The sequence below is a fragment of the Flavobacterium sp. genome (assembly GCF_004295795.1).
Taxonomy (GTDB): Bacteria; Bacteroidota; Bacteroidia; order Flavobacteriales; family Flavobacteriaceae; genus Flavobacterium.
This window is the reverse complement of sequence record NZ_SEBR01000017.1, coordinates 1-80,757: the sequence shown is the minus strand read 5'-3', so window position 1 is coordinate 80,757 and position 80,757 is coordinate 1. Positions and strand designations below refer to the sequence as shown.

73 protein-coding genes are annotated in these 80,757 nt (G+C 46.3%); 30 read left to right on the top strand and 43 right to left on the bottom strand.

The window, feature by feature from the left end; translation table 11 throughout:
* Positions 1-234 precede the first annotated feature (234 nt).
* The 4 genes from EOO49_RS14200 to EOO49_RS14185 all read right to left on the bottom strand — a co-directional run bounded on the left by EOO49_RS14200 (position 235) and on the right by EOO49_RS14185 (position 3,372).
* The gene (locus EOO49_RS14200) at positions 235-951 is read right to left on the bottom strand and encodes a phytanoyl-CoA dioxygenase family protein (RefSeq protein WP_290846817.1); all 717 of its coding nucleotides are present in this window, start codon (positions 949-951) and stop codon (positions 235-237) included.
* A gap of 140 nt (positions 952-1,091) precedes the next feature.
* Positions 1,092-1,916, bottom strand: a complete 825-nt coding sequence (locus tag EOO49_RS14195) for a hypothetical protein (protein ID WP_290846815.1) — start codon at positions 1,914-1,916, stop codon at positions 1,092-1,094.
* Positions 1,917-2,127: 211 nt separating this feature from the next.
* On the bottom strand, positions 2,128-2,676 hold the full coding sequence (locus EOO49_RS14190) for a hypothetical protein (RefSeq protein WP_290846813.1): 549 nt from the start codon (positions 2,674-2,676) through the stop codon (positions 2,128-2,130).
* A 216-nt stretch (positions 2,677-2,892) separates the two neighbouring features.
* Positions 2,893-3,372 (bottom strand): hypothetical protein, encoded by a 480-nt coding sequence (locus tag EOO49_RS14185; protein ID WP_290846811.1) that lies wholly within the window; start codon positions 3,370-3,372, stop codon positions 2,893-2,895.
* A gap of 130 nt (positions 3,373-3,502) precedes the next feature.
* Here EOO49_RS14185 and EOO49_RS14180 point away from each other — a divergent pair, with 130 nt between their 5' ends.
* On the top strand, positions 3,503-4,489 hold the full coding sequence (locus EOO49_RS14180) for a hypothetical protein (RefSeq protein WP_290846809.1): 987 nt from the start codon (positions 3,503-3,505) through the stop codon (positions 4,487-4,489).
* Positions 4,490-4,587: 98 nt separating this feature from the next.
* Here the strand turns inward: EOO49_RS14180 and EOO49_RS14175 are convergent, their stop codons facing one another.
* Both EOO49_RS14175 and EOO49_RS14170 read right to left on the bottom strand, forming a co-directional pair.
* Positions 4,588-5,703: a tyrosine-type recombinase/integrase gene (locus EOO49_RS14175; protein ID WP_290846807.1), complete on the bottom strand. Its 1,116-nt coding sequence runs from the start codon at positions 5,701-5,703 to the stop codon at positions 4,588-4,590.
* An 18-nt stretch (positions 5,704-5,721) separates the two neighbouring features.
* Positions 5,722-5,886, bottom strand: coding sequence for a hypothetical protein (locus EOO49_RS14170; RefSeq protein WP_290846806.1), 165 nt, complete (start codon positions 5,884-5,886; stop codon positions 5,722-5,724).
* Positions 5,887-5,984: 98 nt separating this feature from the next.
* Here EOO49_RS14170 and EOO49_RS14165 point away from each other — a divergent pair, with 98 nt between their 5' ends.
* A complete protein-coding gene (locus tag EOO49_RS14165; RefSeq protein WP_290846804.1) occupies positions 5,985-7,004 on the top strand; it encodes a quinone-dependent dihydroorotate dehydrogenase in 1,020 nt (339 codons plus the stop codon).
* 77 nt (positions 7,005-7,081) lie between these two features.
* Here EOO49_RS14165 and EOO49_RS14160 read toward each other — a convergent pair whose 3' ends face one another.
* Complete coding sequence (locus EOO49_RS14160) at positions 7,082-7,804, bottom strand: DUF3307 domain-containing protein (RefSeq protein ID WP_290846802.1); 723 nt, start codon at positions 7,802-7,804, stop codon at positions 7,082-7,084.
* Positions 7,801-8,406 carry a hypothetical protein gene (locus EOO49_RS14155; protein WP_290846800.1) on the bottom strand — a complete coding sequence of 202 codons (606 nt, stop codon included), beginning with the start codon at positions 8,404-8,406 and terminating at the stop codon, positions 7,801-7,803. The genes EOO49_RS14160 and EOO49_RS14155 overlap by 4 nt, the downstream gene beginning before the upstream one ends.
* A gap of 172 nt (positions 8,407-8,578) precedes the next feature.
* Between EOO49_RS14155 and EOO49_RS14150 the strand changes: the two genes are divergently transcribed.
* Positions 8,579-9,442: a hydroxymethylglutaryl-CoA lyase gene (locus EOO49_RS14150; RefSeq protein ID WP_290846798.1), complete on the top strand. Its 864-nt coding sequence runs from the start codon at positions 8,579-8,581 to the stop codon at positions 9,440-9,442.
* A 408-nt stretch (positions 9,443-9,850) separates the two neighbouring features.
* Here the strand turns inward: EOO49_RS14150 and EOO49_RS14145 are convergent, their stop codons facing one another.
* Entirely contained in the window at positions 9,851-10,942 is a 1,092-nt protein-coding gene (locus EOO49_RS14145) for an MBL fold metallo-hydrolase (RefSeq protein WP_290846796.1), read from the bottom strand.
* Positions 10,943-11,253: 311 nt separating this feature from the next.
* Here EOO49_RS14145 and guaB point away from each other — a divergent pair, with 311 nt between their 5' ends.
* Positions 11,254-12,726, top strand: coding sequence for an IMP dehydrogenase (gene guaB, locus EOO49_RS14140; RefSeq protein ID WP_290846794.1), 1,473 nt, complete (start codon positions 11,254-11,256; stop codon positions 12,724-12,726).
* Between the two features lie 200 nt (positions 12,727-12,926).
* Here the strand turns inward: guaB and EOO49_RS14135 are convergent, their stop codons facing one another.
* The 4 genes from EOO49_RS14135 to purB all read right to left on the bottom strand — a co-directional run bounded on the left by EOO49_RS14135 (position 12,927) and on the right by purB (position 17,429).
* Positions 12,927-13,439 carry a hypothetical protein gene (locus EOO49_RS14135; RefSeq protein ID WP_290846792.1) on the bottom strand — a complete coding sequence of 171 codons (513 nt, stop codon included), beginning with the start codon at positions 13,437-13,439 and terminating at the stop codon, positions 12,927-12,929.
* A 52-nt stretch (positions 13,440-13,491) separates the two neighbouring features.
* On the bottom strand, positions 13,492-13,629 hold the full coding sequence (locus EOO49_RS14130; RefSeq protein ID WP_290846790.1) for a hypothetical protein: 138 nt from the start codon (positions 13,627-13,629) through the stop codon (positions 13,492-13,494).
* A gap of 11 nt (positions 13,630-13,640) precedes the next feature.
* A complete protein-coding gene (locus EOO49_RS14125; protein WP_290846788.1) occupies positions 13,641-15,896 on the bottom strand; it encodes a cation:proton antiporter in 2,256 nt (751 codons plus the stop codon).
* Between the two features lie 189 nt (positions 15,897-16,085).
* Positions 16,086-17,429, bottom strand: coding sequence for an adenylosuccinate lyase (purB, locus tag EOO49_RS14120; protein ID WP_290846786.1), 1,344 nt, complete (start codon positions 17,427-17,429; stop codon positions 16,086-16,088).
* Positions 17,430-17,673: 244 nt separating this feature from the next.
* Between purB and EOO49_RS14115 the strand changes: the two genes are divergently transcribed.
* On the top strand, positions 17,674-18,072 hold the full coding sequence (locus tag EOO49_RS14115; RefSeq protein ID WP_290846784.1) for a heme-binding protein: 399 nt from the start codon (positions 17,674-17,676) through the stop codon (positions 18,070-18,072).
* Positions 18,073-18,099: 27 nt separating this feature from the next.
* Here EOO49_RS14115 and EOO49_RS14110 read toward each other — a convergent pair whose 3' ends face one another.
* Together EOO49_RS14110 and EOO49_RS14105 are read right to left on the bottom strand one after the other, a co-directional pair.
* On the bottom strand, positions 18,100-18,720 hold the full coding sequence (locus tag EOO49_RS14110; protein WP_290846783.1) for a peptidylprolyl isomerase: 621 nt from the start codon (positions 18,718-18,720) through the stop codon (positions 18,100-18,102).
* A 670-nt stretch (positions 18,721-19,390) separates the two neighbouring features.
* On the bottom strand, positions 19,391-19,894 hold the full coding sequence (locus EOO49_RS14105; protein WP_290846781.1) for a DUF2911 domain-containing protein: 504 nt from the start codon (positions 19,892-19,894) through the stop codon (positions 19,391-19,393).
* Between the two features lie 187 nt (positions 19,895-20,081).
* Between EOO49_RS14105 and EOO49_RS14100 the strand changes: the two genes are divergently transcribed.
* From EOO49_RS14100 to EOO49_RS14075, 6 genes are all read left to right on the top strand, one after another.
* Positions 20,082-20,906 (top strand): hypothetical protein, encoded by an 825-nt coding sequence (locus EOO49_RS14100; protein ID WP_290846779.1) that lies wholly within the window; start codon positions 20,082-20,084, stop codon positions 20,904-20,906.
* Between the two features lie 139 nt (positions 20,907-21,045).
* Entirely contained in the window at positions 21,046-23,439 is a 2,394-nt protein-coding gene (locus tag EOO49_RS14095; protein WP_290846776.1) for a gliding motility-associated C-terminal domain-containing protein, read from the top strand.
* 98 nt (positions 23,440-23,537) lie between these two features.
* Positions 23,538-28,277 carry a T9SS type B sorting domain-containing protein gene (locus EOO49_RS14090; RefSeq protein WP_290846774.1) on the top strand — a complete coding sequence of 1,580 codons (4,740 nt, stop codon included), beginning with the start codon at positions 23,538-23,540 and terminating at the stop codon, positions 28,275-28,277.
* A 222-nt stretch (positions 28,278-28,499) separates the two neighbouring features.
* Positions 28,500-28,703 carry a hypothetical protein gene (locus tag EOO49_RS14085; RefSeq protein ID WP_290846771.1) on the top strand — a complete coding sequence of 68 codons (204 nt, stop codon included), beginning with the start codon at positions 28,500-28,502 and terminating at the stop codon, positions 28,701-28,703.
* 17 nt (positions 28,704-28,720) lie between these two features.
* Positions 28,721-29,158 carry a hypothetical protein gene (locus EOO49_RS14080; protein WP_290846769.1) on the top strand — a complete coding sequence of 146 codons (438 nt, stop codon included), beginning with the start codon at positions 28,721-28,723 and terminating at the stop codon, positions 29,156-29,158.
* Positions 29,159-29,257: 99 nt separating this feature from the next.
* Positions 29,258-29,644: a response regulator gene (locus EOO49_RS14075; RefSeq protein ID WP_290846767.1), complete on the top strand. Its 387-nt coding sequence runs from the start codon at positions 29,258-29,260 to the stop codon at positions 29,642-29,644.
* Here EOO49_RS14075 and EOO49_RS14070 read toward each other — a convergent pair.
* Complete coding sequence (locus EOO49_RS14070; RefSeq protein ID WP_290846766.1) at positions 29,636-29,932, bottom strand: hypothetical protein; 297 nt, start codon at positions 29,930-29,932, stop codon at positions 29,636-29,638. The two genes, EOO49_RS14075 and EOO49_RS14070, sit on opposite strands and share 9 nt — an antisense overlap.
* Before the next feature lie 264 nt (positions 29,933-30,196).
* Here EOO49_RS14070 and EOO49_RS14065 point away from each other — a divergent pair, with 264 nt between their 5' ends.
* The 3 genes from EOO49_RS14065 (at position 30,197) to EOO49_RS14055 (ending at position 33,191) form a co-directional block, all read left to right on the top strand.
* Positions 30,197-30,901: a LytTR family DNA-binding domain-containing protein gene (locus tag EOO49_RS14065; protein WP_290846764.1), complete on the top strand. Its 705-nt coding sequence runs from the start codon at positions 30,197-30,199 to the stop codon at positions 30,899-30,901.
* Positions 30,902-32,878, top strand: a complete 1,977-nt coding sequence (locus tag EOO49_RS14060; protein ID WP_290846762.1) for a tetratricopeptide repeat-containing sensor histidine kinase — start codon at positions 30,902-30,904, stop codon at positions 32,876-32,878.
* A gap of 154 nt (positions 32,879-33,032) precedes the next feature.
* On the top strand, positions 33,033-33,191 hold the full coding sequence (locus tag EOO49_RS14055) for a hypothetical protein (RefSeq protein WP_290846760.1): 159 nt from the start codon (positions 33,033-33,035) through the stop codon (positions 33,189-33,191).
* A gap of 10 nt (positions 33,192-33,201) precedes the next feature.
* Here EOO49_RS14055 and EOO49_RS14050 read toward each other — a convergent pair whose 3' ends face one another.
* From EOO49_RS14050 to EOO49_RS14035, 4 genes are all read right to left on the bottom strand, one after another.
* Positions 33,202-33,768, bottom strand: coding sequence for a hypothetical protein (locus EOO49_RS14050; protein WP_290846758.1), 567 nt, complete (start codon positions 33,766-33,768; stop codon positions 33,202-33,204).
* Positions 33,769-33,846: 78 nt separating this feature from the next.
* A complete protein-coding gene (locus tag EOO49_RS14045) occupies positions 33,847-34,617 on the bottom strand; it encodes a class I SAM-dependent methyltransferase (protein WP_290846756.1) in 771 nt (256 codons plus the stop codon).
* 15 nt (positions 34,618-34,632) lie between these two features.
* On the bottom strand, positions 34,633-35,325 hold the full coding sequence (locus EOO49_RS14040) for an NAD-dependent deacylase (protein ID WP_290846754.1): 693 nt from the start codon (positions 35,323-35,325) through the stop codon (positions 34,633-34,635).
* A 99-nt stretch (positions 35,326-35,424) separates the two neighbouring features.
* A complete protein-coding gene (locus EOO49_RS14035; RefSeq protein WP_290846752.1) occupies positions 35,425-35,721 on the bottom strand; it encodes a hypothetical protein in 297 nt (98 codons plus the stop codon).
* Positions 35,722-35,908: 187 nt separating this feature from the next.
* On the opposite strand from EOO49_RS14035, the gene EOO49_RS14030 reads away from it, so the two are divergent.
* Positions 35,909-36,403, top strand: a complete 495-nt coding sequence (locus tag EOO49_RS14030; protein WP_290846750.1) for a TrmH family RNA methyltransferase — start codon at positions 35,909-35,911, stop codon at positions 36,401-36,403.
* A gap of 240 nt (positions 36,404-36,643) precedes the next feature.
* Here the strand turns inward: EOO49_RS14030 and EOO49_RS14025 are convergent, their stop codons facing one another.
* The 4 genes from EOO49_RS14025 to EOO49_RS14010 form a co-directional block, all read right to left on the bottom strand.
* Entirely contained in the window at positions 36,644-37,675 is a 1,032-nt protein-coding gene (locus EOO49_RS14025; RefSeq protein WP_290846748.1) for a hypothetical protein, read from the bottom strand.
* Between the two features lie 110 nt (positions 37,676-37,785).
* On the bottom strand, positions 37,786-38,517 hold the full coding sequence (locus EOO49_RS14020; RefSeq protein WP_290846746.1) for a helix-turn-helix domain-containing protein: 732 nt from the start codon (positions 38,515-38,517) through the stop codon (positions 37,786-37,788).
* A 609-nt stretch (positions 38,518-39,126) separates the two neighbouring features.
* Positions 39,127-40,272 carry an alpha/beta hydrolase gene (locus EOO49_RS14015; RefSeq protein WP_290846745.1) on the bottom strand — a complete coding sequence of 382 codons (1,146 nt, stop codon included), beginning with the start codon at positions 40,270-40,272 and terminating at the stop codon, positions 39,127-39,129.
* A 139-nt stretch (positions 40,273-40,411) separates the two neighbouring features.
* Positions 40,412-41,791 (bottom strand): exonuclease domain-containing protein, encoded by a 1,380-nt coding sequence (locus EOO49_RS14010; protein ID WP_290846743.1) that lies wholly within the window; start codon positions 41,789-41,791, stop codon positions 40,412-40,414.
* A gap of 141 nt (positions 41,792-41,932) precedes the next feature.
* Between EOO49_RS14010 and EOO49_RS14005 the strand changes: the two genes are divergently transcribed.
* Positions 41,933-42,589, top strand: coding sequence for an RNA methyltransferase (locus EOO49_RS14005; RefSeq protein ID WP_290846741.1), 657 nt, complete (start codon positions 41,933-41,935; stop codon positions 42,587-42,589).
* 194 nt (positions 42,590-42,783) lie between these two features.
* On the opposite strand, the gene EOO49_RS14000 is transcribed toward EOO49_RS14005, so the two are convergent.
* From EOO49_RS14000 to EOO49_RS13980, 5 genes are all read right to left on the bottom strand, one after another.
* Entirely contained in the window at positions 42,784-43,551 is a 768-nt protein-coding gene (locus EOO49_RS14000; protein WP_290846739.1) for a carboxypeptidase-like regulatory domain-containing protein, read from the bottom strand.
* A gap of 799 nt (positions 43,552-44,350) precedes the next feature.
* Positions 44,351-46,234 (bottom strand): DEAD/DEAH box helicase, encoded by a 1,884-nt coding sequence (locus EOO49_RS13995; RefSeq protein ID WP_290846737.1) that lies wholly within the window; start codon positions 46,232-46,234, stop codon positions 44,351-44,353.
* A gap of 90 nt (positions 46,235-46,324) precedes the next feature.
* On the bottom strand, positions 46,325-46,897 hold the full coding sequence (locus EOO49_RS13990) for a non-canonical purine NTP diphosphatase (protein WP_290846735.1): 573 nt from the start codon (positions 46,895-46,897) through the stop codon (positions 46,325-46,327).
* Between the two features lie 234 nt (positions 46,898-47,131).
* On the bottom strand, positions 47,132-48,235 hold the full coding sequence (locus tag EOO49_RS13985) for a fatty acid desaturase (RefSeq protein WP_290846734.1): 1,104 nt from the start codon (positions 48,233-48,235) through the stop codon (positions 47,132-47,134).
* Positions 48,236-48,398: 163 nt separating this feature from the next.
* Complete coding sequence (locus tag EOO49_RS13980; RefSeq protein WP_290846733.1) at positions 48,399-48,848, bottom strand: response regulator; 450 nt, start codon at positions 48,846-48,848, stop codon at positions 48,399-48,401.
* 531 nt (positions 48,849-49,379) lie between these two features.
* On the opposite strand from EOO49_RS13980, the gene EOO49_RS13975 reads away from it, so the two are divergent.
* Positions 49,380-50,648, top strand: coding sequence for a pyridoxal phosphate-dependent aminotransferase family protein (locus EOO49_RS13975; protein WP_290846732.1), 1,269 nt, complete (start codon positions 49,380-49,382; stop codon positions 50,646-50,648).
* 756 nt (positions 50,649-51,404) lie between these two features.
* On the opposite strand, the gene EOO49_RS13970 is transcribed toward EOO49_RS13975, so the two are convergent.
* Both EOO49_RS13970 and EOO49_RS13965 read right to left on the bottom strand, forming a co-directional pair.
* On the bottom strand, positions 51,405-52,007 hold the full coding sequence (locus EOO49_RS13970; protein WP_290846729.1) for a hypothetical protein: 603 nt from the start codon (positions 52,005-52,007) through the stop codon (positions 51,405-51,407).
* An 11-nt stretch (positions 52,008-52,018) separates the two neighbouring features.
* Positions 52,019-53,446 carry a hypothetical protein gene (locus tag EOO49_RS13965; RefSeq protein WP_290846728.1) on the bottom strand — a complete coding sequence of 476 codons (1,428 nt, stop codon included), beginning with the start codon at positions 53,444-53,446 and terminating at the stop codon, positions 52,019-52,021.
* 450 nt (positions 53,447-53,896) lie between these two features.
* Between EOO49_RS13965 and EOO49_RS13960 the strand changes: the two genes are divergently transcribed.
* Positions 53,897-54,373 (top strand): hypothetical protein, encoded by a 477-nt coding sequence (locus tag EOO49_RS13960; protein ID WP_290846726.1) that lies wholly within the window; start codon positions 53,897-53,899, stop codon positions 54,371-54,373.
* Positions 54,374-54,415: 42 nt separating this feature from the next.
* Here the strand turns inward: EOO49_RS13960 and EOO49_RS13955 are convergent, their stop codons facing one another.
* The 4 genes from EOO49_RS13955 to EOO49_RS13940 form a co-directional block, all read right to left on the bottom strand.
* Positions 54,416-55,678, bottom strand: a complete 1,263-nt coding sequence (locus EOO49_RS13955) for a hypothetical protein (RefSeq protein WP_290846723.1) — start codon at positions 55,676-55,678, stop codon at positions 54,416-54,418.
* Between the two features lie 151 nt (positions 55,679-55,829).
* Positions 55,830-56,204, bottom strand: a complete 375-nt coding sequence (locus EOO49_RS13950; protein WP_290846721.1) for a hypothetical protein — start codon at positions 56,202-56,204, stop codon at positions 55,830-55,832.
* Entirely contained in the window at positions 56,204-57,325 is a 1,122-nt protein-coding gene (locus tag EOO49_RS13945) for a GNAT family N-acetyltransferase (protein ID WP_290846719.1), read from the bottom strand. Before EOO49_RS13945 ends, EOO49_RS13950 begins: the two co-directional genes overlap by 1 nt.
* A 7-nt stretch (positions 57,326-57,332) precedes the next feature.
* Positions 57,333-58,319, bottom strand: coding sequence for a transporter (locus EOO49_RS13940; RefSeq protein ID WP_290846717.1), 987 nt, complete (start codon positions 58,317-58,319; stop codon positions 57,333-57,335).
* 117 nt (positions 58,320-58,436) lie between these two features.
* Here EOO49_RS13940 and EOO49_RS13935 point away from each other — a divergent pair, with 117 nt between their 5' ends.
* The 4 genes from EOO49_RS13935 to EOO49_RS13920 are packed head-to-tail and all read left to right on the top strand — an operon-like array spanning position 58,437 to position 63,942.
* Positions 58,437-58,727: a DUF4834 family protein gene (locus EOO49_RS13935; protein ID WP_290846715.1), complete on the top strand. Its 291-nt coding sequence runs from the start codon at positions 58,437-58,439 to the stop codon at positions 58,725-58,727.
* A gap of 51 nt (positions 58,728-58,778) precedes the next feature.
* Positions 58,779-61,202, top strand: coding sequence for a YfhO family protein (locus EOO49_RS13930; RefSeq protein WP_290846713.1), 2,424 nt, complete (start codon positions 58,779-58,781; stop codon positions 61,200-61,202).
* Positions 61,199-62,476: a glycosyltransferase family 4 protein gene (locus EOO49_RS13925; protein WP_290846711.1), complete on the top strand. Its 1,278-nt coding sequence runs from the start codon at positions 61,199-61,201 to the stop codon at positions 62,474-62,476. Before EOO49_RS13930 ends, EOO49_RS13925 begins: the two co-directional genes overlap by 4 nt.
* Positions 62,476-63,942, top strand: a complete 1,467-nt coding sequence (locus EOO49_RS13920; protein ID WP_290846709.1) for an oligosaccharide flippase family protein — start codon at positions 62,476-62,478, stop codon at positions 63,940-63,942. The genes EOO49_RS13925 and EOO49_RS13920 overlap by 1 nt, the downstream gene beginning before the upstream one ends.
* 173 nt (positions 63,943-64,115) lie before the next feature.
* Here EOO49_RS13920 and EOO49_RS13915 read toward each other — a convergent pair whose 3' ends face one another.
* Complete coding sequence (locus EOO49_RS13915) at positions 64,116-64,748, bottom strand: hypothetical protein (protein WP_290846707.1); 633 nt, start codon at positions 64,746-64,748, stop codon at positions 64,116-64,118.
* A 238-nt stretch (positions 64,749-64,986) separates the two neighbouring features.
* Here EOO49_RS13915 and EOO49_RS13910 point away from each other — a divergent pair, with 238 nt between their 5' ends.
* From EOO49_RS13910 to EOO49_RS13900, 3 genes are all read left to right on the top strand, one after another.
* Positions 64,987-66,168: a M28 family peptidase gene (locus EOO49_RS13910; RefSeq protein WP_290846706.1), complete on the top strand. Its 1,182-nt coding sequence runs from the start codon at positions 64,987-64,989 to the stop codon at positions 66,166-66,168.
* Between the two features lie 74 nt (positions 66,169-66,242).
* Positions 66,243-66,743, top strand: a complete 501-nt coding sequence (locus tag EOO49_RS13905) for a low affinity iron permease family protein (RefSeq protein ID WP_290846704.1) — start codon at positions 66,243-66,245, stop codon at positions 66,741-66,743.
* A 177-nt stretch (positions 66,744-66,920) separates the two neighbouring features.
* Positions 66,921-67,388, top strand: coding sequence for a hypothetical protein (locus EOO49_RS13900; protein WP_290846702.1), 468 nt, complete (start codon positions 66,921-66,923; stop codon positions 67,386-67,388).
* A 107-nt stretch (positions 67,389-67,495) separates the two neighbouring features.
* On the opposite strand, the gene uvrA is transcribed toward EOO49_RS13900, so the two are convergent.
* The gene (uvrA, locus tag EOO49_RS13895; RefSeq protein ID WP_290846819.1) at positions 67,496-70,282 is read right to left on the bottom strand and encodes an excinuclease ABC subunit UvrA; all 2,787 of its coding nucleotides are present in this window, start codon (positions 70,280-70,282) and stop codon (positions 67,496-67,498) included.
* Positions 70,283-70,613: 331 nt separating this feature from the next.
* Here uvrA and EOO49_RS13890 point away from each other — a divergent pair, with 331 nt between their 5' ends.
* Positions 70,614-71,198: a sigma-70 family RNA polymerase sigma factor gene (locus EOO49_RS13890; RefSeq protein WP_290846700.1), complete on the top strand. Its 585-nt coding sequence runs from the start codon at positions 70,614-70,616 to the stop codon at positions 71,196-71,198.
* 245 nt (positions 71,199-71,443) lie between these two features.
* On the opposite strand, the gene nth is transcribed toward EOO49_RS13890, so the two are convergent.
* The gene (nth, locus tag EOO49_RS13885; RefSeq protein WP_290846698.1) at positions 71,444-72,103 is read right to left on the bottom strand and encodes an endonuclease III; all 660 of its coding nucleotides are present in this window, start codon (positions 72,101-72,103) and stop codon (positions 71,444-71,446) included.
* Between the two features lie 118 nt (positions 72,104-72,221).
* Here nth and bcp point away from each other — a divergent pair, with 118 nt between their 5' ends.
* A complete protein-coding gene (bcp, locus tag EOO49_RS13880; protein WP_290846696.1) occupies positions 72,222-72,674 on the top strand; it encodes a thioredoxin-dependent thiol peroxidase in 453 nt (150 codons plus the stop codon).
* 63 nt (positions 72,675-72,737) lie between these two features.
* Positions 72,738-73,319, top strand: a complete 582-nt coding sequence (locus tag EOO49_RS13875; RefSeq protein ID WP_290846694.1) for a TIGR00730 family Rossman fold protein — start codon at positions 72,738-72,740, stop codon at positions 73,317-73,319.
* Between the two features lie 65 nt (positions 73,320-73,384).
* Here EOO49_RS13875 and EOO49_RS13870 read toward each other — a convergent pair whose 3' ends face one another.
* The gene (locus EOO49_RS13870) at positions 73,385-74,851 is read right to left on the bottom strand and encodes a TonB-dependent receptor (RefSeq protein ID WP_290846692.1); all 1,467 of its coding nucleotides are present in this window, start codon (positions 74,849-74,851) and stop codon (positions 73,385-73,387) included.
* Between the two features lie 155 nt (positions 74,852-75,006).
* Between EOO49_RS13870 and EOO49_RS13865 the strand changes: the two genes are divergently transcribed.
* Together EOO49_RS13865 and EOO49_RS13860 are read left to right on the top strand one after the other, a co-directional pair.
* Positions 75,007-75,771 (top strand): MBL fold metallo-hydrolase, encoded by a 765-nt coding sequence (locus EOO49_RS13865; protein WP_290846690.1) that lies wholly within the window; start codon positions 75,007-75,009, stop codon positions 75,769-75,771.
* On the top strand, positions 75,772-76,272 hold the full coding sequence (locus EOO49_RS13860) for a hypothetical protein (protein ID WP_290846688.1): 501 nt from the start codon (positions 75,772-75,774) through the stop codon (positions 76,270-76,272).
* Here EOO49_RS13860 and EOO49_RS13855 read toward each other — a convergent pair whose 3' ends face one another.
* From EOO49_RS13855 to EOO49_RS13840, 4 genes are read right to left on the bottom strand one after another with little or no spacing between them, the layout of a single operon-like run.
* Positions 76,273-76,926, bottom strand: a complete 654-nt coding sequence (locus EOO49_RS13855; protein ID WP_290846686.1) for an alpha/beta fold hydrolase — start codon at positions 76,924-76,926, stop codon at positions 76,273-76,275.
* A 1-nt stretch (position 76,927) separates the two neighbouring features.
* Entirely contained in the window at positions 76,928-77,251 is a 324-nt protein-coding gene (locus EOO49_RS13850) for a hypothetical protein (protein ID WP_290846684.1), read from the bottom strand.
* Positions 77,248-78,501 carry a dihydroorotase gene (locus tag EOO49_RS13845; RefSeq protein ID WP_290846682.1) on the bottom strand — a complete coding sequence of 418 codons (1,254 nt, stop codon included), beginning with the start codon at positions 78,499-78,501 and terminating at the stop codon, positions 77,248-77,250. Before EOO49_RS13845 ends, EOO49_RS13850 begins: the two co-directional genes overlap by 4 nt.
* Complete coding sequence (locus tag EOO49_RS13840) at positions 78,498-80,423, bottom strand: BatA and WFA domain-containing protein (RefSeq protein WP_290846680.1); 1,926 nt, start codon at positions 80,421-80,423, stop codon at positions 78,498-78,500. The genes EOO49_RS13845 and EOO49_RS13840 overlap by 4 nt, the downstream gene beginning before the upstream one ends.
* Between the last annotated feature and the right edge of the window lie 334 nt (positions 80,424-80,757).

Sequence of the window (80,757 nt, the reverse complement as noted above, 5' to 3'; positions counted from 1 at the left end):
AGTTAAAATATAGGAAACTTTTTTCAAGAATACGCCGTGCTGTATAATTTGCTAAAACTTAACGTAGAAAAATTCCCGGCGACTCCGAAATCGGCATGGACCATAACGTTTCGCCGCTAAAAGAAGGCGCGTCTATCAGAGATAGTCGTGTCTGCTGAACGTAAATGTACTTAAAAAAGGATTGGTTCGATTACCAGAAAGCAGCGCTTTTTTTAGCGGCTGTTATACGACGACTTAATTTCTCCGTTCCGACCATTTAAGATCGTGCGGGAGTTCCCTATTGGAAAACTCTATATGTATAACTCTTCGTTTTCTGTTATTTACTGTTCGATTGGATCCATGTAAAAGCAACGGTTTCATAATCATGATTCCACCGGAATTCACATTGCAAAAAGTTTCTATTTCAGTTTTCCAATTTATGTTTTCCGGTCTATAAATGCCTTTTTTATGCGACTTGTCAATAACTTTCAACGCTCCATTTTCTTCATTAGTATCGTCCAAATGAATTCTAATTGTAAATATATTTTCAAGAATCTCAATGGGCGGCTGGACTGCAAATTGGTCTTGCTTCACAGTCCAGGATGTAAAATTATCGAGCTTACGTTTTTTATCAACTGAAATTGTCAAATCCTGATGATATCCAACATACCAGTTTGAGCTTTCTGGCTTGTCAAAATATATGCTCTTCACCACAAAGTATTTATCGTCGAATAATTCTATTATTAATTCATTTAGCCTCGGATTAAACACTATTGGCTGCACTTGAGGTACCTCGCTCAGAAATTGCCGAATTGCAAATATGTCTTTTGATTTTCTAAACTTTTCGCCCGAGGGGTTTATATTTGAAATAATTTGAACAATGTGGCCAATTTCGGATTGATCAAAGAAATCAGGAATAACGGTGTATCCAAGATCTTCAATTTCTTCCTTGTGATACTGCAGATTCTTCATAAGTTGTCGTATAACGTTTCGCCGCTAAAAGAAGGCGCGGCCTTAAGAAATAGTACTCTCGGCTACCCGAAAGTTACACAAAAAATTAATGGTTCAACCACCCGAAAGCAGCGCTTTTTTTTAGCGGCTGTTAGACGATGTTAAAATTTATAGGATATTCGAATTAGTGGAGATAACTTCGACCAATTCCACTGTTGAATATCATTTGAAATAGTTCTGCTTATGGTTTCTTCTGTTATCTCAGGAGAGTCAATATATTTATCAATGGTTTTCTGAACATTATAGCTATTTTCGTGGGAGAAAACCTTTGAATAATAGATCTGAAATTCGGCAGATGCATAAATTCTTCGAAAAACTCTTAACTCTATTTTTGTAAATGGGCCAACTCCAAAAAGAAATGAATCTCCAAAATTGGTTACATTAACTACCTCGTGTAAGTATACAATTTGACCTTGCGAATCTTCAAGAACCGACTTATCGATAAGCTTACTAGAACTTTTTATGTAATTCGCAGAGGCTATTTCTATACCCAGATCGACCGTTAAACTGGAAAAAACTTTAGTTCTTTTTCCAACTCCTACAAATAAATTCATCTGCTTCTGATCTAAATGGTATGTTGATGTTTGAATTGGATACATTTGGGACTCTTCCGCTGAAGAAGCTTTATTCGTTTTGGATAAACTTGATATTCCCTGGCCTGCACGAACTCTTAAGATAATATCTTGTTGAAAAACACGCTCATATCCCAAACCAACACCGATTTCTGACTTTCGAGTTGTGAAATTGGAAACATTATTATCTCCATTGATAATGCCATTATGAACATAATTAAACCCATCTAGATTGGAATCAATAGGTCTATAATATTCCAACGACATAGAATTTTTAAATTTCTCATCCTGACTATGCATGGATATTGAAATAATTAGCGCTATCATTAGAAAAAATCCTTGATTACTGTTCATAGTTACATTTTTAATATCGTCTAACGTTAGGCCGCTAACCGAGCGTTGCTGGTTTTCGGAGATTGTACTCTCTGCCGAACGGAAAGGTAATAAAACTAATGAATTTTTCTAGCTTGATAAAGCAGAAAAATTCTTAGTTTTATGGCATTGGAAAAAGCACTTCATTTTACCTAAAACCCAGCAATGGCGGTTAGCGGCGGTTACCAGCAGGTTACTTCCAAATTTCCCACCATTTCGTGTTTTTTTCAATTCTTCGCAACTCTAAATTATCTAAATCTAAAATAAATTCGATTTCCTCATTATCTCCATTTGAATTATAATAGTTTAAAATGCCATTGAGGTTATTATCTACTAATTTTGTTTCACTGATTCCATCATAGCATAAGTTATCAAAGTAGATGATTTCAGTTCTCGATTTTACCACTGCAATCGAATATTCTCCTACAATTATAATTGAAGTGTTATGTTGATAAACTTGTTTATAGTCTACACCAAATTCAATAAAAGATTTAGGGTTTTCCGAATCTATTATATAACAAACTCCCTTCGCGATTATTAAAATTTCATCATCATGTAGTTGAGCAGCAAATTTTAAATTTGAATATCCGGTTTCAAAATTTCCAACCCATTTGCTTTCGTCATTTTTTAGAAACTCAACAACTAATCCTTCAGAATATTCGGCATAGCCTTTTGGAGGAAATGAAATATACATTTCTCCATATGGAGGCAATCCTTTTAATATTTGGAAGTTTTCTTTCAAGCTGAATGTTTATTAACTTGCTGGTAACGTTAGGCCGCTAACCGAGCGTTGCTGGCTTTCGGAGATGGTACTCTCCGGCGAACGGAAAGGTAACAAAACTTTTGAATTTTTATAACTTGGAAAGTTTAAAAATTCATAGTTTTGTGGCATTGGAAAAAGCACTTCAATTTACCTTAAATCCAGCAATGGCGGTTAGCGGCGGTTATGGGCAGGACACTATTTTTTTATAAATACCTGACCTAATATTTTTGAAATTTGCTCTTCAATATTTAGTTGTTTGAAAGTCGGAACATCTTCTTGAAATCCATAAATTCCTTCGTTGTTTGACTGTCCTTTTGCATTGTCATATTCGCCAGACATAGTAATCAATTCCCTGCCGCTTTCGGCCGTTAATGAAATACTTACTTTTTTAACGTAGTTATCAAATTTTGGTACAAGTTTAATTTTGCTATAGTAATGTCTCCCTTGCGCAATTGTTGGTTCCTCATCAATCTCAACTTCAAATTTTGAAGAAAGTTTCTCTCCAATTTTTTCCAGTTCAGGCTTTAAAGTTTGTGCGTAATAATTTTTGTAATCATCTAAAAACGCTTGTTCTTTCGCTGCTTCTTTTTCTTTTGCTTCTAAAATTAGCTTTTTCCTTTCCTCTGATTCTTTACCTTGTTTTTCAAAATCGCTGAAAAAATTTTCTATGCTCATGATGTTTATATTTAATTGGTTAATGTTTTTCAATTCTCGTGAGGTCGATTTGTCTTGCCCATAACGAGTGACCGCTAAACGCAGTGGCGACTTTTGAAAATAGTATTCTCCGAAACAACAAAACGAACTTATGAAAACAGATTTTCCAATTACCGAGGAACCAGCCATTGCGGTTAGCGGCGGTTATGTGCAGGCTAATATTGGAGTTTGTGCGCTGGACGGGAAATATCCAAATCTTGCGATCATGAAAATTTGCGGTTATCATGAAAGCATCGGCGATGCGGTTTCGTGGTACAATGGTCATTTGTTTGCTGATCAGTATGACAAAATCTATTTCAGCAAGATATTTTCTTTCACCGAAATGCCTCAACTACCGCCAAATGCAGTTATAGGCGGAACTGGAATTGACTTTATGAATAAGTTACCGGAGGAAATTGAAAACGCAACGCCATCGTACACGCTTTTCCCTGATTGCAACTATCATATTGGTTTTTCGATGAAAGGTTGTCGCTTCAATTGTAAATTTTGCTGCGTTCCAAAAAAAGAAGGCCGCCCGTTTGTCTATAATTCCATCGATGAAATACTTATAAACCCGAACGGCGGCAATCGATTGATGCTTTTGGACAATGATTTTTTTGGTGGCGACAATTGGGAAGGAAATCTAAACCGGATAATCGAATTGAAATTGAAAGTTTGCTTTGTTCAGGGTTTGAATATTCGCATTATCACGCCTGATCAGGCTTCGTTGCTTGCAAAATGCAATTATCAAAATAGCAAATTCAATCAAAAATATCTCACGTTCGCCTGGGATAAATTTAAAGACGAAAGTATTGTCATGAAAGGAATCGAGATTTGCAACAACGCAGGAATCCCAACAAAGCACATGCAGTTTTTTGTATTGATTGGATTTGACACGACGCCTGATCAGGATCAACATCGTGTCGAAATGTTGCGCAATTTGGGCGCGATGCCTTTTGTGATGCCGTACAACAAAGATGATAAATACCAGAAAGCCTATACCCGATACGTCAACAATCGGGCGGTTTTCAAATCCGTGCGGTGGTCGGAATATGAATATAATCCGAATCGTGTACGGCGTTCGATAGCTTGCACATAACTCATATATCCCAGCCAAAACCCAACCCAAAACCCACCCAAAAGGAAAGATAAGCGAAGTTTTAACCAGTTATACTCAACCGCAATTTTAACGAAATATCATATCATGTCCAAAGGATTTCTGATGTTTTGCACAGAAGAATCAGATACATGTGTGTAAATCATGGTAGTTTTTGGGCTGCTATGGCCAAGCAGGTCTTGGATATAACGAATGTCGGTTCCGTGCTCGAGCAAATGGGTTGCAAAACTGTGCCGAAGCGTATGAAGCGATATCGACTTGGTAATCCCGGCTCGGGTCGCGGAGGCCTGAAGCACAGATTGAGCGGCTCTTGACGAATATTGGCCGCCGCCATTGCCTTCAAACAAGAAAATTTTTGGTTGGTAGACGACAAAATATTCCCGTAACAGCAACAAGGCTTTTGTTGAAAGAAGCGTATATCGATCCTTTCGCCCTTTCGCGTTCCGGACGTGGATGAGCATACGATCACTATCTATATCGGCAAGTTTGAGGTTTAAAACTTCGCTTATCCTGAAACCTCCGGAATATATCAGACTCAACAACGCTTTGTGTTTTAAGCTTACAGTGCTTTCCATCAGCCTTCTAATTTCTTCCATGCTCAAAACAGTGGGAAGTTTTTTCTCTTTTCTCGGACGCTCAATATTCTGAAAATCCAAAGCGATCTGCTTGAAAATCAGATACTGTTTGATGGCATTGATCGCTTGGTTCTGATAGGAGATAGACTTTTGCGGAGAGACGATAAATTCATAATTGAACTGTTCGATCGTTCTGGCCGTTATTGCGGTTATATTCCTTTTTCGTAAGTATTTGAGAAAAAATTCGCACATTTTACAATACGTATTGACTGTTGAGTCGGAGTAACGATGCGTCTGCAGCCATTTTCTGAAGCGCAGTAAATCCTCATATTCTTCGACCGATAGCGCTACTGCATATAAATTGTATCGCATTTTTTGCTCCTTTTTCTCCAGGCGAGACCTATCCACGTTTGCAACTTGACTTAAAAGGGTCATTAAATGCGCAGAATTTTCAAGGGAAAACGGTACATACCAGAATCTATTCGAAGAACTCCATCGCGCGCCAATCTCGAAGCGCAGTTTCTCATAGAGCAGCGTATTATAGCCGGTAAATTTGATGGAAATGACGTCGGCATCGCGGTGGCGAACCTTGTCCAGAGTGACAATGGGAAGCGGTTGCATATTCTAACTATTTGGCGTTTATAGGGTTAAAAGTAGTGAATTATTTTTAGAAGCCAAATCCGGCTGTCCACTATTAGCTTTTTTCAAAACGCCATTTTTGCAGGATTTGCCAAGAGCTTCCTCCGGTCGCTTCGGCAAATCGGCAAAAAGAGGCGTTTTGCGCAAAAGGCTAGCCGCTGCCATCCGGGCTAGTTCGGGTAAAAACCCAGTTTGGCCGTATATGCGAAATTTTTTACCAAAAAACCTTCGGATAAATAGTATTTTTGCCCAAACAACACACCATGTACAAACAACTTTTGCGTCCGCTGCTTTTCAAACTCGATGCCGAAGAAGCCCATCATTTTACGTTCTCGATGGTTCGTAAATTCTCGAAAATCCCAGGTTTTCCGGCACTTTTCAGATTGTTTTACAACGTTGAGGACAAACGGCTCGAACGCGAAGTCTTCGGACTCAAATTCAAGAATCCGGTAGGATTGGCCGCCGGATTCGACAAAGACGCCAAACTGTACAACGAACTCTCGAATTTCGGTTTCGGCTTCATAGAAATCGGGACGCTGACGCCAAAACCACAGGACGGAAATCCCAAAAAACGCCTTTTCCGACTGCTTCAAGATTCGGCCATCATCAACCGGATGGGGTTCAACAACGGCGGCGTCGAACAAGCCGTGCAACGTCTCAAGAAAAACAAAGGCGTGCTGATCGGCGGGAACATCGGAAAAAACAAGAACACACCTAACGACGAAGCCGTCCGCGATTACGAGATTTGCTTTGAGGCACTTTTCGATCACGTCGACTATTTCGTGGTCAACGTAAGTTCGCCCAATACACCAAATCTGCGCGAACTTCAGGACAAAGAACCGCTTACGGCCTTGCTCAATTCCCTACAGCAGCGTAATTCGGCAAAAGCCAATCCAAAACCGATCTTGCTGAAAATAGCTCCTGATCTTACGAACGAACAACTTCTCGACATAATCGACATCGTCCGCGACACAAAAATCGCTGGCGTAATCGCGACAAATACCACAATTTCAAGAGAAGGCCTGAAGTCGGAAAACCAGTCCGAAATGGGCGGATTATCGGGTAAACCGCTCGCGAAAAGATCGACCGAAGTGATTCGATTCCTGTCTGAAAAAAGCGATAAGGCGTTCCCGATCGTCGGCGTCGGCGGAATCCATTCGGTTGACGATGCGCTTGAAAAATTGGAGGCCGGCGCAAGTCTCGTGCAATTGTATACGGGATTTATCTACGAAGGTCCGAGGTTGGTAAAAGACATTAACAAAGCGCTTCTATCCAGAAAATAGTCTTATCAGGGTTTCAGTTCGATTTTTTACTTGGACATTCAGGATTTCAAATGAATTCCGAAGTAAAAAGCGAAAGCTTACAAGAAATTCTCAAGAACCGATTGCGTCAGCATACGTTGGGCGATCGCGGCGGTAATCATCGCGATGCCGAAACTCAAAAGTGTCCCGATAAGCACATATTCGGTAAGTTTTCGGTCTTTATTTCCCGTAAGGTCGCCAAAACGGAAGATCGATTTTGCTCCCAAAAGCAATCCGATGGCGTCGAAATGTCCGGTAAGCAGGAAGGCGAAAACGAACAGTCTTTCGAGCATGCCTATGTAATTTCCGGCGTTTTGCAGCGATTGGTCGTCGGGCGAAGTGTCTGGCGTCCAAGCCGAAATCACGTTCTTGATCGCGATCGACGCCGGTTTTGTCAGCAAGACCGCGCCGGTAAACACAATCCAGAATTGGTCGGTCGGTGCCGAAAAATACAAACTGCCGTCTTCGAGATACGTACAAATGGCAACTATCACAAGTACATGTAGCAATTGGTCGGCGATGAACCAGCGTCTTTGGGTTTCAGGCCGCTGGAAAGCCAGTTTGAGATAGTCTATGAATCCGTGGGCGAGTGACAGCACGATCGCGGGAACCAAAAAGTTCCATCCAATAAGCAAAACCGCCAAAATCCCGTGAAGCAGCGAGTGCAGATACAGATAAATGCTCGCGTGTTTGTGTTGCTGTTTGTGCAAAACCCAACTCGTCGGTTGCAGCAAAAAATCGCCCAAAAGGTGCGCCAGTATCAGTTTTACGAAGATTATCATAGGTTGGGGACGGTTTTTCGGTAAAAGGCTTCGGTTTCCAGTATCAGGTCGAAGTGCGCGCGTTTTTGTCGTCGGCTTACCGCGGCTTGCGTGATTCCCAGTTTTTTTCCCATTTCTTCCTGCGAAAGTTCTGGGTTTTGCAAGGCTTCGTAGACGAATTCGGCCGATTGCGGCAACCAGTTCGCCATCAAGGCAGAAATCAGTCGGAACATCAAATTGAGCGTTTGGTCACTATCGGAATCGTCCGTTCTCACGGCCAAAGTCAGCTTTTGCGGTTTCAGCGTCTCAAACAATTCGCCCGATCTCACGAACGCACTTCCATTGCTTTCGGACAATTTTTTGGCAACCACGGTTTTTTCACCAATTCCTATGCTCATTCGCGCGTCCAGTTTGCGCTGTCCAAGCAAGGCTTTTATCAAAATGGCTACTTTCAACGCATTTTCGGGTTTCGGAATCTCGATCTGAAAAGCGTCCCCGCGGTAGATTTCCCAGGTTGCCGGCTCGTCTCCCAAAGTCCGCAAAAAGGACTTGAGTGCAGGTAGCCACTGGCTTGAAAGATCTTTTCTGGAGTTGACGATATCGGCTGTGATAATGGCTGGCATACCCAAATATAGACATTTACTCAAATATAACCAAATTATGGAATAATATAAGTTATAACCAAATAAAGTAATATTGTTTGTTATTACCGAATATTGTAATTTTTATATTTCCGATGACATTCGCCAAAATCACTGAAAACGTTTTCGTGAATCTTGTTATCTTTGGCATCCTATGAAAACGGTAAAGATCATCGAATGTCCGCGCGACGCCATGCAAGGCATCAAAACCTTTATCCCGACGCAGCGCAAGATCACATACATCCAATCGCTGCTCAGAGTTGGTTTTGATACGCTCGACTTCGGGAGTTTCGTCTCGCCCAAAGCCATTCCGCAAATGCAGGACACGGCCGAGGTTTTGGCGAATCTCGACCTTTCCAAAACGACAAGTAAATTACTGGCGATCGTCGCAAATACACAAGGCGCGCAAACCGCATCCTCGCACAAGGAAATCAAATATTTGGGCTATCCGTTCTCGATTTCAGAGAATTTCCAGATGCGGAACACGCACAAAACCATAGCCGAATCGATCGTGACGTTGCAGGAAATCCTGGAGATTGCGGCCAAAACCGACAAAGAAGTCGTGGCTTACCTGTCGATGGGTTTCGGAAATCCTTACGGCGATCCGTGGAATGTGGAAATAGTGGGCGAGTGGACCGAGAAACTGTCGGCCATGGGCGTGAAAATCCTGTCGCTTTCTGACACGATCGGAAGTTCGACGCCGGAAGTCATTACATATCTTTTCTCGAATCTGATCCCAAAATATCCCAACATCGAGTTCGGGGCGCATCTGCACACCACGCCAGACAAGTGGTTCGAGAAAACCGAGGCTGCGTTCCAGGCCGGCTGCACGCGTTTCGACGGAGCAATCCAGGGTTTCGGCGGCTGTCCGATGGCCAAGGACGAACTCACGGGCAACATGCCAACCGAAAAACTGCTGTCGTATTTTACCCAACAAAAAGCCGACACGAACGCCAGCCCAATGAGTTTCGAGAGCGCTTATAACGAAGCGAGCAAGCTTTTTGGGGAATTTCATTAGGAGCATAATCCGGCTGTACACTTTTAGCTTTCTTCAAACTACCATTTTTGCACGCTTTGCCAAGAGCTTCCGCTGGTCGCTTCGGCAAAACGGCAAAAAAAGGTAGTTTGCGCAAAAGGCTAACCGCTTCCATCCGGGCTAGGCGAACTCCAAAACAACATCAAAGGAACGAGAAAGAAAGTGTCCTTATAAGCAAGTTTCTGAGCCTGGTCTCGAGCCATAAACCTGAAACCATCGGCATCGCACTAGATTCCAACGGTTGGGCTTCGGTATGCAAGTCAGGAAACGGCGCGGTTTGTTCGGGTTAGTTGGGTTTTTGCTTGCTACGCTTCGCTTTTTTTCTTGCTTGCGAAGTCTGCGACTTCGCAACGCGCGTGCGCGGGTCTGTGACCCGACCCAAAAGCTCGTTCAGAGCTTCCACCATTTCGGGAAAGGCAGCAAATTGTCGAAATCGACCTTTTCACCAATCATCGGCGTCCACAAATTGATGTCGCTATCTGAAAATTCCTCCGAAATCTTTTCGATCGGTTCGTTCCAGGCGTGCAAAGCCAAAGAGAATTTCGCCCAATGCACAGGAAGCACGGCTTTGGCTTTCAGGTCTTCGGCCGCCATTTTCCATTGGCCCGGAATCATGTGGATGTAACGCCAATCGCTGTTGTATTGTCCGCATTCGAGAATGGCCAGATCGAAAGGCCCGAATTTGTCTCCGATTTCCCTGAAATGCGAATCATAACCGGAATCGCCTCCCAAAAACAAGCGTCTCGAAGGCGTTTCCAACACGAATGAAACCCAAAATGCTTTGTTCCGCTTGAAGCCGCGCCCCGCGAAATGACGTGCCGGCGTGGCGTAAATCTTGAAACCGTTGGGCAAATATTGATGTTCCCACCAATCGAGTTCAGAAACGACCGAAGCGTCAAATCCCCAATTTTTGAGATGGATTCCAGTTCCCAAACCCGTAATGACGTTCTTGATTTTCTTGCGTAAGGCGGTAACCGTCTTGTAGTCGAGATGGTCCCAATGATCGTGCGAGAGCAACAAAAAGTCGATTTCCGGAAAATCGTCCGGTGTGTAGACATCGCTTCCCAAAAACGCTCGCGTCGTCGCGGGAACAGGCGAGGCCGCGCCACTAAAAACCGGATCGACGAGAAATTTCATTCTGTCTATCTGAAGAAAATAGGAGGAATGTCCAAACCACACGAGAATGTTTTCCTCGGGACGCAGGTTTTTGAGATCGGTTTTTTCGGATGGAAGCGCAAATCGTGGTTTCCTGTCAGGATGTTTGGCGATAAAAAACTTGTACAACATCTTGGAAACACTTGCGTCTTCGGCCAAATTGGGCGTTTTGGAAATGTTCTGGAATTGTCCGCCGAGGTAATTTGGCGATTTTTTGTAAGCGTCGAGTTGCTCGCCTTTCGCAGTTTTCCCGAATTCCGGTCGTTGCATGAACGCATAAACGGCCAATCCGAAAAGTAAAATCAGGCAAATGATGGCGTAAAACATAGTGTTGGTTTGGTTCGATAAAGTTAAATCGGAAACCTATTTTCAGCAGTCGGCTTTAACGAAAGTTTCTCAATCGATTATCCGCGTTTTACTTTACGCCCATATTGAAGCACCGATTCGTGTGTTCGCGATCAAAAATGTCGATTCGGATTCGTCCGCAAAAGAAACAACCTATCTGTTTTGGCCACGATTGCACAAATTAAATTTTGTCGTGGAAACACAGTGTATTTCGTATCGTTAAAAAACGTATATTTGCACGCAATTTAACTCCAACAGTTAAACCGTTTTTAACTACTAACGTTGATTGCAACATGAACGCACACACTTCCAAAATCATCGGTGAAGGCCTTACTTACGATGATGTTCTCCTGGTTCCGAATTATTCCCAAGTACTTCCGCGCGAAGTCAATATCCAATCCAAATTCTCGAAAAACATCACGTTGAACGTACCGATCGTTTCAGCCGCGATGGATACCGTTACCGAAAGTGCCATGGCGATCGCGATGGCTCAGGAAGGCGGAATCGGCGTGCTTCACAAGAACATGACGATCGAGCAACAAGCTGCGAAAGTCCGTAAAGTCAAGCGTGCCGAATCCGGAATGATCATCGATCCGGTGACTTTGCCGTTGAGTTCGACGGTTGCCGATGCGAAAGCTGCCATGCGCGAATTTGGTATCGGAGGCATTCCGATCGTCGACGAGAACAAGAAACTCAAAGGCATCGTGACCAACCGCGATTTGCGTTTCGAGAAAAACCAACAGCGGGCGATTCTCGAGGTGATGACCGAAATGCCGCTTGTAACGGTGGCCGAAGGAACGTCATTGCAGGAAGCCGAGGTCATTCTGCAAGGCCATAAGATCGAGAAACTTCCGGTGGTCGATGCCGAAAATACTCTGGTCGGATTGATCACTTTCCGCGACATCACCAAATTGACACAGAAACCCATCGCCAACAAAGATTCTCTCGGACGCCTTAGAGTGGCCGCCGCGATTGGAGTTACGGGCGATGCAGTACAAAGAGCCGAAGCTTTGGTGAACGCCGGAGTGGACGCCATCATAATTGACACGGCTCACGGACACACGAAAGGCGTGGTCGAAATCCTCAAACTTGTCAAGGAAAAGTTCACCCAAGTCGACGTGATCGTCGGGAATATCGCGACTCCTGAAGCCGCACTTTACCTTGCCGAAAACGGTGCCGATGGCGTGAAAGTCGGAATCGGGCCGGGTTCGATCTGTACGACACGCGTCGTTGCCGGCGTAGGATTTCCGCAATTCTCAGCCGTTCTCGAGGTGGCCGCGGCTTTGAAAGGAACGGGGATTCCGGTAATCGCCGACGGTGGAATCCGTTACACGGGCGACATTCCGAAAGCGATCGCTGCCGGAGCAGATTCTGTCATGATGGGATCGCTATTGGCCGGAACCAAAGAATCTCCGGGCGAAACAATCATCTTCGAAGGCAGAAAGTTCAAGTCGTACCGCGGAATGGGATCGGTTGAGGCCATGAAAGAAGGCTCGAAAGACCGCTATTTCCAAGATGTGGAAGACGATATCAAGAAATTGGTTCCGGAGGGAATCGTCGGGCGCGTTCCTTATAAAGGCGAACTCAACGAAAGCATGCAACAATTCATCGGTGGACTTCGTGCCGGAATGGGTTACTGCGGGTCAAAAGACATCCCGACTTTGCAGGAAACCGGACGTTTCGTGAGAATCACTTCGAGCGGCATCACGGAAAGTCATCCTCATAACGTTACCATTACCAAGGAAGCGCCTAATTATTCGAGGTAATTTTGGTTGCAGAAGCAGTTGCAGTTGCGGAAATAGAGGCAGTTGCAGAATAGAAGCAGTTGCAGAATAGAAGCAGTTGCAGATACGATACTTTTGAACGCGGTGGGAAACTATCGCGTTTTTTGTTTTGTTACGCGGCGTGGTTATTGGCAGGAATTATGTTCTCGAATTCGTCGTTTTCAGATTCGGCCTGCTTGCAATTAGTTCGATTTCATCGACATAGCGTCTATTTTACCGTCTTTTAGCTGAAACTCCAGCGCATATTCCGGATAGAAAGAAACGACAGCAGTATTTTCAGAAGCCGAACATTTGTACTTTCCGCTTTTTATCCAACCCAGAATTTCGTCGTAATCCTGCGTGAACAGGAATTCATCTGCTTCAAAGCCTTCGATCGGGCCGTCGTCTTGCGGATTTTTCTTGAGCTCATTTTCAATTTTTGAATATTTTTCCCGGAAGCGCTTCTGGAAATCTTCAGTGAAAAACACATTCAATTTGAGCCGTTCGGACAACATTTCGAACTTTCGGAAATCCACTCCATAAGTCGGTTCATAGACAAACGGGTCGACCGCCGAAATGGATTCATAGTTGCCAGCGTAGTGTTTCAGGAAATCTGTGGCGACTTGGCAGGAATCGACGTTTTGCGGCGATTCGGTCTTGCTTTGACACGAGGTTAAAAGCGATACTGCGAAAATTGTGAAGAGTAGTTTTTTCATCTGATTGTTTTTTCGGCTCAATTTTTTCGATGGATTTAAGTCGGCTATTTTTTTACGAATTGCCTTCAGTCTGCTCAAGTTGCTCGGCTCGCGGAATTAAAATATTCGTAGCTGCTTCTGCCTCAACTTCTGCTTCTGCAACTGCTCCTGCCACTGCAACTGCTTCTGCCACTGCAACTGCTTCTGCCATTACAAAATAAACTACATCCTCAAAGCATCTTCCGAATGTTCAAGCAATAAAGTAGCGAGCAGTTTCTTGTCGCCCACGATCCAAAGAATGTCGTCTTTTTCCAGGATCAGATGCGAATCAGGATTCAGGATGCGATTTCCTTTGCGTTCAATTCCCACGACCAAACCTTTCGTGCGTTCCCGAAGTTGCGACTGACGGATGCTTTTGCCGATGTAATCCTGGTTGTGAAGCTCGAGTTGCTGCAACACGATTTCCGTCTGCGTGCCGATTTCTGGCGGATCGATCTCGTGGTTGTCGAGGTAGATCTGGAAATCAGAAACCTGTTTGTCCGTTCCGATGACACAAATCTCGTCTCCCGGAAAAAGTCTTTCGTTTCGCGACGGAATGTTGATCGTGATTTCACCTCGTCTGATGAAAGCGATATTGACGCCCATTTGTTCGCGCAATTGCAATTGTTCGAGTGTCATTCCTGCGATATTCGATTCTTTGGCGATGTCAAAAATCGTCATATGACCTTCCCAAGGTGTCAAATCAGACCTTTGGCGCTTGTTGCGGATGATCTCGCGAGCGTTGAGATTCTTGAGGAAACGCGTCTCGATCCTATGGTATTGTCGGTTCATCCATCTTCTGAACAAAACGTAAACGACAACCGAGAAACAGAAAACGATGAAGGCGACCTGAGGCGAGAAGAAATTGTCAAGCAAAAATCCAATATAAAATAAGGCGAGCACGAATCGGAACAAGATCATCATCACGATCGGGCCGCGGTATTTTCGCTCTTCCATGAGTTGCTGCATTTCTTCCACGGCCACGCGCCTGAGCGACAAAGCCCAGAAAAACGGTGCCAGAACGACCAAAGTGATGAAAGCTGCAAGCGCGTTTCCGTACCTGAAATTGTTGCAAAGCGGTAGCAGGTAATTGGCCGCAAGCAAGATTCCGCCTATGATTATTATGGAATGTATCGCGACTTGCACCAAATAAGAGCGGATCACGACCTGCCAGTTGCTGACGGCTTTGATGGATTGGGCGTTCGCCGAATAGCGTTCGATGCGCTTGAGCCATTTCCTCGGAAGTTTTCGGGCAAGGAATGCAGACATCGGCGTCGAGAGTTTGACCATGAAAGGCGTTGTAAAAGTGGTAACGGCCGAAACCGCGACGACTATCGGATACAAGAAATTCGAAGTGACGTTCAAGGAGGCGCCCAAAGTGGCGATAATAAACGAGAATTCCCCAATTTGCGACAGACTCATTCCGGTTTGCACCGATTGCTTCAGCGGTTGTCCGGCGAGAAGCGCTCCAATCGTGGACGATATCGGCTGGAAAAGAATCACAATCAAGGTCAGGATTGCGACCGGCCAAGCATAAGTCACCAAAGCATTCGGATCGATCAACATTCCAACCGATACGAAAAATACGGCCGCAAACAAATCTTTCACGGGTTTTACCAAGTGTTCGATGTGTTCGGCCTGTGTCGTTTCGGCTATGATCGATCCCATGATGAACGCGCCCAAAGCCGGAGAAAATCCTACGTTTGCCGCGAGCATGACCATTACCAGACACAACGCGATCGATATGATCAGCAACATTTCGTCGGTTAGGATATTCTTGGCGCGCTTGAGTAAGGTCGGGATAAAGAAAATCCCGCCCACGAACCAAAGCGTCAGGAAAAAAACGAGTTTCAGCACAGACATAATAAGGTCTTCACCCGAAAATTGGCTGCTCACGGCCACCGTCGAAAGCAAGACCATCATCACGATGGCCACCAAATCCTGCACGATCAAAGATCCGATCACGATTCCCGCGAATTTCTGCGCTTTCACGTTCAATTCCTCGAAAGTCTTGAGAATGATCGTGGTCGAGGAAACCGAAATCATTACACCCAAAAATATGGCGTCCATGACTTTCCAGCCCATAAGGCGTCCGGCTCCATAACCGATGGCAATCATCAATATGATTTGCGTCAAGCCCGTAATCGAGGCCGTTCCGCCGACTTTCATGAGTTTTTTGAAACTGAATTCGAGTCCGAGACTGAACAACAGGAAAATGATCCCGATCTCGGCCCAGATCTCGACGCTGTGCGTATCGGTCACCGACGGGAAAAAAGAGAAATGGTTCCCGGCGAGAAATCCGGCGATGAGATAACCCAGAACGACGGGTTGTTTGATGCTTCGGAACAATAAAATCGCGACGGCGGCTGTCATCAGAATCAGTCCGAGGTCGCTGATAAGTGGATAAATGTGTTGCGTGGATTCGGCTGCGGCACTCATATTTGGCGGATAGATTAGTTTGGCCGTAATATAAGGATTTTAGCCCGAAATCGGGTGTTTGCGCGCGTTTGGAAGTTTGAGGTTTAACAGAAATTTCACTTTCGCGGGGAAAATTTTGGAAGTTCGATCGTCGGATTGTCAATCATCGGAATCCAATATCCGCATTTTGCAAGTCCGACGATCAATAATTCAAATCCCGATATAATTCGAAGGTGTGATTTTCAAAAGTTCCGCCTTGATTTCGTCCGATACTTCAAGCGTCTCTATGAATTCGTGAATGGCTTTTTTGTCGATGACCGAATTGGTACGCGTCAAGCCTTTCAAGGCTTCGTAAGGATTCGGGTAAGCTTCGCGTCGCAAGATCGTTTGTATGGCTTCGGCCACGACCGCCCAGTTTTTTTCGAGATCTTCGGCAAATTTGTCGGCGTTCAACAGCAGTTTGTCCAAACCTTTCAAAGTCGCCTCGAAAGCGATCAAAGTGTGTCCGAAAGGCACTCCGATGTTTCTCAAAACCGTGCTGTCGGTCAAATCGCGCTGCAATCTCGAGACCGGAAGTTTGGCTGAAAGATGTTCGAAAATGGCATTCGCGATGCCCAAATTTCCTTCGGAATTCTCGAAATCTATAGGATTGACTTTGTGTGGCATAGCTGATGATCCAACTTCGCCTTCCTTGATTTTCTGCTTGAAATAATCCATGGAAACATACGTCCAGATGTCGCGATCGAGATCCAAAACGATGGTGTTGATGCGTTTCAAAGCGTCGAAGAATGCCGCGAAATGGTCGTAGTGCTCGATTTGTGTCGTTGGGAAAGAATGTTTGAGCCCTAGTTTTTCCTCGACGAAATCCTGACCGAACTTTTGCCACGAAATTTGCGGATAAGCCACGTGGTGCGCATTGAAATTCCCGGTCGCTCCGCCAAATTTGGCCGCAAACGGAACGTTGAACAACAAGCGCAGTTGTTCTTCAAGACGCTCGACGAAAACGTGGATTTCCTTGCCCAATCTCGTTGGAGATGCGGGTTGTCCGTGCGTTCTGGCCAACATCGGGATGTCTTTCCATTCCACCGACAAATCCTTGAGAAGCGCAATCAGTTTTATCAATAATTTGAGGTAAACGTCCGTAAAAGCTTCCTTCGTAGAAAGCGGAATCGCGGTGTTGTTGATGTCTTGTGAAGTTAGTCCGAAGTGGATAAATTCCTTGAAATCAGACAGTCCCAAATCGTCAAAAGCCTTTTTGATAAAGTATTCGACGGCTTTCACGTCGTGGTTGGTCGTCTTCTCGATTTCCTTGATCGATATGGCGTCGTCCGAAGTGAAATTCTTGTAGATGTCGCGCAATTTCCCAAAAAGATTCTTGTCAACGCGCGCCAACTGCGGCAAAGGAATCTCGCAGAGCGCAATGAAATACTCGATTTCGACCAAAACACGATAGCGGATCAAAGCTTCCTCTGAAAAATAGGGCGAAAGCGAGTTGGTTTTGTTGCGGTAACGACCGTCGATCGGGGAAATGGCGTTGAGTTCGGTAAGTTGCATGAGTGTGTTGTTAAAGGCGCAAATATAACGTTTGTGTGTGTTTTCCGGAACAAAAAATCGCGGTAAATGGCTTCGCGTCGAGAGTTTGGACAAATTTTTCGCGTTCCGATTTTTCGCATTTCCGATATAGGACAAATTCCAAAACACAAACAAAATACGATCCGTCGTTTAAATTGGCCTTTCGTTAAGACTTGTTGTAACCCGGTCTGATTACCTTAGATAGATACAAAACAACAACTTACATATGAACATTACCTTACAACAAGCCGAAGCGATCATCGCCGCGGCAAAGCAAAAAGCAGCCGACATCAATACCAAAATGAATATCGCAGTAGTCGATTCAGGCGCGAATCTCGTGGCTTTCGTACGCAACGACGGCGCTTGGTTGGGATCGACAGACATCGCGATCAAAAAGGCGAAAACGGCGATTTTTTTCCAGATGGACACAGCCGATCTGAGCCCGTTGGTGCAACCCGGAAAGCCGCTTTTCAACATCGAGCATTCCAATAACGGACTCATTACGTTTCCCGGTGGTGTCGTGCTGAAGAACGCTTCGGGCGAATTCGTCGGCGCTATAGGCGTCTCCGGAAGCACGGTCGAAGATGACTACGAAGTGGCCAAAGCCGGAGCAAAAGCATTGTAAAATCAGGGTCGCGATCGCGGCCTTTTTTTATGGGATGATTTTCGCGGTTTTTATCTGGTCGAGATTTGGGTAAGTGGCGAGAAAATCCTGTCGGTTTGCATACATTCTTTCGGAATCTTGCATCGTGCGTTCGTTATAACCCGAATAGAGTTTTTGAACGACTTCCATTCCTTTGATGACGCGGCCTAGCGCCGGATAGCCTTTGACGCCTTCGACGACGACAGTGTCCAATTCCGGATTGTCGTTTATGTTGATGAAAAGCTCCAGATCGCGCGTTTCCTTGCCGAATCTCGCGAACGTAATCGTGCCTTTTTTGTTGGGCAGAATCACGGGTTCATCTGGAATTTTCACCAATCGCCATTGGTCGGAGATCGCTTGGTCGGAGTTACCGAATTGTGCGATATACTGCGGAAGAACCCTGTAGAAAATCGAATTGTCGAAATAGTTGTGATTCAGCAGTTGGTAAAATCGGTCGACGGCTTTCGGAGAATTTTTGCGTTCGATCTCTACCTCGAAAGCGCCTTTTGTAGTCTCGAATTTTGCCGTGAATTTTTCGGGTGCTTTTTCGGTTGTCCAGTCTTTCTCGAATTTGGGTTTGGCGCATCCGAAAGTTAGCAGGAGTAGGGCGGCGAATAGGAATTTGGACATTTTAATTGGATTTTCGGAGTTTCTGGAATTGGTCGCAATCGCAAAGGTAAATTTAGCTTTGTTTTTGAATGCTTTTTACACCGATTTTTTTGCCACGGATATTCGCTCTTGGCACGAATTTTCCGTTTCGCTTATGGATTTCCACAGCTTTGCGTCGGACGAACTTGTGACCTATCTTCTAACTGATTAAAAATAAAGCCACGAATGCAGATATTCGTGCATTCGTGGCTAAAATTTTCATTGTAAAAAATTCAACCGCGAATTCGCGAATTTACGCTCGGATGGCTGCATAAATTCGCAAATTCGCGGTTAAAAAATAACACGGTCAAAGAATTCTTTTGTCAAAGACGCTCAGCTATATTTTTGCCACGGATGCACAGATGGAACAGATGCACGGATTCACGCGGATTGCCCGCTTCGCTTTTGGTTTTCCTTTGATTTGTGTCAGACGAACTTAAGCAACTTATCTTCTAATTGAATAAAAGAAAGCCACGAATGCAGATATTCGTGCATTCGTGGCTAAGATTTCGTTGTAAAAAATTCAACCGCAAATTCGCGAATTCGCGGTTAAAAATTTTCGTTACGCAAGAATTTTTTGTCTTTGGCAACCAAAGACTGTTTGTCTGCTCATGTCCAAATTCAATTCGTGGCTAAATCTGCCATAGAAAAATTATTTAGCAGTGACCGGAATCGTCCATTTGTCCCAAGAAAGCGCAAAACCTTTGGCGTTTACTTTATAGGTGAGTTGTTCGGTTTTTGCCGATTCTGCGGCTTTGACCTTCACTCGAAGCGCGTCTTTCGAAGCGTCGTATTTGTATGCGCCCCATTGTTTGGATTCCTTGTTGAAAATTACGGTCGCGGTCTGGTCTTTTTCCGGGATCACGAACAACGAATATTTGCCAGCCGGAAGTTCTTTCCCGTCGATTGTCAGCGCATTGTCGGTTTCGAAAGTCGTGGCGTCGTTTGCGCCCGCTCTCCAAACTTCCCCAAACGGAACCAATTTGCCCCAAATTTCGCGATCTCTCACCGAAGGAGCGCCGTAGTTGATCGTAACAGTCGCTTTCCCGATTTTCCCCGAAGCGGTTTCTGCCGGACTTTTCGGTTTGTCCTGAGCGTTCATTGTGGTTGCCAAAAGCGTCACGAATAGTGCGATGGCGGTCTTGATAGTCTTCATAAGTTGTTTTTTAAGTACTCAAATTTATGACGTTTCAATTGGTATTCGAACACTGTTTGCATGAAAAAAACAAAAGTTTAGCGTTTATGAAATGCGATATAGGTTTTCCTGAATGCCGGCTAGTGTTTCAACTATTCCTCTGTGATCTGGTTCCTTGACTTTTGAAGGAAATATAAAACAGGTCAACATGAACAAACATTTACTTTTTTTTGGATTATTGGCGAGTTCGTTCGCATTTGGGCAAATGGGCGCGAGGACGCTTGTGCCGTTTAGGTCAGGCGCTGTAGCTGGTTTGGCTGCGGGAAATGATTTCGATGCTGCCGGTTTGGCTACATTTGGATTGTACGGAGTCGGAAATACAAACACTGAGACGTTTACCGAAATTAATGCATCGGGAAAATTGTCGGGCTATATAAGGCCTTTCAAACGGACAGTTAGTGGAATTCCGATGTTCGTCGACGTAAATTTCGGCTTCAACGTCAACGCTTCGAATACCGATAGCCTTGCTATAAGTACGGTTTTGTTTCCCGATGTCGGAAAGAACTCATTTTCAGCCTCCGTTGTTTACAATTTGGCGCTCGGGCGTTCCTCGAATTACTATCTGATTTCGCCGTTTTTTGAATTTGCGACAAAGACGATAAATGGCAGGAATGAGGATTCCGAGCGATCTTTTTACTCGATAAATAGTTCTTTGGGTGTTAATTTTCAATATCTCCTCGTACAGAATTCCGAAAAGGTAAGTTTTTCACTTTCGCCCTATCTCTCTTGGGTGGAAATTCCAGAGCCGGGCAGAAGCGATTACCGGTTTTTGCTTACTGCCGACGAAACCTCGCCGTTGGTAACAAAAATCAGATCGTGGGGCGTGAAAGCTGCTTTCCAATACAACAACTTTCAAATATTCGCTGATTTGCGAACTGTAAACGGCAATCAGGCAGAATTGCCAGTCGACGGATTCAGAGGGTTTCATCCCAATATCGGTGTGGTGTTCAACGCGGAAATCTTCGAAAGATAGAGGCTATCGAGGTGCTGAGTTTATCAAAAAACATTGTGGATAAATTTCCCTGATTCCTAATGATTTGGTAACAAACCATTGCGGAAAATACAGTAATTTGCGCGGCTTTTCTATCCGAATATGAAAAAGCACCAAACAAATGAGGAATTTTTTACGATTACTGCTGTTTTGCCTGATAACGTCGGCATCTCAAGCCCAATGTTTCCAAATTGAAAGTATTCTTGTCGACGCTTGCGGACCGCAGGAAGGACTTAACGAAATGGTGAGATTCCGGGTAGGGAATGCGCCCTTGAACACTTCGAACCTGTCTGTCGACTGGCCCAACAATAGCTGGCAAGGCTTGACGCAGAACGCCACGACGGTACAGAAAGTTGCCGCTTTGAACGCCGACATTCTTGACGCGGGCGGATGCGGACAATTGATCCAACCGACGGCAGGCGTGCTTCCGGCAAATGCGTCGGTAATTCTCGTGACGAGTTTCAACATCGACACTGCCTTGAATGAATTCGGGCCGATCACTGAAAATATCTATATTCTTTTCCAGAATAATCCTGCCGTCGCGACAGGACATTTCGCCAACTTCGGAAGTGGTTTGAGAACACTTTTGATGTCTTTCGGATCTTGTTCGGATTCCGTGACTTACGATAGGGCGTTGCTTATCAACGAAGCCGGAGTGCAAACTGCGGGCGATGGAGCGACGGTTTTGTTTACACCAGCGGGCGTTGCGACTTATGTCAACAACGGTTGTTCGGCTCCGGTCCCGCCTTTTACGGTCGAGGCCGGAAATGCGCTTTCCGCTTGCGCCGGAACTTCCGTTTCCTTGGTCGGATCGGCACAAAACCAAACATCGGTGCAATGGACGGCGTCTTCGGGAACATTCTCGAACGCATCGGCCTTGAATACGACATACACGATAAGTCCGACGGCGACCGGAACGGTGACTTTGACCTTGACTGCCACCAATATATGTGGAGCGACGATTTCCGATACAGTCACAATTGCGATAAGCGCATCGGCTACGCCAAATTTTCCGGCGACCTTGACGCTTTGCCAAGGTTCGGTTGCTCCGGTTCTGGCCACGACTTCGCCAAATGGAATTGTCGGAACCTGGAATCCATCCATCATAAACAATCAAACGAGCGCTACTTATACTTTTACGCCGAACGCCGGACAATGCGCGGTCGCAACGACTTTGTCGGTTACAATAAACAATAGCGTCACTCCGAATTTCGCTACAACTTTGGCTTTGTGCCAAGGTTCGGTTGCGCCAATTTTGGCCACGACTTCTCCGAACGGAATCGTCGGAACGTGGAATCCGTCGACCGTAAACAATCAAACGAGCGGGACTTACGTTTTTACTCCGAATGCGGGACAATGCGCGACTTCGGTGACTTTGGCAGTGACCGTTAACGCTGGAAACGTTGTTCCCAATTTCGCTACGACTTTGGCTTTGTGCCAAGGTTCGGTTGCTCCGGTTTTGGCCACGACTTCTCCGAATGGAATTGTCGGAACCTGGAATCCATCGATCATAAACAATCAAACGAGCGGGACTTACGTTTTTACTCCGAATGCGGGACAATGCGCGACTTCGGTGACTTTGGCAGTGACCGTTAACGCTGGAAACGTTGTTCCGAATTTCGCTACGACTTTGACACTTTGTCAAGGTTCGGTTGCGCCAATTTTGGCCACGACTTCTCCGAACGGAATCGTCGGAACGTGGAATCCGTCGACCGTAAACAATCAAACGAGCGGGACTTATACCTTTACGCCGAATGCCGGACAATGCGCAGTTACCGTGACTTTGGCCGTTTCGGTCACCAATGCGATCGTGCCTGATTTCGCTACACAACTCAGTATTTGCACGGGCGCAAGCGTTCCGACTTTGGATGCGATTTCGCCGAACGGAATTTCCGGAACCTGGAATCCAGCCGCAATCGACAACCAAAACGCGGGCAATTACGTATTTACGCCAGATGCGGGCCAATGCGCGCACCCGACGACTTTGACTGTAACGATCGTAAATCCCGATGTTTCGATCTCGGGCGCTTGTCGAGGCGGAAGTTTCGTGCTCGAGGCGAATTCACAAAATGCAGCCGATATTTCGTCTTATGAATGGACGGACGCTTCGGGCGCGGTCGTGGGAAGTTCGGAAGATTTGAACGCATCCGATATTTTGTCGGGATCGAACGTTACTTTTCCGGTCGTTTTCACTTTGACGGTGACTTTCGATTCGGGTTGTACGGCATCCGACAATTATTCGGTAAATACGATTTTCTGTACGATCCCGAAAGGCGTTTCGGCCAACGGCGACGGCATGAACGACGCTTTTAACCTTAGCGGATTGAACGTGCGCGAGCTCAAGATCTTCAATAGATACGGAAGCGAAGTCTACTCGAAACGCGATTACGTGAACGAGTGGAAAGGCCAGTCTGACAATGGGGATGAATTGCCGTCGGCGACTTATTATTACGCTTTGACCACGTCAGATGGAACGGTCAAAACAGGTTGGGTTTATCTCATCCGGAAATCGTAATTGCCCAATCGGGATTACCGTTTGATAAGAAATTGATAAAGTGCGACCGCCGATTTTTTGGTCGCCACGCCATATTTTTGCACGCTAATAGGACGTAAATGATAGTTGAGTCAACGAGTTGTCGTTTTTTGGGTAGTCGGATTCTTGTCGCTTTGGCAGCCCTTTTTTTACTTTTCGGACTTCAGGCAAAAAGCCAGGTCTATTCCCATAATTTCGGAACGACGGCCATTACGGCGCATCCTTACAACGTCGCGCCCCAAACCTTGAACGCCAACCTTTCAGGTTCTTCGTGGACGAATTCCGCAGGCGTTTGGACAAGCGGCGCCGGAAGTACCGGACAAGCGATCCGAATCCAGACCGCGACGGCAGCAACAATTACGCTCACGATCCAAGTCGCCCCGAATTATCTGCTGAACATCACCTCGTTCAACTTCTGGACGCAGCGCAGCAACACCGGCCCGACGGCCTGGACGCTTTCGGCCAACGGAATCAATATGGGTTCCGGAGCTACGAGCGCTGGCGGAGCGGCAATCGGAAACACGAATGTAGCGAATGCGGTTTCGGGATTGACGGGAACGGTTACGATACAAATGCAGCTTACGCCGGGAACCGGAAACGGCACTTTGCGACTGGACGATTTTACGCTCAACGGAAGCGTCGTGCCCAATTGTTCGGGCAGCACAGTGACGGGCGTTTTGCCGATAAACGGTCCGGCGAATACTTTGGTGAACATTTCCGGCACCGGATTCCAAACGGGTTCGGGCACTTCGGCGGTGACTTTCAACGGCGTTCCGGCAACTTTTACGGTTATTTCGAGTACGTTGGTTCAGGCTTATGTTCCGGCGAATTCCGGTACCGGAATCGTTGCCGTTACCACAAATGCTTGTCCGTCGATTTCTGCCGTGAACTTTTCGCAGATCGTTTCGGTAGCGCCTCCAATTTTCAGTTCCGACCTTTTCATATCCGAAATTTACGATGCGCAGGCCGGAGACACAGGCGTGATAGAGCTTTACAACGGAACGGCCAATACGATCAATCTCAACGGCTATACGATACGTCGATATGGCGACATTGGCGATACGGCTTACGGCGAGATTTTCCTTACCGGATCTGTAGCTTCGGGTCAAATCTATATGATAGGAATCGGGACAGGAACAACGCCGTGCAGCGTAACGGGAAACATGGATTACACCGTCGGATACAACGCGAACGACGAATTCGAGCTGTACAACGGAACGACGTTGATCGACAATGTCTGGGCACCGAATGAAGTTGGATACTCGATTGTCAGAAAGCCCAACGCCATCGCTCCGAAAGCGGTTTTCGATGCGAACGATTGGGTAACTTCGAGCACGGAAACCTGTGCAGACATCGGACAATTCAACGCTCCGACGGGCGTCATTCCTCCAATTACGAGTCCGGTTTCGATCGTGACTTGCGAAAACGGATCGGCTACTTTTTCTGCATCGGTACCAAATCCTGCCAGCTACACTTTTCAATGGAAAATGCTCAACACGGCCGGCGTTTGGGTCAATGTTCCGAATGCCGCACCTTATTCAGGAGCGAATTCCGGAACACTTACCATCAATCCGGTTCCGGCAGGATTTCCGACCAATCAATTCTATTGTCAGATGACGATGGGAACGAATATCGTGAGCAACGCCGCGCAAATGACGGTAAATACTTCGACTATTCCAGACTTCGATATGACGCCTTTGACATATTGCCAAGGCGCTACGCCTGCGGTTTTGGCCACGACTTCACCTAATGGAGTTGTCGGAACCTGGAATCCGTCGGTCATAAATACGTCCACCGTTGGTACTCAAAACCATATTTTTACGCCAAACGCCGGTCAGTGCGCCGTTCCGAGGACTTTGTCCGTCACGGTTACGAACTCGATCACGCCTAATTTCGCTAATTCGGCTATAATTTGTCAAGGTTTGGCTGCGCCTACTTTGGCTACGACTTCTCCGAATGGAATTACCGGAACCTGGAATCCGTCGGTCGCAAGCAACACGGTAAGTGGGAGTTATGTATTTACTCCCGATGCGGGTCAATGCGCCGTTCCCGTTACGATGACCGTTACGATCACGAATTCTGTTACTCCAAATTTCGCTACGACTTTGGTACTTTGTCAAGGTTCGGTAGCACCGATTTTGGCTACGACTTCTCCCAATGGAATTTCCGGAACTTGGAATCCGTCGACGATCAACAATACGACAAGCGGAAATTATGTGTTCACGCCGAATGCCGGACAATGCGCTGTTCCGATGACGTTGAACGTTTCGGTCACGAATTCAATCACTCCAAATTTCGCTACGACTTTGGTTTTGTGTCAAGGTTCGGTTGCGCCGATTTTGGCTACGACTTCTCCCAATGGAATTTCCGGAACGTGGAATCCATCGACCATAAATAATACGACGAGCGGAAGTTATGTTTTTACGCCAAATCCCGGACAATGTGCCGTTCCGGTGACTTTGAACGTTTCGGTGACGAATTCTATCACTCCGAATTTCGCAACGACTTTGGTTTTGTGTCAAGGTTCGGTTGCTCCGATTTTGGCTACGACTTCTCCCAATGGAATTTCCGGAACATGGAATCCATCGACAATCAACAACACGGCAAGCGGAAGTTATGTTTTCACGCCAAATGCCGGACAATGCGCCGTTCCGGTGACTTTGAACGTTTCGGTCACAAATTCGATCACGCCAAATTTCGCAACGACTTTGGTTTTGTGCCAAGGTTCGGTTGCTCCGATTTTGGCTACGACTTCTCCGAATGGAATTGTTGGAACTTGGAATCCATCGACCATAAATAATACGACGAGCGGAAGTTATGTTTTTACGCCAAATCCCGGACAATGCGCCGTTCCGGTGACTTTGAACGTTTCGGTTACGAACTCGATCACACCTAATTTCGCTAATTCGGCTATAATTTGTCAAGGTTTGGCTGCGCCGACTCTGGCTACGACTTCTCCGAATGGAATTACCGGAACCTGGAATCCGTCGGTCGTAAGTAACACGTTAAGTGGGAGTTATGTATTTACTCCCGATGCGGGTCAATGCGCCGTTCCCGTTACGATGGCCGTTACGATCACGAATTCTGTTACTCCAAATTTCGCTACGACTTTGGCACTTTGTCAAGGTTCGGTTGCGCCGATTTTAGCCACGACTTCTCCTAATGGAATTGTCGGAACTTGGAATCCGTCGACGATAAACAACACGACAAGCGGAAATTATGTGTTCACACCGAATGTTGGACAATGCGCTGTTCCGATGACTTTGAACGTTTCGGTCACGAATTCTATCACGCCAAATTTCGCTACGACTTTGGTTTTGTGCCAAGGTTCGGTAGCTCCAATTTTGGCCGCGACTTCTCCGAATGGAATTTCGGGAACTTGGAATCCATCGACCATAAATAATACGACGAGCGGAAGTTATGTGTTCACGCCAAATCCCGGACAATGTGCCGTTCCGGTGACTTTGAACGTTTCGGTCACAAATTCGATCACTCCGAATTTCGCTACGACTTTAGCGCTTTGTCAAGGTTCGGTAGCACCAGTTTTGGCCGCGACATCTCCCAATGGAATTTCGGGAACGTGGAATCCTTCAATCATAAACAGTACGACAAGCGGAAGTTATATTTTTACGCCAAATCCCGGACAATGCGCCGTTCCGGTGACTTTGAACGTTTCGGTGACGAATTCGATCACTCCAAATTTCGCTACGACTTTAGTTTTGTGCCAAGGTTCGGTTGCGCCGGTTTTGGCCACGACTTCTCCCAATGGAATTTCGGGAACTTGGAGTCCATCGACGATCAACAACACGACAAGCGGAACTTACGTGTTTACGCCAAACGCCAATCAATGCGCGGTTGCTGCGACTTTGTCCGTGACCATTACGCCTTCGGTCGCACCCGATTTTGCTACGATTTTGGCGCTTTGCCAAGGCGATGTCGCGCCAATTTTGGCTACGACTTCTCCGAATGGAATTTCGGGAACGTGGAATCCATCGATTATAAACAATACGACAAGCGGAAGTTATGTGTTTACTCCGAATGCGGGCCAATGCGCAACTGTCGTGACGTTGAACGTGACGGTGAATCCTTTGCCGAATCCGGTTTTGACCGATGGATTCATCTGCGTGCAAAACGGCGTGCCATCGACTTCGTATCTGTTGAACACAGGTTTGTCGAATTCCGGTTACAGTTTTGTGTGGACGAACAACGGCCAACCTTTGGCGACGATTTCGAACTCGCACCTGGCGACCGAAGCCGGAAATTACCTTGTCGTGGCAACGAATCTGGCGACAGGTTGCGTGAATTCTGCGAGCGCGACCGTCACGGCTGTTGGAGCAATTACCGTCACGGCCGATACGCCTCGTGATTTTGCCGATGTTACAAATGTCGTTGTAAACGTTTCCGGCGGATCGGGCAATTACTCGTATTTGTTGGATGGCGAACAATTGCAGACCACGAACGTTTTCTACAACGTTTCGGCAGGCGATCACACGATTGAAGTGAGAGACGAAAATGGTTGCGGCGTCGAGACGATCACGTTTTTCTTCCTCGATTATCCGCATTATTTTACTCCGAACGGAGATGGTTTCCACGATTATTGGAACATCAACGGTTTGTCCGGTCAAGCCGAATCCAAGATCTCGATTTTTGACCGTTACGGCAAACTCATCAAGCAGATCAAACCTTCGGACACATCGGGCTGGGACGGCACTTACAACGGACATCCATTGCCGTCGACCGATTATTGGTTCGTGCTGGAATACGTCGACAGAAATCTCAAACTCAAAGAATTCAGGGCGCATTTTGCGTTGAAACGATAGTCGGTCAAAAGAAAATTTTTTATCGGCATCGGACACAAATACTTCGGGCACTTTTTTGGTCTCCGAAGTTTTTTTTGACTTTTTGTTTTTCGCTTCCGCGGATTCGCAACGGGCTAAGAAACAAACTCCCACATTCAAGTCATGTCACAATCGATAAAACTCGTGTAAGACAAAAGTACCGTCGCGGACGTAAATTTGGAACTCATCCTAAAAGCCAAAATCATGAAAACGACACTTTCCAAAATCCTTTTTTTTACCGCAGTACTGATGCTTTCCTCGTGCCGATATACGCACGGCGAAGCGAACAATCCGGAAGATACCGAAACCGGAGCCGCTGCGGCCGGAGCAACTTCTCCAACATCGGAATCAGGATCGGCATCAGCCACAGATTCGAGCGCCACAGATTCCACCGACACGAATAAATAATCCCAAAAACCGACAAAATGAGCACGATAAAAAATATGGCCGCCGGATTGGGCGGCGCGATCGCCCTGAATTTACTGCACGAAGCGCTGAAACACAAGAAAGGCACGCCAAGAATCGATTTGGTAGGCGAGGAGGCGATCCAGAAAACGCTAAAGCCGATCGACGCCGAAATCGAAAACGAAGACAATCTGTATGCGGCAACTTTGGGCGCAGATCTGGTCAGCAACGCCATGTATTATTCGAGTATCGGGATTGGCGGAAGCAAAAATCTTTGGACGCGCGCCATCACGATCGGCCTGACCGCCGGAGTCGGAGCCGTGACATTGCCCGAACCAATGGGATTGGACGAAGAACCGGTTGCGGGAACGACGCAAAAAAAAGCGATGACAGTCGGCTATTACTTATTTGGCGCTTTGGTAACTGCCGCTTTGCTCAAGGCAATGAAGGTCAAGTGAGGGCGACATTTTGAAATCTGGAAAAAAAATCGGCGGAATGGAAATTATGCAAATCTGGTTTCACTTCGATTTCCTAAATTGGTGTAAAATTAATTTCCGATGATTTATTACCTGGACGACGACAAGGACGATTTGATGATTTTCGTGGACATCATGGTCGGATTCAACAAGCAAGTGATGGTTTTCGAGACTTTGGATGCGTTTCGCGACCAATTGTTCGGAGAATCGGAAGTGCCCGAAATCCTGTTTCTCGATTTCAGCCTGAACGGCACGACCGGACATGACGTTCTGAAGACAATTAGAGGCGACAAGCGTTTTGACGATGTTCCTGTGGTGATTTTCACTTCGTCCATCGATCAGGAATTGGCCCAGAAAAGCTACGAGTTTGGAGCCGACAGACACATTGTGAAATCGACCGACTATTTTCTGCTGGAAAAAGATTTGCGCGACATAATCGGGTTGAGACGCACAAGAGATCTAAACTGAACGATTGTCTGAATTCCGCACCGAATTTACGCACTCGTTCAAACCCGTTCGCAATTCGCGCTCGACTTTTTGCGGCAACATCGTTTGGTAGTGTTTTGCCATTTCGGTAAAATGCCATTCGCACATCAGACTTTCTCCCACTACGAGCGAATACGTGTAATGTTTGGCCAATTCGAAGTGCTTTCTTTCGGATGCGTCCATGTCAGGTTCGTATTCCAAAGTGATTTCGGACAACTTTTTCTCCATACATTTTCGCATTTCCTTTTGTTCGCGTAAAAACTTTTCCATCTCCTAAAGTTAGTAACCGTAACTTTTTTTAAAACAGTAAAGTTGTGTACAATTTGAATGTAAGGGAAATCCAACAAAATAAAAAGAGCCGGCAACTCCTACCGACTCTTTCTGAAAAAAACTAACACAATTGTACGCTGTTGTCTTGATTGCAAAGTTGCGAGTTGCGCAATTTATCTCGTGTTAAAATATACCAGCGACATTTTTTCTCTACTAGCGACAGAAAATCCGATATTGTAGTACATTTGACTGACCTTCGAAGCTATGAAACGGTATACCAGTCTTATAATCGACGACAACGAGCTGGATAGGCTCAATGTTTCCCTGAACCTGAAGCGGTATCCGCAATTTGACGTGCTCGGTATTTTCGAGTCGGCGGTAGAAGCGCTGCCTTTTATCCAAAAACACAAACCTGACGTGCTGTTTCTCGACATCGACATGCCGGAGCTTTCCGGTCTTGAATTGCGCAAATCGGTTTCCGATGTTCCCGTTTGCGTGTTTATTTCGGCTCATCCGGAACACGCTCTGGACGCCTTCGGACTCGATACGTTGGACTTCATCCTGAAACCGCTCACCGCGAACAGACTTTCCCAGACAATCGTTCGCATCGAGGACTATATGTCGGTTCGCGAAAAGGCGAATCTGTTCGAAGCCGGATTCGGTGGCGAGTCGATTTTCATCAAGGACGGCACAGAGCAGCACAAGGTTGCCCTGCGCGACATCTTGTATCTCGAAGCGTTGAAAGATTACACAAGGGTCGTGACCGGCACTCGCAAATATTTCGTTTTGTCCAATATCGGGAATCTGATAAAAGAAGAGAACATGGTGGGATTCGTGCGCGTGCACCGCAGTTTCGCCGTGCACAAGACTTTCGTGAGAAAAGTGGTTTCGGGCGTTGTCACGCTTCACGACGGAACCGAAATTCCCATCGGAAGGAGTTATAAAGACAACCTCAAACAACTGCTTTAGATGCGCTGGCTGCTTTTGTTTTTGCTTTTTCCGATCGTCGGATTTTCCCAAACCGAAGGAAAGTCGGCTATCGATTCGCTCAAAAATCTCGTCGCGACCAAACCGGACGACACGGCCAAAGTGTCGGTTTTGAACAAACTTTCCTATTGTCACCAAGATGTAGATGTGAAACTTGGACTTTTGTGGGGAAGACGCGCGTTGCAACTCGCCAAAAAGCTCAAATTCAACGACGGGATCGCAGCGGCACATCGCAGCATAGGCATGAACCTGACCAATAACGGCGATTATCCGGGAGGCGTCGAGGAATACAAAAAGGGCCTCAAAATCGTAAAGAGCAAAAAAGTAAAAGGCGAATGTCTGCGAAGTCTCGGACTCGTGCAAACCTACATGGGCAATTACACCGAAGCGCTCGAAAACGACATGCTCGCGCTCAAATCGAGCGAGGAAGCCGGCGACAGGAAAGGGCAGGCGGCGGTTTTGTCGAACATGGGAATCGTGTATTATGACTTGGGCGACATCAAAAAAGCCGTTCAATATTACGATCGGGCGCGCGTGATCAATGAACAGATGGGCAATTTGACGTATCTGTCCAACAATTTGGGAAATCTCGGAAATTGTTATTCCGAACTCAGGCAATACGACAAGGCGATCAAGTTCTTCAACGACGCAATCGTGATCAACGACAAGCTCGGCGATCTTTACAACAAGTCGATCAACCTTTCGTCCCTGGCGCATCTGTATTACGAAAACAAGGATTACAAGAAGGCGAACGAGTATAATGACGCCTCGTTGGAAATCAATCTCACGACCGGAAACGACAGGGTTACGCCCGCGAATTACCAGTTGCGTGCCGATATTTTCCTGAGACAATCGAAAGCCGAATCCGGAGCAAAAGCAGTGGAACTCGCAAACAAAGGCGTGTTCGAAGGCAACCGCGCGCTTAAACTCAATCAGGAAAGAGGCGACCGAAACGGACAAGGTTTGGCTTATGTGACGCTGGCAGCGCTTCACGGACAATTGAGGCAATTCGAGAGCGCATTCGAAATGCAGAACCAAGCCGCGGTTTTCAAGGATTCGATCTTCAATTCCGACAACAAGGAAACCATCAAGAACCTCGAGGACAGGCGTGCGATCGAACTGCGCGACAAACAGATCGAGCTCAATCGCGTCAAACTCGAATCGGCCGAACGCGAGCGCTGGCTTTACATTGGCGGACTCGTCATGGTGATCGCGATAGGATTTTTGCTTTTTATGCAAATCCGAAACCAGCGACGCAACAATCTCGCACTTTTGCAGCTGAATTCGAAGCTCGACGAAGCCAATCAGACGAAAGCGAAACTGTTTTCGATCATCGGGCACGATTTGAGAAGTTCCGTGAGCCATATCTATCAGTTTCTGGAAATCCAGAAGTCGCATCCCGAGGCTTTGTCAGAAGCCGACAAAATCCGTCACAACGACAAAATCACTTCGTCGGCGCGCATTTTGCTCGATACGATGGAAGATTTGTTGATTTGGTCCAAGTCGCAGATGCAGCAATTTTCGGTTCAGAACGATTTTTTTGCGTTGGAAGAATGTTTCGAGGTGATTTCAGATCTTTCGACGAACGAACGCGAGAAAAAGAACGTGTCGCTAAAACGCGAATTCGACGAGTCGCTTTGCCTGGAAACCGATCGAAACATGCTCGAGATCATTCTCAGGAACTTGGTTCAGAACGCGATAAAGGTTTCCAATGAAGATTCCGAGGTGATTTTGGGCGGAAGCAAATCCGGAAAACAAATTTCAGTCTGGGTTCGAAACACAGGAAAACCGATGCCCGAAACGGCGAAAGCGGCATTGCTTGGAAATGCTTCGGTCGACAGCCGACGTTCTGGTTTGGGCTTGACTTTGATTCGCGAATTAGCCGATCGTCTGGGCGCGAAAATTTCGGTGACTTCTGGCGCTTCGACTGAAATTCGGTTGGAGTTTTCCGAAGTCTGAATCGGATGGAAATTCTGCCCGTGATTCGATTTCGAGGAATCGCTTCAGGCAGAATCTGGTTTTTTTGGATGCGTGCAGCGAATCTTACAACACAATCGCAGTTTTCCTACAATGCCAGGTTTGCGGTCGCGGCGTATTTTTGGAAGAAACAACCATGAATACTTCCGATCAAAACACTTCCGAGCACGAAAAGGACGATTATCTCAATGTCGAATCTTTGTCCGATCTCGAAAATTGCCACATCGACAGCTTAAAGCCGACGCCCAAATTACTCGATGCCATGCAAGGCGATTGGAGTGAGGATTTTTCCTGATCGCTTTCTGTCAGTCAAGCGGAAACGAAAACCCGACAGCCGCCGATCCGTAAATTTGCTTGGCCGAATCCTGGAAATAATAACTCAACTTGATGTCGAAATTGTGTTTGCGTCCCACCGCAAGTCCTAACGTCAGCGGGATATGTGGATAGATTCCGCTTTTGTCGATGTCGTAATGTCCGGCGACGAAAGTCTCGAACGAGCCGCACGAAAGTCCGAAACCCGATTCGATATAAGGTGCGACATAAGGAATTGGCGCGGCAATCCTGATCTTCGTTCCGACGAGAAATGCCTTTGTCCTGACTTTGGCTTCGAACATCTCGTTTTTTTCCGATTCCGAATGCGCGAAAATGACACCTGCATATGGCTTTACTCCAAACCAACTCAAAGGCGCCCAAAAGTATTCGACTTCGGCACTGAATCCCGAACCCGAAGTGTCGACGTCGTAATAGCAGGTCGTCACTCCAAGTCCGACCGAGACATTCAGCGATTCGCCTTTTTTGGGTTGGCCGAAAGCTTTCGAGAAAACGAGAAATAGTAAAATGAAAACGAAAAGTTGGAGTTTTATTGGTTTCATGCCGATTTGTTATCGGTCGCAAAAATAGCGGTATTGGTCCGGATTTACGGGAATCTCTCCCGATAATTATCGATTCTATCAACTTTGCGGATGCGACACGATCAGTCGTAGCGCGAAAGTCGCAAAGGGTTCGCTGCGATACTTCCCGAATTTTTCGTCCCATTTTCCCGAATCCAGATCTGCTTTTAGCCGATTCACCGATTCTTCCTCCAGTCCATCGCGCAAAAATCCCCAAGCCGATTGGTTCAACCGCACTTCCGGGTTCAGGAAAGCTTCGGGTCTTCCGTAAAACGCTTCCTGGAATCCGTCGCGGCAATCGAGCGGAATCGGGATTTCGATCACCTCACTCTTTCCGCCCAAAGCGTCCAAGATATCTTGTATTTTCGGATATCTCGCTTTTTCGACCTCGATCAATTCCGGAAAATAATCGGCGTTCCAAAACTTGTCGAGCGCATCGGGATCGAATGTCATTACCAGAATCTGGTTTTTGGTGACGCGCCGAATTTCCCTCAGACCTTTGTCGATGTCAGGCCAATGATGGATCGTGACCATCGCCATCGCCGCATCGAACGAATTATCGTCAAACGGCAAACTGTCCGCTTTGGCGTCGATCGCCGGAACTTTTTGGTTAGCCAATCGCTGTTTGCGCATCGTGACTGACGGTTCGACTGCGACGACATATTTGTTCTCAGGTTCATACGATCCTGAACCTGCGCCAATGTTGATTATGGTTTTCGCATCGGCCAGCGCATCGAGAACATAATTGGCAATTCTTGGATCGGTTTGGCGGATTTTCGAATAGGTTTCGCCCAAATTGTCGTAGTCGAAAGCGGGATTTTCTATTTCCATTTGTTTCGGATTTGGTTACGGCAATTTTCTGAGTCTTTCCTTAAGCACTTTCACGCCTTGGGTCGCGCTCATCGGAATCACTTCGAGGCGTTTCCCCATTCCGGAGATTCCGATAGGTTTTGGGTCGATGTAAAAAACGGGAACGTTCGGTCTTGTGTAAGAAACGAGTCCGGCCGCGGGATAAACTTGCAATGATGTTCCTATCACGGCAAAGATATCGGCTTGATCGGTTAGGTAAACGGCTTGCTCGAGCGCCGGAACGTCTTCGCCAAACCACACAATGTGCGGCCGCATGCCGAATCCGTTCGGGTCTTTGTGCGAGTCGAGCAAGTCTTCTTCCCAATCGACAATATGCGTCGGATCGTTCAGGCTTCGCACCTTGAGCAGTTCGCCGTGCAAATGCAAGACGTTCGTGCTTCCGCCTTTTTCGTGCAGGTTGTCGACGTTTTGGGTAATGATCGTGACGTCGAAGTCTTTCTCGAGTTCGGCGAGTTCGACGTGTGCCGAATTGGGTTGGACTTCCTTGAGTTGGCGCCGTCTTTGGTTGTAGAAATCGCGAACCAATTCCGGATTTTTGTTCCAGCCTTCGGGTGTGGCGACTTCCATGACGTCATGTCCTTCCCATAATCCATCGGCGTCGCGGAACGTTTTTATTCCTGATTCGGCCGAAATCCCGGCTCCGGTCAATACGACTACTTTTTTCTTCATTGCACTAATTTAGCGAAAACCGACTTGCGTTCAAAGCTGCAACCCGTGCGGCATTAAAATTTCGGACATAAAAAAAAGCCCGTTGTGGGCTTTTGTTTTTCAGGGTTTTCCGGTTGGTGTCGGAGTGCCGGTTGCAGGAGTCGCGCTGTTCGGCTCGGTCGAATTTGGAGCCGTGGCCGGTTGCGTGTTCGGTTCGGCTTTTCGGTCGTCGTTTTGGGGCGATGATTTCGTCATTTTCTTGTCGGTCGATTTTTTCATCGTTTTGTCCGATTTCGTTTTGTCCGATTTCGTTTTGGTCGTCGTCGTTTTCGTTTTTCCCGTGGTCGTCGTATCGGTCTGTGCCGACATCAATCCGAAGGTAAGCAAGGCCGCGGCCGTGAATAGCAAATTTTTCATAGTGTATGTTTTAAGTTGTTGAAAATCTTTTTGTTATATGTAAAGATCGTTCGTTTGGCGCTGTTTTCGTTACAGCTTCACGTGTCGGCGTGGCAACATTGGTCGCTTTTGCGATTTATCGGTTTATACGTATTTCAGCAAACGATCAAATCCTGTATTTTTACGAAAAATCCATCCGACAGAAAAAATGCCGTTGATCGCCGTTTTGGAAAATCCGACCTATATCATCAACATCGCCAACGCGATACGGAACGCGAACGGTTTGGGCATTGCCAAAATTTACGTTGTCGACGGTATGAAAAGGCTTGAAGACAATCTGGAAATGTTGCGCAAGCGGAAGTCATTGATGAAACATTCCTCGGGCGCGGTGCAGTTCATGGATTTGGAAAGATTCGATTCGTCCGAAGAATGTCTGGAGAAATTGAAAAACGGCGGATTCACTTGTGTAGCGACGAGTCCGGCGACGATTGGAAAACAGCATTGTTTGTTGCACGAAAGCGATCTGACGCAACAGAATCTCGCGATCTGGTTCGGAGACGAAGGCAACGGATTAAGCGATTTCGCGTTGGAAAACTGCGATTTTAGCGTGACGATCGAAATGCGCGGAAACGTCGAAAGTTTCAATCTCGGAACAAGCACCGGAATCGTTTTGTATGAGGCGATGCGGCAGCGGACGAAATAGTCGGAATGCGGTTTTTACTTCATCTGACAATCATCGGCGAATGACAAAAAGTATTTCACGAGATCAGAAAATTGTAGAAAACAGGTTCGGACACGATCTTTGAACACGATAATTTTGGCTCAAAGAAAGTTCTGCAACATTTTTCGTAAAAGGACAAAATCCTTTCCTGACGATTTTCTACATTTTGGTCGATCCCAAAAATTATCTTGAATTGGAGCGTTTGTCTTGACCGAAATCCTTTCAATTCATCGCTTTATCCAACGTCTGACGGATCGCCTTGTTCGGGATCACGTAAGTCAGCATGGCTTTTCCGTACCAACCTGATCCGAAGTCGATGTTCGCGATTTTGTCGCGAGCAGGATCGTTGACTTCTCCGAGTCGTCCGCCCATGTTGATTCTGTATCCGCCTTGAACGGTCAACATCAGGTTTCCGAAAAGTAGATTGTCATAACCGATATTGGGCGTAATTTCACTGAAAGCGTTTTCATAAGTGGTCGATTGTTGGCCCGGAAGGTTTCGGATAAAGAAACTTTGGGATGCGAATTCGGCTCCGGCAGAAAGCCATCCGCCAAGGGTTTCAGAACGTCTGATCTTGGCCCATTGCGGAACGACGATGTCGACTTCCCATTTCTTGTTTTCGAAACGGTGCCAATATTGCGCCACCGGAACGACCGGAAGCGGCGAAGATGGATCGATCAAAACAGCGGCTCCAACCGAGTAAATCGTGTTCGGAACGTCTTTGAGGATCACGAGTCCGTAGACTTGTCCACTCACTTTTTGGTAGCGGAAAGCCGGCGAACTGCCAACCATCGCGCTAGCGTTGACCACGAATTGTTTTGTCCCGATCTTGGTTCTCCAGTTCATATTCACCATCGTGTTGAAATCTTCGAGCGTCTCGCGTCCGCTGACGTAAGTTCCCGAAGGATTCACCACATTCTTGAGGTCGTAATCTTCTCTTGTGTAGATTTCCGTTACGCTCCAGGTGAAGTAGGTTCCGCGGTAAAACGGTAACCACAAATAGGCTTGCATACGTCCTCTGGAAAATTCACCGCTTTCGTCCGGCGCGTCCTTGTATTTGATCTTGTAGTCGCTTTGTCCGGCATAATCGTAGCTGATGGACGCGATTTTGAGCAAAGGATAACGCGGATAGCGCTCGTTCAGCGAATCTTTTTTGGCCGGTTCCACCTTTTGAGCAAAAATAGGCGAGGCGAGAAGTGAAAAAATAAAGAGGGCGAAGGTCGCGAAATTGGGTTTGCGGAAAACGTTCGTCATAGTCAAGTAATTTACGGATATTGAGGTTCAGATCAACATCCGTAAAAGTAAACCGCGATTCCTGCATTATCTTATGCCGAATTGAGCAAAGATTACAGAATTTGCGGAAATCACTCGGTTTTGGCCGAATCCAGCGACAACTCGACATTGGAACTTTCGTTTTCGATTTTCCAGCTGCCGTTTTTTAGTCGCCATTGCGTGAGATACGTGCCCGAAACTTTCTGTCCGTTGGCTTGTCCGCTCCACATTCCTTTGTCGATCGCGACGGTATCGGTCACCGAAATCGAGGTCGACTTGAAGTCGCTGAATCGGAAACCGCTTGCGTAAACCGTCTGGAAGTAGTTCCTGATGTTGTCGCTTCCGCAGATTTCACGGTTCGCGGCCGGAACCGAACAGGCCGATTCGAGATAGATCGATTTTACGCCGTCGAGATTTCCGGAATTGAAGGATTTCACGAATTGGTCGTTGTTGGTCTCAAGTGCTTTGACCACTTTTTTGTCCTGGGCGAATCCTGATGATGTGATCAGGAAAACACCGAATGCCACTACAAATGGCGTCGAAAGGATGGCAATCTTTGTCATTGTATTCGTTTTTAAGTTGAACAATCCAGCCAGTTTTCGGGAAATTTCCGCGTCCGTCTTTGGCGATGGTTTGGCGTAAGCTTGTTCTCCCAGTGCGTTGAAGATGGTTTTCACCGTAAAACTCCTCGGCTCTGTCTCACCCGATTCTATGCGTTGGATCGTGCGCACCGTAACCTGGCACATTTGGGCGAGTTCGGCTTGCGTCAGACCATTCTCGATTCTCAGGGCAGACACTTTTTTTCCTAATTCCGGCTGTTTCATAAGGTTCGACAAAGTTGGTTTGCACACAATGACTTACCAAAAATACGGATTGTCTTTTGGACGACATTTGGGTGACATTCGGTTTTTTGACTTTTGACTTTCGAATTTTGGAATTTGCCGAATTAAAACTTGCATCGTGCTTATTAGGGAAAAGCTGTGAATTTGATTTTTTTGCCACAAATGCACGAATCCATTATGTCGGAAATTATTCGTGCATTCGTGGCTTATTTTATTTTCTTCAGCCTCGCATACTTATCTTTTCCTCCGGATTTCCGACAAATTCAAATACTTTCCGACTATATGAACTGCCGCGAATTGGCTATTTTTTTAGCCACGAATGCACGAATCTATTATGTCGGAAATGAGTTGTGCATTCGTGGCTCTTACTATTTATTTTTTCAGTCTCGCATACTTGAGGTGTGCTTCGGATTCTTATCGGATTCAAAAACTTTTCTGCTTAACTCAATTTCGCCGAGAATAAACAGCCGCGAATTCGCGAATTTATCTCCCGGATCAGCAAAAGCTATTCGGAAGTCTCGGTTTCATCATCGGTCAAAAAAAAAGCCCGGAAAAAATCCGAGCCTTATTTACATTTTTAGCGGTATCAACTTACATTCCGAAAGCCGATTTCAATTCGTCCGCAGCCAATTTCTGGGCTTCGGCAGCTTGTGGAACGACGACTGCCATTCCAAAGAATTCGTGGGTAACGCCGTCATACATTTGGTACTTTGTGTCCACTTTCGCGTCTTTCAACTTGTCGGACAACAATTTTCCCTCAGATGCAAGCGGATCGATTTCGGCCCCGATGATCAATGTTGGCGGCAATCCTGCCAAATTCGCTTTTACAAGACTGACTCTTGGATCAGCGGCCATTGCCTCTGACGGCAAAGCGTTTTTCACGAACCAGCCCATCATGGCCTTGTTCAACGGTTTCGCGTTCGCATATTTCTTGTAGCTCTCCGAATTCATGTCGTTGTTCGCAACCGGATACACCAAAACCTGATACAACGGCAACTGGATTTTCTTGTCGCGCGCCATGATGCTCACGTTGCAAGCCAGGTTTCCGCCTGCACTTTCTCCGGCCACGGCCACTTTTTTCGGATCGCCTTTAAACGAAGCGGCGTTTGCCAAAACCCATTTGTAAGCGTCGAAAGCCGTCTGGTGAGCCGCCGGAAATTTCTTTTCGGGACCTTTCGGATATTCCACAGAAACCACGATTCCCTTCGTTTGCTCGCACAAACCTTGGGCGCCGCCGTTGTAAACTTCTATGTTCGCGATCACGAATCCGCCGCCGTGGTAGTAAACCGTCACCGGATAAGGCGCTTGTCCGCCTTTTGGCGTGTAGATCCTGATGTGCGTTTTGCCGCCAGTCACAGGAATATCTTTTCCGATCGTGTCGCAGGTTGGCGTGGGCATTTGCATATTGTGGTCGGCCATTACGGCTTTTACGGCGTCGGTCGGTGTTGGTTGTTGGCGCGCTTCCTGAGCTGTCAGCGTCTCGATCGGTTTGCCGCCAAGCGTTCCGAGTTTTTCGATTACGACAGCCATTTCATCCTTGATGCTTTTGCCCCATTCGGGAGCCGGACCGGTCGGTTTCAGATCGTTTGAAGTATCCGTGTTTTCTTTTTGGATGCTGTCCGCTTGTTTTTGTTCGGGAGCGTCGGCCTCTTTCGGGTTCTTGTTACAAGAAACAGCCAGTAAAAGACTGAGTCCTAGCGCCGCGATTGCCTTTGGTAGTGTGCGATCTTTTGTCATGTTGGTGTTGTTTAAACAGTTTATAGATTGTCAAATTTCTGTTTAAACGACCGTTTGTTATTTACATGATTTCTTTTTAAAGTTCGAAGATTTCGATTTTGATCGGGATTTGATTTTGGGTCGTCAGATTCTTGGATTTTTAGATGCTGATTGCCAAATCAGAGACGACCTTGAGAGGGAATTTTTTGGCGTATCCGTAAATCAATTGCATACAATATTGGTTGCTTCGATAAGGCGTCACGTGTTCCCTCACTTCCGAGGGTTGACTGATGCCGATGCTCGAATCGACATATCCCATTCCATAGAAATCACCGTTTTCCACCCAAATACAACTGTTTTCCTCGTGTGTTCGGCCTTTGTCGATAATGGCGAATGTCGGTTTGTTTTCGGATAAAGATAAAATCGCGTCCCGGACTTGTCGGTTGTGAACCGAGATTTCGGGCAGGTTCGACATATCGTTCGGGCGCATCATTTCGGCTTCTACCGATTTGCTGTATTTGCAGAATCTGTGGTCGATCCCGAATTGCTGTGCCAAAGTCCGCAACGCGTAAATTCCATCGTATTCGCTATTGAAAGCTTGGATGCAATGCTGGAATTTGGAAAGTTTCGCCACGGCAAGATAACGGTAGCCGCTTCTGGCTTCGTATTCGTAAAGTCCGAATTTGGGATCGAAACGCTTCAGGGCTTTGTTGTAAACCGGCCAAAGTTTCTTGATTTCGGACACTTCAAGCAAAAGCGCCATGAGTTCGGTGGCACAGATATCGAAAGAAATCGAATGGATGTCGCGCAGGAAATGTTGGCGTTGCGACGTGACTTTGTGGCCGCTGAAGTGAGAGGCGACGCGCTTTTTGATGTTCACGGCCTTTCCGACGTAAATCACTTTTCTGGATTGGTTGTAGAAATAGTAAACGCCCGGTTTCTCGGGCAGTTTTTCGAAATCGGACGGAGCGAGATTCGGCGGAAGCCTTTGGTCATAAGAAGTTTTTCTGACCATTTTCGAAATTTCCCCTTCGGAATCCCATTGCATCAAATTGGCGAACAATTCGGCCGTCGCGTCCACATCACCGCCTGCGCGATGGCGGTTTTCCAACGGAATATTCAATGAACGGCAAAGATTTCCGAGGCTGTATGAAGCCAATCCGGGCTTTATTTTTCGGGCGGCGCGCACCGTGCAAAGTTTTCGTGCCGTCCATTTGAAACCCGATTGTTCCAACTGATGGCGCACGAATGAATAGTCGAAATTGACGTTGTGCGCGACAAAAATCCTGTCTTGCAACAATTCAAAAACCTTACAGGAAATGTCATCGAAAATGGGAGCGTCTTTCACCATTTCGTTGTGGATTCCGGTAAGCGCAAAAATCGCCACGGGAATTTCCTGTTCCGGATTCACCAAGGTTTCCCAGCGATCGAGCACACGGATACCGTCGTGGATCACGATCGCGATTTCGGTGATTCGGCTGCCGCCGGCATTTCCGCCCGTGGTTTCGATGTCGACAATGGCGTATTCGGGATTTTTCATGGTAAACGTCGGAGTTTGGATGGGAAAGCGGTCGGCTTGTTACAAATTTAACCAAATCGATTCCGAACAAGTGTTAAATCCAGACGAGGCAAAAAGAATTAACACTTGCGCCAAATGTGCCGCATCGACTATCTTTGAAAAATGGATTTTGAACTGCTCGACCACCTCGAAAATATTCTTACGGATGCCCGAAAAGCCAAGTTTCTCGATGTGCTTTCCCGCCGAACCAACCATTTCACCGTCGCTGTCGAAGACATTTTCCAATTGCACAACACGAGTGCGGTGATGCGTTCGTGCGAAGTTTTTGGAATTCAGCAACTGAATGTCGTGGAGGAAAAGTACGGCAAAAGCATCGATAAGGAAATCGCGCTCGGAGCCGAGAAATGGGTCGACATCAATCGATTCGCTTCGATTCAGGACTGTATCGACGACCTCAAATCGCGCGGTTACAAGATTATCGCGACCACGCCGCATCACGACGATTATACGCTCGACGATTTCGACATTACCGATAAGGCGGCGATGTTTTTCGGAACCGAACGCCTCGGATTGTCTCAGGAAGTCATCTCGCAAGCCGACGGTTTTCTCAAAATCCCTATGGTCGGATTCACAGAAAGCCTCAATATTTCGGTTTCGGCTGCGATCATTCTGCAGAATATCACGTCGAGATTGCGCGAGTCCCAAATCGACTGGAAATTATCCGACGTGGAAATCCTCGAAAAACGGCTGGATTGGGCCAGAAAATCCATTAAGGATATTGCTCGTATCGAGTCGCGTTTTATTGAAAGCCGGATTTAAGTCCAAATCCCAAAGCTAAAACCCGCTAATCGTCAGTTCGCTTTCTTGAAACGTGTTTACAAACTACTAATCGCAAAATGAAAATAAACCGCGAATTCGCGAATTTACGCTCGGTGTGCGGCATAAATTCGCGAATTCGTGGTTTAAAATTTAGTCGCAATCTTCGAAAAACGCAGTGAAAATCAGCGGCAAAATTACTTGCTCTTGAGGATTTTGTATTCCTCATAACACTCGCTGATCGCCTCCAAAACCTGCAAGTCATTCGCGGTTTTCGAAAAAGATTCGGAGTAATTGCAGCGCGCCAGGATTTCAGGCAAATCCTTTTTGTCGATTCCCAAAAGCACGGCAATCGTCTCGCGGTCGTATTTCGATTCCAGCATCGACCGGATATTCGGATCTTTCTTCAAATCCTTGATCTTCTTGAGTTCCTTGGGTTTTTTCCCGAAGAAATTATAGAGCGCATCGGCCGGATTGAAAATGGCACTCATGGCCTTCCCGAAAGCGCCCGGAGCATACGCGCCACCTTCGTAAGCGCGATTTAAACCTGCGATACTGTAGCGGTAATCTTCTCTTGTCGGGATCAATTTCGTATCGACTTCGAGATAGCCCGTAAGTGTATAGGGTTGCACGACGACTTCCTCGAGCGCGATGGCCTTTTCGGTCAATTGCACCGTCGTCGACTTGTTCTTGATCCAGTCGTTGGTGACGCGCACCTTGATTGGCTGGAATCCGATAAGCGAAAAATGCAGCGTGTCGTTCACTTCGGCCTCGATCCTGAAGCGCCCGAATTCGTCAGAGATCGCCGTCTTGATCTTATTCAGATTAATGACATTCACGCCGTTGAGCGGCAGTTTGGTATTCTCGTTCGAAACAATGCCCGAAATTTGAGGAGCAGGCTGTTCCGTCTGTGCAAAAACGCTGAATGTCAAAAGAAAAAAGAGTAGTGCTGTAAACGATCTCATGTTTGGTTTTAAAGTGATAAAAGTAGTAAATCGAGCCAAGTATCGCGGTTGGTTGGACGTAATTATTAATAAATTAACAACCCCTGTAAAATTCGAAATTCCAAAAAACAAATTCCAAACTCGTTTGTCGCAAATCCCGTTCGTGTTTTGGATTTTCGTTATTTGGGCGTTGCGCCGATCCAGTTTTTAGCTGCGTAGCGAAAACCTTGCGGCGCCGGGCTGTCCGCTGTATCTTTTGTCCGGCTGCTGGCGCGCCGTTCAAAAGGATGCCGCTGCTATCCCTAACGCGGGGAATTTCCAAATTTCAAATTTCAAATCCCAAATCCCAAATCCCAAATTCCAAATCCCAAATTCCAAATTCCAAATTCCAAGTTGTAGTGGTTAGAGCTCCGCATAATCTTCGGTTTCGCCTCGGGCTTCAACTCCATTTTTACTGCGAACCTCCATTTAACAAAAATTACAGATTTTCTGTATCCGCCGTATTTCGGGAAATGCGAACTTTGCTTTCATGGGGAAAGGGCGCATGTATCCCTACGAAAAATCCGTAACATCACATTACAGAAAATCTGTAAAATTTGTTAAATCGTTCGAGGAGATTTTAGTTGGTTTTAAATCTGAGTGTTTACGTGCAGTCGTAAAGCGACTAAGCAAAGCGAAGCTTTGTGAAAGTCTCAAGAATTGCATTGGAATTTGGAATTTGTCCCGATAGCTATCGGGATTGGAATTTGGATTTCGGGATTTCAAACAAAAAAAGTCCGAAGCAAAAGCAACGGACTTTGGTATAAATTGTAAAAAACGATTAGTCTTTACGGGTTCTTCTTGGCTTCGGTGTATCGAAACTGTCAGAACGTCTTGGCGCACGCGAAGTGAAACTGTCCGGACGTTTTCTGTCGGAAGAAGAATCTTTCGAGCCGAAATCTTTCGATCCGAATTCCTTCTTGGCTCCAAATTCTTTCTTGGCTCCGAATTTCTTGTCTCCAAAACCACCTTTGTCGTTTCTGAAACCGCCTTTGTCAGAACGCGTGAAGTTGCCAGATTTACGTCCGCCGTGATCGCGACGTGAACTGTTGTTTTCGAAACCGTCGTTTTTCGAGATCTCGACATTTACGCGTCGGCCTTCCAATGTAATGTTGTTCAAGGTTTCGACCACTCGCTCGCTGTGTTCCGCATCGGTATTGAAGAAAGAGAAACCTTCTTTCACATCGACTTTGTAAACGTCATCGCGTCCAAGTTCGAGTACTTCCTTGAGGAAATCCTTGAGTTGCATCCAGTTGAAGTCGTCGCGTGACCCGATGTTCACGAAATAGCGAACGCCTCCACCGGAGTGAAGTTTGGCCTCGCGCAATTCTTTTGGCGTCTGAGCCGACAAATCGCGTTCGTTTTTCTTATAATAGCTCAGGAATCGGTTGAATTCTACCGAAACCATTTTCGTGATAAGTTCTTCTTTAGACAAATCTTTCATCACCTCGTAAATCGCCGGAAGATAGCTGTCGATCTCGTGGTCGACTTCTACGTCCTTGATTTTGTTGGCAAGGTGGAAAAGTTGGATCTCGCAGATTTCCATTCCCGAAGGAATCGTCTTTTCCTCGAATTTCTGCTTGATCATTTTCTCGATCATGTTGATCTTGCGCAACTCCGATTTGGTGATGATCACGATCGAAGTACCCAATTTTCCTGCACGACCTGTACGTCCTGAACGGTGGTTGTAAGTTTCCACGTCGTCCGGCAATTGGTAATTGATTACGTGCGTTACGTTGTCAACGTCGATTCCACGTGCGGCAACGTCGGTGGCAACCAACATCTGGATAGCGCGTCCGCGGAACGATTTCATGACCGAGTCGCGTTGTGCTTGCGACAAATCTCCGTGCAAGGCTGCGGCGTTGTATCCGTCCTCGATCAATTTTTCGGCAACTTGCTGCGTATCGCGTTTCGTACGACAGAAAATAACCGAGAAAATATCAGGGTTTCCATCGGCCAAGCGCTTCAAGGCTTCATAGCGGTCGCGGGCGTTGATCAGGTAGAATTCGTGGGAAACCGTAGCCGAACCTGAATTTCTGGTTCCTACCGTGATTTCCTGAGGCGAATTCATGAACTCTTTTGCGATACGCGCCACTTCGGCAGGCATCGTAGCCGAGAACAACCACGTGTTTTTCTCGTCAGGCGTAGTCGACAAAATCGAGACGATGTCTTCGTAAAAGCCCATGTTGAGCATTTCGTCGGCTTCGTCAAGGATGCAATAGTTGATCTGCGTGATGTTGACGAGTCCGCGGTTGATCATGTCCTGCATACGACCTGGCGTAGCGACGATGATTTGCGCACCGCGTCTAACCTCGCGTGCTTGTTCGGTGATGGAAGCTCCTCCGTAAACTGCTACGGTGTGCAATCCTTTCACATACTTGGCGTAAAGCTTGATCTCATTGGTGATCTGAAGGCATAGCTCTCGCGTCGGAGCCAGGATCAAAGCTTGTGTGTTCTTGTTTTCAGGATCGATCTTTTGGATCAGCGGGAAACCGAAAGCGGCTGTTTTACCTGTTCCGGTCTGCGCTAAGGCAACGATATCGGTATCATCAGCGAGCAATAGGGGAATCGCCTTTTCCTGTACTTCAGATGGGTTTTCGAATCCCATGTCCGCGACAGCTTGTAAAAGGGATTCATTTAAACCTAATTGTTCGAATTTATTCATTATATCTTTTTAAATTGGGCGCAAAGGTACGTGGAATAAACGGCTAAACCTAAGATGTTTAAGTTTTATTTCTAATTGATAATCAGATAGTTATTTTTGCAGAAACGCAATCAGCTTCGAAAATGAGATTGCGCGATGGCTCATGGCAGCTTTTTCCTGCATAGAAATCTGCGCAAAAGTGAGGTCTTTTCCGACAGGAACAAAAATCGGATCATACCCAAATCCCTGATCGCCACGTTTTTCCGAAATGATCTCGCCGCGAACGATTCCCTCGAACAGATGCTGCCCGCCGTTCAGGTTCAGGCAGATCACGGTTTTGAATTGGGCGCCTCGGTTCGTCTTTGCATCGAGTTCCGACAAAAGCTTGTCCATGTTGGCATTTGGATCTTTCGCCTCGCCGGCATATCGAGCCGAGTAGACGCCGGGCGCACCGGCAAGCGCGTCGACTTCCAATCCAGAATCGTCCGAGAAGCAATCGTAGCCGTACTTTTGGGTCACGTAATTTGCTTTTAGGATCGCGTTTCCTTCGATCGTATCTGCTGTTTCCGGGATTTCTTCGGTGCAGCCAATGTCTTCCAATCCTAAAATTTCGAAGTTTTCGGGCAGCATCGATTTGATTTCGGCAATCTTGTTTTTGTTGGCCGAGGCGAATACGATTCTCATTTTTATCTGGTTTTGTTTTTGGATTGACTTTCCTCGTGGCTGATGGTCTTTGCTGATTTTATAGCCATGGATGCACGGATGGGCGGAAAACTGAAACTCCACGAATTTCCGCTTAGCATTCGGATAACTTGGATTTTTCTGGAATCTTCACAAAACAACTGCCTGACTAACTGACTTCGCCTCTGCTTCTGCTTCTGCAACTGCAACTGCAACTGCAACTGCAACTGCTTCTCTCTAAATCTCCCCGGTGCGAAGAATATTCTCGACATGCCCGCTGTTCTTCAACAACCTGAAATGCGATCGAACCGCGTGCGTAAAAGGATAACATGTATAAGGGAGATCGTATTCTTCGGCATATTTCCTGATGATCGGAGTTATTTTTGGGTAATAAGTATGCGCGACTGCCGGAAAAAGATGATGCGCCACGTGGTGCGTGAATCCTCCGTAAATGAAGTTCGCGATCGGGTTGTCAGCGCTGAAATCTTTCGTTACTATCATTTGGTGCTCGGCCCAGGTTGTGGGCATTTTTCCGTCCTGAGGCGCGATCGGGAAAACCGCTTCTTCGTCGACGTGGGTCGAAACCAATGCGATTACGGCCACCAAACTCGCCGAAACGTGATAGCAAATCCAGGCTCCGAAGATCACATACCAGGCTTGCGGCAAGAAAACCATCGGAACAACCAATAAGTAAATCAAGTTGAAAGTTTTGGCGATCAACAGTTTATAGACTTCGGCTTTCGGGATTTTGGTGACCTGCTTCACATAATTGTCCTTGGTTCCGAAAAAGTCCTTGAAATCGCGCACGTACATCCAATTCAAAGTGTAAAAAGGGTAGATGAACCACATGTACAAATGTTGGTATTTGTGGAAATTGAGCAAAGGACTCGTTGGAAAAATCCTCACCATGTCGCTTTGTTTGATGTCGATGTCCCAATTGGGAACGTTCGGCAACGGATGATGAAGCCCGATGTGACGCTTTTGCCAAAGCCAGTTGTTCGTGCCGTAAAGTTCCAAAACATACATAAAGGCGCGGTTGTGCTTGGATTTTCTGAACAAAGCGCCGTGAGCCGCGTCGTGAAAAGCATTGATGAAGAGCATCGTGGTCATTACGCCCAAAGCCACGTAAAAGAAATAGAGCAGCGAAGTGTTCGTTCCAAAAAAGAGAATACACGCGTAAAGCGCGAAGTAAGTGGCCAAAAGCAGGAACGCCTTTGCGATGTTCTGCCAGTAAAAACTGTTGTCCTTGAGAACGGTTTCCTCGACTTCCTTGTGCATTTTTATGAAGAAATCATCCGGTTTTGGTTTTTGGAAAACCGGCCGTTTCGCATTGTCCATCATTGTCGTGTTTTGTTCGATGTAAAAATAACTTTCGACGGCTTTATGTTCAACACAAAAATGTTAAAAAATCTTAAAATGAGGTTTTTGTTGGAAGTCAAAAAAGTTACTCGATGCTAAAAAGTCGTTTTGGCCAATCGATAAATCGCCGGATTCCGGTCGAAACTCAAAGCCGAAGCAAATAACTTTCGCGATGCGGACTATTGTCGTAATTGCTCCAATCTGTCACGAGTACGGCGCGGATGATTTTCTTGAGCATGCTGTAATCGCTCGGCTTTTTGATGTAGACGTTGGCGCCACTTTTAAACGTGGCCTCGATGTCCTTGTCGGACGAAGATGTGGAATAGACCGCAATCGAAGTCTTGCTGAAACGCTCGTCCTGACGGATTTCATTGATGCACTCGAACCCACTTTTTCGCGGCATGTTCAGATCGAGAATAACTACGTCAGGAACCAATTCGGATGCTTTTAGATGATCCATGAGTTCTTTCCCGTCGCTGAAGGTTCGCAATTCGCCTTTGAGATCGAGTTCGCTGAAGGCTTCATTGAAGAAGTCGCGGTCGTCAGCGTCGTCGTCCGTAAAGATGATTTTTGTTATTGTTTGATTGGTTTTCATAGCGCCATTTTTTGCTCGTCACTTTCCCCAAAAAGCAAGTCGGGCGTTTAAGCGCTAAAGTTAGGCATAAATACTTGTCGTTAATCGATTTGTATTTGAGAAAATGGCACATTTGGCCAATTGTTTAAGGATTTTTCAACCGATGCCCGAAAACGTTAAACGAAACAACGACATTTTTTGCAATGCCTTTTTTTTCTGTAAGGATTGTATTACTGACCGATATCTCCGGAGGAATTTAATGGAACAGACAAACCTCCGTTTTCGACAAGATGTTCTTTCACGGAATTCGAGCCCCGACGCAGCCCGATTAGCCCACAGCAACAAAGCCTTGATTTTTGCGTTGCGCCGCAGCGACCGAAGGAAGCTCGCGGCGCGACCACAAAAAACGGGCTTTGGGGCGAGGACTAATGGGCACAGGCGGAAAAAGGCTCCCAAAAAAATCAGCTAAAATCAAACATCGGTTTCCCGATTGGTATGAAAGTCTTATTTTTGCACGCGAACCTCAAAAAAGGTTCTAATCTCTTCACTACTATGGTTAAAGATCTTTTCGAAAGAATCCAGAAAAATAAAGGCCCGCTGGGCAAATGGGCGTCCCAGGCCGAAGGTTATTACGTGTTTCCGAAACTCGAAGGAGAATTGGGGCCGAGAATGCAGTTTCACGGAAAAGAAATCCTGAACTGGTCGATCAATGATTATTTGGGATTGGCAAACGATCCGGAAGTGCGCAAGGCTGATGCCGAGGCGGCTGCGGAATATGGAGCGGCTTATCCGATGGGAGCGCGAATGATGTCAGGACATACTGATCTTCACGAGCAATTGCAGCACGAATTGGCGGCTTTTGTGCACAAAGAAGCGGCTTATCTGCTCAATTTCGGTTATCAGGGAATGGTTTCCACGATCGATGCTTTGGTGACGAAAAACGACATCATCGTTTACGACGTCGATTCCCATGCCTGTATCATTGACGGCGTGCGTCTTCACATGGGCAAGCGTTTTACCTACAAGCACAACGACATCGAAAGCATCGAGAAGAATTTGGGTCGCGCCACGAAAATGGCAGAGGAAACCGGAGGCGGGATTCTTTTGATTACCGAAGGTGTTTTTGGGATGCGCGGACAACAGGGCAAAATCAAGGAAATCGTCGAATTGAAGCAGAAATACAACTTTAGGCTTTTGGTTGACGATGCGCACGGTTTCGGAACGCTTGGAAAAACAGGCGCCGGAGCGGGCGAGGAGCAGGGTTGCCAGGAAGGAATCGACGTTTATTTCTCGACTTTTGCCAAATCTATGGCGTCGATTGGCGCTTTTATCGCCGCTGACAAAGACATCATCGACTATCTGAAATACAACTTGCGTTCGCAGATGTTCGCAAAAGCGCTTCCGATGATTTTCACGAAAGGCGCTTTGAAACGTTTGGAAATGTTGCGAAACAATCCTGGTTTGAAAGACAAATTGTGGGAAAACGTGAACGCGTTGCAAAACGGCTTGAAAGATCACGGATTCGACATTGGCGACACGAACACCTGCGTCACTCCGGTTTACCTCGAAGGTTCGATCCCGGAGGCGATGATGCTCGTGAACGACTTGCGTGAAAACTACAATATTTTCCTTTCGATCGTGGTTTATCCGGTGATTCCGAAGGGCATTATCTTGCTTAGGATGATTCCGACGGCGTCGCATACGTTGTCTGATATCGAGGAAACCTTGAAGGCTTTCGATGCTATCCGCGAGAAACTTGTCAGTGGGAAATATCTGGAACTTGCCCAGAAACATACTGTTGATGTATCGGACGAGCGATAATTTTTGAGATAATGATAAACTAAGCCGCTTTTTGATTAGAGCGGCTTTTTTATTGTCCGGATTCTTGGACGACGAATACGTGAAACGCTTTTTTGGACCATTTAGGACATTAAGTTTAGCAAAGGAATTGTTTTGGGATTGAGTTGACCAAAATCCGAGGAACTCGAGCTGGCTTAGGCGATGCGCTGATTTTCACTTTCGGGATTTGCTTAACTATCTTGAAGTGATTTCTTTTTTGAACCATTAAGGGCATTAAGTTCATTAAGGGATTTGTTTTGGGATTGAGTGGACCAAAATCCGAGCAACTCGAGCTGGCTTAGGCGATGCACTGATTTTCACTTTCGGGAATTTCTTAACTATCTTGAAGTGATTCTTTTTTTGAACCATTAAGGACATTAAGTTCAGTAAGGGAATCGGTTCGGGATTGAGTTGGCTATGATCCGAGGAACTCGAACTGGCTCGGGCAATTCACGAATTTTATTTTTGGTTTGGTTTAATGATTTTAGGAACTAGTTATTTGTGTCGCTTGGTCTTTTTTTCTCGTTCAGCGACTTCTGTACTGTTTTAACTTCGTATTTTTTGAACCATTAAGAGAGTTAAGATAATTAAGGCGCTTTGCTTTTTTCGGAGTCACAGACTCCGCCACGCATTTCGAGAAGTCACAGACTTCTCGCCCAGACCAAACACAAACAAAAGCATCAAGTCAAAGCCCTTTCTCTGCAACTGCTTCTGCAACTGCCACTGCTACTCCAAAAACTACTTCACCAAAAAAACCTCCTGCAAATCCTCAACTTCATCGCCGTTAAAAGCCTTGTAACCTTTAAGGTAAAACTTCCCGCGTTTTTTTACCAAGCGATCTTTCAAGCTTTCGTCATCATTTGGACGAAAAACGATCTTTGAAGCTAAATGCCATTCGCCGCGCTTGAACTGGTAAAGTTCGAGTCCTGCCGATGAACCTATGAACCACCCGCGCTCGAACAAGATTTCTGAAATGCCGTCTTTGTCGAGATCGCCGGCGTTTTCGACTTTTCCCCAAACCGAGTTTTCGATCCGGATTGCCGGAAGGCCGCACGAAAAAGTGACCTTGTTGAAGCAATCGTCGTCGACACAACCAAACGTGTAACCTGGTTTGCCGTCTTCGTCCGGATCGTTTCGCGTTGGAGGCGTGTAGACGAAAGCCGTATCGATGATCTTGTCCTTGTTGATGTCGCCCAAGACAATCGCGTCTGTTTTTGCCGGATTTATGAGGCGTTCTGACTTCAGTTCATCGATTGCCTCAGTTTCCGTTATAGGTTTTGGTGTGTTGCAAGCCGAAAACCCAGCGAAAATCGGCAACAGGAAAAAGAATTTCGGTTCCATGAAAATCGGAATCAATTTGATTGTAGTGGCAGTGCGGACGAATCGGTTTGCTTCCAATGGCCATCGTCGCCGTCTCGGTAAAAAACTTTTCGCGTGAATCGGAGCGTCGATTTCGGGATTGCGATGTCGGTGTCGCCCCAAGACGATCTGGGAACGATGGGAGCGAACCAGAAAAAAGACGTCAACTCGGGCAAGTACGACTGGAAAACATCCAAATACAATTCGCCCGAAAAATTGAGCGTAAGGTAAAATAGGAAAGCTTTGAGTTTGTCAGAATCGGTCATCGTGAAATGCGTCTTTTCGAAAAGTACTTTTTGGATTTTATGGTCGTGCAGTTTGAGGCTGAGTTTCCCGAACCAACCGCCCGGAAAAGCTTCGGCTTCCGCCTTTATTCCGATTCTGACACCATGGCAATACGTGCTGTAAAGTTCCAAAAGTTGGCTGTCGTTCTCGCAAGCTTCGGCCTTTTGTCGATAAGCGCCCAAATCGAGATGGTTCATGACCAAAGCGCCCACGAAGTCGACGAAAAGTTCGCATTCGTGCTCGTCGAAATACGAAAGGGAGAGGAAATTCTTGCCTACGTGCTCGCCGTCGAGCAAATTCACCTGCGTCCGTGTCAAGGCAGCTTTTGGGAAATCGGACAGCGTGGCCTGATCGCCCAATCGGTTTTTGATGAGCTGCAGATAGCGCTTTTCGGCTTTCTTCGTAAAATCGGGATTTTTTAGCAAAATGTCGATTCCTTTTTGGATTTTGGCCTCGCTGAAAGATTCGAGAAAAGCGTAAATCCCGTTCAGGTCAGATGCGTCGAGCGTGAGGTCTTCTTGCGGTTCAAACAATCCGGTAACGCCCGGAATTGCTGGAATCGTGAGGATTTCAACCTTTGCGTCGGCACCCGAAATCCAGATTTTCGTCAACTTCCGATCGAGAACATCGTAAAGACATTTGACAAGATGTTCGCCCGACATCACGTCCGATTCGCCCGAACTTGCATCGGCTCTGGTGAACTTGCTGAAAACCTCGATTTCGGGTTCGTCTTGGGTTTGATCGGGCGCGATCGTTACGACAATTTCCTCGCTGAATCCGCTGGAATATTCTTGTTTCAATTCCAAAATCAGCGTTTGGACAATTGTTTCGGCTGTGGCGAATTCGTATGAGAAACCGTTTTCGCGGCTTAAAGAAAGTACCAATAATCCGCGATTGGACAGTGTTTTCTTCAATTCACGAATAGCATCATCGAGTCTGAAACCAAGATTTTCGATGTTGTCCTGCCGATTTTTCCAATGGATCGCGGCGGGAACGGCATCGACATTTTTACCGTCGGATATTTTGTGGAAAGAGCCTCTGTGATAATTCGATTCGGTTCGTACATAAGTAACGTTTTCCTCGAGTTGGCCTTTGATCGCATGGTAAATCTTGTCGAGTTTTTCAGATGTCTGCATCGGTTTGGTCTTTGCAGCGAAAATACCATAAAATGTAACTTGTCGGAAATTCGGTTTCACAATATGTTTCCGAGGCAAAATGCGATTTTGGAATTTGTCCCCGACAGCTATGGGAAACTGGAATTCGGGATTGTTTTTAGCGTTCTCGGTCAACCTACGTTTAACAAAAATTACAGATTTTCTGTAATCGACGTATTCCTGGAACTCCGAACTTTGCTTTCCAAGGGGAAAGGGCACTTGTCATCCCTACAGAAAACACGAAAGTAGGTGTTACAGAAAATCTGTATAAAATGTTAAATGTTTTTATGGCATCTCGGGATTTGTTCGACAGCTATTGGGATTGGAAAGTGCGCTTGGAAATTGGAATTTGGAATTTGTGATTTGGAATTTGTGATTTTATTAGTGAACGATTATCCGCGAAAGCGCTAATTTTATTAAAAACAGCAACGAATGAACAAATCGATCACATTACTCGCCTTAGTCATTTTGGCTTTCGCCGGATGCAAAAAAGAATCCGAAAAAACTGAAATCACAACTTCCGAAAAAGACACGCTGGAAGTCGAAAAACCAGAAACTGCCATCATCAGCGAATGTTACGAATTCGTTCAGGCAAAAGACACGATTTCGCTTTCATTGGATCAAAACGGCGCCTACGTGAAAGGAAAACTGAGGTTCAAGAATTACGAGAAAGACAGCAGTTCGGGTGAAATCGCGGGAAAATATGCGGGCGATACACTAAAATTCGACTACACTTTCCAATCTGAAGGAACGACTTCGACGATGCAAATGCGTTTTCTCAAAAGCGGAAATTCGCTGCTCATGGGAACGGGCGACATGGAAGACAAAAACGGCAAAATGGTTTTCAGGAATCCGAAAGGCGTCAAGTATGAAAAAAGTGTCGTTTTGGTGAAAACCGAATGTGAATAAGTCTCGATTTGGAGGCCACTTTCGGATAAATGATTGGCGCGATCATTCAAGATTGGCGAGCATTTTGACGCTTCTATTGTAACTTACAGGATATGAATCTGCTGGGTTTTCTATTGCTTTCCGATAGAAAATCGCGGCATTTTTCATTTCGTCCCGAAGCCAGTTCAGATAGGCGATCATCTCGAATTCAAAGTGCCTGGTTTTTGCATCCGATTCCGATTTGGACAATTCCAGCAAAAGCGTCTTGGCCATATCGAGGCGTTTGTCGCTGTATTTTTTCGGATTGAATCCGTCGGGAAATCCAAACCAGTAGGCCCAGACTTTTCCGTTCGAATGTTCATTGTTTGCGTCGCGGATCAATTGGATAGCGATGTCGAGAATTGCCGTTTTTTCTTTCGGATCTTGGGAATTCCGCGCAACCGATAGATAATGTTCTTTAGCATTTTCATATCCGACTTTTTCGATTTCCGACAACAAAGTTTCTTTTTTGAACAATTCGTGGTTCGAGACATAATCCGTGTAAGCGAAAGTGGGTGAGAAGTAGCGGGAAAGCAGTTCAAGCCTGTAACCTTTCGAAAGTTCCGATTTGAGGTCGATCTCGAAAGCTTCTTCAAAATTGTGGAACAGAAAAACCTTGATCTTGAGGCGTTTCAAGTCGTAAATCGCGGAGTATTGCGTCGAGAGATTGCCTTCCTGATGCGTAAAGTTCAGAACCGATTCGATCGTTTTCACGGATGCAACTTTCGCGTTCGACAAAATCCTGTCGGCGGTATCGTATCGGTCGCATTTGTAACCGGTCTTGAGATCGCAGATGTTGAAATTGGTGCTGATCTGGAAATTTCCCGTTTTAGGAGTGATATTTCCGGGGTTGATTATCACTGAATTTCCGGTCGCGTCGGCGAGCAAAACCTGGGAAGTAAAACTATAATCGTGGGTTTTGAGCATTTCAAGCGCTTCGGCAACAGTTTTGCATTTCCCGATGATCTCGAAAAACAGATCGCCTTGATAGGGATTTTTGAGCGCGATCTTGGCCAGGTCGACGCCGTACTGCGCGGTATAGTCGTAGAACAATCCGTATTCGTTCATGGCGGCGGCAATCTGTAAATCGGGTGCTCCGAAACAAACAGATCCGAAACGTTCCGCGGTCGCGGGATTGAACCAGATTCTCGTGAATGGCGTATAATCGTCTTCATTTGCGGCGGCGAAGACCTCACCTTTCATTGCCCAAGAAAATACCGTGCACGAGTTTGCATTTAGAGAGAAAACCAGTAAAAGGGCGAGGAATAATCTTCGAATCTGTTTCATATCGAGAACTTTGTCCGAAGATAAAACTAATTTTATAGTTGACTAACTAAATTTGCAGTTGATTTTGATTGGTGTTTTTCCGGACTTCCGTATCAGGGATTTGAAAAGCCAAAATTCAGAATTACAAACAATCATAAATATAGCAGTGACGTCATTCGAGGATTTTCATCGAACTGTCAATGCGCGCATCAGTAAAATTGGCCGTCATCGTGAAAAAAATCCTGTCGGATGTGACTTCGGTGATTTCAACCAAAAACTCATTTTCGGGTTTCCAATCATTGGTTTCGTCTCCCGAAAGCGATTTGCGGTTTTTGAGCGTGTAATGGCAATCGTCTTTCCATTCGACGTCGAATTGCGTTTTGAAATCTTTGCCTTGCTCGATCTGGATGCCATCGTTTCTCGTGATCTGGCATTTGAATCCGGGATCGGTTATGATGAATTTCCCGTCGTGCACGCTTTTGCAGTCGGGCGTCTTTTGGGAACATCCGACAGCCAGCAAAATAAATCCGAAACAAAGTCTTTTCATTACAGATCTTTGATAAAAGTCGCGCGGCGTTTCGTGACCGGAGAATTGAAGAATTTCCAAAGGTTGTGGATCGAATTGTTCTCGTCCAACTCTGGCGTTCTCACGCAATATTTGATGCCGTTGTCGCGGAAAGAGCGGAAATATTCGGCCATGATGATCGCCGTAAGTCCTTTGTTCTGCCATTCGGGATCGACTCCGATAAGGTAAAACAAAACCTCGTCAGTGTGTTTTTTCGCCCACCACAAACGCGCCCAGCCAAACGGCCAAAGACTTCCATTCGAGTCCTTGATCGCTTGTGTCATCGACGGCATGCAAATCGAAAACCCGATCAGTTTTCCCGTTTGGTCTTCGATGAATTTGAGGAATTCCGGATTGACCAGATCGATGTATTTGTCCTTGAAAAACACTTTTTGTTTGTCGGTTATCGGAACAAAAGACGTCAATTTCGTGTAAGCGTCGTTGAAAAGATCGAACATGCGGTCGATGAACGGCATGACTTCTTCAATGGTTTTCGGATTGTAGACTTTGAGATTGTAGCGCTTCCGGATCAAAACGTCGCCTTTGAGGTATGGCGCGACTTGTTCTTCGTTAGGGAAAATAAATCGGCTTTCGACGAATTCCTTTTCCTTGGTGAATCCGAGTTGCTTGAAATGTTCGATGTAATACGGATGATTGTACCACGTTATCATCGTCGAAAGTTGGTCGAATCCCATAATGAGCGCGCCGACTTTGTCGAGGTTCGAAAAACCCATCGGACCTTCAATATTCTCGAGACCGTGCTGGCGACCGAGTTCTTCCACTTTAGACAAAAGCGCTTTGGTGACTTCTATATCGTCGATTACGTCAAACCAGCCAAAACGCACTTTTTTCTTCTGCAATTCGTTGACCTCGCTCCAGTTCACGATGGCGGCCACGCGTCCGGCGGCTTTCCCGTTTTTGTAAGCCATGTAAAAATAGGCTTCGGCATATTCGAAAACCGGATTCACTTGTTTGTCGAACGACATCAGTTCTTCGGCGATCAAAGGCGGAACCCAATATGGATTTTTCCTGTAGATCGAAAAAGGGAATTTGACGAATTCCTTGATCTCGCTTTTCGTCTTTTTTTCTTGGATGGTAATCATTCGGGGCTTATTCGGATTCGATCGCGTCCTTGCGCTCTTTGTTCTTCTTGTCTTTTTTGTCTTTTTCCTTCTGACGTTTCTTGTCTTCCTTGCTCATCTCTTTTTCCTCGCCAGGAAGCCTGATGATCACGTCTTCGTACAATTCGTCGAAACGCCACGAAACGCCCACTCCGGCTTGGAGTACAGAAGGTGTACTTTTCACGTTCACGCCAAAATTCACGTCGAGTTGCAAGTTGCCAGCCACAAGGTAAGCGGCTCCGGCGCGAAAAATCAGATCGCCGTAGTAATCATTCTGGAAGCCTTGGTTTTCCAAAAATCCAGACCATCTGTCGTTGAAACCTCTTGTGAGCGTGACCACATATCCGAAAGTTTCATAGTTCGAACCGAATCTGTCGGCCATGATGTTGGTAACGAGCACATAACGTCCCAATTGGTTTTGGGTGATGATCATTCCCTTTGCCGAAAAGCCTTTTTCTCCGTAAAGCGGAAATTTGTCGGTCAAGCCGATGTTTCCGCCTACATAAACGCCAACTGCCGGAATCAGGTTTCTCCATTTGAAGCGGTGATTGGCGCGCCAGCTGTAAAGATCGGGCTTGCGGTCGATGTATTTTTTGTTCGGATCATAAACCAGATATTTCGCCCCGAAAGAGAAAACCCGCAGCGCACTTCTCGTCTGTGAACTGATCCCGACATCCGGATAATTGAACTTGTCCCATTGATATTGCAGGTTTCCGATGAGTTCCAGTTGTTCAAGGAAAGCGCCGTAACGGATAGTCAAATCGGCGTTCAATCCTTTGGAATCCCAACCAAGCGTTTCGTGGTCCATCTTTTCGGCCGTAAAACCAAGTTCGGCCTGGGCTACGGTTTTCCCGACCGAAAACGCCGACATGGACGCACCCGGACGGTTGGAGTTGATGACATCGGTAAACTGGGCTTGGGAAATGGCCGTGGCCAAAAGGATCGCAGCCGGAAAAAAGGATTTCAATCGAAGCATATCGCTGTTTTTTCAGATTTCCAAAAGTACGAAAAGAGTTGACTTTTATTATTTATTTAAGATCCGATTTTGAGAGCCGAATTGGGTATTTCGTACTTTTGGAAAAATTTTACCACAATGGAAACGGCCAATCTGTACAATTTTTTGCGCAATGTGTTCTTCTTCGTGATGATCTATTACGTACTGAAATATGTCGTGCGCCTTCTTTTTCCGATTTTGGTCAAAAAAGCCGTCCACCACGCCGAGGAAAACATGCGCCAAAAGTTCGGGCAATACCAAAATACTTCGCAGAGCCAGGACGATTTCAAAAAGCGAGACGGGGAAGTGAGCTACGATTCTTCACAAGCTACCAAGTCCCGAGAGACCAAAAAAGTGGGTGAGTACATCGATTACGAGGAAATCGAGTAAATGCGCCACTGCCCGTAAATTTTGATTATTTTTGGGCTGAATTACACCATCATGAAGCAATTTTCGAAGTATTATGCGCACTTGCTGGCCATCGTCGGCTTTGTGCTCGTCTCCCTGATTTATTTTTATCCCGTTCTTTCCGGTAAAAAACTTTACCAAAGCGACATCGCCCAATTTACGGGAATGGCCAAGGAACAGAACGATTTTCGCGCCGCCGGAAAAGGCGAACCTTATTGGACGAACTCGTCTTTTGGAGGAATGCCGACATACCAGATGGGAGCGAATTACGAGCACGATTACATCGGGAAATTCGACGACTTGTTGCGATTTTTGCCGCGTCCCGCCGATTATCTTTTCCTGTATTTCCTAGGATTTTACAGCTTGCTTCTGGTATTGAAGACAGATCCTCTCAAGGCGTTTTTCGGCGCATTGGCTTTCGGATTCTCGACTTATCTGATAGTCATTCTGGGCGTCGGACACAATGCCAAGGCGCACGCGATCGCTTACATGCCCGCTGTCGTAGCCGGGGTTTTGCTGGTCTTCAAAAGAAAATGGGTCGCCGGCGGATTGCTTACTATGGTCGCCGCGGCGCTCGAGATCAACGCGAACCACTTCCAAATGACGTATTATTTGCTGTTTTTGCTGCTCGCGATCGTCGTCTATTACATCTACAAAGCCGCAAAGGACAGCGCTTTCAAGGAACTCGGAATCTCATTTGGGATCTTTGCCGTCGCCGGAATTCTGGCCATCGGAGTGAATGCTTCGAACTTGATGGCCACAGCCGAATTTGCCGATTTCAGTATTCGCGGAAAAAGCGAACTGACTTTCAATCCCGACGGCTCCAAAAACGAGACAAAATCGTCAATGGATTACGAGTATATCACCGAATATAGTTATGGCGTGGCCGAAAGTTTCGACCTGATCGCGCCAAGGCTTTTCGGAGGATCGAACGGTGAAAAGCTGAACACTGACAGTCATACTTATGAGTTTTTGGTGTCCCAAGGCGTTCCTGAAGAACAGGCCAAACACGGAATCGACTCGATGCCGTTGTATTGGGGCGACCAACCGATTGTCGCGGCTCCGGCCTACATTGGCGCGGTTGTTTTCTTCCTCGCAATTTTGGCGTTTTTCGTCGACAATCGCAAAATCAAGTACGCGTTTTTGGCTGGAGCGATCCTTTCGCTTTTGCTGTCGTGGGGAAAAAACTTCGCCGGTTTGACGAATTTCTTTATTGAATATGTTCCGCTTTATGACAAATTCCGTGCAGTTTCTTCGATCCAGGTCGTTTTGGAACTTTGTCTTCCGGTGTTGGCCATCATGGGATTGACGTCTTTTTTCAAGTCGGATAAACCGAATAAAATCAAGGATTTGTACATCGCTTCGGGGATTTTCTTCGGACTCGTGGCGCTTTTGTTCGTCTTGAAAGGCTCGTTCAATTTTTCGGGTCCGACAGACGAAATGATGATGAAAAGCTACGGACCGGAATTCGTCGAGTCCTTGAAAGCCGACCGGATGAGTTTCTATTCGTCAGATTTGTTGCGTTCGGCGTTTTTGGTCCTGCTTGCCGCGGGCGCACTTTGGCTTTACGTCAAGAACAAACTCAATGCGACAACGGCCGTGATTGCGGTCGGAATCGTGATGATCGGCGATTTGTTCTTTATCGACAAGAATTATGTTGAAGCCGATGATTTCGTCGATGCGCGTTCCGTGGACGTTCCGTTCGAACCGACCCAGGTCGATCAGGCAATCATGCAAGATACGACGCACTATCGCGTTTTCGAGATCAACGCGATCCACAACGCCAGAACTTCGTTTTTCCACAAATCGCTTTCGGGTTACAGCGCGGTGCGGCCGAGGAGAATGGAGCAGATTCTCGAGTATCAGATCGCCAAGAACAATCTCGAATTATTGAATCTGCTGAATACGAAATACATCATCCAAGCCAACGAAAAAGGCGAGGAGTTCGCTATCCCGAATCCTGATGCGAACGGAAATGCGTGGTTCGTGAGTTCAGTGAAAGAAGTCGCTTCCGCGGATGCCGAAATGAAAGCGCTCGACAAACTCGATTCCAAAAACGTGGCAATCGTGAATTCCGGTGAATTCGGGAAATTGCTTCCGGCCAAGACGTTCGTTAAAGACAGTCTGTCGGCCAAGATCGAGGTCACGAAATACGAGGCGAACCATCTGAAATACAAGAGTTCGAACCCGAATGCAGGTTTGGCGGTTTTCAGTGAAATGTACTATCCGAAAGGTTGGAACGCTTATGTCGATGGTAAAAAAGCCGAAATCCTTCGCGCCGATTATGTCTTGAGAGCGTTGCCGATTCCTGCCGGCCAACACACGATCGAGTTCAAATTCGAGCCCGAAGTCGTCAAAACCGGAGGCGGAATCGCATTGGCAAGTTCCATAGTGATGTTGCTTTTGGCCGCAGGCGGAATTTTCTACGAAAGAAAACGCAAGGAAACCAAAAATTGAAAAAAGTTCTCATCATAACCTATTATTGGCCACCGGCGGGCGGTCCGGGTGTGCAACGCTGGCTCAAGTTCGTGAAATACCTTCCCGAATTCGGAATCGAGCCCATCGTGTACATTCCGGAGAATCCGACTTATCCGATACTCGATGAGAACCTGTCGAAAGACGTTTCGTCGAATCTGACGATCCTTAGAAAAAAGATTTTCGAACCTTACGCACTGGCATCGGTTTTCTCCAAAAAGAAAGTCCAGAAAATGAGCGCCGGAATCATTCCGAACCAAAAAAGACAGACTTTCCCCGAAAAGCTCGCGCTTTGGGTACGCGGCAATTTTTTTGTGCCCGATGCCCGAATCTACTGGATTAAGCCGTCGGTTAGTTATCTCTCCAAATACATTTCGGAACACGATATCGATACGGTGATCACGACCGGTCCGCCTCATAGTCTGCACCTTATCGGACTTCGGCTACAGAAAAAACTGAAGATCAATTGGGTTGCCGATTTTCGCGATCCGTGGACTACGATCGGCTATCAGAAAGACCTGAAACTGTCTCGTTTTTCGGAAAAAAAGCACAAAAGACTCGAGAAAAAAGTGCTAACCTCGGCCGACCAGATTCTCGTCACGAGCCGAACCACAATGGAGGATTTTTCGAAAATCACCTCGAAACCCATCGAAGTGATCACTAACGGTTTCGACGAGGAAAACGTGAATCCGGTCGCTTTGGATACCAAATTTTCGCTCGCGCACATAGGATCGCTTTTGTCCGAACGCAATCCGACCTTGCTTTGGCATGTCCTGAGTGAGATTTTGCAGGAAGTTCCAGGATTTTCGGAGCATTTCGAGCTCAAACTCATTGGAACTTTGAGTCCGGAAGTGCTCGAATCGATCAAAATGTACGGCTTGGACGAATATGTCAACAATCCGGGCTATCTTCCTCACAATGAGGCGATTGCGCAACAGCGCAGTTCTCAGGTTTTGCTTTTGATCGAAATCAATTCCATCCACACAAAAAGCATCATTCCCGGCAAATTGTTCGAATATATGGTTGCCAATAGGCCGATTATCGCCATTGGGCCGCACGGATCGGACATTGCGGAAATCATCGAACATACGACCACGGGGATTTTCATCGACTACGGCGGACGTGAAGATCTTAAACGCACGATCCTGGCGTTCTACGAATCGTATCTCGACGGAAATCTATCGGTTGAAGCCGACAATCTCGAACAATATTCGAGGAGAAATCTCACCCAAAAACTCGCGAAAATCCTTAGCTGATGGGAATTGTCATCAAACAGTCGCTCACGAATACCGCTTTGACTTACGTTGGTTTCGGGATTGGCGCCGCGAATACGCTCTTTATGTATCCGCAGTTTTTGGGCAAGGAATTTTACGGCTTGACCGGATTCGTGCTCTCGGCCGGAAACATAATCATGCCTTTGATGGCGTTCGGCGTGCACAATACGCTGGTCAAATTTTTCAGCGGCTATCGCACCGACGCCGAAAAAAACGGCTTTCTGACTTATTTGCTTTTGCTTCCGTTGTTGGTTATCGTGCCGGTTTTTGCATTTTGCTATATCGAATACGACTTTATCGCCAATTATTTTTCTACCAAAAGCCGATTCATTTACGATTATTTCTGGCAGATTCCGCTCATTGGGCTTTGCATGGGCTATTTCGAGATTTTTTATGCTTGGGTAAAAGTGCATCTGAAGTCGGTTTTCGGGACTTTCGCAAGGGAAATTTTACTCCGGATTTTTATAACGATGGGACTTTTCGCGGTGTATTTCCGATGGATTTCGGCAGGTGATTTCGTCAATCTGACTTTACTGATTTACTTCGCCGTCGCACTCGTCATGGCGATTTACGCCTTCAAGATTCGCCGTTTCAGCCTTGATATGCGTTTTCCGGTGAATCGTAAAGCGGTTTTCACTTACTCGATTTTCATCATTCTTTCGGGGAGCATCGCCAATATGTTGCTCGATCTCGACAAGGTCATGATGGGAAAAATGATCGATATCGAGAACATCGCGTTCTACAATGTGGCGATTTTCATTGCGACGGTGATTTCGGTGCCGAGTCGCGCCATGCACCAGATCGCTTATCCGATTACGGCAAAATTGATGGCCGAGAACAAGCACGACGAGCTGAACGAGTTCTACAAAAAGACCTCGATTACGCTGCAAATGATCGGCGGACTGGTTTTCGTGGGGATTTTGGTCAATGTCAAACAGCTTTATCTGCTGCTTCCAGCCGAGTACTCGCAAGGACTTTTTACGGTTTTCGTCATCGGATTGTCGAAATATCTCGATTTGATTTTGGGCAACAACAACTCGATTATCTTCAATTCCAAATATTATAAGGCGGTTTTGTTTTTGGGACTTTTGCTCGCGGCGATACAGGTCGTGTTGAATTTGTACCTGATTCCCACGATGTTGATCGATGGTGCGGCTTTGGCGACGTTGATCTCGATTGCTTTGTACAGTTTGGCCAAGTTGCTTTTTGTGGTTCTCAAGATGAAGTTGTTTCCTTTCACCAAGCAGACTTTGTACTCTTTTGGGATTTTGGGCGTGACTTTTTTATTGTTTTACTATTGGGATTTTGGGTTTCATCCGATTGTAAATATTTTGCTGAAAGCGGTTTTGGTTTCGGTTTTCTTTGTTGGCGTGAATTATTGGTTGCGGATTTCTCGTGATGTGAATTTGTTTTTGGATCGGGTTTTTGGGATTGTTTGGCCTTGGTGATTTGTTGCTTGCTTGCGAAGTCTGCGACTTCGCAACGCGCGTGACCGAGTCTGCGACTCGGAAAAAAACTCTGGCACACAAGCACTTCCAGTTCCGGCACTCCAAAAAGAAAATCCCCCGAAGAAACTCCGAGGGAAATTCAAAAACAAACCAACCAATCTAAACTTCAACTATTATTTTCTCACTTCAACTTTCGGCTCGATTTTCTCTTTCGTGCCGTCTTGTTTGTAGTAGTAGTAATCATCATCACTGTTGTTGGAACCGCTGTTGTAACCGCCTTGACCTTGGTAATAGTCGTCCTGGTTGTAGTAATGATCACTACCGCCGTTTACGCGACCTTGTGTTCCGACGATTCTTCCGTAACGGTCGTAGAGGATTCTCAACCCACCAACTTGCATCAACGCATATCTGTTATAGCTCATGTAAACTGAACCGATTCTTTTCACGCGACCTCTTGTGTCATAGTTCAGGAAAACGTTCCCGATTCTTCTGATGCGTCCGTAAGCATCGTGCTCTATTCTTACGCCGCCGTTGTTGTTCACGCCTGGCGCGCCGTATGTGTTGTTGGTTCCGCCGCGACGGCCTTTGTAATAATAGTCGCTTCCGGCTACTGACGGAACGGTGTTGAAATCGAGTTGCCCATCGGCGAACACATAGAATTCAATGCCTCTTTCCTTGAACACGATCGGTTCCGCATCGGCGATGGCTACCGGATAATTCGCCCCGAAATCCAGTTTCTTTTCTGAGGCTTTCATTTGGCTTCCCATAAGGAAGATAGTTGCTACTAATAGAGTAAATGTTTTCATGATCTTCAATACTTGGGATTTGCCTACTCTTTCGATTTTCGGCTTTCTCGGGCGGAAGGTCTTTCCGTTGTTCAGCACATTCCAATACGCGTGCCAAACTTTTTGGGTTGGGATTTTTACTACAAATCACTTTTTATTAAATGATTGTCTTCCAGTTAAATAAATCCTTTAAAAAATATTTTGCGAGATCGAAACTTGTCTTTTGATTATATTCGCATCGCATTTAACAAATTTGATCATGCCCCAAATTTTGCGCTCCGCAACTTTTCTTCTCCTGATGGTTTCTTTCGTCGGAAAAGCCCAATCGTTCGTTCCGTTTTACAACCAGATTGCCCAACAAGTGCAACAGGCGAACATTACCCAAACACTCACCGAATTTCAGGCTTTTGGTGTAAAATACAGAGGGACATCGGCTCAGTCTAACGCGCTCACGTGGCTCAAGAACAAATACTTGAGTTACGGATACACGGCTTCCCAGATCGTCGAAGATCCGTTTACTTACAGCAATGCGACTTGCAAGAATCTCGTCGTGACCAAGATCGGGACAACCTATCCGAACACATTCGTGATTATCGACGGACATTACGACACAGTCGGCGGACCGGGCGTGAACGACAACGGCAGCGGAACGGCGATCTTACTCGAAATCGCGCGTCTGTTGAAAGACATCCCAACCGAATATTCGATCAAATTCATCCATTTTGCGGGTGAAGAAGATGGACTCATCGGGAGCCAACACTACGTAAACGCAGTTGTAAACGGAACAACTCCAAAAATGAACATCCGCGTGTTGCTCAACATCGATGAAGTAGGAGGAATTGCCGGACAAACCAACAACACGATCACTTGCGAGAAAGATACGAGCAACAGTCCGAGCACGAACAACGCGGCATCGGCGACCAAAACGACAGAACTCGCAAATTGCATCGAGTTGTATTCGGTGCTTGAAACCGTGATCTCGAATGCTTACGCTTCAGATTATATGCCGTTCGAAGACAATGGCGAAATCATCACAGGATTGTTCGAAACCAACGAATCGCCTTATCCGCACGGCCCGAACGACACTTTGGCCAACATGGATCCGACGTATGTTTTCAATGTCTGTCAAGGCGCAATCGGCGCGATGATGCACTTTGCCGTGGCTTGCACGAATTGCAATCTGCAAACCAACGAAGTTTCCGATTCCGGCCTTGTCGTCTATCCGAATCCGGCCAGCGGCACGATTTTCATCCAAAAAGGCAATTTTGCAGCCGCCGATTACGAACTCGTGAACGTCTTGGGACAAACTGTCAAAAAAGGAAAGTTCAGCCAAAATGCATCGACCGAAGTCCTCTCGCTCGACAACGTCAAAACCGGTATTTACGCGCTCAAGGTCAAATCCGGCGCGACCGAAATCACCAAAAAAATTCTCGTGAAATAAAATCCAAAGCCTCGAATCGGGGCTTTTTTTGTGTCCAAAGGTTGCGTACTTTTAAGAAAACCAAATTCGCGACCATGAGCAAGCAATCCAAAAATAAAGATCAGGGCATTTTCGAGGTTTTCGCCTCAAAGGTTACCAAAGCTACGGGAAGTACGTCAGCATTTTTACTGGCATTTTTCACCGTAATCGCTTGGGCGGTAACCGGTCCGATCTTCAAGTATTCCGAGACTTGGCAACTCGTGATCAACACAGGCACGACCATCGTGACTTTCCTTATGGTTTTCCTGATCCAGAAATCGCAGAACAAAGATTCAATGGCTATCCAGCTCAAATTGAACGAACTTGTCGCATCTCACGAATTTGCGAGCAATCGGCTTATCGATGTCGAGGATCTGTCCGAAAAAGAGCTTGTGGCCTTGCACCAATACTATCTCAAATTGAGCGAATTGTGCAAAAAAGAAGATTCGTTGCTTCGCACGCATTCCCTCGAAGACGCTCAGGAAATGCACAAGATCAAGCACCACAAGCGCAAAAAAATAAAGGACATTTCAAAGAATCCCGACAAATCCATTTAGAAGCGGAAACCCGCTACCCGCGAAAAGCTTTTTCAAAACCTTGCTTTTTTCTACGCCCAAAACGAGCTTCCGTGCGGTCGCTGTTTTTGTCGTGAAAAAAGTCGGCGGTTTTCAAAAAAGGCTTTCTGCTTGTATCGGGGCTAGGCCGCGATTTCCAAAAACACCTATTTTAGCCGCATGAAATACATCCGCCTGACGGTCATCTCGATATTCGTGGTTTTCGTACTTTTCTTCGCTTTCAAAAAGCCTGAGGGTTACGAAATCGCGGGAAAATGGTATGCGGGCAAAATTGTCCTTAACGGAAAAACCGTGCATTCCGATACTTCCAAGAAGTTCAGTTACGTGTACGAACCCAATGTCCAGATTCTGACTTCCACCAAAGAAATACTGTTTTTTTTGGGCGACTCCGCGATCAAGGCAAATTTCGAGTTAGAAAAAATCAACGGCAAAAAACAGCTGATTTTGTCCTCACGAGAAAAAGCGCTGAACGGCATTTTCGAAATGGAAATCGATTCGGTGCTGAAAAATCCGCGCGATCTGCAAATCGAGGTGAGATTGCGATCGGGCAAGACTTTTCTGCAATTCGGAAAAAAAGTACACATAGACAATTTCAACCCGCAATTTCCAAGGAAAGGAGCGGTTTAAAAAATCTTCATCTTTGCCCGCAACTGCATCTGCATCTGCCTTTTCGTCTGCAACTGCAACTGCAACTGCATCTGCTTCTGCAACTGCAACTGCAACTGCAACTGCAACTAAAGCTTCTCCTTCAAATATTTCCCGGTAATCGATTCGGTGTTCTTTACGATTTCCTCAGGCGTCCCGATCGCGAGAATGTAACCGCCGTTTTCGCCGCCTTCAGGACCGAGATCGATGATGTGATCGGCGCATTTGATAAGATCGAGGTTGTGTTCGATCACGATAATCGAATGGCCTTGATCCAAAAGCGCGTCAAACGAAGCCATCAGTTTGTTGATGTCGTGAAAGTGCAGGCCCGTGGTCGGTTCATCGAAAACGAACAACGCTTTTTCCTTGGTTGCGCCTTTTACGAGGAAAGACGCGAGTTTGATGCGTTGCGCTTCTCCGCCCGAAAGTGTCGAGGACGATTGCCCAAGTTGCACATAACCCAATCCGACGTCTTGCAACGGCTGTAATTTCTGGATCAGTTTGGTCTGTTTGTGTTCCTTGAAAAAGGCCACGGCGTCGTCTATCGTCATGGTCAAGACGTCGTCGATGTTTTTTCCGTTGAACGTCACCTCGAGAATTTCCTTCTTGAAGCGCTTGCCGTTACAGGTTTCGCAATTCAGCTGAACGTCGGCCATAAAGACCATTTCGACGTTGATCGTGCCTTCGCCTTTGCAGGTTTCGCATCGTCCTCCGTCTACGTTGAACGAGAAATGCTTTGGTTGGTAATTGCGAAGTTTGGACAGTTTTTCCTTGGCGAACAAATCGCGGATGTCGTCGTAAGCCTTGATATAGGTGACGGGATTCGAACGCGAACTTCTTCCGATAGGATTCTGGTCCACATATTCGATATGGCGGATTTTGTGGTAATGCCCGCGCATTTCCGTAAACTGACCGGCTTTTTCGCCCGCGCCTTCAAGCTGTTTCTGCATGGCCGGAAACAGGATTTTCTTGACCAAAGTACTCTTTCCGCTTCCCGAAACGCCTGTGATCACGGTTAGAACCTCGAGAGGAAAACGCACGTCGAGATTTTGCAGGTTGTTTTCGCGAGCGCCGAGAATCTCGATGTAATTGTTCCATTTGCGGCGCGTTCTGGGAACTTTTATTTCCATTTCGCCGTTCAGGTATTTGGCCGTGAGCGAGTCTGCTTTGAGGATTTCGTCATATGTTCCGTAAGCGACGAGTTCGCCACCGTGCGTTCCGGCTTCGGGTCCGATGTCAATGATGCGGTCGGCGGCTTTCATGATGTCTTCGTCGTGTTCGACCACAATTACCGTGTTGCCGAGTTTCTTCAATGAAATCAGCACGTTTATGAGTCTTTCGGTGTCTTTCGGATGCAGGCCAATGCTCGGTTCATCGAGAATATACATCGATCCGACGAGTGAGCTTCCAAGTGAGGTCGCCAAATTGATGCGTTGCGATTCTCCGCCCGAAAGCGAGTTCGACGTTCGGTTCAAGGTCAGGTAATCGAGTCCGACTTCCACCAAAAAGCTCAATCGCGAATTGATTTCGATCAGAAGCCTTTTGGCGACTTGCCTGTCGTATTCCGAAAGTTGCAGATCGGCGAAAAACGGGACGAGGCGTTTCATCGGCATATCGACCAGATCAGAAATCGTCTTGCCGCCAATCTTGACGTAATCGGCTTCCGGACGCAATCTTTTGCCCTTGCACGACCAACATTTCGTCTTTCCGCGGTAGCGCGATAGCATCACGCGATTCTGAATCTTGTAATTCTTTTCCTCCAATTCGCGGAAGAAATCGTCGAGTCCGGTGAAGTGCTTATTGCCTTTCCAAACGAGCGCTTTCTGTTCGTCCGACAGTTCGAAAAACGGTTTGTGGATCGGAAAATCGAAGTGATAAGCGGCCTTGACCAATTGGTCTTTGTACCAACTCATGCTTTCGCCACGCCACGGATAAATCGCGTTTTCATAGACCGAAAGCGAAGTGTTCGGAATCACCAGTTCAGGATCGATCCCGATCACGTTTCCATAGCCTTCGCAAACCGGGCAAGCGCCATACGGATTGTTGAAACTGAACAAATGCACGTTCGGTTCTAGAAAATTCATTCCGTCGAGTTCGAAACGCGAATTGAATTCGGTTCTTTTTTCAGAATCGGCTTCCTGTAAATAGAGTTCGCCTTTTCCTTCGTAGAACGCGGTTTGGACGGCGTCCGAAAGTCTATTGTAAAAATCTTCCTCGTCCTTTACCACAACGCGGTCGATGATGAGTAAAATGTCTTTGTCGTCAAGCGAGTGCTGGTCAATCTCGTCGAGACGCACCATTTCCTGACCGACCAGAATCCTCGCGAAACCTTGCTGCAAAAGCACTTTGAGTTTGTCTTCGAGCGCGCGGCCTTTTTCGAGATGGATGGGCGCGAGTAGGAGCAAACGCGTGCCTTCCTGGTATTTTTTTACGGCGTCGACGACATCGCTGACCGTGTCTTTCCTCACTTCTTCTCCCGAAACAGGCGAAAAAGTCCTTCCGATTCTCGCATAAAGCAATTTCAGGTAATCGTAAATTTCCGTAGAAGTCCCAACGGTCGAGCGTGCATTGGTCGTGTTGACTTTTTGCTCGATCGCGATTGCCGGCGCAATTCCTTTGATATATTCGACTTTCGGTTTGTCGAGACGCCCGAGGAATTGTCTGGCGTATGACGACAAACTTTCGACGTAGCGGCGTTGTCCTTCTGCATAAAGCGTATCGAAGGCCAAACTCGATTTGCCCGAACCGGAAAGTCCGGTGATGACGACGAATTCATTTCTTGGGATTGCGACGCTCAAATCCTTGAGATTGTGGATTTGGGCACCTTTGATGATGATGTTTTTCTTGGGTTCTAACGTACTGAAATCAGGCTGCATAAGTCGGTCAAAAATAGGCTGCAAAAGTACGGAATTCGCATCCGAAAAGGAAATCGGCTTAACACCGTTTTTGGAATGATTTTGGATTGCATAATATGTAGGTTTTGAAATTCAATCGTGATAATGTTGCCGATAATCATACCAAAATCCCGTTAAAATGCGGACTTATTGTGCGAACGTTGTTAATTTTTCAATTTTTATTTGTACATTAGAAAATAATTAGTTTATATTTGGTCATTCATTCACACTACTTTAACAGAAGCCGCCTATCGCATAAAAATACTTTTTAGAGATTTCAGAGAATTTCACCCAAAAACTAAAAGGTATAATTATGGCTACTGTCACCATCCCAGATGCACTATTGGTCAAAAATTACGTCGCCGGCGAAGAGAACGCTTTGGCTACGCTAATCAACAGGCACCAATCCAAGATTTATGGGTTTATCTATTCGAAGGTTTCCGACAGAGACATCTCGGATGATATTTTCCAGGACACATTCATCAAAGTCATCAAGACCTTGAAATCTAACTCCTATAATGAAGAAGGAAAGTTTTTGCCTTGGGTGATGCGAATTGCGCACAACCTTATCGTCGATCATTTCCGCCGCAACAAAAAAATGCCGATGTTCCGCGAGACCGAGGAATTCTCGATTTTCTCGATCATGAGCGACGACGCGCCAAACGTAGAAGGTTTGATGATCACGGCCCAAGTGGAAAGCGATCTCAAAAAGTTGATCCACGAGCTTCCGAAAGACCAGAAAGAAGTGCTTGAAATGCGTATCTATCAGGATTTGTCTTTCAAGGAAATTTCAGAAATCACGGGCGTCAGCATCAACACGGCTTTGGGTCGCATGCGATACGCGCTTATGAATTTGAGAAAAGTGATTGACAAGCATCAAATTATTTTGACGAATTGACAATATTTTGAAATCGACTGCGTTTTTATGGTAACAAACGCAAACGATATGGCTAAAATTTACACTACAAAACCGTTAGCAGCGTCCAAAATGTTACCAAAAAAAGAGACCATCAATTTCTTGCTTAGTTATTCCAAAGCTTTGACCATCAAGAGAAAAGGAAATCTCGTTTTTGAATGTATCGCTAACTGAAAAACAAAAATCCCACAGCTTTTACCGTTGTGGGATTTTTTGTTCTACGGAATTTATCTGAGCTTCTTTTTGTAAAATTCGTTTATCAGCGACTTCTTTCCAACGGTGCGCGTAATCACGTCTTTTTCCAAATCCCAGCCGCGAGCGGGCGAAAACTGCCTTCCGTAGTAAATGATCTGCAGGTGCAGTTTGTTCCAAAGCGCTTCCGGAAACAGCCGTTTGGCATCTTTTTCGGTTTGCTCGACACTTTTTCCGTTTGACAGATTCCATCTGTGCATCAATCTGTGGATGTGCGTATCGACCGGAAAGGCTGCATATCCGAAAGCCTGCGACATCACGACACTGGCCGTTTTGTGTCCGACGGCCGGCAATTCCTCGAGATCTGGGAAATTGTCGGGCACTTTACCATCGTGTTTTTCGAGCAGGATTCTCGACAGGCCGTAAATGCCTTTTGATTTCATTGGTGACAATCCGCAAGGACGGATGATATCCTGTATTTCCTCCACCGACAATTTCACCATTTCCTGAGGCGTATCGGCCTTGGCGAACAGCAATGGCGTAATCGTGTTCACGCGCGCATCGGTACATTGGGCCGACAGCAAAACCGCGATCAGCAACGTATAAGCGTCTTTGTGGTCGAGCGGAACCGGAACTTCGGGATACAAATCCTCAAGCGTTTTAATCACGAAATCGACGCGTTCTTTCTGGGTCATTTCTTACTTTTGGGCAAAGTTAATTTTTAAGGGCGAAGACGCAATGGTTCGAAGCATTTTGCAACTCATTTGGAAAACGGTAAAGACTTCGCGACGCGCCCAAAAATCCCAAAATCCCATGACGACACTCAAAGCGGGCGACAAAGCCCCGAATTTTTCGGCCGTTGACCAAGATGGAAAAGCGCACCAATTGTCAGATTACAAAGGTAAAAAGCTGATCGTGTTCTTTTATCCGGCGGCAAACACGCCAACTTGTACGGTCGAGGCGTGCAATTTGCGCGACAATTATGCAGAGCTTCGTGAAAACGGATTCGAGCTTTTAGGCGTAAGTGCCGATTCTGCTAAAAAACAGGCCAACTTTATCGAGAAACACAAGCTTCCTTTTCCGCTCTTGGCCGATGAGAATCACCAAGTTTTGAACGCGTTCGGAGTTTGGGGCCCGAAAAAATTCATGGGACGCGAGTTCGACGGCATCCATCGCACGACTTTCGTGATCGATGAAAAAGGTGTTATCCTGAAGGTTATCGAAAAGGTCAAGTCGAAGGAACACGCGGCTCAAATCCTGGAATGAAATTCCAATCCCGATAGCTATCGGGACAAAACCCAATCCCGATAGCTATCGGGACAAATCCCAATGCGGGCAATAACTGTTTTTTGCGCTTCAAGTCTTGGCGTTGACGCGATTTTTGAACAACAAGCATTTGAACTTGGTCGGATTTTGGCCGAGCGTGATATCGCGTTGATTTACGGCGGAGCAAACGTCGGATTGATGGGAAGTGTCGCCAACGGTGCGCTTTCGGCTAACGGAAAAGTCATAGGCGTCTTGCCGGACTTTCTGCAACAAAAGGAAATCGCCCACAACGGATTGTCGCAGCTTCACATCGTTTCGAGCATGCACGAGCGCAAGACGAAAATGAACGATTTGTGCGATGGCGTGATCGCGTTGCCCGGCGGATTCGGCACTTTGGAAGAACTTTTTGAAATGCTGACTTGGGCGCAACTAGGTTTGCACAAAAAACCGATCGGATTGCTGAACATTGATGGTTTTTATGACGAGCTTTTGGCTTTTGCCGATACGATGGTAGCCAAAGGCTTGCTTAAACAAGTCAACCGCGAGATGCTTTTGTGCGATGATTCGATCGAAGGTTTACTGCAACAGCTGCAAAACTACATAGCACCAATCGTTTCCAAATGGATTTCCGAAGACGAGATCTGATTCGCATCGGAACAAAAAAAAAGAGAACCAAACTGATTCTCCTTGCTCATATAATTGTCTTTCGACTAATTCGTCTCTTCCAGGATCTTGTTCGGGTCGTATCCGAAAAGGTAATGTTCCTTGATGAGTTCGGCGATTCCTTTTGGAAGCATTTCTTCCCAACCCGGTTGTCCGCTTGTGATCATCTTGAGTACGGCTCTTGAGAAAACCTCGAGGTTGTGCGGATCGAAGTCCTCGATATCCATCACTTTTCCGTTGAATTTGAAGAACTTGTACAATTCCTTCATTCTTGGATGCACTTTGAGATTCTCCGAATTCACGATATTTCCGTCTTCGTCCAACATCGGATATAGGAAAACCTTCAGGTCGCGATAGAACAATTTTCCGAACGCTTCGAGAATTCCTCCGCTCAAGTGACGGTAATATTTCTCGTCGAAAATATCCACGAGATTGTTCACGCCCATCGCCAATCCCATACGGGCTTTGGTGTAGTTCGAAAAATACTCGACCACTTTGTAGTATTCCTGGAAATTGGAAATCATCACGGTTTGGCCCAACGAACACAGCAATTCGGCTCTGTCCATGAAGTCTCTCTCGTCGATTTCCCCGTCAGAACGCAGGTTGGAAAGCGTGATCTCGAAAATCACGAGCGTGTTGTCTTTTTCGACCTTACTCTCGTCGAGGAACATCTTGAGCGATTTCTCATACATGTCCATATTCACGACCGTTACCGGACGGAAACTGCCGCGAAGTGCGAGAATGTTCTTTTTATAAAGTACGGCCGCCGGCAAGATGTTGTTTCCTTCCGGGTCGAACATTACCGCATCGGTCATTCCGTTTTTTACCAATTGGAGCGACATCAAACGGTTGTCGACGTCGGCGAAACGCGGGCCCGAGAAGTTGATCGTATCGATTTCCAATTGGTCTTTGTCCAAATGGTCATACAGATAACGCAGCAATTTTTTGGGATCGTTGTATTTGTAGAACGCGCCATAAATCAGGTTTACGCCCAGAATTCCGAGGGTTTCCTGTTGCAGACGCGCGTCTGTTTCCTTGAATCTTATGTGGATGATGATCTCGTTGTAATCTTCGTCCGGTTCGATCTGGTAGCGAATCCCAACCCAACCGTGACCTTTGAACTGCTTGGCGAAATCGATCGTCGCGACCGTATTGGCGTAGGAGAAAAAGATCTTATTCGGATGTTTTTCGCGTCCGAGGCGTTTTTCCATGAGCATTACCTCGTGGGAAAGCATTTTCTTGAGTCGGCCTTCGGTTACGTAGCGACCGTCGAGTTCCGATCCGTAGATCGCATCGGAAAAATCCTTATCGTAAGCAGACATGGCCTTTGCGATCGTTCCCGAGGATCCGCCCGACCTGAAAAAGTGGCGAACGGTTTCCTGACCCGCGCCGATTTCGGCGAAAGTTCCGTAAATGTTCTCGTTAAGGTTGATGCGTAACGCTTTGTCCTTGATAGAAGGTATTTGCTCTATGGCCTTGTCACCCTTAAGGGTAAAACCGTCATCTCTTAGCATAATCGTTGAAATTCCCTGCAAAGTTAATTAAAAATGCAACGGATAGAAACTGAATACTCTTATTTTTGTGTAAAATTGACCGAAAAGGATTTTGGTTTCCTTAACGGTTTTTCCGTCCGAAAGCGTCTATTTTTGTAGCAAATTCCATTCCAATTATGAACGTATGTTTTTTGGGCACGGGAACTTCCCAAGGCATTCCTGTCATCGGCAGCGACCATCCGGTTTGCCATAGTCTTGATCCTCGCGACAAAAGGCTTCGCGTGTCGGTTTGGATGCATTGGGAAAACCATTCGTTCGTAATCGATTGCGGACCGGATTTCCGTCAGCAGATGCTTGTCAGCGGGTGCCGAAAAGTCGAAGGAATCCTGTTCACGCACGAACACGCCGATCACACAGCCGGACTCGACGACATCCGTCCGTTCAATTTCCGCCAAGGCCATATCCCGATTTATGCGCATTCGCGTGTGATGGATAACCTCAGGAAACGCTTCGACTACATTTTCGAGGAAGTCGACAAATATCCGGGCGCGCCTTCGGTGACTCCAATCGAAATCAGGAACGACGAACCTTTCGCGATCGGCGACAAAATGGCGATTCCAATCGAGGTCTGGCATGCGAAGTTGCAGGTTTTCGGATTCCGCGTAGACGATTTCGCCTATCTCACCGACGTAAAACTCATCCACGAACCCGAAATCGAGAAGCTCAAAGGACTTAAGGTTTTGGTTGTCAACGCACTTCGCGAAGAAGCCCACGAAAGCCATTTCAATTTGCAGGAAGCGCTCGATTTCATAAATTTGGTGCGGCCGGAACGCGCTTATCTCACGCACATCAGCCATACCATGGGATTTCATGCCGAGGTCGAGAAAAAACTTCCGCCAAACGTGTTTCTCGCTTACGATAACTTACAAATCTCCATCTAGATGAAAAAATCACTTTTCCTTTACCTTTTCGTCCTTGCGGCCATCATGAACGTTTTCACCTACGCCTATTTTTCCAAAGAAGTCAAGTCGGAGAACGCGAGGATGGAAGCCAAAGTCAAAAAGGCCAACGACAGCACGCTCGTGTTGTACAACCAATTGATCGACGAGAAGTATTTTTCTCTGGAACACAACGAAAATGCGCAGGATTATCTCGAGACTTACGATTATCGCAAACTGATTGTCGACCTGAATACGAAAATCTTGGATATGAACGACAATCCGAAGGGAAATGCATTGATTCCTTACGACCAGATTGGCGAACAGAAATTCATCATCAACAAGGTCAAGGTCTTGAATCACCGTTGGATCATCGCCGATTTCAGCGACGGGAAACATTGGGGCGAAGTCTTGCTCAAATACTTTATCGAAGGCGACAACAAATTCACTTTCGAACGCATCGATTCCCAATTGTATCAGGCGCAAAACACGGGTTCGGAATAATTACTTTTCCAAAAGCCAATTCCTGAAATCGAAGAAATTCTGTGGTGCGACACCGTGTCCAACGGGATATTCCTTATAAACCGATTCCACTCCCAAATTGTCCAGAAACGGCTTCGATTTGCGCGCCCAATCTACGGGAACGACTTGGTCGGCCGAACCGTGCGAACTGAAAAACCGCAGTTTTCCAAAATCGTTCCTGGTGTAATCTTCGGCAAAAATATCCTCGTTCAGATAGCCGCTCAAAGCCGCGACCTGCTTGATTTTTGTCGGATAGGAAAGCGCGACGGCATAACTCAGGATCGCGCCCTGGCTGAAACCGACAAGCGTGATTTCAGTTTCGTCTATCGGATATTCCGAAACCAACTGATCGATCAAACCGACGATGATCTCGCGCGAACTTCTGGCTTGGTCCAGGTTGGAAAAACGCTTTTCATCTGCCGTGAAATCGATGGCGTACCAAGCGTAAGACGAACCGTAACCGCCAAGCGAATAGGGCGCGCGGGCCGAAATTACGTAATAGTCGTCGGGCAATTCGGAGGCGAACGAGAACAAATCTTCCTCGTTGCTCCCATAGCCGTGCAACAACAGCAAAAGCGGGTTTTTCTCGCGCACGACTTTCGGCTGACGCACCAAATAGTGGATTGAATTTTCCATTTTAGAATTTACTCAGGAATTTTTGGAAGAATTTGCCAAAAAGCGGCACCGGAATCATTTCACCGCGAACGGCCGTAATCAATCCGTAAGTCCACAAAACAGACACGAAAAGGTACATTGGCGCGGTGATCATCCAATTGTCGAACGGACTCACAAGCAAACCGAGACAGATGAAAAGCAGCGACAAACCAAGCGATTGCCGAATGTGAAAAGACGCAAAAGGGTTTTTGTCATCGGCATTCATCGACAGCGCGATCAAAGCGCCGATCAGCAGAATATAACTCGTGATCGCGGCCGATTTGCCTTTCTCTACGACTTCGTTCATGATAGGATCAGTTGTGAATTGTTGAAAATCCCGTAGACTTTCCCTTTGGTTTTTTCGCCCAGGAAAGCCGAATTTTTAGATTTTGATAGGATGTTCTGTTTGGTGAAGACCGATGTTCCGTCCGTGGTGAAAAACGTGAGATTTGCTTTCGATTTCTCGGAAATGCCAGACGATTCGATTCCGAAAATCGCTTTCGCGGACGTGAGTTTGTCCACGACAATTTCAATCGGAAGCACATTCAAAAGTGCGCGAAAGGCCGATTCCAAACCTATCGTTCCGTCTTTGGCCAGATCAAATTCCATCTTTTTGTGTTCGATGTCTATCGGATTGTGATCGGATGTAATCGCGTCGATGATTCCGTCTTTCACGGCTTTCACCAAAGCTTTCCTGTCTGACTCCGTTCGCAGCGGAGGCGAAACTTTCACGCGTGTGTCGAATCCGGAAAGTTTTTCATCGGTCAAAGTCAGATGATGCACGGAAACACTGCAAGTCACGCGCAATCCTTTGGCTTTGGCTTCTTTTATGAGTTGGACGGATTTGGGCGTGGAAACCGTCGGAATATGCAGTTTTCCGCCAGCGTATTCCAGTAAGTACAGATTTCTTGCAATCATCAATTCCTCGGCCAGATTCGGGATTCCCTTGAGTCCGAGTTTTGTCGCGTTTATGCCTTCGTTGGCGATTCCCTTGCCTTTGAGGCTCGATTCCTGGGCAAAAGCAATCACCAGAGCGTCGATATCCTGGGCATATTGAAGTGCGAGTTTGAGCAAATTGGCGCTTTCCATATTGCGGGCGTAATCGCCAAAAGCAACCGCGCCCGCGTTTTTCATGTCGAGCAATTCGGCCAGATCGTTTCCTTCGGATTTCATCGTCAAAGCGCCAATAGGATACAGATCGACAGCATTTCCGTTCGATTTCGTCCTGACGAGATTCACCAAAGCCTGGTTGTCGATGATCGGATTCGCGTTCGGTTGCAAAGCCACGCCCGTAAATCCGGATTTCGCGGCGACCGAAAGTCCGTTCGCGATCGTTTCGCGGTCTTCGAATCCGGGTTCGCCAAAACTTGCGCTCGATTCGAACCAACCTTGGGAAACGCAAAGATTCTCGAATTTCAGTTCTTCAAAATTATCGGAATTTTTAATGCTTTTCCCAATTTTGGAAATCGTTCCGCCTTCGATCAGAATATCGACGATCTCGTTGTGGAACTCGCTTTTGGCGTCGACAATCTTGGCTTGTCTTACGATCAGGTTCATTTGACGAATTTTTGGATCAGTAGTTCGGTTGTGAGGAAAATCAAAGCCAGGACGATGAACCATTTCCAGATGTCGGTGTTGGTTCGGTCGGCTTGTAAAGTGTCGAAAACGGCTTCTACCGAGTCGATCGTTTTGAAATCCGAAAGCAAATCGGCATTCGAACTTAGGTTGGATTCGGTTCTGTCATAGTTGAAACCGATGTTTTTGAGTGCTTTTTCTTTGTTGAAAACGGTAAAGTTTCCGGCTTCTGTCGGATAATCGCCAAACGTCATCTTGACCTTGTTGTTCAGGATCTGTTGCACCGGAATGAACTTTTCGTCCTTGCCTTTGACCTCGACGATCTCGTCCTTGGCCAGATTGGCGTCCATCACGAAAGGTTGTCCGTTCCCGATCGTAACCGAGGCGATTCCCGTTTTTTGGGCATTTTGCGCCATGTTGTAAAACGTCGGAACGATCAAAGGTGAATTCTGGAAATTGGAATTCGAGGCCGAAATCGGTGCGGCAAAAACGTAGATCGAAGCCACCGAATTTCCCACCGAAGTCAGGAACGCGCTTTGGTCCTCATAATTCAAGATTGGAGCCGAAGCGCTTGAAATCCCGAAAGATCTACTGGTTTTCGGATACTGGAAATTCTCGATTTTTTTCTCGAAAACGCCAGCGTACAACGGATGCGAAAATGCAATTTTGGTCACGAGTTTTTCGTCGGATACTAAATTTTTGAACGTCAATCCGCCAAAATTCGACACAAAAACGTTCAGGTTCGTCACCGAACTTTCCTCGGACGGAATCAACACGATATTGCCGCCTTTTTCTGAAAACGCTTTCAAAGTCGTCTGCAAGGCCTGCGGAATTTCCTTGAGTTCATTGAGAATGATCACATCCTGTTTGTCGATCAGGTTGTAATCAAGGCTTTGGATAGCGAAATTCACGAAATTGAATTCGCCCGATGTATAGATTTTGGACAGAAAACCGCTTTTGGCCGCATCGCCGATGGCAATCACGTTGGTTTTTTCGGGTTTGGACAGGCTGAAAAACAGTTCGTTGTCGTAGGCCAGTCCGTTGTCGGTGATTTGGACGAATCCGTTGAAATCGGCCTTCGGAATCGTAAAATTCATCGTTTTTGTCTTCGCATCCATTTTGGAAACCGTCTTGGCGATGAGCTTCGAGTCGTTGTAAAGCGCAATCGGAACTTCTTTTCCTTGTTGGCCAAAAGCCGACAATTTCACGCTGATTTCGTAAAAGTTGTCCATCGTCTGGTTCAAATAAACGCTGTCGACGGCGACATTCGTCTTTTGTTCAGATTCGGGAATGATAAAATACGTGTTCGAATTTTTGTCGATCGCTTTGAGTTGTTTTTGCTCGAGTCCGGCCGCATCGGTGATTACGATGATGTCTTTGCTGAAAGCCGATTTTCGCGCGTTGACTTTGGCGATTAAATTGTCAAGTTCGAACGGAGTCGCACTGTATTTGAGATTTTGAAGTTCTTTTTGGATGGATTTGATGTCGGTGTTCCAGAAGCTTTCGTTGTTCGTGATCAGCGAGAAATTGCGTCCATCGGGCGTGTGTTCCAGCAAATCTTCGATCGCCCGACGCAACAGTTCGCCTTTTTGGCCTTTCGCCTGCATCGAAAAAGAGTTATCGAGAATGATGTAGGTTTCGTTCGAGGCGCTTTTGGAATCTTTGGCCTTGAAAAAAGGCTGGGCGAAAGCGATGATGATGCAAGCGAGCAAAAGTAGGCGAGTGGCAAGCAGAAGCCATTTCTTGATGCGCGAACTCTTGCGGGTCTGTATCGAAAGTTCCTTGAGGAACTGCACGTTCGTGAAGTATTCTTTCTTGAAACGGCGCAGTTGGAATAAATGGACGATAATCGGGATTACCAGTAGGAAAAGGAAGTATAGGATCTCCGGGTGTCTGAACTGCATTCCGCTTTTTAGGTGTCAAAAATACGGATTTTTGGTCGGTAAACGGCAATGGTCGTGGCGAGATTTGGAGAATTTTTTGGAGCCTCGGATTTTTGGGATTCGTAACCGATTAAACGACCGAATCGCGTCGGAACAATCTTAACTACACTTAACTTGCTTAATTGTTCAAAAGTTTCGACGACACTTTTCGGTTGCGCAAGCGAAGCATCTTAATAACCTCAATGACCTTAATGGTTCAAAAAATTGTGGTTGATTTTTGTGAGATTGCGTCGGACAATTTCCTTTGCTCGTTTTGCAACTAAAAATATTTCGTAATCGAATGTTGTCTCAAATA

Coding starts and splice junctions, on each gene's coding strand:
- EOO49_RS13920 (WP_290846709.1), top strand. CDS start 62,476: ATGGGAATTGTCATCAAACAGTCGCTCACGAATACCGCTTTGACTTAC.
- EOO49_RS14195 (WP_290846815.1), bottom strand. CDS start 1,916: ATGAACAGTAATCAAGGATTTTTTCTAATGATAGCGCTAATTATTTCA.
- EOO49_RS14080 (WP_290846769.1), top strand. CDS start 28,721: ATGAGCACGATAAAAAATATGGCCGCCGGATTGGGCGGCGCGATCGCC.
- EOO49_RS14085 (WP_290846771.1), top strand. CDS start 28,500: ATGAAAACGACACTTTCCAAAATCCTTTTTTTTACCGCAGTACTGATG.
- EOO49_RS14045 (WP_290846756.1), bottom strand. CDS start 34,617: ATGGAAATAGAAAATCCCGCTTTCGACTACGACAATTTGGGCGAAACC.
- EOO49_RS14185 (WP_290846811.1), bottom strand. CDS start 3,372: ATGAGCATAGAAAATTTTTTCAGCGATTTTGAAAAACAAGGTAAAGAA.
- EOO49_RS13870 (WP_290846692.1), bottom strand. CDS start 74,851: ATGCTAAGAGATGACGGTTTTACCCTTAAGGGTGACAAGGCCATAGAG.
- EOO49_RS14020 (WP_290846746.1), bottom strand. CDS start 38,517: ATGAAACAGCCGGAATTAGGAAAAAAAGTGTCTGCCCTGAGAATCGAG.
- EOO49_RS13910 (WP_290846706.1), top strand. CDS start 64,987: ATGCCCCAAATTTTGCGCTCCGCAACTTTTCTTCTCCTGATGGTTTCT.
- EOO49_RS13940 (WP_290846717.1), bottom strand. CDS start 58,319: ATGCTTCGATTGAAATCCTTTTTTCCGGCTGCGATCCTTTTGGCCACG.
- EOO49_RS13930 (WP_290846713.1), top strand. CDS start 58,779: ATGAAGCAATTTTCGAAGTATTATGCGCACTTGCTGGCCATCGTCGGC.
- EOO49_RS14015 (WP_290846745.1), bottom strand. CDS start 40,272: ATGACAAAAGATCGCACACTACCAAAGGCAATCGCGGCGCTAGGACTC.
- EOO49_RS14060 (WP_290846762.1), top strand. CDS start 30,902: ATGCGCTGGCTGCTTTTGTTTTTGCTTTTTCCGATCGTCGGATTTTCC.
- EOO49_RS14110 (WP_290846783.1), bottom strand. CDS start 18,720: ATGTCCAAATTCCTATTCGCCGCCCTACTCCTGCTAACTTTCGGATGC.
- EOO49_RS13855 (WP_290846686.1), bottom strand. CDS start 76,926: ATGGAAAATTCAATCCACTATTTGGTGCGTCAGCCGAAAGTCGTGCGC.
- EOO49_RS13990 (WP_290846735.1), bottom strand. CDS start 46,897: ATGAGAATCGTATTCGCCTCGGCCAACAAAAACAAGATTGCCGAAATC.
- EOO49_RS13905 (WP_290846704.1), top strand. CDS start 66,243: ATGAGCAAGCAATCCAAAAATAAAGATCAGGGCATTTTCGAGGTTTTC.
- EOO49_RS14115 (WP_290846784.1), top strand. CDS start 17,674: ATGAACATTACCTTACAACAAGCCGAAGCGATCATCGCCGCGGCAAAG.
- EOO49_RS13900 (WP_290846702.1), top strand. CDS start 66,921: ATGAAATACATCCGCCTGACGGTCATCTCGATATTCGTGGTTTTCGTA.
- EOO49_RS13840 (WP_290846680.1), bottom strand. CDS start 80,423: ATGCAGTTCAGACACCCGGAGATCCTATACTTCCTTTTCCTACTGGTA.
- EOO49_RS13975 (WP_290846732.1), top strand. CDS start 49,380: ATGGTTAAAGATCTTTTCGAAAGAATCCAGAAAAATAAAGGCCCGCTG.
- EOO49_RS14100 (WP_290846779.1), top strand. CDS start 20,082: ATGAACAAACATTTACTTTTTTTTGGATTATTGGCGAGTTCGTTCGCA.
- uvrA (WP_290846819.1), bottom strand. CDS start 70,282: ATGCAGCCTGATTTCAGTACGTTAGAACCCAAGAAAAACATCATCATC.
- EOO49_RS14180 (WP_290846809.1), top strand. CDS start 3,503: ATGAAAACAGATTTTCCAATTACCGAGGAACCAGCCATTGCGGTTAGC.
- EOO49_RS13965 (WP_290846728.1), bottom strand. CDS start 53,446: ATGCAGACATCTGAAAAACTCGACAAGATTTACCATGCGATCAAAGGC.
- EOO49_RS13995 (WP_290846737.1), bottom strand. CDS start 46,234: ATGAATAAATTCGAACAATTAGGTTTAAATGAATCCCTTTTACAAGCT.
- bcp (WP_290846696.1), top strand. CDS start 72,222: ATGACGACACTCAAAGCGGGCGACAAAGCCCCGAATTTTTCGGCCGTT.
- EOO49_RS13860 (WP_290846688.1), top strand. CDS start 75,772: ATGAAAAAATCACTTTTCCTTTACCTTTTCGTCCTTGCGGCCATCATG.
- purB (WP_290846786.1), bottom strand. CDS start 17,429: ATGCAACTTACCGAACTCAACGCCATTTCCCCGATCGACGGTCGTTAC.
- nth (WP_290846698.1), bottom strand. CDS start 72,103: ATGACCCAGAAAGAACGCGTCGATTTCGTGATTAAAACGCTTGAGGAT.
- EOO49_RS14150 (WP_290846798.1), top strand. CDS start 8,579: ATGAAAACGGTAAAGATCATCGAATGTCCGCGCGACGCCATGCAAGGC.
- EOO49_RS14065 (WP_290846764.1), top strand. CDS start 30,197: ATGAAACGGTATACCAGTCTTATAATCGACGACAACGAGCTGGATAGG.
- EOO49_RS13935 (WP_290846715.1), top strand. CDS start 58,437: ATGGAAACGGCCAATCTGTACAATTTTTTGCGCAATGTGTTCTTCTTC.
- EOO49_RS14075 (WP_290846767.1), top strand. CDS start 29,258: ATGATTTATTACCTGGACGACGACAAGGACGATTTGATGATTTTCGTG.
- EOO49_RS14070 (WP_290846766.1), bottom strand. CDS start 29,932: ATGGAAAAGTTTTTACGCGAACAAAAGGAAATGCGAAAATGTATGGAG.
- EOO49_RS14095 (WP_290846776.1), top strand. CDS start 21,046: ATGAGGAATTTTTTACGATTACTGCTGTTTTGCCTGATAACGTCGGCA.
- EOO49_RS14160 (WP_290846802.1), bottom strand. CDS start 7,804: ATGATAATCTTCGTAAAACTGATACTGGCGCACCTTTTGGGCGATTTT.
- EOO49_RS13865 (WP_290846690.1), top strand. CDS start 75,007: ATGAACGTATGTTTTTTGGGCACGGGAACTTCCCAAGGCATTCCTGTC.
- EOO49_RS13915 (WP_290846707.1), bottom strand. CDS start 64,748: ATGAAAACATTTACTCTATTAGTAGCAACTATCTTCCTTATGGGAAGC.
- EOO49_RS14055 (WP_290846760.1), top strand. CDS start 33,033: ATGAATACTTCCGATCAAAACACTTCCGAGCACGAAAAGGACGATTAT.
- EOO49_RS13850 (WP_290846684.1), bottom strand. CDS start 77,251: ATGAACGAAGTCGTAGAGAAAGGCAAATCGGCCGCGATCACGAGTTAT.
- EOO49_RS13875 (WP_290846694.1), top strand. CDS start 72,738: ATGCGGGCAATAACTGTTTTTTGCGCTTCAAGTCTTGGCGTTGACGCG.
- EOO49_RS14155 (WP_290846800.1), bottom strand. CDS start 8,406: ATGCCAGCCATTATCACAGCCGATATCGTCAACTCCAGAAAAGATCTT.
- EOO49_RS14090 (WP_290846774.1), top strand. CDS start 23,538: ATGATAGTTGAGTCAACGAGTTGTCGTTTTTTGGGTAGTCGGATTCTT.
- EOO49_RS14200 (WP_290846817.1), bottom strand. CDS start 951: ATGAAGAATCTGCAGTATCACAAGGAAGAAATTGAAGATCTTGGATAC.
- EOO49_RS14005 (WP_290846741.1), top strand. CDS start 41,933: ATGGATTTTGAACTGCTCGACCACCTCGAAAATATTCTTACGGATGCC.
- EOO49_RS14145 (WP_290846796.1), bottom strand. CDS start 10,942: ATGTTTTACGCCATCATTTGCCTGATTTTACTTTTCGGATTGGCCGTT.
- EOO49_RS13845 (WP_290846682.1), bottom strand. CDS start 78,501: ATGAACCTGATCGTAAGACAAGCCAAGATTGTCGACGCCAAAAGCGAG.
- EOO49_RS13955 (WP_290846723.1), bottom strand. CDS start 55,678: ATGAAACAGATTCGAAGATTATTCCTCGCCCTTTTACTGGTTTTCTCT.
- EOO49_RS13960 (WP_290846726.1), top strand. CDS start 53,897: ATGAACAAATCGATCACATTACTCGCCTTAGTCATTTTGGCTTTCGCC.
- EOO49_RS13950 (WP_290846721.1), bottom strand. CDS start 56,204: ATGAAAAGACTTTGTTTCGGATTTATTTTGCTGGCTGTCGGATGTTCC.
- EOO49_RS14010 (WP_290846743.1), bottom strand. CDS start 41,791: ATGAAAAATCCCGAATACGCCATTGTCGACATCGAAACCACGGGCGGA.
- EOO49_RS14105 (WP_290846781.1), bottom strand. CDS start 19,894: ATGAAGACTATCAAGACCGCCATCGCACTATTCGTGACGCTTTTGGCA.
- EOO49_RS13890 (WP_290846700.1), top strand. CDS start 70,614: ATGGCTACTGTCACCATCCCAGATGCACTATTGGTCAAAAATTACGTC.
- EOO49_RS14040 (WP_290846754.1), bottom strand. CDS start 35,325: ATGAAGAAAAAAGTAGTCGTATTGACCGGAGCCGGGATTTCGGCCGAA.
- EOO49_RS14035 (WP_290846752.1), bottom strand. CDS start 35,721: ATGAAAAATTTGCTATTCACGGCCGCGGCCTTGCTTACCTTCGGATTG.
- EOO49_RS13985 (WP_290846734.1), bottom strand. CDS start 48,235: ATGATGGACAATGCGAAACGGCCGGTTTTCCAAAAACCAAAACCGGAT.
- EOO49_RS14175 (WP_290846807.1), bottom strand. CDS start 5,703: ATGCAACCGCTTCCCATTGTCACTCTGGACAAGGTTCGCCACCGCGAT.
- EOO49_RS13945 (WP_290846719.1), bottom strand. CDS start 57,325: ATGATTACCATCCAAGAAAAAAAGACGAAAAGCGAGATCAAGGAATTC.
- EOO49_RS14170 (WP_290846806.1), bottom strand. CDS start 5,886: ATGGCAGCGGCTAGCCTTTTGCGCAAAACGCCTCTTTTTGCCGATTTG.
- EOO49_RS14135 (WP_290846792.1), bottom strand. CDS start 13,439: ATGAAAAAACTACTCTTCACAATTTTCGCAGTATCGCTTTTAACCTCG.
- EOO49_RS13980 (WP_290846733.1), bottom strand. CDS start 48,848: ATGAAAACCAATCAAACAATAACAAAAATCATCTTTACGGACGACGAC.
- EOO49_RS14165 (WP_290846804.1), top strand. CDS start 5,985: ATGTACAAACAACTTTTGCGTCCGCTGCTTTTCAAACTCGATGCCGAA.
- EOO49_RS13970 (WP_290846729.1), bottom strand. CDS start 52,007: ATGGAACCGAAATTCTTTTTCCTGTTGCCGATTTTCGCTGGGTTTTCG.
- guaB (WP_290846794.1), top strand. CDS start 11,254: ATGAACGCACACACTTCCAAAATCATCGGTGAAGGCCTTACTTACGAT.
- EOO49_RS14025 (WP_290846748.1), bottom strand. CDS start 37,675: ATGACGAACGTTTTCCGCAAACCCAATTTCGCGACCTTCGCCCTCTTT.
- EOO49_RS14125 (WP_290846788.1), bottom strand. CDS start 15,896: ATGAGTGCCGCAGCCGAATCCACGCAACACATTTATCCACTTATCAGC.
- EOO49_RS14030 (WP_290846750.1), top strand. CDS start 35,909: ATGCCGTTGATCGCCGTTTTGGAAAATCCGACCTATATCATCAACATC.
- EOO49_RS14000 (WP_290846739.1), bottom strand. CDS start 43,551: ATGAGATCGTTTACAGCACTACTCTTTTTTCTTTTGACATTCAGCGTT.
- EOO49_RS14130 (WP_290846790.1), bottom strand. CDS start 13,629: ATGGCAGAAGCAGTTGCAGTGGCAGAAGCAGTTGCAGTGGCAGGAGCA.
- EOO49_RS14050 (WP_290846758.1), bottom strand. CDS start 33,768: ATGAAACCAATAAAACTCCAACTTTTCGTTTTCATTTTACTATTTCTC.